104 protein-coding genes, 2 tRNA genes and 1 pseudogene (2 of these 107 only partly in view) are annotated in these 115,343 nt (G+C 71.2%); 42 read left to right on the forward strand and 65 right to left on the reverse strand.

The window, feature by feature from the left end; all coding sequences use genetic code 11:
- Both ABD978_RS16725 and mfd read right to left on the reverse strand, forming a co-directional pair.
- Window positions 1-223 carry the 5' end (the start) of a hypothetical protein gene (locus ABD978_RS16725; protein ID WP_345354550.1) on the reverse strand. Its footprint begins 461 nt before the window's first position, so only the first 223 of its 684 coding nucleotides appear in the window; its start codon is at window positions 221-223; its stop codon lies beyond the left edge, outside the window.
- 93 nt (window positions 224-316) lie between these two features.
- Complete coding sequence (gene mfd, locus ABD978_RS16730) at window positions 317-3,901, reverse strand: transcription-repair coupling factor (RefSeq protein ID WP_345354552.1); 3,585 nt, start codon at window positions 3,899-3,901, stop codon at window positions 317-319.
- A gap of 194 nt (window positions 3,902-4,095) precedes the next feature.
- On the opposite strand from mfd, the gene ABD978_RS16735 reads away from it, so the two are divergent.
- The 7 genes from ABD978_RS16735 to ABD978_RS16765 all read left to right on the forward strand — a co-directional run bounded on the left by ABD978_RS16735 (window position 4,096) and on the right by ABD978_RS16765 (window position 11,143).
- On the forward strand, window positions 4,096-4,800 hold the full coding sequence (locus ABD978_RS16735; protein WP_345354554.1) for a class I SAM-dependent methyltransferase: 705 nt from the start codon (window positions 4,096-4,098) through the stop codon (window positions 4,798-4,800).
- A gap of 61 nt (window positions 4,801-4,861) precedes the next feature.
- Complete coding sequence (gene cysC / locus ABD978_RS16740; RefSeq protein ID WP_425550722.1) at window positions 4,862-6,418, forward strand: adenylyl-sulfate kinase; 1,557 nt, start codon at window positions 4,862-4,864, stop codon at window positions 6,416-6,418.
- A 128-nt stretch (window positions 6,419-6,546) separates the two neighbouring features.
- A complete protein-coding gene (locus ABD978_RS16745; RefSeq protein WP_345354556.1) occupies window positions 6,547-7,509 on the forward strand; it encodes a sulfite exporter TauE/SafE family protein in 963 nt (320 codons plus the stop codon).
- A gap of 149 nt (window positions 7,510-7,658) precedes the next feature.
- On the forward strand, window positions 7,659-9,008 hold the full coding sequence (locus ABD978_RS16750) for a sensor histidine kinase (RefSeq protein WP_345354557.1): 1,350 nt from the start codon (window positions 7,659-7,661) through the stop codon (window positions 9,006-9,008).
- Entirely contained in the window at window positions 9,005-9,688 is a 684-nt protein-coding gene (locus tag ABD978_RS16755; protein ID WP_345354559.1) for a response regulator transcription factor, read from the forward strand. The genes ABD978_RS16750 and ABD978_RS16755 overlap by 4 nt, the downstream gene beginning before the upstream one ends.
- Before the next feature lie 79 nt (window positions 9,689-9,767).
- Window positions 9,768-10,433 (forward strand): hypothetical protein, encoded by a 666-nt coding sequence (locus ABD978_RS16760; RefSeq protein ID WP_345354561.1) that lies wholly within the window; start codon window positions 9,768-9,770, stop codon window positions 10,431-10,433.
- A 131-nt stretch (window positions 10,434-10,564) separates the two neighbouring features.
- The gene (locus tag ABD978_RS16765) at window positions 10,565-11,143 is read left to right on the forward strand and encodes a hypothetical protein (protein ID WP_345354563.1); all 579 of its coding nucleotides are present in this window, start codon (window positions 10,565-10,567) and stop codon (window positions 11,141-11,143) included.
- Window positions 11,144-11,161: 18 nt separating this feature from the next.
- On the opposite strand, the gene ABD978_RS16770 is transcribed toward ABD978_RS16765, so the two are convergent.
- Window positions 11,162-12,034 (reverse strand): beta-1,6-N-acetylglucosaminyltransferase, encoded by an 873-nt coding sequence (locus tag ABD978_RS16770; RefSeq protein WP_345354565.1) that lies wholly within the window; start codon window positions 12,032-12,034, stop codon window positions 11,162-11,164.
- A gap of 172 nt (window positions 12,035-12,206) precedes the next feature.
- On the opposite strand from ABD978_RS16770, the gene ABD978_RS16775 reads away from it, so the two are divergent.
- From ABD978_RS16775 to ABD978_RS16785, 3 genes are read left to right on the forward strand one after another with little or no spacing between them, the layout of a single operon-like run.
- Window positions 12,207-13,448: a hypothetical protein gene (locus ABD978_RS16775; protein WP_345354567.1), complete on the forward strand. Its 1,242-nt coding sequence runs from the start codon at window positions 12,207-12,209 to the stop codon at window positions 13,446-13,448.
- Entirely contained in the window at window positions 13,445-13,894 is a 450-nt protein-coding gene (pssD, locus tag ABD978_RS16780; RefSeq protein ID WP_345354569.1) for a PssD/Cps14F family polysaccharide biosynthesis glycosyltransferase, read from the forward strand. The genes ABD978_RS16775 and pssD overlap by 4 nt, the downstream gene beginning before the upstream one ends.
- Window positions 13,891-14,445, forward strand: coding sequence for a glycosyltransferase (locus ABD978_RS16785; RefSeq protein WP_345354571.1), 555 nt, complete (start codon window positions 13,891-13,893; stop codon window positions 14,443-14,445). The genes pssD and ABD978_RS16785 overlap by 4 nt, the downstream gene beginning before the upstream one ends.
- An 85-nt stretch (window positions 14,446-14,530) precedes the next feature.
- Here the strand turns inward: ABD978_RS16785 and ABD978_RS16790 are convergent, their stop codons facing one another.
- From ABD978_RS16790 to ABD978_RS16810, 5 genes are all read right to left on the reverse strand, one after another.
- Window positions 14,531-15,628, reverse strand: a complete 1,098-nt coding sequence (locus tag ABD978_RS16790; protein WP_345354573.1) for a glycoside hydrolase family 26 protein — start codon at window positions 15,626-15,628, stop codon at window positions 14,531-14,533.
- A 109-nt stretch (window positions 15,629-15,737) separates the two neighbouring features.
- Window positions 15,738-17,798 carry a fibrinogen-like YCDxxxxGGGW domain-containing protein gene (locus ABD978_RS16795; protein WP_345354575.1) on the reverse strand — a complete coding sequence of 687 codons (2,061 nt, stop codon included), beginning with the start codon at window positions 17,796-17,798 and terminating at the stop codon, window positions 15,738-15,740.
- 217 nt (window positions 17,799-18,015) lie between these two features.
- Window positions 18,016-18,918, reverse strand: coding sequence for a sulfotransferase domain-containing protein (locus ABD978_RS16800; RefSeq protein WP_345354577.1), 903 nt, complete (start codon window positions 18,916-18,918; stop codon window positions 18,016-18,018).
- 1 nt (window position 18,919) lies between these two features.
- On the reverse strand, window positions 18,920-20,509 hold the full coding sequence (locus tag ABD978_RS16805) for a lipopolysaccharide biosynthesis protein (RefSeq protein ID WP_345354579.1): 1,590 nt from the start codon (window positions 20,507-20,509) through the stop codon (window positions 18,920-18,922).
- Window positions 20,506-21,942 carry an O-antigen ligase family protein gene (locus tag ABD978_RS16810; protein ID WP_345354581.1) on the reverse strand — a complete coding sequence of 479 codons (1,437 nt, stop codon included), beginning with the start codon at window positions 21,940-21,942 and terminating at the stop codon, window positions 20,506-20,508. The genes ABD978_RS16805 and ABD978_RS16810 overlap by 4 nt, the downstream gene beginning before the upstream one ends.
- 195 nt (window positions 21,943-22,137) lie before the next feature.
- Here ABD978_RS16810 and ABD978_RS16815 point away from each other — a divergent pair, with 195 nt between their 5' ends.
- Together ABD978_RS16815 and ABD978_RS16820 are read left to right on the forward strand one after the other, a co-directional pair.
- Window positions 22,138-23,208 carry a hypothetical protein gene (locus tag ABD978_RS16815; RefSeq protein WP_345354583.1) on the forward strand — a complete coding sequence of 357 codons (1,071 nt, stop codon included), beginning with the start codon at window positions 22,138-22,140 and terminating at the stop codon, window positions 23,206-23,208.
- A gap of 103 nt (window positions 23,209-23,311) precedes the next feature.
- A complete protein-coding gene (locus tag ABD978_RS16820) occupies window positions 23,312-25,168 on the forward strand; it encodes a Wzz/FepE/Etk N-terminal domain-containing protein (protein WP_345354585.1) in 1,857 nt (618 codons plus the stop codon).
- Between the two features lie 13 nt (window positions 25,169-25,181).
- Here ABD978_RS16820 and ABD978_RS16825 read toward each other — a convergent pair whose 3' ends face one another.
- Entirely contained in the window at window positions 25,182-26,078 is an 897-nt protein-coding gene (locus ABD978_RS16825) for a glycosyltransferase family 2 protein (protein WP_345354587.1), read from the reverse strand.
- Between the two features lie 58 nt (window positions 26,079-26,136).
- On the opposite strand from ABD978_RS16825, the gene ABD978_RS16830 reads away from it, so the two are divergent.
- On the forward strand, window positions 26,137-26,598 hold the full coding sequence (locus tag ABD978_RS16830) for a PPOX class F420-dependent oxidoreductase (protein ID WP_345354589.1): 462 nt from the start codon (window positions 26,137-26,139) through the stop codon (window positions 26,596-26,598).
- Window positions 26,599-26,646: 48 nt separating this feature from the next.
- Here the strand turns inward: ABD978_RS16830 and cysN are convergent, their stop codons facing one another.
- The 9 genes from cysN to ABD978_RS16875 all read right to left on the reverse strand — a co-directional run bounded on the left by cysN (window position 26,647) and on the right by ABD978_RS16875 (window position 36,015).
- Entirely contained in the window at window positions 26,647-27,909 is a 1,263-nt protein-coding gene (cysN, locus tag ABD978_RS16835) for a sulfate adenylyltransferase subunit CysN (RefSeq protein WP_345354591.1), read from the reverse strand.
- Window positions 27,910-28,839 (reverse strand): sulfate adenylyltransferase subunit CysD, encoded by a 930-nt coding sequence (cysD, locus tag ABD978_RS16840; RefSeq protein ID WP_345354593.1) that lies wholly within the window; start codon window positions 28,837-28,839, stop codon window positions 27,910-27,912.
- Window positions 28,840-28,861: 22 nt separating this feature from the next.
- A complete protein-coding gene (locus ABD978_RS16845; RefSeq protein ID WP_345354595.1) occupies window positions 28,862-29,632 on the reverse strand; it encodes a 3'(2'),5'-bisphosphate nucleotidase CysQ in 771 nt (256 codons plus the stop codon).
- Between the two features lie 17 nt (window positions 29,633-29,649).
- Window positions 29,650-31,128 carry a sugar transferase gene (locus ABD978_RS16850; RefSeq protein ID WP_345354598.1) on the reverse strand — a complete coding sequence of 493 codons (1,479 nt, stop codon included), beginning with the start codon at window positions 31,126-31,128 and terminating at the stop codon, window positions 29,650-29,652.
- A 269-nt stretch (window positions 31,129-31,397) separates the two neighbouring features.
- Entirely contained in the window at window positions 31,398-31,985 is a 588-nt protein-coding gene (gene pth / locus ABD978_RS16855) for an aminoacyl-tRNA hydrolase (protein WP_345354600.1), read from the reverse strand.
- Window positions 31,986-32,373: 388 nt separating this feature from the next.
- A complete protein-coding gene (locus ABD978_RS16860; RefSeq protein WP_345354602.1) occupies window positions 32,374-33,015 on the reverse strand; it encodes a 50S ribosomal protein L25/general stress protein Ctc in 642 nt (213 codons plus the stop codon).
- A gap of 181 nt (window positions 33,016-33,196) precedes the next feature.
- Window positions 33,197-34,177: a ribose-phosphate diphosphokinase gene (locus tag ABD978_RS16865; protein ID WP_345354604.1), complete on the reverse strand. Its 981-nt coding sequence runs from the start codon at window positions 34,175-34,177 to the stop codon at window positions 33,197-33,199.
- Between the two features lie 13 nt (window positions 34,178-34,190).
- A complete protein-coding gene (glmU, locus tag ABD978_RS16870; protein WP_345354606.1) occupies window positions 34,191-35,639 on the reverse strand; it encodes a bifunctional UDP-N-acetylglucosamine diphosphorylase/glucosamine-1-phosphate N-acetyltransferase GlmU in 1,449 nt (482 codons plus the stop codon).
- A gap of 304 nt (window positions 35,640-35,943) precedes the next feature.
- Window positions 35,944-36,015, reverse strand: a tRNA-Gln gene (locus ABD978_RS16875).
- Between the two features lie 348 nt (window positions 36,016-36,363).
- On the opposite strand from ABD978_RS16875, the gene ABD978_RS16880 reads away from it, so the two are divergent.
- From ABD978_RS16880 to ABD978_RS16890, 3 genes are all read left to right on the forward strand, one after another.
- A complete protein-coding gene (locus ABD978_RS16880) occupies window positions 36,364-37,305 on the forward strand; it encodes an acyl-CoA desaturase (RefSeq protein WP_345354608.1) in 942 nt (313 codons plus the stop codon).
- 147 nt (window positions 37,306-37,452) lie between these two features.
- Window positions 37,453-38,154, forward strand: a complete 702-nt coding sequence (locus tag ABD978_RS16885) for a TetR/AcrR family transcriptional regulator (RefSeq protein WP_345354610.1) — start codon at window positions 37,453-37,455, stop codon at window positions 38,152-38,154.
- A 133-nt stretch (window positions 38,155-38,287) separates the two neighbouring features.
- Window positions 38,288-38,587, forward strand: coding sequence for a hypothetical protein (locus ABD978_RS16890; RefSeq protein ID WP_345354614.1), 300 nt, complete (start codon window positions 38,288-38,290; stop codon window positions 38,585-38,587).
- Window positions 38,588-38,661: 74 nt separating this feature from the next.
- Here the strand turns inward: ABD978_RS16890 and ABD978_RS16895 are convergent, their stop codons facing one another.
- The gene (locus ABD978_RS16895) at window positions 38,662-39,036 is read right to left on the reverse strand and encodes a VOC family protein (protein WP_345354616.1); all 375 of its coding nucleotides are present in this window, start codon (window positions 39,034-39,036) and stop codon (window positions 38,662-38,664) included.
- A gap of 119 nt (window positions 39,037-39,155) precedes the next feature.
- On the opposite strand from ABD978_RS16895, the gene ABD978_RS16900 reads away from it, so the two are divergent.
- Complete coding sequence (locus ABD978_RS16900; protein WP_345354618.1) at window positions 39,156-39,656, forward strand: MarR family winged helix-turn-helix transcriptional regulator; 501 nt, start codon at window positions 39,156-39,158, stop codon at window positions 39,654-39,656.
- A 49-nt stretch (window positions 39,657-39,705) separates the two neighbouring features.
- Here ABD978_RS16900 and ABD978_RS16905 read toward each other — a convergent pair whose 3' ends face one another.
- The 11 genes from ABD978_RS16905 to ABD978_RS16955 form a co-directional block, all read right to left on the reverse strand.
- Window positions 39,706-40,236, reverse strand: coding sequence for a DUF488 domain-containing protein (locus tag ABD978_RS16905; protein WP_345354620.1), 531 nt, complete (start codon window positions 40,234-40,236; stop codon window positions 39,706-39,708).
- Window positions 40,236-41,351, reverse strand: a complete 1,116-nt coding sequence (locus ABD978_RS16910; protein ID WP_345354622.1) for an amidase — start codon at window positions 41,349-41,351, stop codon at window positions 40,236-40,238. Before ABD978_RS16910 ends, ABD978_RS16905 begins: the two co-directional genes overlap by 1 nt.
- Before the next feature lie 92 nt (window positions 41,352-41,443).
- The gene (locus ABD978_RS16915) at window positions 41,444-42,556 is read right to left on the reverse strand and encodes an amidase (RefSeq protein ID WP_345354624.1); all 1,113 of its coding nucleotides are present in this window, start codon (window positions 42,554-42,556) and stop codon (window positions 41,444-41,446) included.
- A gap of 64 nt (window positions 42,557-42,620) precedes the next feature.
- Window positions 42,621-44,354, reverse strand: coding sequence for an ABC-F family ATP-binding cassette domain-containing protein (locus tag ABD978_RS16920; RefSeq protein WP_345354626.1), 1,734 nt, complete (start codon window positions 44,352-44,354; stop codon window positions 42,621-42,623).
- Between the two features lie 160 nt (window positions 44,355-44,514).
- Complete coding sequence (locus ABD978_RS16925; protein ID WP_345354628.1) at window positions 44,515-46,005, reverse strand: serine/threonine-protein kinase; 1,491 nt, start codon at window positions 46,003-46,005, stop codon at window positions 44,515-44,517.
- Between the two features lie 167 nt (window positions 46,006-46,172).
- Window positions 46,173-47,060 (reverse strand): 4-(cytidine 5'-diphospho)-2-C-methyl-D-erythritol kinase, encoded by an 888-nt coding sequence (locus ABD978_RS16930; protein ID WP_345355926.1) that lies wholly within the window; start codon window positions 47,058-47,060, stop codon window positions 46,173-46,175.
- An 11-nt stretch (window positions 47,061-47,071) separates the two neighbouring features.
- Window positions 47,072-47,935: a 16S rRNA (adenine(1518)-N(6)/adenine(1519)-N(6))-dimethyltransferase RsmA gene (gene rsmA / locus ABD978_RS16935; protein WP_345354630.1), complete on the reverse strand. Its 864-nt coding sequence runs from the start codon at window positions 47,933-47,935 to the stop codon at window positions 47,072-47,074.
- Between the two features lie 106 nt (window positions 47,936-48,041).
- Entirely contained in the window at window positions 48,042-48,881 is an 840-nt protein-coding gene (locus ABD978_RS16940; protein WP_345354632.1) for a TatD family hydrolase, read from the reverse strand.
- Between the two features lie 43 nt (window positions 48,882-48,924).
- On the reverse strand, window positions 48,925-50,715 hold the full coding sequence (gene metG, locus ABD978_RS16945) for a methionine--tRNA ligase (RefSeq protein ID WP_345354635.1): 1,791 nt from the start codon (window positions 50,713-50,715) through the stop codon (window positions 48,925-48,927).
- 114 nt (window positions 50,716-50,829) lie between these two features.
- The gene (locus tag ABD978_RS16950; protein WP_345354637.1) at window positions 50,830-51,108 is read right to left on the reverse strand and encodes a hypothetical protein; all 279 of its coding nucleotides are present in this window, start codon (window positions 51,106-51,108) and stop codon (window positions 50,830-50,832) included.
- Between the two features lie 109 nt (window positions 51,109-51,217).
- Window positions 51,218-52,582, reverse strand: a complete 1,365-nt coding sequence (locus tag ABD978_RS16955) for a glycosyltransferase family 2 protein (protein ID WP_345354639.1) — start codon at window positions 52,580-52,582, stop codon at window positions 51,218-51,220.
- A gap of 304 nt (window positions 52,583-52,886) precedes the next feature.
- Here ABD978_RS16955 and ABD978_RS16960 point away from each other — a divergent pair, with 304 nt between their 5' ends.
- On the forward strand, window positions 52,887-54,383 hold the full coding sequence (locus ABD978_RS16960) for a hypothetical protein (RefSeq protein WP_345354641.1): 1,497 nt from the start codon (window positions 52,887-52,889) through the stop codon (window positions 54,381-54,383).
- Between the two features lie 47 nt (window positions 54,384-54,430).
- Here ABD978_RS16960 and ABD978_RS16965 read toward each other — a convergent pair whose 3' ends face one another.
- Window positions 54,431-54,730 carry a hypothetical protein gene (locus ABD978_RS16965; protein WP_345354643.1) on the reverse strand — a complete coding sequence of 100 codons (300 nt, stop codon included), beginning with the start codon at window positions 54,728-54,730 and terminating at the stop codon, window positions 54,431-54,433.
- Window positions 54,731-54,846: 116 nt separating this feature from the next.
- The gene (gene rsmI / locus ABD978_RS16970) at window positions 54,847-55,695 is read right to left on the reverse strand and encodes a 16S rRNA (cytidine(1402)-2'-O)-methyltransferase (protein ID WP_345354645.1); all 849 of its coding nucleotides are present in this window, start codon (window positions 55,693-55,695) and stop codon (window positions 54,847-54,849) included.
- A gap of 194 nt (window positions 55,696-55,889) precedes the next feature.
- Here rsmI and ABD978_RS16975 point away from each other — a divergent pair, with 194 nt between their 5' ends.
- Both ABD978_RS16975 and ABD978_RS16980 read left to right on the forward strand, forming a co-directional pair.
- Window positions 55,890-57,449, forward strand: coding sequence for a dolichyl-phosphate-mannose--protein mannosyltransferase (locus ABD978_RS16975; protein ID WP_345354647.1), 1,560 nt, complete (start codon window positions 55,890-55,892; stop codon window positions 57,447-57,449).
- The gene (locus tag ABD978_RS16980; RefSeq protein WP_345354649.1) at window positions 57,440-58,417 is read left to right on the forward strand and encodes a magnesium transporter CorA family protein; all 978 of its coding nucleotides are present in this window, start codon (window positions 57,440-57,442) and stop codon (window positions 58,415-58,417) included. The genes ABD978_RS16975 and ABD978_RS16980 overlap by 10 nt, the downstream gene beginning before the upstream one ends.
- A 6-nt stretch (window positions 58,418-58,423) precedes the next feature.
- On the opposite strand, the pseudogene ABD978_RS16985 reads toward ABD978_RS16980, so the two are convergent.
- Window positions 58,424-58,687, reverse strand: a pseudogene (locus ABD978_RS16985) (Uma2 family endonuclease); the annotation flags it as partial.
- Window positions 58,688-58,781: 94 nt separating this feature from the next.
- The gene (locus ABD978_RS16990) at window positions 58,782-59,717 is read right to left on the reverse strand and encodes a threonine/serine dehydratase (protein ID WP_345354651.1); all 936 of its coding nucleotides are present in this window, start codon (window positions 59,715-59,717) and stop codon (window positions 58,782-58,784) included.
- Between the two features lie 231 nt (window positions 59,718-59,948).
- On the opposite strand from ABD978_RS16990, the gene ABD978_RS16995 reads away from it, so the two are divergent.
- Window positions 59,949-60,599, forward strand: a complete 651-nt coding sequence (locus ABD978_RS16995; RefSeq protein WP_486303913.1) for a luciferase domain-containing protein — start codon at window positions 59,949-59,951, stop codon at window positions 60,597-60,599.
- Here the strand turns inward: ABD978_RS16995 and ABD978_RS17000 are convergent.
- Window positions 60,590-61,684, reverse strand: coding sequence for a glycosyltransferase (locus ABD978_RS17000; RefSeq protein ID WP_345354655.1), 1,095 nt, complete (start codon window positions 61,682-61,684; stop codon window positions 60,590-60,592). The two genes, ABD978_RS16995 and ABD978_RS17000, sit on opposite strands and share 10 nt — an antisense overlap.
- Window positions 61,681-64,491 carry a bifunctional glycosyltransferase/CDP-glycerol:glycerophosphate glycerophosphotransferase gene (locus ABD978_RS17005; protein ID WP_345354657.1) on the reverse strand — a complete coding sequence of 937 codons (2,811 nt, stop codon included), beginning with the start codon at window positions 64,489-64,491 and terminating at the stop codon, window positions 61,681-61,683. The genes ABD978_RS17000 and ABD978_RS17005 overlap by 4 nt, the downstream gene beginning before the upstream one ends.
- A gap of 88 nt (window positions 64,492-64,579) precedes the next feature.
- Between ABD978_RS17005 and ABD978_RS17010 the strand changes: the two genes are divergently transcribed.
- Entirely contained in the window at window positions 64,580-65,269 is a 690-nt protein-coding gene (locus ABD978_RS17010; RefSeq protein ID WP_345354659.1) for a response regulator transcription factor, read from the forward strand.
- Between the two features lie 124 nt (window positions 65,270-65,393).
- Here ABD978_RS17010 and ABD978_RS17015 read toward each other — a convergent pair whose 3' ends face one another.
- The 6 genes from ABD978_RS17015 to ABD978_RS17040 all read right to left on the reverse strand — a co-directional run bounded on the left by ABD978_RS17015 (window position 65,394) and on the right by ABD978_RS17040 (window position 73,284).
- A complete protein-coding gene (locus ABD978_RS17015) occupies window positions 65,394-66,665 on the reverse strand; it encodes a sensor histidine kinase (RefSeq protein WP_345354661.1) in 1,272 nt (423 codons plus the stop codon).
- 70 nt (window positions 66,666-66,735) lie between these two features.
- A complete protein-coding gene (locus ABD978_RS17020) occupies window positions 66,736-68,211 on the reverse strand; it encodes an LCP family protein (protein ID WP_345354663.1) in 1,476 nt (491 codons plus the stop codon).
- A 148-nt stretch (window positions 68,212-68,359) separates the two neighbouring features.
- Window positions 68,360-69,844, reverse strand: coding sequence for an LCP family protein (locus ABD978_RS17025; protein ID WP_345354665.1), 1,485 nt, complete (start codon window positions 69,842-69,844; stop codon window positions 68,360-68,362).
- Window positions 69,845-70,101: 257 nt separating this feature from the next.
- Entirely contained in the window at window positions 70,102-72,228 is a 2,127-nt protein-coding gene (locus tag ABD978_RS17030) for an LCP family protein (protein ID WP_345354668.1), read from the reverse strand.
- Window positions 72,229-72,599: 371 nt separating this feature from the next.
- Complete coding sequence (locus tag ABD978_RS17035; protein WP_345354670.1) at window positions 72,600-73,007, reverse strand: hypothetical protein; 408 nt, start codon at window positions 73,005-73,007, stop codon at window positions 72,600-72,602.
- Window positions 73,008-73,080: 73 nt separating this feature from the next.
- Complete coding sequence (locus ABD978_RS17040) at window positions 73,081-73,284, reverse strand: EF-hand domain-containing protein (RefSeq protein WP_345354672.1); 204 nt, start codon at window positions 73,282-73,284, stop codon at window positions 73,081-73,083.
- A gap of 308 nt (window positions 73,285-73,592) precedes the next feature.
- On the opposite strand from ABD978_RS17040, the gene ABD978_RS17045 reads away from it, so the two are divergent.
- From ABD978_RS17045 to hemE, 3 genes are all read left to right on the forward strand, one after another.
- On the forward strand, window positions 73,593-75,476 hold the full coding sequence (locus ABD978_RS17045; RefSeq protein ID WP_345354674.1) for a hypothetical protein: 1,884 nt from the start codon (window positions 73,593-73,595) through the stop codon (window positions 75,474-75,476).
- Between the two features lie 98 nt (window positions 75,477-75,574).
- The gene (locus tag ABD978_RS17050) at window positions 75,575-75,982 is read left to right on the forward strand and encodes a Gfo/Idh/MocA family oxidoreductase (RefSeq protein ID WP_345354676.1); all 408 of its coding nucleotides are present in this window, start codon (window positions 75,575-75,577) and stop codon (window positions 75,980-75,982) included.
- A gap of 228 nt (window positions 75,983-76,210) precedes the next feature.
- Window positions 76,211-77,332, forward strand: coding sequence for a uroporphyrinogen decarboxylase (hemE, locus tag ABD978_RS17055; RefSeq protein WP_345354678.1), 1,122 nt, complete (start codon window positions 76,211-76,213; stop codon window positions 77,330-77,332).
- A 280-nt stretch (window positions 77,333-77,612) separates the two neighbouring features.
- Here the strand turns inward: hemE and ABD978_RS17060 are convergent.
- The 7 genes from ABD978_RS17060 to galU all read right to left on the reverse strand — a co-directional run bounded on the left by ABD978_RS17060 (window position 77,613) and on the right by galU (window position 82,662).
- A tRNA-Ala gene (locus tag ABD978_RS17060) sits at window positions 77,613-77,686 on the reverse strand.
- A gap of 234 nt (window positions 77,687-77,920) precedes the next feature.
- Complete coding sequence (gene sepX / locus ABD978_RS17065) at window positions 77,921-78,511, reverse strand: divisome protein SepX/GlpR (RefSeq protein ID WP_345354680.1); 591 nt, start codon at window positions 78,509-78,511, stop codon at window positions 77,921-77,923.
- Window positions 78,512-78,867: 356 nt separating this feature from the next.
- Window positions 78,868-79,482, reverse strand: a complete 615-nt coding sequence (locus ABD978_RS17070; protein WP_345354682.1) for a GNAT family N-acetyltransferase — start codon at window positions 79,480-79,482, stop codon at window positions 78,868-78,870.
- Window positions 79,483-79,532: 50 nt separating this feature from the next.
- Complete coding sequence (locus ABD978_RS17075) at window positions 79,533-80,003, reverse strand: MogA/MoaB family molybdenum cofactor biosynthesis protein (protein ID WP_345355929.1); 471 nt, start codon at window positions 80,001-80,003, stop codon at window positions 79,533-79,535.
- Window positions 80,004-80,017: 14 nt separating this feature from the next.
- Entirely contained in the window at window positions 80,018-80,488 is a 471-nt protein-coding gene (moaC, locus tag ABD978_RS17080; protein ID WP_345354684.1) for a cyclic pyranopterin monophosphate synthase MoaC, read from the reverse strand.
- A 64-nt stretch (window positions 80,489-80,552) separates the two neighbouring features.
- The gene (gene glp, locus ABD978_RS17085) at window positions 80,553-81,764 is read right to left on the reverse strand and encodes a molybdotransferase-like divisome protein Glp (RefSeq protein ID WP_345354686.1); all 1,212 of its coding nucleotides are present in this window, start codon (window positions 81,762-81,764) and stop codon (window positions 80,553-80,555) included.
- Window positions 81,748-82,662 (reverse strand): UTP--glucose-1-phosphate uridylyltransferase GalU, encoded by a 915-nt coding sequence (gene galU, locus ABD978_RS17090; RefSeq protein ID WP_345354688.1) that lies wholly within the window; start codon window positions 82,660-82,662, stop codon window positions 81,748-81,750. The genes glp and galU overlap by 17 nt, the downstream gene beginning before the upstream one ends.
- Before the next feature lie 103 nt (window positions 82,663-82,765).
- Here galU and ABD978_RS17095 point away from each other — a divergent pair, with 103 nt between their 5' ends.
- From ABD978_RS17095 to ABD978_RS17110, 4 genes are all read left to right on the forward strand, one after another.
- Window positions 82,766-83,368 carry a 5-formyltetrahydrofolate cyclo-ligase gene (locus ABD978_RS17095; RefSeq protein ID WP_345354690.1) on the forward strand — a complete coding sequence of 201 codons (603 nt, stop codon included), beginning with the start codon at window positions 82,766-82,768 and terminating at the stop codon, window positions 83,366-83,368.
- Window positions 83,369-83,432: 64 nt separating this feature from the next.
- Complete coding sequence (locus ABD978_RS17100; protein ID WP_345354692.1) at window positions 83,433-84,410, forward strand: NAD(P)-dependent oxidoreductase; 978 nt, start codon at window positions 83,433-83,435, stop codon at window positions 84,408-84,410.
- Between the two features lie 110 nt (window positions 84,411-84,520).
- Window positions 84,521-86,002 carry a potassium/proton antiporter gene (locus tag ABD978_RS17105; protein WP_345354694.1) on the forward strand — a complete coding sequence of 494 codons (1,482 nt, stop codon included), beginning with the start codon at window positions 84,521-84,523 and terminating at the stop codon, window positions 86,000-86,002.
- A gap of 96 nt (window positions 86,003-86,098) precedes the next feature.
- Window positions 86,099-86,425, forward strand: coding sequence for an FmdB family zinc ribbon protein (locus tag ABD978_RS17110; protein WP_345354695.1), 327 nt, complete (start codon window positions 86,099-86,101; stop codon window positions 86,423-86,425).
- A gap of 141 nt (window positions 86,426-86,566) precedes the next feature.
- Here the strand turns inward: ABD978_RS17110 and ABD978_RS17115 are convergent, their stop codons facing one another.
- Window positions 86,567-88,660 carry an MMPL family transporter gene (locus ABD978_RS17115; RefSeq protein WP_345354696.1) on the reverse strand — a complete coding sequence of 698 codons (2,094 nt, stop codon included), beginning with the start codon at window positions 88,658-88,660 and terminating at the stop codon, window positions 86,567-86,569.
- A 185-nt stretch (window positions 88,661-88,845) separates the two neighbouring features.
- Between ABD978_RS17115 and ABD978_RS17120 the strand changes: the two genes are divergently transcribed.
- Together ABD978_RS17120 and ABD978_RS17125 are read left to right on the forward strand one after the other, a co-directional pair.
- Complete coding sequence (locus tag ABD978_RS17120) at window positions 88,846-89,643, forward strand: S-methyl-5'-thioadenosine phosphorylase (RefSeq protein ID WP_345354697.1); 798 nt, start codon at window positions 88,846-88,848, stop codon at window positions 89,641-89,643.
- A gap of 119 nt (window positions 89,644-89,762) precedes the next feature.
- Complete coding sequence (locus ABD978_RS17125; protein WP_345354698.1) at window positions 89,763-90,344, forward strand: SAF domain-containing protein; 582 nt, start codon at window positions 89,763-89,765, stop codon at window positions 90,342-90,344.
- 230 nt (window positions 90,345-90,574) lie between these two features.
- Here ABD978_RS17125 and ABD978_RS17130 read toward each other — a convergent pair whose 3' ends face one another.
- Both ABD978_RS17130 and ABD978_RS17135 read right to left on the reverse strand, forming a co-directional pair.
- The gene (locus ABD978_RS17130; protein WP_345354700.1) at window positions 90,575-91,630 is read right to left on the reverse strand and encodes a D-alanyl-D-alanine carboxypeptidase family protein; all 1,056 of its coding nucleotides are present in this window, start codon (window positions 91,628-91,630) and stop codon (window positions 90,575-90,577) included.
- Window positions 91,631-91,718: 88 nt separating this feature from the next.
- Complete coding sequence (locus ABD978_RS17135; RefSeq protein ID WP_345354702.1) at window positions 91,719-92,114, reverse strand: hypothetical protein; 396 nt, start codon at window positions 92,112-92,114, stop codon at window positions 91,719-91,721.
- Between the two features lie 191 nt (window positions 92,115-92,305).
- Between ABD978_RS17135 and ABD978_RS17140 the strand changes: the two genes are divergently transcribed.
- Window positions 92,306-93,460 carry an ADP-ribosylglycohydrolase family protein gene (locus tag ABD978_RS17140; protein WP_345354703.1) on the forward strand — a complete coding sequence of 385 codons (1,155 nt, stop codon included), beginning with the start codon at window positions 92,306-92,308 and terminating at the stop codon, window positions 93,458-93,460.
- 149 nt (window positions 93,461-93,609) lie between these two features.
- Here ABD978_RS17140 and ABD978_RS17145 read toward each other — a convergent pair whose 3' ends face one another.
- From ABD978_RS17145 to ABD978_RS17175, 7 genes are all read right to left on the reverse strand, one after another.
- Window positions 93,610-94,860: a cytochrome P450 gene (locus ABD978_RS17145; protein ID WP_345354710.1), complete on the reverse strand. Its 1,251-nt coding sequence runs from the start codon at window positions 94,858-94,860 to the stop codon at window positions 93,610-93,612.
- Window positions 94,860-95,468, reverse strand: coding sequence for a GTP-binding protein (locus tag ABD978_RS17150; protein WP_345354712.1), 609 nt, complete (start codon window positions 95,466-95,468; stop codon window positions 94,860-94,862). The genes ABD978_RS17145 and ABD978_RS17150 overlap by 1 nt, the downstream gene beginning before the upstream one ends.
- Window positions 95,449-95,808, reverse strand: coding sequence for a DUF742 domain-containing protein (locus ABD978_RS17155; RefSeq protein ID WP_345354714.1), 360 nt, complete (start codon window positions 95,806-95,808; stop codon window positions 95,449-95,451). The genes ABD978_RS17150 and ABD978_RS17155 overlap by 20 nt, the downstream gene beginning before the upstream one ends.
- Window positions 95,805-96,218, reverse strand: coding sequence for a roadblock/LC7 domain-containing protein (locus ABD978_RS17160; RefSeq protein WP_345354716.1), 414 nt, complete (start codon window positions 96,216-96,218; stop codon window positions 95,805-95,807). The genes ABD978_RS17155 and ABD978_RS17160 overlap by 4 nt, the downstream gene beginning before the upstream one ends.
- A gap of 101 nt (window positions 96,219-96,319) precedes the next feature.
- Window positions 96,320-97,840 carry an ATP-binding protein gene (locus ABD978_RS17165; RefSeq protein ID WP_345354718.1) on the reverse strand — a complete coding sequence of 507 codons (1,521 nt, stop codon included), beginning with the start codon at window positions 97,838-97,840 and terminating at the stop codon, window positions 96,320-96,322.
- Window positions 97,841-98,358: 518 nt separating this feature from the next.
- Window positions 98,359-98,994: a choice-of-anchor P family protein gene (locus ABD978_RS17170; protein WP_345354720.1), complete on the reverse strand. Its 636-nt coding sequence runs from the start codon at window positions 98,992-98,994 to the stop codon at window positions 98,359-98,361.
- Window positions 98,995-99,041: 47 nt separating this feature from the next.
- Window positions 99,042-99,845 (reverse strand): L,D-transpeptidase, encoded by an 804-nt coding sequence (locus ABD978_RS17175; protein WP_345354722.1) that lies wholly within the window; start codon window positions 99,843-99,845, stop codon window positions 99,042-99,044.
- 365 nt (window positions 99,846-100,210) lie between these two features.
- Here ABD978_RS17175 and ABD978_RS17180 point away from each other — a divergent pair, with 365 nt between their 5' ends.
- The 3 genes from ABD978_RS17180 (at window position 100,211) to ABD978_RS17190 (ending at window position 104,805) form a co-directional block, all read left to right on the forward strand.
- Complete coding sequence (locus ABD978_RS17180) at window positions 100,211-101,869, forward strand: FAD-dependent oxidoreductase (RefSeq protein WP_345354724.1); 1,659 nt, start codon at window positions 100,211-100,213, stop codon at window positions 101,867-101,869.
- Complete coding sequence (locus tag ABD978_RS17185) at window positions 101,866-103,293, forward strand: sensor histidine kinase (protein ID WP_345354727.1); 1,428 nt, start codon at window positions 101,866-101,868, stop codon at window positions 103,291-103,293. The genes ABD978_RS17180 and ABD978_RS17185 overlap by 4 nt, the downstream gene beginning before the upstream one ends.
- 105 nt (window positions 103,294-103,398) lie before the next feature.
- On the forward strand, window positions 103,399-104,805 hold the full coding sequence (locus ABD978_RS17190) for an amino acid permease (RefSeq protein ID WP_345354729.1): 1,407 nt from the start codon (window positions 103,399-103,401) through the stop codon (window positions 104,803-104,805).
- Here the strand turns inward: ABD978_RS17190 and ABD978_RS17195 are convergent.
- On the reverse strand, window positions 104,789-104,932 hold the full coding sequence (locus ABD978_RS17195) for a hypothetical protein (protein WP_345354731.1): 144 nt from the start codon (window positions 104,930-104,932) through the stop codon (window positions 104,789-104,791). The genes ABD978_RS17190 and ABD978_RS17195 overlap by 17 nt on opposite strands.
- On the opposite strand from ABD978_RS17195, the gene ABD978_RS17200 reads away from it, so the two are divergent.
- On the forward strand, window positions 104,921-105,223 hold the full coding sequence (locus tag ABD978_RS17200) for an SbtR family transcriptional regulator (RefSeq protein WP_345354733.1): 303 nt from the start codon (window positions 104,921-104,923) through the stop codon (window positions 105,221-105,223). The two genes, ABD978_RS17195 and ABD978_RS17200, sit on opposite strands and share 12 nt — an antisense overlap.
- A 5-nt stretch (window positions 105,224-105,228) precedes the next feature.
- Here ABD978_RS17200 and ABD978_RS17205 read toward each other — a convergent pair whose 3' ends face one another.
- Complete coding sequence (locus ABD978_RS17205; protein ID WP_345354735.1) at window positions 105,229-106,377, reverse strand: FAD-dependent monooxygenase; 1,149 nt, start codon at window positions 106,375-106,377, stop codon at window positions 105,229-105,231.
- Between the two features lie 119 nt (window positions 106,378-106,496).
- On the opposite strand from ABD978_RS17205, the gene ABD978_RS17210 reads away from it, so the two are divergent.
- From ABD978_RS17210 to ABD978_RS17225, 4 genes are all read left to right on the forward strand, one after another.
- Window positions 106,497-107,174, forward strand: a complete 678-nt coding sequence (locus tag ABD978_RS17210) for a TetR/AcrR family transcriptional regulator (protein ID WP_345354737.1) — start codon at window positions 106,497-106,499, stop codon at window positions 107,172-107,174.
- Between the two features lie 101 nt (window positions 107,175-107,275).
- On the forward strand, window positions 107,276-107,698 hold the full coding sequence (gene mscL, locus ABD978_RS17215; protein WP_345354739.1) for a large conductance mechanosensitive channel protein MscL: 423 nt from the start codon (window positions 107,276-107,278) through the stop codon (window positions 107,696-107,698).
- A gap of 12 nt (window positions 107,699-107,710) precedes the next feature.
- Window positions 107,711-108,814, forward strand: a complete 1,104-nt coding sequence (locus ABD978_RS17220) for a YihY/virulence factor BrkB family protein (RefSeq protein ID WP_345354741.1) — start codon at window positions 107,711-107,713, stop codon at window positions 108,812-108,814.
- A 23-nt stretch (window positions 108,815-108,837) separates the two neighbouring features.
- A complete protein-coding gene (locus ABD978_RS17225; protein WP_345354743.1) occupies window positions 108,838-109,560 on the forward strand; it encodes an MgtC/SapB family protein in 723 nt (240 codons plus the stop codon).
- 21 nt (window positions 109,561-109,581) lie between these two features.
- On the opposite strand, the gene ABD978_RS17230 is transcribed toward ABD978_RS17225, so the two are convergent.
- Window positions 109,582-109,965, reverse strand: coding sequence for an STAS domain-containing protein (locus ABD978_RS17230; protein ID WP_345354745.1), 384 nt, complete (start codon window positions 109,963-109,965; stop codon window positions 109,582-109,584).
- A gap of 375 nt (window positions 109,966-110,340) precedes the next feature.
- Window positions 110,341-111,651 carry an APC family permease gene (locus ABD978_RS17235; RefSeq protein ID WP_345354747.1) on the reverse strand — a complete coding sequence of 437 codons (1,311 nt, stop codon included), beginning with the start codon at window positions 111,649-111,651 and terminating at the stop codon, window positions 110,341-110,343.
- A gap of 91 nt (window positions 111,652-111,742) precedes the next feature.
- Here ABD978_RS17235 and ABD978_RS17240 point away from each other — a divergent pair, with 91 nt between their 5' ends.
- Window positions 111,743-112,216, forward strand: a complete 474-nt coding sequence (locus ABD978_RS17240) for an Lrp/AsnC family transcriptional regulator (RefSeq protein WP_345354749.1) — start codon at window positions 111,743-111,745, stop codon at window positions 112,214-112,216.
- Window positions 112,217-112,351: 135 nt separating this feature from the next.
- Here ABD978_RS17240 and ABD978_RS17245 read toward each other — a convergent pair whose 3' ends face one another.
- Window positions 112,352-113,527: a DMT family transporter gene (locus ABD978_RS17245; protein WP_345354751.1), complete on the reverse strand. Its 1,176-nt coding sequence runs from the start codon at window positions 113,525-113,527 to the stop codon at window positions 112,352-112,354.
- 316 nt (window positions 113,528-113,843) lie between these two features.
- Window positions 113,844-114,641 carry an ATP-binding protein gene (locus tag ABD978_RS17250; protein WP_345355932.1) on the reverse strand — a complete coding sequence of 266 codons (798 nt, stop codon included), beginning with the start codon at window positions 114,639-114,641 and terminating at the stop codon, window positions 113,844-113,846.
- Window positions 114,642-114,786: 145 nt separating this feature from the next.
- Here ABD978_RS17250 and ABD978_RS17255 point away from each other — a divergent pair, with 145 nt between their 5' ends.
- Window positions 114,787-115,343, forward strand: the 5' portion of a protein-coding gene (locus ABD978_RS17255) for a helix-turn-helix domain-containing protein (protein WP_345354753.1). 244 nt of this gene lie beyond the right edge of the window; only the first 557 of its 801 coding nucleotides appear in the window; its start codon is at window positions 114,787-114,789; its stop codon lies beyond the right edge, outside the window.

A 115,343-nucleotide genomic window follows, 5' to 3' on the forward strand; every position in this document is an offset into this window, starting at 1 on the left:
GCACCTGCTGCCCCTGGGCCTGCGCCTGCTGGGCGATCTGCTGCGCGCCCGGGTACTTCGGCAGCTCCTTGGACCACTTGTCGACCGTCGAGTTCAGCTTCGCGATCGTGATGCGGTCGTTCCCGACCAGAGCCGCCGCCCCCGTCTTCACGGGGCCGCAGGCGGTGAGCGCCGTGCCGGCCAGCGCGGCGGCGATCATGATCTTGAATGGCTTACGGATCACAGCGTCCTTCTCAATTCCTCGCCCGCGGGGGTCGCGGGGTACGTCCGGTACCGGGGATCTCCTCGCCCCGACTCGTCATCTGGCCGTGGCTCGTCATCGGGCCACGGGATCGGGCAGGAACAGCGCCTCCACCAGATCGGTACACCATTTCAGCAGCTCCTGGTCGCGCAGCGGACGCCCGCCGAGCGGAGCGGTCTTGGGCACCGGCACCAGCAGGGTATTCGTCGCCGTCTTCAGGATGCTCTTCGGGTACAGGCGCTGGAGCCGCACCGTGCGCGACTCCGGCAGGCTGACCGGCGAGAACCGGATGTGGTTGCCCTGCAGGGTGACGTCCGTTAGCCCGCCCCGGCGGGCCAGGGCACGGAACCGCGCGACCTCCAGGAGGTTCAGCACCGGCACCGGCGGCGGCCCGAAGCGGTCGGCCAGCTCGTCGCGGACGGCGATGATCTCGTCGTCGTTCTGGATCGCCGCGATCCGGCGGTACGCGTCCAGCCGCAGGCGCTCGCCGGGGACGTACTCGTGCGGAATGTGCGCGTCGACCGGCAGCTCCACCTTGACCTCGGGCGTCTCGGGGACGCCCTCCTCCCGCAGCTCGCGCACGGCCTCGCCGACCATGCGCACGTACAGGTCGAAGCCGACGCCGGCGATGTGCCCGGACTGCTCGGCGCCCAGGACGTTGCCGGCGCCCCGGATCTCCAGATCCTTCATGGCCACGAACATGCCCGCGCCGATCTCGGTGTGCTGGGCGATCGTCGCCAGCCGCTCGTGCGCGGTCTCGGTCAGCGGCGCCTCGGGCGGGTACAGGAAGTAGGCGTACGCGCGCTCCCGGCCACGGCCGACCCGCCCGCGCAGCTGGTGCAGCTGCGACAGGCCGTACATGTCGGCGCGGTCGACGATCAGGGTGTTGGCGTTCGGGATGTCCAGGCCGCTCTCCACGATCGTGGTCGCGACGAGGACGTCGTACTCCTTCTCCCAGAAGTCGACCATGATCTTCTCGAGCTGGTGCTCGTTCATCTGGCCGTGCGCGACGCCGACCCGGGCCTCCGGCACCAGCTCGGTGAGGTGCTTGGCGACCTTGTCGATCGAGCGCACCCGGTTGTGCACGAAGAAGACCTGGCCCTCGCGGAGCAGCTCCCGCCGGATGGCCGCGGCGATCTGCTTGTCGTCGTACGGCCCGACGAACGTCAGGACCGGGTGCCGCTCCTCCGGCGGGGTGAGGATCGTCGACATCTCCCGGATGCCGGTGAGCCCCATCTCGAGGGTGCGCGGGATCGGCGTGGCCGACATGGCGAGCACGTCGACCTGGGTCCGCATCTCCTTGAGGCGTTCCTTGTGCTCGACGCCGAACCGCTGCTCCTCGTCGATGATGATCAGACCGACGTCCTTGAAGCGGGTCTCCGGCGAGAGCAGGCGGTGCGTGCCGATGACGAGGTCGACGGTGCCCTCGGCGACGCCGCGCAGCGTCTCCGCGACCTCCTTGTCGGTTTGGAACCGGCTGACCGGCTTGATCACCACCGGGAACGACGCGAACCGCTCGGTGAACGTCGACAGGTGCTGCTGCACCAGCAGGGTCGTCGGCACCAGCACCGCGACCTGCTTGCCGTCCTGCACGGCCTTGAACGCCGCCCGCACCGCGATCTCGGTCTTGCCGTAGCCCACGTCGCCGCAGATCAGGCGGTCCATCGGGACCGGCTTCTCCATGTCGGACTTGACCTCGTCGATGGCGGCGAGCTGGTCCGGCGTCTCGATGTACGGGAAGGCGTCCTCCAGCTCGCGCTGCCACGGGGTGTCCGCCTGGAAGGGATGCCCCGGCGACGCCTGGCGGGCCGAGTAGAGCCGGATCAGCTCGCCCGCGATCTGGCGGACGGCCTTGCGCGCCCGGCCCTTCTGCTTCTGCCACTCGGCGCCGCCGAGCCGGTGCAGGCTGGGCGCCTCGCCGCCGACGTAGCGGGTGACCTCGTCGAGCTGGTCGGTCGGCACGAACAGCCGGTCGCCCTTGGCGTACTCGATGATGAGGTACTCGCGGGTGGCGCCCTGCACGGTCCGGCTGGCCATCTCGACGTACCGGCCCACGCCGTGCTGCTCGTGCACGATGTAGTCGCCGACGGTGAGCTGCAGCGGGTCCACGCCGCCGCGCCGCCGCGACGGCATACGCCGCATGTCCTTCGTGGAGGACTTCTGCCCCGACAGGTCGGTCTCGGTGAGCACGGCGAGCTTGACGGCCTCCCAGACGAAGCCGTGGTCGAGCAGGCCGCAGGCGACGTTCACGATCGCCGGCTCCGGCGCTCCGGGCAGCTCGGTGACCTTCGCGCCGAGCCCCTGCTCGCGGACCACCTCGGCCAGCCGCTCGGCCGGGCCGTGGCCCTCGGTGACGAGCACGACCCGCCACTCCTCGTGGATCCAGCCCTTGACGTCGCCCATCACCCGCTGGGTGTCGCCCCGGTAGGCCTCCGCCGCGCGCGCCCCGATCCGGAGCGCGCCGCCGTCGCCCGAGTCCGGTGCCTCGTCGGCGGCCACCTCGGTGAGCTCGCCGGTGGCCGCGGAGTACTCGCGGCGGGTCCGGCCGGTGCCCGCCGACTCGGCGCTCGCGAACGGCGTGATCGTCCACCACGCCAGGCCGAGCTCCCCGGCGTGGTCGCGGACCTCGTCCAGCGTCTTGTACGCGGCCGCGCCCAGGTCGATGGGCGCCTCGCCGCCGGCGGCCGCGTTCACCCACGACGCCTCGAGGAACTCCTGGCTCGTGCTGACCAGCTCGGCGGCCCGGGTACGGATGCGCTCGGGGTCGCAGACGACCGCCGAGGAACCGGCCGGCAGGACGTCGAGGAGCAGCTCCATGTGGTCGGCGAGGACCGGCGCGAACGCCTCCATCCCCTCGACCGCCGCGCCGTCGGCGATCTGCTCGAGGACGTCGGCGAGCGCCGGGTGCTCCCGGCCCAGCTCGCGGGCGCGCTCGCGCACGGACGCGGTCAGCGGCAGCTCGCGGCACGGCGGCGCCCACAGCCCGTCCTGGGCGACCTCGAGCGAACGCTGGTCGGCCGCCTTGAAATAGCGGACCTCCTCGACCTGGTCGCCCCAGAACTCCACGCGCAGCGGGTGCTCCTCGGTGGGCGGGAACACGTCGAGGATGCCGCCGCGGACGGCGATCTCGCCGCGCTTCTCAACGAGGTCGACGCGGTTGTACCCCGCGTCGACCAGGCGGCGCACGACGTCGTCCAGCTCGGCCTCGTCACCCGACCGCAGGCGCACCGGCTCCAGGTCGCCCAGCCCGGCGACGATCGGCTGCAGCACGGCCCGGACCGGGGCGACGACGACCTGCAGCGGACCGGCCGCCGGGTCGTCGGGGTCGCCGTGGGCCAGCCGCCGCAGCACGGCGAGGCGCTGGCCGACCGTGTCCGAGCGCGGCGACAGGCGCTCGTGCGGCAGCGTCTCCCACGCGGGGAACTGCGCGACCGCGGCCGGGTCGAGCAGGCTCGTCAGGGCCGCGGTCAGGTCCTCGGCCTCCCGGGCCGTGGCGGTGACCATCAGGACGGTGCGCCCGCGCTCGCGGGCCAGCGCGGCGCCCAGGACCGGGCGCAGCGCCGGCGGCGCGACGAGGTCCAGGTGGGCATCGGCGCTCTTCAGCGCGCGGACGAGTGCGGGATCGGCGACGGCGACGTCGAGCAGTCCGGAAAGGGTCATGAGCTCATCAAGGGGCAGGCAGCATGAAGACCCGAGAGTGATCTCACCCCGGGGTCCCCAGCCTACGCGTCACCCGTACCACAAGCCGCAGCACCCCGGCGAAGCGGGTGGTACCAGAGAGCGATCAGGGACAGACGACACGGACAATGCCGAATGTGAGCACGGCGCGCGAGCGGGCGGCTACGCTCCGGGGCGTGACCGACCTGCGGACGCCGCCGACCTTCGACACGGACGTCTTCCACGAACGCGTTCGCGAGTACGCCGACGAGAGGCCGTTCGAGCGACTACGCGTACTCGACGCCGGCTGCGGCCGGAGCGCGCCGCTCGACCTGCATCCCGCCGAGTGCCACGTGACCGGCGTCGACGTCGACCTCGCGGAGGTGCAGGCGGGCGTCCGCGCCCGCCGCGACCTCGACGCCTGGCACCTCGGCGACCTGCGCACGGTGCCCATGCCGCCGCGCGTCTACGACATCGTGCACGCCTCGTACCTGATCGAGCGGATCCCGCACGCGGAGCTGGTCCTCGACCGGTTCGTCGCGGCGCTCCGGCCCGGCGGCCTGATGCTGGTGCGGTTCCGGGACCGCGACAGCGCGTTCGGCCGCCTGGACCGGATCGCTCCGCGGTGGCTGCGCTCCATCCTGTGGCAGCGCGGCGTCCCGCCGCGGCCGGTGTACGAGCGGGTGGCGTCGCTCGCCGGGATGCGGGCGTACTGCCTGATGCGGGGCCTGGTCGTCGTCGAGGAGCACACGTCCGCCGGAAGGGTGACCAGGTCGGGGACGGTCGTACGGATGCTGTGCCGGGCGGTCGCCGTCTTGTCCCGGAATCGGGCGACCTCGGCGTACAGCGAGGCCGCCATGGTGATCCGAAAGCCGGAGAATCGCTACGCGCGCATCATCTGAGGTGGCACCGGCAGAGCGTAGAGTTCAAGAGTCAACGGTCGAAACACGATCGGAGCCTGCGTTGACGACGGAAGCCGGCGACCTACGCGACCTGCCGAGCCTGACGCCCGGCCCGGCCGAGCTGGCCGACCTCGAACTGCTGCTGAACGGCGCGTTCCAACCGCTGACCGGTTTCCTCGGCGCGGTGGACGCGGCGACCGTGGCCGCCGCCGGACGGCTGGCCGACGGCACGCCGTGGCCGGCGCCCGTGACGCTCGCCGTCCCCGAGGACCTCACCAAAGAGGAGCGCCTCGTCCTGACCGATCCGGAGGGCGTGCCGCTCGCGGTCCTGCACGTCCACGAGACCTGGCAGGACAACAAGTCACCGGCCGGCTTCCCCGAGGGCGATCCGCTCCGGGCGTCGGAGACGACCTCCTGGCACGCGGCCGGCCGGGTCGAGGTGCTGGGCGCTCCGGAGCACGGCGCGTTCCGGCGGCTCCGGCTGTCCCCGCGTGAGGTGCGCGCGGAGCTGGCCGGGGCGACGACCCTGGCGCTGGCGACCCGCGGTCCGCTGCACCGGCGGCATCTCGGCCAGTTGCGGCAGCTCGCCGAGAAGCTCGACGCGCGGCTGCTACTGCTGCCGTTGATCGGCGAGGGGCACGACGACGCGCTCGTCCGCGCCCTGCTGGCCGTCCGCCGCGAATTGCCGGCCGGCACGCTCGTCGTTCCGGTGCCGCTGATCGAGCGGCCGGGCCGCGACCTGGCCCTCGCGGCCCACGTCGCCGCCGCGTACGGCGCCACCCACTTCTTCCTGGAGCCCGCCGCCGACGCCGAAGAGACCGCGCGGGCGGGTACGTGGACCGTGCCGCCGGTGATCGGGCAGTTGCCGATCGAGCCGGTCACGCCGGAGCCGTGGGCGTACGACGAGAGCGTCGAGGTCTGGCGTCCGGTCTCCAAGATCGATCCCGACCACATCCGGTCCGAACCGACCGAGGCCGAGCTGGCCGCGATGCTGGACCGCGGCGAGAAGGTCCCGGAGTGGTTCACGCTGCCGGCGGTGGCGGAGGAGCTGCGCCGGGCCGATCCGCCGCGGCACGAGCGGGGTCTCACCGTGTTCTTCACGGGCCTGTCCGGCTCGGGCAAGTCGACGATCGCGCGCGGACTCGCCGACGCGCTGGTCGAGCGGGGCGGGCGTACGGTCACCCTGTTGGACGGCGACGTGGTCCGCCGGCTGCTGTCGGCCGGCCTGACGTTCTCCAGGGACGACCGTGATCTGAACATCCGCCGCATCGGGTACGTCGCCGCCGAGATCACCCGGCACGGCGGGGTCGCGATCTGCGCGCCGATCGCGCCCTACGCCGCGACGCGGGCGGAGGTGCGCCGGATGGTGAACGCCGCGGGCGACTTCGTCCTGGTGCACGTGGCCACGCCGCTGGAGGAGTGCGAGCGCCGCGACCGCAAGGGCCTGTACGCCAAGGCGCGGGCCGGCCTCATCCCGGAGTTCACCGGTATCTCCGACCCCTATGAGGTGCCGGACGACGCCGAGCTGACCGTCGACACCTCGCAGCTGACGCCCGAGGCCGCGGTGGAGCGGGTCCTCGACCTGCTCATCGCCGGCGGCTGGGTGCGCTCAGAGTAAGGGTTCCGTCACCTAACGCCAACAGCGGCCTCTCTGGCGATCCTCGTTCGTCACCGCGTAGTCTGAATGTCCGACTTTCCCGATTCAACGGGTAGGGCATACGGATGCACTTCGATTATCAGATGGCCATGGGATCGTTCCTGGTCGCGATCGTGGTGGGACTGACCGGGATGGGCGGCGGCGCCCTGATGACCCCGATGCTCACGGTGTTCTTCGGCGTTCCGCCGCTCGCCGCGGTCTCCAGTGACCTCGTCTCCGCAGCCGTGATGAAGCCGGTGGGCAGCCTCGTGCACCTGCGCCGTGGGACGGTCAACCTGCGCCTCGTCGCCTGGCTGTGCGCCGGCTCGGTACCGACCGCGTTCTGCGGCGTCCTCCTCGCCCGCGCGCTCGGACACGGCGACCGGCTCCAGAACGTCATCGAGATCGCCCTCGGCGTCGCCCTGCTCATCGCCGCGTCCGGCCTCGTCATCCGCAGCTACCTGACGATGTCCGCAGGCGGCCCGCGCCGGGCGCCCCGGGACACCTCCCCCGATGACGCGCCGTCGGCCCCCATTTCCGTGCGCCCTATCCCGACCATGTTGGTCGGCGCGGTGGGCGGTCTCGTCGTCGGAATGACCTCGGTCGGCTCCGGCTCACTGATCATCGTCGCCCTCCTGGCCCTCTACCCGAAGCTCACCGCGAACCGGCTGGTCGGCACCGACCTGCTGCAGGCCGTGCCCCTGGTGTGGGCGGCGGCGCTCGGGCACATCCTGTTCGGCGACTTCCAGCTCAGCGTCACGCTGGCGCTGCTGGCCGGCTCGATCCCCGGCGTGTTCCTCGGTTCGCTGGCGTCGTCCCGCGCCCCGGGCGGCCTGATCCGGTGGGCGCTGGCGTTCGTCCTGCTGGCGTCGGCGCTGAAGATGTTCGGCGTCGGAACCACCCCGATGGCCTGGGCACTGGTCGCCGCGGTCGTCGTCGGCACGGCGGCCTGGTGCCTGCTGCGAGCCTGGAACGGCCTCCGCCCGCTACCCCTCCCCCACCACGACACGCCACCCGCCCAGCCCGTACGCACCGGCCACTCGAAAGCGGACACCTCCGTCGTGACCCACTGACCTCCCCGTGGCCATCGCCGACCGGGGCGCGGGCATAACGCTCGGCAAAGCCCGCCCTGCCGTGATGGTTCGTCCCGATAACAGAACCACCCCAGCGGATTCACCGAGCATTTGGAGCGTCGCGGGGCGATCGTCCGTACGGTGGGGGCGTGGACCTCACACGGCTGCGCCGGCGAACGGAAGCGGTTCCACCGTGGGCCGGGGAGGCGATTCTGTGCACGGCCGCCGCTGTGGCGACCGTCTATCGCATCGACACCGCGACGCCGGATGCCGCCGACCGGAGTCCTGACGCATGGGCCTATGGGATCGGACTCGCGATGGCTGCGGCGCTGCCGGTCCGCCGACGCCGCCCGGCCTTGGCGCTCGCCGTCGTCTTCCTGCTGTGGGTGATCTACCACGTCGCGGACTACCCGGGCGGAGCACCGGCCGTACCGGTCTGGATCGCGCTGTACTCGGTGGCCGCCGCGCCACGGCGGAGGATGGGGCTGGCGCTCGCGGGCTGGCTGATCATGTCGGACGCGCTGGCCCGGACGAAGTACACCGGCGTCGGTCTGTTCGACGCGGCGCTCGACGGGTCGACGGTGGTGTTCGTCGCGGCGCTGTTACTGGGCGACTCCGTACGCAGCCGTCGCGCGCGACGCGCCGAGTTCGAGGCCCGGCTGGCGCTACTGGCCGCGCACCGGGACCAGGTCGCCGCGCAGCGGCTCACCGAGGAGCGGATGCGCATCGCCCGCGAACTCCACGACGTGTCCGCGCATACGATCGCCGTGATCAACGTGCAGGCGAGCGTGGCCGCCGAACTGCTGACCGAGGCCCCCGACCAGGCGCGGGAGGCACTCGAGGCGGTCCGGCGGGCCGGTGGCGAGGCGATGGCCGAGATGCGGGCGACCGTCGGCGTCCTGCGGGAGCAGGACGGAGCGGAAGGCGGCATGGAACCCCCGGCTCCGGGCATCGACCGGCTGCCAGACCTGGCCCTGGCCTGGACCGGGGGCGGGCCGCGCGTCGACGTGCGGGTCGAGGGCGAGCGCCGCCCGCTGCCCCGGCTGGTGGAGTTCACGGCCTACCGGATCGCGCAGGAGTCCCTCACCAACGCGTTGCGTCATTCCGACGCCGGCCTGGTGGAGATCGTGGTCCGGTACGACGAGGCCGGGCTCGCTCTGGAGGTCCGCGACGACGGCGGCGGAGGTGACGGCCGCGCCGGCGAACCCGGGTGGGCGCCGGAGGGCGACCGTCGCGTCGGCGAGCGCGAATGGGTGACGGAGGACGACGGCCGTACCGGCGGACCCGGGTGGGTCGCGGAGGGCAACGGCCTGCGGGGCATGGCCGAACGCGCGGCGGGTCTGGGCGGCCGGTTGACCGCGGGCCCGTTCGAGTGGCCCGGCGGCGCGGGTCGGGGGTTCCGCGTGCGCGCCTGGCTGCCGACCCCGGACGACGACCTGACGATACGCAAGAGGGCGTCCCGAGTGGGCGACCGACCACGGGACGAGGAGGCGACATGACGATTCGCGTGCTGGTGGCCGACGACCAGACGCTCGTCCGGACCGGGTTCCGTATCCTCCTCGACCGGGCGGAGGACATCGAGGTCGTCGCGGAGGCCGCCGACGGTGAGGAGGCGGTCGCCCTGACCCGGGCGCACCACCCGGACGTCGTGCTCATGGACGTGCGGATGCCCGGCACGGACGGGCTCGCCGCGACGAGGCGGATCCTCGCCGACGAGCGGACGCCGGGCGTCAGAGTGATCGTCCTGACCACCTTCGACCTGGACCGGTACGTCTTCGCCGCGCTGCACGCGGGGGCCAGCGGCTTCCTGCTCAAGGACATCGACCCCGAGACTCTGCGGCAGGCGGTGCGCACGGTGTTCAACGGGGACGCCCTGCTCGCGCCCCAGGTGACCCGCCGGTTGATCTCGGCGTTCGTGGGGCGGCCGGGCGGGCCGTCGTTCGACCCGGCCCTGTCGGCGGCTCTCACCGACCGGGAGCGCGAAGTCGTGGCGCTCGTCGCCGAGGGTCTGTCCGACCAGGACGTGGGCCGGCGGCTGGGGATGAGTCCCGCGACGGCGAAGACCCACGTCAACCGGGCGATGACCAAGGTGGGCGCGCGAGATCGTGCCCAGCTCGTGGTGTTCGCCTACCGGTCGGGGCTGGCGGTGACGCCACCCGGCGTACCGCCCCGGCGGTAGTTCCGGTACCGCGACGGCCGTATCGGATCGCGTCGCGAGGCCGATGGAATCCACGGCGCCGCTCCCTAGCGTTGCCTGCGTGGTCATTCACTCGGGTAAGGGAGAAACGATGCACCCGGTTTTCCGGACCATCGCCGGTGTCTGCCTCGTCATGGGCCCGGCGCTCCAGGGAATTTCGACTTTCTATTGGACCGACCGCTATCAGGGCATCACCGCCGGAACTCTCATCGTGGCCGCGACGACCTGCTGGCTCGTCGGTCTCGTCGCGGTGTACCGCCTCATCGAGCCGCGAGTGCCGCGATACGCGGCGATCGCGCTGCCGGTCGCGATCTACGGGTGCGTCGGCGGAGCCTCGTTCGGGCTGCAGGGAATGCATGAGGAACTGTTCAACGTCTCGCACACCGAGGCGGTGCGCCTGATCGAGCAGCATCCCGCGGCGGCGTACGTGACGTTCTGGTTCGCCGGTCCGGCCTTTCCGCTCAGCCTTTTCGTCCTCGGTGTCGTGCTCACCCGGATCCGGGCGGTCCCCTGGCCGATCGGCGTCCTGCTGTTCGGCAGCGCCATCGCGTTCCCGATCAGTCGAGTACCGCGCGAAATCGCGATAGCCCACCTCGCGGACCTCGCGCTCCTGGTGCCTTTCGCCTATCTCGGGGCTCGGATCGTGATGGGGCATCTGGCCATGGCAGCCGCGCCGGGCCACTCGACGGCCGCTTTGCCGGATTCGCCGATGAGCACACGACAATGAACGGGCAATGATTCGGCCGCTCACCGCTCGGAACGTGATCCGAATATCCGTTCCGGGTACGCCCGCCCACCGGACCGTTCGCGTCCGGCAGCAGCGACTCGCAGGGGTGGGGAATGATTCGACGGGGCACCTTGGGCGCATCGATCGGTGAGAAGGCCGTGTTCTACCGCAGGGCGGGCGTCTGCGTCCTGACGGTCGGCCTCGGCCTGACCTGGCTCTCCTCCGCCGCCGAGGCCGCCCGGATACCGGTGGGCCGGCAAATGCGTCTCGTCACGGATCACAACAGCGACGGGAACGGCCACCACAACGCCACAGCCATGTCGGTGCGGAGTCCTATTCGCAATCGCGGCTATCAGCACACCACCAACCGGAATGCCGGGGGTGTCAGTGACGCACAGAATGGGTTGTGCCACAACGTTCGGGTCTGCAATCTGACGCAGAAGGTGACCATCGTGAGCCCGGAGCGGCCCGCCCATCCGGCGGAAGCCGCCGCACCGCAGACCCCGCCCGCGCAGCCGCAGGCCGCACCCTCACAGAACGCGCCCTCGCCCGCCGGCTCATTCCTGTACATGGGCCCGTACGGCCTGATGCTGGCGGGCGGCGGCTCGAGCGGGCCGGCCGCTCCGGGCGAGGCCGGCCGCCCGGTCGCTCCCGGCGCGGCCGGCGGCCCGGCGTGGTGGCTTAACTGTGCGGCCGGTTTCTTCTCGTGACCCCGCCGGCCCGGACCGTCAGGACACGGGACCGCGGTCGGCGGCGAGCTGGTCGAGCAGGTCGGGGACCTCGGGGTGCGCGGTGACGTCGACCTTGCGGGCGAAGAACGCGTCGCTGGCCCGGAGCTCGTCCAGGTGCGCCGCGGTGATCAGGTCGGGATGGCTCGCGTCGGCGCCCCACCGGATGAACCGCTTGCTGTCGTTCGCGACCGAGCGGGCGGGCCGCGCGTTCAACGCCATCGAGCAGATGAACGTCTCGTCCGGGATCGGCGCGTACCGCAGATAGCCCAGCAGGCGGTCGGCCAGCGGGTCGGCCAGCATGCCGTGCACGGTCGGCGCGGAGAGGTTGAACCACATGTCGCCGACGTACAGCCCCACCCCGTCCCGGTAGGGATGCCGCCGCGGGACCGGCAGCGGCACCGATCGGTGGGTGCCGGGCAGCCGCCGTTTGCGCAGGTACCGCCGCCGCGTCACCCCCTGCCAGGGGTCGGTGTCTGCCGCCGGATCGGAGGTCACGGCGAAGTGCCGTAGGTACGCGTCGTACGGCGAGGCCGCGAGCTCCTTCTCGATCGCGGTGATGGGCCGGATCGGATAGTCCTGGCCGGAGACGAGGAGCGCCCAGGAGAAGTCCGGGATGTTGGCCGCCACCCAGCGCAGCGACCGCCACTGCGCCTCGACCAGGGAAAGCCGCCCCCACTGGCCGGGCCGGGCGTCTGGGACGAGCGCGACGTTCGAGGACGGGCGGAGCGTCAGCGGCTCACCGCTCGGGTCGTGGTGGACCACCGCGACCGTGTCGACGCCGCCGCGGATCCGGTCCACGAGCCGGGCGACCTGTCCGGGATTCCGGTGCGACAGCACGATCACGACCAGCGGCCCACCGCCCATGCCCATCCCGCGCCCTTCACCGTGAATTCACGCTCGTCGTTGCGTGACCGAGGGTACTCAGGTTCCGGAAATGCGGTGACGCGTCCGATGATGAAAGGCCGATTACGGTAAAGTGCCGGGAAAGTTGGAGTCGGTCACCGGGGCGGATCCGGGCTGATCAAGGGCACCAGGGGGCGCAGTGCTCCGCGCACTTGTCGAACGGCTGTGGCTGCCCGAGCCGGAGTCTTCGGGGTGGCCGGTCCGGGTCACGTCGGGCGAGGTTCCGCCGGGACACCGCGTGGTCGAGCGCTACGCCGTGGTCCCCTCCCCGGAGCGTCCGCGTTTCCTCGTCCCCCTCGACGGCCGGGCCGTGGCCGCCGGCAGCCTCACTCACTACAACGGGCTGCGCTGGGCCCGCCTCCGCGTCCCGCGTACGGTGCTGGGCGTCGGCTTCCGTACCGGGGTCGCTCCGCTCCTGCTGCGCCACCGGCTGCTCGTGTGCGTGCCCGAGGACCTCCCGCCCGCCGAGCTGGGCGACTACCTGCTGAGCGCGCACCTGGGACGCGTGCTCGGCCTGCCGCAGCCGGCGCTGGGGATCGGCGTCCGGCCGCCCGATCCCAACCTGAAGCCGACGCTCCAGCTCTTCGGCGCCGACGGCGCCCCCGTGGGCTACGCCAAGGTCGGCTGGAACCCCGCCACCCGGGAGATGACCCGACGGGAGGCGGCCGCGATCGCCGCGGTCACCGAGGCGCCGGCGAACGGCATCCGCGTGCCGCGGCTGCTGCACCACGGTCCGTGGCGCGACTACGACCTCACCGTCACGGCGCCGCTGCCGCCGCGGATCCGCCGCTACCGCGAGGCCGACCGGCCGCCGCCGGTCGCCTGCGACGATGTCCTTCCCGACCAACCGACCCCGACCGACCTCCCGGGCCCGTTCGCCGCCCGTACGGCGAAGCTGGCCGACTCGGCCTTCTGGCGCGCGCTGCGAGCGGAGGCCGCCGTACTGGCCGCCGACGACGAGGAACCACGCCTCGCGGCACTGGTCACCGCGCACTGCGACGAGCTCGAACGCGAGCACGGCGGCACCCCGCTGCGGGTCGGCCGCTGGCACGGCGACTGGGTGCCCTGGAACATGGGCCGGTACGCCGGTGACCTGTACGTCTGGGACTGGGAGCACAGCGCCGAAGAGGTACCGGTGGGCTTCGACCACCTGCACTGGAGGTTCCAGGACGCGCTGGTGCTGCGCGGCCGGCCGCTGGCCGAGGCGGTCGCCGCCGTACGGGCCGCCGCCGAGAACGAGCTCCCCCACGACCACCGCCGGCTACTCGGGCGGCTCTACCTGCTGGAGATGTTCATGCGGACCTACCACCTCAAGCGGCTGGGCGGCGGCTGGAACCCCGCCCTCCATCCGGCCATGCTCGAGGTACTGGAGGAACGATGAGGGTCCTCCTGGTCTGCTCGACCGGTGGGCATCTGACCCAGCTGCACCGGCTGCGGCCCTGGTGGTCCGAGCACGAGCGGATGTGGGTGACGTTCGAGAAGGCCGACGCCTCCTCCCTCCTCGCGGACGAGCAGGTGACCTGGGCCTACCATCCGACGACCCGCAACATCCCCAACCTGCTGCGCAACCTGTGGCTCGCGCTCCGGCTCGTCCCGCGCTACAAGCCGGATGTGATCGTCAGCTCGGGCGCGGGCGTCGCCGTGCCGTTCTTCGTCCTGGGGAAGCTGCTGCGCCGGCGCACCGTGTACCTCGAGGTGTACGACCGCATCGACTCCGGAACGCTCACGGGCCGTCTCTGCTATCCGATCGCGGACCTGTTCCTGCTGCAGTGGGAGGAACAGCGGGCGCGCTACCCGAAGGGCACCGTCGTGGGGCAGCTCCTTTGACCGGCCAGGACAAGCCGCTGGTGTTCGTGACCGTGGGCACCGACCATCACCGGTTCGACCGGTTGATGGGCTGGATGGAGCAGTGGCTCGCGGCGAACGGTCACGTCCGCTGCGTCGTGCAGCACGGCCCGGCCGACCCTCCGGTGGGCGCAGAATGTCACGACTTCCTGCCCCACGCGGACATGCAGACGCTGTTCCGGCAGGCGACCGCCGTCGTCTGCCAGGGCGGCCCCGGCTCGATCACCGAGAGCCGGCAGGCGGGCCGGCTGCCGATCGTGGTGCCCCGGATCGCGCGGCTGGACGAGGTCGTCGACGACCACCAGGTACGGTTCTCCCGGCACGTCGCGACCTTCGGCAAGGTGGCCCTCGCCGAGTCCGCCGAGAGCCTGCACGCCCACCTGGACCGCGCCCTGGCCGACCCGGCGGAGTACGCCGTGCCGGACGAGGCCGACGAGACGGCGCCCGCGGTCGCGCGGTTCGGGCGACTGGTGGACGAGCTCGTCGCCACGCCCCGGCGCCGCCGCCGGCCCCGTCCCGACACGACGGGTTAGCCGCGCGCTCCCGGCGACGTCCTCGGACGTTCTTCCGGGCGGGCGCGGCACTGCCGTGCGCTCAGAGGCGCATGATCGCCGACGGTCAGTGGCCGGAGGTGTTGAGGTAGGTGTCCCGGCCCGCCGCCGCGTACGAGCCGAGCATGCCCGGGCCGTTGTCGACCTTCAGGTTGCAGCCCGGCCCCGCGTCGAACCTGATCAGCCCGGCGATGTTCGGGTACTTGCCGCGCAGCACGCCGGGGATCTCGCGGTACCACTGGATCGAGCGCTTCGGATCCGCCGGGTCGTACTGCGTGCCGTACTCCGGGAGGATGAACGGCTTCTTGGCGAGCCCGTGCTGCTGGAAGAAGCGGTACGTCGGCCCGACCTTCTCGTCGAACGAGTGCCACGGCCCGTTGTGGCACTTGTAGAAGTTGTACGGGTCCCAGCCCACCCAGTCGACGTACGCGTCACCGGGATAGGAGTCGAGCATCCGCTGCGGGTTGACCCCGCTCATCGTGCCGGTGGTGACCCACACCCACACGACGTTCTTGACGCCGGCCCGCTGGAAGACGTCATGGACGTGCCGGGCGGCCGCGACGTACTCCGCCGGGCTGCCCTTCATCTCGCCCTTGTTCTGGTGCCGGTCCATCTCCGGGTCGAAGGACATGAAGACCTTCTTCCCGTAGGCCCGTACGCGCTCGGCCACCGGCTCGACCACGGACTTGTCGTAGGCGCCGGCCGCGATGTCGCGCCACTTGTAGCTCTGCTGCTTCTGGTAGACCTTGCTCTCCCAGGCGAAGAACAGCAGCCGGGACCCGCCGAGCACGCGTTCGGAGGCGTCCGGGAAACGGCCTGGTCCGGCGGCGTTGGACCAGTCGTGGAAGCGCAGGACGATGTCGAAGCGCCGGCCGACCTTGCCCTCGATGTCGGTGACGGCCGAGGTGAGGGACTTGCCCTGCACCGAGTAGATGCCCCAGTAGGCGCCGCACTTGGGCATGAGCTTGGCGTCGGCGCCGCAGTCTCCGCCCGCCGCCGCCGACCGGCCCTCCGCGAGGGTGGCCGCCCGCGCGTTCGTGGCCGACTTGCCGCCCTTCGAGCCGTCGTTGCCGGCCGCGGAGCCGCAGGCGGACAGGACGGTGCCCGCGCCGACCAGCGCCACCGCCGACAGGGCGATGGCGCGACCGCGTGCTCTGATCCTCATGCCTTCAAGCCTCCCATTCCCGCCGGTCCTAAGCGGGAACGGGGAATCACCCGGTGGGTGATTCCCCGATCACGATGCGGAAAGTGACCGCGCCCGGCCCGGAGCCGGGTCAGGGGCAGAACCGGCCGAACCCGCCGAGCCACTGGTAGGCGGAGCCGTTCCAGGAGCCGCTCTTCAGGTCGCCACCGGCCCACATGCACCCATTGTTGTCCTTCACGAGCGCCCACACGCCGTTTCCGGCCCGCGACGCGAAGGAGGGGTTCCAGTTGGGCAGGTACTTACCGGTCTTGGCGTCCCACGCGCCGACCATGTTGAGCCGGTGCACGTTGGAGTAGCCGCCGGTCTTCGGGTCCGGGTACGTCCAGCCGTCGGTGTAGTCGAAGTCGAAACCGTGCGACCCGGCGTACAGGACACCGTTGATCTCGACGGACGCCTGGAAGTCACCGCCCGAGCGGGCGAGATTGCCGCCGATCTTGTTGTTGAAGTCCCGGTCGTAGACCTGCAGGTCGTGCTCTGACCCGCCCATCCAGACGCGGTCGCCGACCTCGAGGATCGTCTGGCGGTACGGCTTGCTGGGGTCGTCGATGCTGGGGATCCACTTCTGGTCGCCCAGCCCCGAGATGTGGCCGCCCGGCGCCGCCGTGCTGACGATCGCGAAGTCCTTGAGCGGCACCTCCTTCTGCTTGCCCATGTGCTGCATGCGGCCGCCGAAGTAGACGCGGTCCCCCTGCGAGCTGGCGTCGAGGGAGTACACGCCGGCGTCGAAGAACGGGTTCCAGGTGGTGTCCGGGGTGCCGTCGGTCACCTTGACGCGCGCCGCGCCGCCGACCCAGAACGGCGACTTGTTGATCGTCGTTCCGCCCGCGATGTGGTCGAACGTGCCGCCGATGTAGAGCCAGCCGTCCTGGATGTCCATCGCCCGGCCGCGCGGCACGGCATTGTTCCGGATCAGGCTCGCCTTCCAGGTGGACAGCGGCGCGCCCGTCTTCAGGTCGAGCGCGGCGAGGCCCGCCGTGTTGGCGACGCCGTTCACGTTGGTGAAGTCACCGGAGACGAAGAGCTTGTCGCTGGTCCCCTTGATCGCCCAGACCTCGCCGTTGAGCTTGGGCCGGAACCCGGTCTTCCACTCGCCGGTGCTCGTGTCGAAGGCCGCGAGGTAGGACTGCTCGACCTTCTCGCCGGCGGCCGGGGTGGCGCCCTTCTGCACGTACTGGAACTCGCCGCCGACGTAGAGGGTGCTTCCGACGACGCCGAGGGCGTGAACCTCGATGTGGTTCTCACCGGTCTGGCCGCTGACGACGCCGGTCACGCCCCACGGGCTCGTCGAGGTCTTGTTGCTGAGCAGCTTCGGCGTGGCCGGGGCCGGTCCGCCGGTCGAGGTCGTGATCTTGGGACGGATCCAGACCTGCGTGAAGGGGGTGGGCAGACCGCTGGAAGTGCCCTTCCAGAGGTAGCTGCTCGCGCTGGTCGACGCGCCGGAGACGCTCGTCGTGGCGTACGCGAAGCCCTTCTTCCACGAGTCGTTCGCGCTCTTGACGGTCGACAGCGAGTTGTACGGGCGCAGCACCACGTCGGACTTCTTGATGCTGTCGGTGTACCCGCCGCTGTAGGACGTGCCGTCGAAGTCGGCCGAGCTCAACGGGAGCCCGCCGTCGAAGGTCCACGACCAGTCGGCCAGGTCCTTGAACTGCAGCGAGGCGTCCTGCCAGGAGGTGCCTGTGGAGTTCTTGGCGCGGTGCAGCCGGACCCCGTCGATCGGGCCGCCGTTGAACAGCGCGTTGATGGTGTCGCCGGGGACCGTCGCGGGCGAGAACGCGGCGGTGCCGGTGGGCGTGTTGCGCACGTTGGACGCGCTGCCCTGCCCGGCGTAGTGGAAGTTCCAGTTCTCCCGGCCACGGCCGACGAGGACCCAGCCCCCGCCGTCGGTGGTCATGTCGCAGTAGAACTGCTGGGCACTGCTCATCCGAGGCGTCTTCAGCCAGTACAGGCCGGTGGTGCTCTTCGGATAGTCCTGCTTGACGGCCCAGCAGGACAGCGCGGCGGCACCGGAGGACTTGCCGTCCGGCGCGCCCGCGCTGGCCCAGTTGGGGACGAAGATGACGCCGGCGGCGACCAGGGCGGCCGCACCGGCGACCAAGGGGGTCTTGCGCGCAGGCAGACGGAATGCCATGAACTCTCCCGCGGAGTAAAGCGGCGAGCAGAGGGGCTCGGGGGATAAACAATCTGCGGCACAGAGAAGCTGGCGCAGGAACGTGGCAAAATTAGTGCAACGGCCACGCGTTGTCAACGAGAGTAATCATTTCGCTATTACCGGTAATTGGCCCCGAGAAAATCGGCAGGACCGGTAAACCACCGGCGCGGGTCGTGCGTCGCCCCGGCCCGCCACGTCAGGCCGACCAGGAGTACTCCTCGCCCAGCAGCTCGTACAGGGCCCGGTTGTGCGGGCGATAGAACTCGGTGAGCCGCTCCTTGGTGTCCGGATTCATCGGCGGCGCCGGGAGATGGTTGTGCCTCTCGGCAATCTTCAGCGGATGTGCAGGAAGCCCCAAGAATTCGGTGACCCGGTCCACGGCCGCCTGCTCGTTCGCGTACAGGTCCTCCGCCGGCATGATGAGGAACTGTTCCCGGGGGAAGACGGAGAACCAGTTCTCCAGTTGCGGCCGGTAGATGCCGCGGTCCCGGTAGGTGTAGAAGTCGTGCGCCCGGCTGTAGTACATCGGGTCGGCGGCCATCTTCTCGCGCTCGCCGCGCAGCCGCTCCGGCTCGGCCGCCAGGGCGTCCTCGAAGCTCAGGTCCTCGACGCCGTCCCCCACCCGCTCCCAGTAGTGGGAGTAGGCACGCTTCACCGGATCGCGCAGCGTCACGATGATCTTCACGTCCGGGGTGCGGGCGCGCACCCGCTCCGGCACCGGCGGGTAGTACATGTAATACGGGCAGGCTTCCCCGGTGACGGGCCGGGGACCGCCGAGGCTCTGCTGGACCCGGTCCAGTTCCTCCTCGGTGGCGAAGTGCGAGCGGTACCAGGCGTCGCCCTTGTCATAGTTGACGTAGTAGTAGCCGGGGCTCTTGACCCCGCGCGACGCCGGATACATCGGCATGACCAGCGGGTGCTGGATGAGGTAGTTCCACAGCGAGGTCGTGCCGCCGCGCTTGGTGCCGATGATGAGGAAGTCCGGCAGATGACGCCGGTCGGCGGTCCGCACGGCGTACGCGCGCGTCGTCGCGTTCGCCGCGTCCTTCACCCAGCGTGGCGAGCGGTCCTTCGCCCACCCGACGAACCCGGTCGACACGTCAGCCCTCCTCCTTCGCGTCCGCGCGCCCGCGTGACCGCAGCGCCCCGAACATCACATCGGCGTGCAGCACATGCCGCAGCCGCCACAGCACGGCACCGTAGCCGCAGGTGGCCAGGACCGCGTACGCCGCGAACGCCACCAGGCCGGTGCCCAGGAGCATCCGCAGCACCACGCCCAGGCCACCGAACCACACCAGTGCCCAGATTCCGACGGGCGCGAGCGTCCGCGTCCGCAGCCGCAGGCCCATGAGATAGCGCACCTGCACGACGGCCAGCAGGTTGTCCACGAGCATCGACACGCCCCACGCGACGGCGGCGCCGATGATGCCGTACGGCGGCACCAGCAGCAGGTGCAGCACCACCATGAGGATCACGACGACGGCCTTGTCGAGCAGGTTCCACGAGCTCTTGCCGCCCATGAGCAGGACCGTCTGCACGTTGCCGGTCGCCAGCACCAGCGCCATGGCCGAGGCGAGGATCGCCATGGCCCCGGCGCCGCCGCGGAAGTCCGTGCCGAACAGCGTGAGGACGAACGGCCCGAACACCGCGAGGGCGAGGTACAGCGGCCAGGAGGCGGCGACGACCCAGCCGGTGGCGACCGCGTTCAGGTCCTCGGCCTGCCGGGTCTCCCCCCGGGCGAGCAGGGCGGCGATCTGCGGTGCGACGGCGAGCCGCGTGGCCGCCAGCACGAGGGTCCCGGTCGTGATGAACCGGCCCGCGGTGGCGTAGACGCCCGCGTCATGGCTGGACACCATCGCGCTGACCAGCGGCACGCCCAGCCAGGTCACGACGATCTCGAGCATGGCCGCCACGCCGCGCAGCCCGGAGAAGGCCCAGAACTCCCGGACCGCCGAACGCGCCGCGCGGTCGGGCGGGGCCTGCTCCTCCGCTTCCGCGTGCTGTTCGGTCTCCGCGCGGCGGACCAGCCGCCACAGGATCGCGACCGCCGCCACGAACGTCAGTCCGATCGGCAGCGACCAGGCGACCATGACCCCGCCGGCGCCGTACCCGAGGGCGGCGACGGCGATGACCAGCACCGGCCGGCTGAGCGGCGTGATGACGTTCGCCTGGACGGTGAACGCGGCCAGGCTGCCCAGGCCGCGGGTGCCCGACAGGGCGACGTTGCGAACCGCGGACACGGCCAGGACGGGCCCGCAGACCCGCAGCAGGAGGACCGCGTCGTCATGGTGCGCGGCGTCGACGAGCAGCCCGGCCAGCCAGGGCGCCAGCGCGAACACCGCCAGCCCGGTGACCGCGCCGACCGCCAGGACCGGGACCAGCGCCGCGACGACGACCCGGCGAAGGTCACCGATCCGGCCGAGGGCGCGCAGGCGCGCCGTGCTGCGCACCAGTCCGGTGTCGGCGCCCAGCTCGGTGACCTCGGTGAGGATCATGAAGAGCGCGACGACCGTGAAGAAGACGCCGGTCTGCGCCGGGCCCAGCACCCGCGCGACGACGACGGTCAGCAGGAAACCCGCCATGGCCGCGACGAGGGAGCCGACCAGCCCGATCGCCCCGCCGCGCGCGAACTCCCGGAAGTGCGAGCGCCCCACGCGGTCGTCCCGCGTGGCCTCGGCCTGGGTGGTCAATCGTCGTCCTCTCCCTGGCTCCAGGTCGGCCCCGGCGTGTACCGGCTCCAGCCGGACAGGACGTCCGGCCGGGCGAGGCCGGTCCCGGGCCGTCGGCGGGGCGGGGTGAGCGGCGCCGCCTCCGGGCCGGCCGCCGTCTCCCGCATCACGAGCGCCGACGCCACGAAGATCACCACGAGCTGGGAGCCGTCCAGCCCGTAGTAGAACATCATGAACGAGGCCATGACCGTCACGACGTGCAGCCACAGCAGCGCGCCCGGCGCGGCCCGCGTCCGCAGGGGAAGCGACCACAGCCAGGCGCAGAACAGGATCAGCGCCACGAAGCCGAACGAGAACATGACGTTCCAGAACTGGCCCTGGGTGCCGACCGAGATGCTGAGGGTGAGCGACGGGCGCGGCGCGCCGTAGCCGATGAACGGCGACTGCAGCGTGCGCTCGAACGCCTCCCGGTAGATGGTCGCCCGGCCCGCGTTCGTGGAGCTGTACTGGGTGCGGCTGCCGATGCTCTGCCCGACCCCGAGCGCCGAGGCCGTCGCCAGACCGATCCCCAGCAGGACGAGCACCGCCGCGAGCCACTTGACCTGGCCGCGGAAGCCGAACCGGAGGGCGGCGTAGACCACGCCGACGCCGACCGCCAGGAACATCCCGCGGTTCAGGGTGCTGAAGGCGGGGACCAGCGAGGCGAGGAGCAGGACGGTGACCGCCTGCCGCCGCCACCGGACGGCCGCCGTGCGCATGTACAGGATCGCGAACGGGACCAGCAGCGCGAAGTGGCTCCCCCACGTGTTGGTGTACGGGAACGGCGCGCTGGGCCGGTTGTACGCCCGCGGCGCTCCCCATGGCCGCTGTACCTCGGCGAACTTGGGGTGGACCAGGTCCTTCACGTAGTCGTTGCCGGCGATCGACCCCGGCAGCAGGCTCTGCATGGGCGTGCTGATCGACCCGTTGGGCAGGACGACGCCCAGGTAGCCGCCTGCCACCACCCAGACCCAGAACAGCACCATGAGACCGATGGCCCGGGACAGCGGCAGCGCGCGGCGCGAGGAGTTGTAGACGTAGAGGAAGAAGACGGTGGCCGCGGCGTAGTTCATGAACCGGAAGACGAAGCCGATCATGCGGCCCGCGGAGTCCAGCTGGGTCCCCGCGAACGTCATCCAGATCAGGAACAGCAGCCACAGCCCGAAGCCGGGCGGCACGCGCAGGCCGCGCCGCAGCAGCAGGATGCCGAACATCGGCAGCGCGGCCAGGTCCGCGGCGAACCCGCCGAGCCCCAGCACCCACAGCAGCGGGTAGCCCGCGAAGAAGGCCGCGAACGGCCATGTCGGCAGCTCCTGCCCCCACGACGGCTCGTCGGCGGAGGAGGGCGAGGAGGACGTGTCGGGGGCGCCGCGCCGGGACGCCGATCGTGCGCCGAAGGGACTCAAGGCGGTCACGAGGCGGTCAGGCCCGCCGGCCGGAAGGCGTGCTCGGCGGGGCACTCCTGGCCGCCGGAACCGCCGCTTCGTACCCGTTCGACACCGACAGCTCCTTAGACTGCTTGTCCCGCCGCCACGCCGGCAGGAGTTTACCGGGGGCGGCCCCGGGCCTTACCTTCTCAGAGACTTCAGTGGGGAGATCCGGGAATCAGCATGCCCATCCGCCTGTCTCGCGCGCCGTCGGCGGTCCTGGCCGCGCTCTGCGTCTTCTGGCCGACCGCCGCCACCGCCCGGGTCGGCGCGGACCCTGGGCCCATCGACGCGCAGGTCGTCGAGGTCGTGGCCGACCCGGCCATCACCCAGGCGAGCGGGCTGGCGACCAGCGAGAACGGCCGCATCCTCTACAGCCACGAGGACTCGGGCCGCTCCACGGACGTCTTCGGGCTCGACGCCAAGGGCAAGGCGCAGTTCACGGTACGCCTGCCGGCGGGGTCCAACCAGGACTGGGAGGACATCTCCGCGGTCCGGCTGCGCAGTGGCAAGCGGGCCATCTACCTCGGCGACATCGGCGACGCGCTCCGCGTCCGCCAGACCGCGAAGAAGTCCGGCCGGCGTGACTACGCGGTGCTGAAGTTCGACGAGCCGCCCGCGAACTCCACCGGCCAGGTCAGCCCGGCCGGTCTGGAGACCTACCATCTCCGGTACGCCGACGGCGTCCCCGGGCGCAACGCCGAGACGCTGCTCGTCCAGCCGGGCACCGGCCGCGTCTTCGTCGTCACCAAGACCGAGACCGCCCAGCAGGTCGCGTCACTGTGGGAGGCGCCGGCGAGCCTGAACCCGCAGGGCGTCAACCTCCTGCGCAAGGTCCTCGACGTACCGGTCACCAGGGCGTCCGGAGGCGACTTCTCCCCCACCGGCGACCGCGTCGTCATCCGCAACGACGACACCGCGTACGTCTGGTGGATCAACGACGGCGACGTGGCCAAGTCCCTGACGGAGAAGCCGGCGGAGGTCCTCCTGCCCCAGCAGCAACAGGGCGAGGGCGTGACCTTCACGCCGGACGGCCACTCCCTGCTGGTGAACTCCGAGGGCGTCGGCCAGCCCATCTGGCGCGTCCCGCTGCCCAGCTCGGTCAATGCGGAGACCACGCCGCTGCCCGGCCGGCAGAGCGCCGGTCCCGCCGGCTCGGGGCAGGACACCACTCTCATCGCGATGGCCATCGGCGGGGCGGCCTTCGTCCTCGCGGTCGTGCTCATCGGTTTCCACATCCGGCGACGCACCTAGTTCTCGGTCGCCTGCGGTTCTGCGCGAGCGCAGGTTAGGCCAAGCCCGGCAAGGTATGTTATGGCGGTCTCATAGACCTTCGGCGAAGGGGCCACGCAGTCAGATGGACGCCACGGCCACGGGGGGCTCGCGAGAGCTCGCGGACTACCTGGCAATGCTCAAACGCCGCTGGTGGGTGGTCGTCGCCGCAGCGGCGCTCGGCGTCGCGGTGGCGGCGATGCTCGTCGTCGTCATGCCCAAGACGTACTCCGCGTTCGCCGTCGTCAACGTCACCCCCACGAAGCTGGACAGCGGCAGCCAGTCCGGCAAGCAGCAGGACATCAACCTGCAGACCGAGGCGCAGCGCGTCCGCTCGTACGACGTCGCCGAGCGGGTGGCCCGTGACCTGCACACGAAGGAGACCCCGACCGCGCTCAGCGCGTCCGTGTCGGTGAACGTCCCGAACGACTCGACGGTCATCTACATCACCGTCAACGCCTCGACCGCCGCGGACGCCCGCGACCGCGCGCACGCCTTCGCCCAGGCCTACCTGGACGACCGCCGCGACAGCGCCACCACCGTGCTGATGACCCAGATGACGGCTCTCCAGCGGCAGATCAACTCGCTGTCGAAGCAGCTGCGGACGATGACCGACAAGGTGCAGAAGAACCTGGTCGTCGCCCAGATGCAGGCCCTCAACAACAAGGCGTCCGACCTGCGCGTGACGGCCGCCAACGTGGACCCCGGCGAGATCATCACGGACGCGCGGCTGCCCACCTCGCCGTCCGACCCCAGTCTGACGAGGTACCTGCCCAGCGGTCTCGTCGGCGGCCTGCTGCTCGGTGTCGTGCTGGCCATCCTCCTGGACCGGACGGACAAGCGGGTGCGCACCGCCCACGACATCGAGCGCGTCCTCGACCTGCCGGTCCTCGTGGACATCCCGGCCAAACGCGGCCGGGAGGGCCTGGGCCTGCTGCCGGCGCGCAGCCGTACGGGGCAGAGCTTCCACGAGCTCTCCCACGTCCTCACCGCCACGCTGGGCCACGGCAACCACGTCCTCCTGGTCACCGGCGCGGCACCGGGCCGCGGCGGCAGCTTCGTCGCCGCCAACCTCGCGGCGGCGCTCGCCCGTACGGGCTCGGACGTCCTGCTGGTCTGCGCGGACCTGGGCTCCTCGGTGGCCGGCGAGCTCCTCGGCCTTCCGGAGGGGCCGGGTCTGTCGGAGGTGCTGCTCGGCTGGGCCGAACCGCGCGAGGTGATCCGCAAGAACCACGGCGCGCCGACGCTGAGCGCCATCACGGTCGGCGCGAACAGCGAACTGGCCGCCGAACTGCTGCAGCGCGAGCAGATGGACCGCCTGATCGGCTCCCTGCGGGAGGACTACCGCTTCACGGTCATCGAGGCCCCGTCCACCGAGCTGGGCGCGGACGCCCAGGCGCTGGCGGACCTGGCGGACGCCGCGCTCATGGTGGTCGAGATCCCCCTCGCGCGCTACGCCCAGATACGGGACGGGGTCCGGCGCATCGACCGGATGGGCGCCGCGGTGATGGGCGCGGTCGTACTGCCCGTACAGGACGACAAGGTGGCGCCGCCGCCGTCCCGGCCCCTGCCGGCCCGTACCCCGCCGCCGCTGCGCGAGCGGCCGGTCGTTCCGCCGCCGAAGCAGAACAAGTACGAGGCCATCGAGGACGCGCCGACGGTGCTCGACATGGTGGCCGTGTCCGACGAGGGCGCCCCGCCGCCGAAGGGCCGGCGGCACCGCCCCGAGCCGCTCCCGCCCGCGTCCGGCGAGGAGGCCGCCCGGCCCCAGGCGCCGACGCGCTCCACCGGTCAGCCCCGGTCCGACCTGGCCCGCTCCGTCGACCCGGCCCGGTCGGCCGAGGCGGCCCCGCGCACCGACGGCGCCGAGTCGGCACGGCCGGCACCGGCCGACAACAGCGCGGCGGAGACGGCCGCGAACCCCAAGGTCACCTGGACCTGAGCCTCGCCGCGGGTCAGATGCCCCGGCCGCGGGCGTGCAGTGTCAGCAGGACGCGCTTGCCCGAGACGGCGCCGCTGGCCACCGCGAGCGCGAACGGCACCCGCCGTTCCTTCCAGTTGGCCCGCATCGCCCGTCCGGCCCAGCGCACGGCCTCCCGTCGCCGGCCGATGGTGGCGCAGCCGAACGCGATCTGTCCGTACACCCGCCCGGCCGCGGCCGGGGACCGGCCGATCTCCGGGTAACGGTCGAGGAACCATCGCAGGGCCTCGACCTTCGTCTCCCACGCCTGCGCGTAGTAGGACGTCTGGCCGAACAGCACGCGGACGTACGGCCGGTCGACGTTGACGATCGGGTACCGGCGGGCGGCGCGCAGCGCCAGGTCCCAGTCCTCGCCCTGGCCGCCCGGGATCGTCTCGTCGACCATGCCGATGTCGATCAGCGCCTCGCGCCGGGCGACGTACGTCGAGGAGTGCACGCTCATCACGCGGTCGCCGACGAGGTCGTCGAAGAGGACCCGGTCGGCGCCGGCCAGGCGGGGCACCTCCCGGCCGTTGAAGTCGACCAGGATGCCGCAGCTGGCGAGGACCGCGTCGGGCTCGGCCTCCAGGGCGGCGACCTGGGCCGCCAGCTTGCCGGGCAGCCACACGTCGTCGTCGTCGCAGGCGGCCACCAGGTCGGTGTCGAGCGCGAGGATCCCGGTGTTGCGGCTGCCGGGGAGGCCGGGCGTACGGGTGTTGGCGAGCACCTCGACCCGGTCGCCCGCCAGGCTCAGGTCGGGCTCGGCCCGGTCGTACACCACCACGACGCGGACCTTCCCGTCGTAGTCCTGGGCCAGCACCGACTCGATCGCCTTGCGCAGCAGTTGGGGACGGTTGTGAGTGGGGATGACCACTCCCACGGAGGGCAGCACGCGCAGAGTCTAGGGTGCTGCACGTAATCATGAGCAGCGTCCGGAAAGGTGATGTCACGTGGCTCCGAGGATCGCGACCGCCGAGCGAGTAGACCGTGCCCAGTTGCTGGAGTTCCTGCGTCCCCGGCACCACGGGTTGTTGTCGACCCTACGGGCGAGCGGCCGGCCGCAGATGTCGCCCGTGACGTGTGGCGTGGACGCCGACGGGCGAATCGTCGTCTCCACGTATCCCGCGCGCGCCAAGGCCCGGAACCTGCGGCGGAACGAGCAGGTGTCGATCTGTGTCGTGTCCGACGACTGGGACGGGCCGTACGTCCAGGTCGACGGGCGCGCCGAGGTGCTCGACATGCCGGAGGCGCTGGACGGGCTGGTGGAGTACTACCGCTGCATCGCCGGCGAGCACCCCGACTGGGACGAGTACCGCGAGGCGATGCGGCGCCAGGACAAGTCGCTGATCCGCATCCACATCGAAGAGTGGGGACCGATCGCGACCGGCGGTTTCCCGCCCGAGCGGACCTGATCCGAGCGCGTACGGGCCCGGCCCCGTCTGGGGGCCGGGCCCGTACGGCTAGCGGTTCTCCATGATCATGCCGGCGCCGACGGTCGCGTTGGTGGCCTCGTCGATGAGGATGAACCCGCCGGTGCCGCGGTTACGGGAGTAGTCGTCGGCGAACAGCGGCTGGGTGACGCGCAGCCGCACCCGCCCGATCTCGTTGAGCTCCAGGCGCTCGGCGTCCTCGTGCCGGTGCAGCGTGTTGACGTCGAGCCGGTACTGCAGCTCCTTGATCATCGCCCTGGCGGTGCGGGTGGTGTGCTTGATGACCAGCTTGCCGCGCGGCACGAGCGGGCGTTCGTCGGACATCCAGCAGACCATCGCGTCGACGTCCTGAGTGACCTGCGGCCGGTTGTGCGGCCGGCAGATCATGTCGCCCCGGGAGATGTCGATGTCGTCCTCGAGCAGGAGCGTGACCGACATCGGCGGGAACGCCTCGTCCACCGGACCGTCGGCGGTGTCGATCCGCTTGATCCGCGTCGTCAGCCCGGACGGCAGGTGCATGACCTCGTCGCCGGGCTTGAGCACGCCGCCCGCGACCTGGCCGGCGTAGCCCCGGTAGTCGTGCAGCTCCGGGTCGGTGGACTTGTGCGGCCGGATGACGTACTGCACCGGGAACCGCACGTCGATGAGGTTCCGGTCGGAGGCGATGTGGACGTTCTCCAGGTGGTGCAGCAGCGACGGACCGTCGTACCAGGGCATGTTGGCCGACCGCTCGACGACGTTGTCGCCGTGCAGCGCCGAGATCGGGATGAACGTCAGGTCGCCGACCGACAGCTTCGCCGCGAAGGACGTGAACTCGTCCTTGATCCGCTCGAACGTCGCCTCGTCGTAGTCGACGAGGTCCATCTTGTTGACCGCGAGCACGAGGTGCGGCACCCGCAGCAGCGTCGCCAGGAACGCGTGGCGGCGCGACTGCTCCAGGATGCCCTTCCGGGCGTCGATCAGGACGATCGCCAGGTCGGCGGTCGAGGCGCCGGTCACCATGTTCCGGGTGTACTGGATGTGCCCGGGGGTGTCGGCGATGATGAACTTGCGCCGGGGCGTGGCGAAGTAGCGGTAGGCGACGTCGATGGTGATGCCCTGCTCCCGCTCGGCGCGCAGGCCGTCGGTCAGCAGGGCGAGGTTGGTGTAGTCCTCACCCCGGTCGCGGCTGGTGCGTTCGACGGCCTCGAGCTGGTCCTCGAAGATCGACTTGGAGTCGAACAGCAGGCGCCCGATGAGGGTGGACTTGCCGTCGTCGACCGAGCCCGCGGTGGCGAGCCGCAGAATGTCCATTTAGAAGTAGCCCTCCCGCTTGCGGTCCTCCATGGCGGCCTCGCTGGTGCGGTCGTCGGCGCGGGTCTGACCGCGCTCGGTGACCCGCGTGGCGGCGATCTCGGCGATGACCTCGTCCAGGCCGACCGCGGTCGACTCGACGGCACCGGTGCAGCTCATGTCGCCGACCGTGCGGTAGCGGACCATCGCCTCGAAGGCCGGCTCGTCGTCACCCCGGTTGGAGTACGGGCTGTCGGCGAGCAGCATGCCGTCGCGTTCGAAGACCGTGCGGGTGTGGGCGTAGTAGATCGAGGGGATCTCCAGGCCCTCCAGCCGGAGGTAGTCCCAGATGTCGAGCTCGGTCCAGTTCGACAGCGGGAAGACCCGGACGTGCTCGCCCTGGCGGATCCGGGTGTTGTAGAGGTTCCACAGCTCGGGCCGCTGGTTCTTCGGGTCCCACTGGCCGAAGTCGTCGCGGAAGGAGACGACGCGCTCCTTGGCGCGGGCCTTCTCCTCGTCGCGCCGGGCCCCGCCGAACGCGGCGTCGAACCGGTGCTCCTCGATGGCGTCCAGCAGGGTGGTGGTCTGCAGGCGGTTCCGGCTGGCCCGCCGGCCGGTCTCCTCGACCACGCGGCCCTTGTCGATGGACTCCTGCACGGACGCGACCACGAGGCGGACGCCGAGCTCGGCGACCCGGCGGTCGCGGAACTCGATGACCTCGGGGAAGTTGTGGCCGGTGTCGACGTGCATGACCGGGAACGGGACCGGTGCCGGCCAGAACGCCTTCTCGGCGAGGCGCAGCATGACGATGCTGTCCTTGCCGCCGGAGAAGAGCAGGACGGGCCGTTCGAACTCCGCCGCTACCTCCCGGATGATGTGGATCGATTCGGACTCCAGGACGCCGAGCTGAGACGTCCGGTAGTCACGGGTGTCAGCGGTGCTGCGCTGCATGTGGTGCCGCTCCCGGGTTCGCTTACGAGACCGCCCGGATGCCGGCGAGCAGCGTTGGCGCCAAATCCGGGTGGCAAACCAGGATATCCGGCAGCAGGGTGTTCTCATTGTTGTAGGTCAGGGGTGACCCGTCGATGCGGGAGGCGTGGGCGCCCGCCGCTAGGGCGACCGCGACCGGCGCCGCGGAGTCCCATTCGTACTGACCGCCCGCGTGCACGTAGGCGTCGACGTCGCCGAGGAGCACCGCGGCGACCTTCGCGCCCGCCGATCCGATCGGCATGACCCGCACGTCCGGCTCGACCTCGTCGACGAGCCGGTCGAGGAACGCCGGCGGGCGGCTGCGGCTGGCCGTCATCCGGATCTGCGCGGGGTCGCGCAGCGGAGGCAGCGACGGCGGTTCGGCCGTGGAGAGCGTGCGGCCCTGGGCGGGCAGCGCGACGGCCCCGGCGGTGAGCCGCCCGGTGCCGTCGCCGTCCCGCTCCCAGAGCGCGACGTGCACGGCCCAGTCGGACCGTCCCTCCTCGCCGTACTCGTACGTGCCGTCCAGCGGGTCGACGATCCACACGCGGTCGGCGTCGATGCGGGCGAGGTCGTCCTTGCCCTCCTCGCTGAGGACGGCGTCACCGGGACGCTGCCGGGCGAGCGCCTCGGTCAGGCACAGGTGCGCCTCCCGGTCGCCGGTGTCCCGCAGTCTTCGTACGTCGGCGAAGCCGGACTCCGCGCGCAGGCGCAGCAGCAGCGCTCCCGCCTCGGTTGCCAGATCCCTGGCGAGGGCGTGGTCGTCGTGGATCACGTACTTCTCTCTACACGTCAGTAGGCACCGGAACCGTGCAGGACGGCGGCCCAGGTCCTCCAGAGGATCTGCAGGTCGAGGGTCAAGGACCAGTTCTCGACGTAACGCAGATCCAGGCGCACGGATTCCTCCCAGGTCAGGTCCGCCCGTCCGCTCACCTGCCACAGACCGGTCATGCCCGGTCGTACGACGAGGCGGCGGCGCACGTCATCACCGTACTGTGCGACCTCGTCGGGCAGCGGCGGGCGGGGGCCGACCAGCGACATGTCGCCCCACAGCACGTTGAACAGCTGGGGCATCTCGTCAAGGGAGTAGCGCCGCAGCCAGGTCCCCATCCGGGTGACCCGCGGATCGTTCTTGATCTTGAACAGGACGCCGTCGTGCTCGTTGAGCTGCAGGAGTTCGGCCTTGCGCCGTTCGGCGTCGACGACCATCGTCCGGAACTTCAGCACGGTGAACTCGCGGCCGTCCTGGCCGACCCGGACCTGGCGGAACAGCGCGCGGCCGGGGCTCTCCAGCCGGATGGCGATCACGATGGCGGCCAGAAGCGGCCACAGGACCATCAGCGCCGCGGCCGCGACGGTGCGGTCGAACGCGTTCTTGATGAGCCGGCGGACGCCGCTCAGCTCGGGGTGCTCGACGTGCAGGAGCGGCAGCCCGGCGACCGGGCGGATGGAGGTGCGCGGCCCGGCGACCTCCATGAGCGCCGGTGCGACGACGAGGTCGACGTCGTCCTTCTCGAGCTGCCAGGCGAGGCGGCGAAGGGCCACGCCGTCCAGCTCGGGACAGGCGAGCACGGCGACGGTGTCGGCGTGCACCGCCTCGACGGTACCGGCGATCCGGGCGAAGTCACCGGCGACCCGTACGCCCTCGATCTCGCGGACCGCGTCGTCGCCCGAGGCGAGCATCGGCGGGAGACAGGCGGCGACGATCTGCATGCCGTGCTGGGGTTCGCGGCGCAGCTGCCGTACCAGGTCGGCCACTGCGGCCCGGTGCCCGGCGGCCACGACGCGGCGCATGCACTCACCGGCCTTGCGCCGCCGATGCAGCCGCTTGCGGAGCTGGTACCGCGCGACCAGGTCGAGTCCCGTGGTGAGGGGCAGCGCCACGATGACGTAGCCGCGGGCGACGTCGATCTTGGTGGCGTACGCGAGGATCGCCACGGTGGCGGTCAGCGAGAAGCCGGCCTGGATGATCCGGCGGAACTCCTCGGAGCCGACGCCGATGAGCCGGTGCTCGTACGCGCGCGCCATGCCGAGCACGCCGGTCCACAGGAAGGGCAGGACGAGGCTCAGTCCGATGTAGGGAGTGCTCCACGGGTCGCCGAAGGTCGGGTAGCGGAACCGCGCGACGAAGGCGAACAGGCCCGCGAGCAGGGCGACGAGAAAGTCGACACACCAGGCCTGCCGCGCGTAACCGGAGCTCCATGACTGGATCCGCGAACGACTGCCGTGGGCGGCCTGGGCCTCGGGCCACGCTTCTCCGACGACCGCCATTTCACCCCTCGCCGAGGTAACACACACGGGACTCTGCTGAAGCAGGACGCCCAGGGGTCACGAGAGGTTCACACGTTCCGGCAAAAATCGCCCGTCATGTCACACGAGGACCGGTGGGCGTCAAAACAGTGATCTTTCGGGCGGCGACCGCCGGGACGGCACCGTGGCTCCTGGGGGTACACCTGGCACGATAGAGACCTAGAACGCGCAGAGGGGCCGAAACCACGTAATCGCCGGTACGTGTCGAGTTCGCCCGGGAGAGAGTTCTTCTAAGCAGTGTGAAAGATGTTCTGCGCGCGGTCCAGGCCGTCCGTGAGCAACGACTCCGTCGCGTCGGCGGCGCGCTCGGTGTTCAGGTCGAGCTCCTTGCGCTCGGCCGCGGCGAAGTCGCGCAGCACGAACACCGCGGCGTCCATGCGGCCGGGCGGCCGGCCGATCCCGAACCTGACCCGTAGGTAGTCACGCCCGCCGAGCGCCTTGGTGATCGAGCGCAGGCCGTTGTGCCCGTTGTCGCCGCCACCGCGCTTCAGGCGCAGCGTGCCGTAGGGGATGTCGAGCTCGTCGTGCACGACGACGACACGCTCGAGCGGCACCTTGTAGAAGTCGCGCAAAGCCTTTACGGGGCCGCCGGACTCGTTCATGTACGACCGGGGCTTGGCGAGCACGACCCGGAGCCCGGCGAGCCGTCCCTCGACGACCTCGGCACGCGCCTTGTGCGCCTTGAACCGGCCGCCCATCCGCGCGGCCAGCACGTCGAGGACCATGAAGCCGGCGTTGTGCCGGTTGCCGGCGTACTCGGGGCCCGGGTTGCCGAGCCCGACGACGAGCCAGGGAGCGTCCGCGCCCACGTCCGGCATCACCGACCACCCTCCGACACATCAGAGCCCGCGCGTGGACCGCCGGGCCTGTCCGACGCCCATTCCGCACGGGCTCGACGCGCCCCGTCCGGGGGCGCTCACACACTCACCGATGACGGGGCGTCGCGCGGCGAACCCGCCGCCGAACACCCCGGAAGCAGGCCGGGACCCACGTCCGCGCGGGCCTGCGCCCACACGCCGACACGGCTCGCGGCCACCTCGTCGCCGGCGAACCGACACGGGAGCCTACGCCCGCACGCCGACACGGCTCGCGGCCGCCTCGTCGCCGGCGAACCGACGCGAGTCGCGGCCGCACGGTCGCCGGGCACACCGACGCGGACCATGCCGGTCGGCGCCACGGCGACGGCCGACGCCCGAGAGGGCGCTGTTACTCCTCGCCGCCCTGCTCCGCGGTCTCGCCCTCGGCGGCGGCGGGAGCCTCGGCGGGCGCCTCGGCCTCGCCGGTGGTCGCCGCCTCGATCTGCTCGGCGGTCGGCGACGGCAGCACGTGCAGCACCAGGGCCTCCTCGTCGGCGCCCAGCGTCGCACCCGCCGGCAGCTTGAGGTCCTTGGCGAGGACCTGCGTGCCGACCTCCAGGCCCTCGACGTCGACCTCGACCGCCTCGGGAAGGTGGGTCGCCTCGGCCTCGAGAGCCACCTGCACGAGCTGCTGGTCGAGCAGGCCGCCCGGCGCCACCTCGCCCGTCACCTGGACCGGAACCTCAACGGTGACCTTCTCGCCGCGCTTCACGACGAGCAGGTCGACGTGCTCGAGGAAGCCCTTGAGCGGGTCGCGCTGGACGTCCTTCGGCAGCGCGAGCTCGGCGCCGTCCCCAAGGCCCTCCACGCGCAGCAGCACGTTGGGCGTCTTGAGGGCGAGCATCAGCTCATGGCCGGGCAGCGTGATGTGCTTCGGGTCGGTGCCGTGTCCGTACAGAACAGCGGGCACCTTGCCGGCCCTGCGAGCGCGCCGGGCGGGGCCCTTACCGAATTCGGTGCGGGGCTCGGCGGCAATGCGTACCTCGGACACGGCGAAAACTCCTCGCTCAAATGAAGCTTGTCAGTACAAGTCGACGCAAGTAACGTCGAAGATCATCGATGCTCCTCGCGGCCGGACTCAGAGTGGGCGAGCCCATGGAGGCAGCGTCGGACGCACACGGTCTCCCAAGTTTAGCCGATCGGCGTTCCGGTTCGTGCCGGGGGACGAAATCTCAGCTGTGGCCGCCGAAGAGGCTGGTCACCGAGCCGTCGCTGAACACCTCACTGATCGCCCGGGCCAGCAGCGGCGCGATCGACAGCACGGTCAGCTTGTCGAACCGCTTGTTGTCCGGGATCGGCAGCGTGTTGGTGAGAACGACGTCGGAGATCCGGGAGTTCTTCAGCCGGTCGACGGCGGGCCCGGACAGCACGCCGTGGGTCGCGGCCACCACGACCCGGGCGGCGCCCTCCTCGAACAGCGCGTCGGCCGCCTTCACGATCGTGCCACCGGTGTCGATCATGTCGTCGACGACGACACAGGTGCGCCCGGCGACCTCGCCGACGACGTCGAAGACCTTCACCTCGTTCGCGACCTCGGGGTCGCGCCGCTTGTGGATGATGGCCATCGGGCAGCCGCCCAGCTCGTCGCTCCAGCGCTCGGCGACGCGCACCCGCCCGGCGTCCGGCGCGACCACCGTCACCTGCTCGGTGTCGAGCTTGGCGCCGATGTGCCGGGTGAGGATCGGCAGGGCGAACAGGTGGTCCACCGGGCCGTCGAAGAAGCCCTGGATCTGCGCGGTGTGCAGGTCGACCACCATCAGCCGGTGCGCGCCGGCCGTCTTGAACAGGTCGGCCATCAGCCGCGCGGAGATCGGCTCCCGGCCGCGGTGCTTCTTGTCCTGCCGGGCGTACCCGAAGAAGGGCGCGACGACCGTGATCCGCTTGGCCGACGCGCGCTTGAGCGCGTCGACCATGATCAGCTGCTCCATGATCCACTGGTTGATCGGCGCGGTGTGGCTCTGCAGCACGAAGGCGTCCGAGCCGCGCACCGACTCGTTGAACCGCACGAACGTCTCACCATTCGCGAAGTCGTACGCCGACGTGGGCGTCGGCTCGACGTCGAGGGCCTCGGCCACCTCTTCGGCGAGCTCGGGGTATGCCCGGCCGGAGAAGAGCATCAGCTTCTTCTCGCCCGTCGCCTTGATCCCTGTCACGCGTACAGTCTCCCTACTCGCTGTCCTGGCCGTCCTGCTCGCGGGCGCGCTGGGCCGCCTCCGCGGAGGGGGTGCCGGCGCGCCTGCGCTCGACCCACCCCTCGACATTGCGCTGGCGGGCACGCGCGACCGCCATGGCGCCCGGCGGCACGTCGTTCGTGATCACCGAACCGGCCGCGGTGTACGCGCCGTCGCCGATCGTGACCGGAGCGACGATCATGTTGTCGCTGCCGACCTTGACGTGGTCGCCCACGACGCTGCGACTCTTGGTCACGCCGTCGTAGTTGACGAAGACGCAGGCGGCGCCGATGTTGGTGCCTTCGCCGATCTCCGCGTCGCCGACGTAGGTCAGGTGGGGCACCTTGCTGCCCTCGCCCACCACGGCGTTCTTCGTCTCGACGTACGTGCCGATCTTGGCCTTGCGGGCGAGCCGGGTGCCCGGCCGCAGGTACGCGAAGGGGCCGACGCTGACCTCCGGGCCGATCTCGGCGGAGACGCACACGGCGTTCACGACGACGGCGTCCTCGCCCACGGACGTGTCGGTCAGCGTGCAGTTCGGGCCGATCCGGGCGCCCGCCGCCACGTGGGTGGCGCCGTGGAGCTGCGTGCCCGGCTCGATCACCACGTCGGGCTCGAGCGTCACCTGCACGTCGACCCACGTGGACAGCGGGTCGACGATCGTGACCCCGGCGCGCATGTGCGCCTCGAGCACACGGTCGTTGAGCTGGCGCCGCGCCTGGGCGAGCTGGACCCGGTCGTTGACGCCCTGCGTCTCGATCCAGTCGGCCGCCTTGTACGCGCCGGCCCGGTGGCCGTCCCCGCGGAGGATCCCGACGACGTCGGTGAGGTACTCCTCGCCGCTGGCGTTGTCGGTGGTCACCCGGCCGAGCGCGTCCGCCAGGAGCTTGCCGTCGAAGACGTACATGCCGACGTTGATCTCGCGGATGGCGCGCTCGTCCGGCCCCGCGTCCTTGTGCTCGACGATCCCGGCCACCTCGCCGCCGGGGCCGCGCACGATGCGGCCGTAGCCGGTCGGGTCCGGTATCTCGGTGCTCAGGACCGTGACGGCGTTGCCCTCGGTCTCGTGCGCGCGGACCAGCTCGGCCAGTGTCTCGCCGCGCAGCAGCGGGTGGTCGCCGTTGGTGACGACGACGGTGCCGGTGAGCGCGCCGACCGTCTCGAGGACGATCCGGACCGCGTGGCCGGTGCCGTTCTGCTGCTCCTGGGTCACGGCGACCGCGTCCGGCGCGATCTCCGCGAGATGCTCGACGACCTTGTCCCGGCCGTGCCCGACGACCACCACGAGTCGCTCGGGCCGCAGGTCTCGGGCTGCGGCGAGGACGTGCCCGACCAGGCTGCGCCCACCCAGTTCGTGCAGGACCTTGGGGATGGTACGGGACTTCATCCGGGTGCCCTCGCCCGCGGCGAGGACGATGACGGCTGCGGGGCGGCTCATGGTCACGCGACCACCTCACCGGACGGCTCGGTGATGTGCTGGTGACATGGCATCGCCCGGTGGCTCGCTCCGCTCACTGGAGGAGGCTCCTCGGCGTCGCTGACAGGTTCGAAGCCGGGCGCGGACGTCTGGGAGACCTCCGGCGAGGGTGCCGGCCTGCGAAGAGACGGGGTCGCAGGCCCGTAACCCGCCCGACACCCGAAGGATACCGCCCGCGGGCGGACCCCATGCGCCCCGGTCAGGGACGCGGAGCGGCGAAGCCGAGGTCACCAGGCCTCCGGGGAACGCGGAGGCCCGGTGGAGAAAAGGGCTCCGGCGCCTGGATTCGAACCAGAAATAAAGGGACCAAAACCCTCCGTGATGCCGATTTCACCACGCCGGATCGCCGCCGCGGCATCGCCTGCCGCACGGCACCCCTAACGATAGCGGTTGCCTCGTCAGGCGGCGCGCCCGTTTCGATCAAGCCGGGAGCGCGGCCGCGACCGGCCGCCGGAGCCGAGGCCGGGGCACGCCCGGGACCGGCCGCCGGAGCCGAGGCCGGGGCACGCCCGGGACCGGCCGCCGGAGCACCGCTGTCGCCAAAGGAGCTAAGTGGCGACTTGCGGGTTGGCAACCCTCGTGTGACCGACACGACATGTTTGCGGAAATCCCGTCGGGCATCTACCTAACTTACGCCGCCGTAGGTTACGGTTGCGTAGCCGTAAGTTTCCCGATGGGCAGGAGGAACCGCATGACCATAGCCCCGTCCGCGCCACCTCGACCGCAGGCCCTACCCGAGTTCGAAGCGAAGCCCAAGGGCGTTTTCGAACGCGTCCTGCTGGCCGTCTTCATCGCGGTACCGCTCCTCGCCGTCGCGGCGGCCGTGCCGTTCGCCTGGGGCTGGGGTCTCGGTTGGAGCGACGTGGCCATCACCGTGGTGATGTACACGGTGACCGGCCTGGGAGTGACTGTCGGCTACCACCGGCACTTCACCCACAAGTCGTTCAAGGCCAAGCGTCCGCTGCGCATCGCGTTGGCCCTCGCCGGCAGCCTCTCGATCGAGATGAGCGTGATCGACTGGGTGGCCACCCACCGCCGCCACCACAAGTACTCCGACAAGGAGGGCGACCCGCACTCGCCGTGGCGGTTCGGCGGCGACTGGAAGGCGCTGTCCAAGGGCCTGATCTGGGCGCACATGGGCTGGCTGTTCGACGCCCGACGCACCTCGCCGGCGAAGTTCTGCCCCGACCTGGTGGCCGACAAGGACATCCGCCGCATCAGCCGGGTCTTCCCCGGTCTCGTCGCCGTCTCGATGCTCCTGCCGGCCCTGCTGGGCGGCCTGATCACGATGTCCTGGTGGGGCGCGCTGACCGCCTTCTTCTGGGGCTCTCTCGTGCGCGTCTCCCTGCTGCACCACGTCACCTGGGCCATCAACTCCATCTGTCACGTGATGGGCGACGAGGTCTTCGACTCGCGGGACAAGGCGAAGAACGTCTGGTGGCTGGCGATCCCGTCGTTCGGCGAGTCCTGGCACAACCTGCACCACGCGGACCCGACGTGCGCCCGGCACGGCGTACTCAAGGGCCAGATGGACATCAGCGCGCGGCTGATCTGGATGTTCGAGAAGCTCGGCTGGGTCTCCGATGTTCGTTGGCCGAACGAGCAACGTCTCGCCGCAAAGCGGATATCGTAAGCGAAACTAACAGTCTCACACGGCGCCGCCTGCGGTCGGGAGTCCAGGGCCGCCAGGGAAGAGCGAGCAGTGAGCGTAGCCAACGATTCGGTTGCTACCGCGACAATTGAGAACGTGAGCGAACCCCCACGGTCACGCCGGAAGCGTATGACCGGAAAAGAACGACGGGAACAGTTGCTCGACATCGGCCGGACACTCTTCGCCGAACGCGGATTCGACGGCACCTCCATAGAGGAGATCGCCAGCGTGGCGGGAGTGTCCAAGCCGGTGGTGTACGAGCACTTCGGCGGCAAAGAGGGCCTGTACGCGGTCGTCGTCGACCGTGAGATGGAGCGACTGCTCGACCTGGTCACCAAGGCGCTCGTCGGCGGGCACCCGCGCCAGAAGATCGAACGCGCGGCCCTCGCACTCCTCGAGTACATCGAGGACAGCAGCCAGGGCTTCCGCATTCTGGTCCGCGACTCGCACGCCGCCTCGGCGACGGGAACGTTCGCCAGCCTCCTCAGCGACATCGCCAACCAGGTCGAACACATCCTCGGGGACGAGTTCAAGGAGAAGGGCTACGACCCCAAGGCGGCCCCGCTGTACGCCCAGGCGCTCATCGGGATGGTCGCGATGACCGGCACCTACTGGCTGGACGTGCGCAAGCCCAAGCGCGAGGAGGTCGCCGCCCACCTGGTGAACCTCGCCTGGAACGGCCTGTCCGGGCTGGAGCCGAAGCCGCACCTCACGACGGATTACAAGGCCCGCCAGAAAGAGCTGAAGGCCAAGGCGAAGGAAGCCGCCAAAGAGGCCAAGGAGCAGGCCCGGGCCGCCCGCCGCAACGGCGTCGACCCCGCCGCCATCTGACCCTCCGTAGCCGTTCTGTCACACCCGGCCCCTACCGTGTTCGCGACAAGCGACGGTGACGGGCTCTCGCCCGGCGCGGGCCGCCCGCCCTCGCGGGCGACGATCCGCCGTCGGCGGATCCAGGAGGTGGGCAGTGCCATACCGATCCGGCGACTCCGGCCACGGCCGCGTCGGCCACCGGCCGCGCGGCGGGGCGGCCGAGATCTCTCGAGGCGCGGGCCGCACGGCCGACACGTCGGGTGACGCCTGCGCGACGCGACTCACCGAGAGCCTCGAGGACGCCGTTCTGGCGCTCGACGCCCAGCCGGCCGGCTTCGAGGACGCGGTCCGCAAGATCGAGCACGTCGAGGAGTTGCGGCGGATCCTCGGCATCCTGCTCGACGTGCTGGCCGACTGGGAGATGCTGGCCGATCGGGAGGCGCGCGGCCCGTGATCGACGTCCGTGTGGGGCCGTCCGCGCGACGTCGCCCGCCCGGTCCGCGGGCGGCGCCGCGGAGTGGGATCGGCTCAGGCCGCCTCGCTCGGCTGGAGGAACTCCAGGCGGTTCCCGACGGGGTCGTCGACGTAGCAGCGGCGGTACCCGGGCAGCAGGTCGTCGGGCCGGACCTGGTGACCGGCCGCCCGGAGCCGGTCGACGAGCGCGTCCAGGTCGCGCACGAGGATCCCCGGATGGGCCTTCCTGGCGGGCCGGAAGTCGGCCTCGGCGCCGATGTGGACCTCGACGCCCGGCGCACGGAACCACGCCCCGCCGCGCGCCGCCAGGGCCGGCGGTTTGGGCACCTCGGTGAGGCCCAGGATGCCCGCGTAGAACTCCCGCATCCGCGGCTCCGTGCCCGGCGGGGCCGCGAGTTGTACGTGGTGCAGTCCGATCAGGAGGCTCATCCCCGCACTCCCTCCGCCGGCGTCCGAGGTGGAACAACCGGAACCCCATATCTCTTGATGTCGAGACAGATGCTCCCGGCGTCGATATCTCGATGTCAAGACAGGTAAGGTGATCGATTGTGGAGGACGAGGTAGACCGGCTGGTCGAGGCATGGCACGCGGAGCGTCCGGACCTCGACGTGGAGCCCCTGCACGTCCTCAGCCGGGTCTCCCGCCTCGCCCGGCACCTCGACCGTGCCCGGCGGGCGGTGTTCGCCGCCCACGGGATGGAGTCGTGGGAGTTCGACGTGCTGACCGCGCTGCGGCGCGCGGGCCCGCCGTACGAGCTGAGCCCCGGTCGGCTGCTCCACGCCACCCTCGTGACCTCCGGGACGATGACCAACCGGATCGACCGCCTGGAGTCCGCCGGTCTCGTCCGCCGCAGCCCCGACCCCCACGACAAGCGCGGCGTCCTCGTCCGGCTGACCGACGCGGGCCGCACCCGGGTGGACGCCGCGTTCGCCGACCTCGTCGACCGGGAACGCGACCTGCTCGGTGCCCTCAGCCCCGGCGACCGCCGCACGCTCGCGAACCTCCTGCGTTCCCTGCTGATCCCCTTCGACACCGACCCGGCCGCCTGACCGCCGTCGGGCCGTCAGGCCGTCGCCAGGGTTTGCTTCCCGCCCGAGGTCAGATCAGCGGCTCCTGGCCGCCGTCGTACACGAGGAGCCCGTCGTCGCGGACGCGGGCCCCCGGCGCGGGCGTGTGCGGCGTGAGACGCCCGTCGTGCATGAGGTGGACGACCGGCACCTGCCGGACCAGGACGAGGTAGTCGGCGATCAACCGGCGGTGGCAACGCCACCACACGCTCTCGCTGCACATCACGGCCTGCCGGCGGTCCTCCGCCAACAGCGCGTCGACCGCCGTCCCGAACTCCTCGGTGCGCATGTGGGCGGCGTAGCCGCGGAACATCTCCTCGCGCCAGAAGACGTCGGGCGAGTCGGCGGGCGGCCGCCGGAAGCCGCCGAGACGCTTGTCCCATCGGTAGCCGATCCCACGCTCGGGCAGCCAGCGCTCCAGCTCGTGCCGCGCGACGTGGGGGTTGCGGCGGCTGCCGGGCGCCGTACGCACGTCCACCAGCAGCTCGACACCGGCCGCGCCGAGGAGCTCGGCGATCCGGTCCGCCGACGCGGTGCCGTGCCCGAAGGTGAGAACGGCCATCAGCGCAGGGCGGCCTCGACCGCCGCGCCGATGGCCAGCAGCCGCTCCTCACCTCCGGCCGGCCCGACGAGTTGCAGCGAGGCGGGCAGGCTCGTGCCGGCCACCGGCACGGGCAGCGCCAGCGCCGGATGGCCGGAGAGGTTGAACGGCAGGGTGAGCTCGGTCAGGTCGACCTCGCGCTCGGCGCCGATCCGGGGCGGCGGCTGGGAGATCGTGGGCAGCGCGAGCACCGGATAGTGCGCGAGGAGCTTGTCGAACAGGTCGCGCGTCGCCCCCTGGGTGGCGTACGCCTCGTCGAACAGCCCGTCGGTGACGAGGGCGCCGCGTTCGATGCGCCGGCGGATGCGGGCGCTCATCCGGTCCGGGTAGGCGAGCAGGCCGCGGTGCTCGCGGTGGCCCTCCCCCCGGATCAGCGTGTTGCCGGCGGACAGGGCCTCCTGCCAGACGTCGACGGGTTCGTCGACGAACGTCAGACCGGCCGCGCGCAGCGCGGCGTCGACGGCGGCGTCCACCGCCGGGTCCACCGCCACGCCCTCGGGGCGCAACCGTCCCACGGTGGCTCCGGGCTCGTACGGCTCCGGCGTGAATCCGGGCTCGATCAGCCGCATGCCCAGCGCGACCGCCGCCACGTCACGGCCGAGCGGTCCCACGGTGTCCAGTGACGGCGCGAACGGGAAGACGCCCGCGAGCGACACCCGGCCGTGGGTGGTCTTCAAGCCGGCGACTCCGCAGCAGGCCGCGGGGATGCGCACCGACCCGCCCGTGTCGGTGCCGAGCGCGACATCGGCCTCGCCGGTCGCCACGGCCACCGCCGAGCCGCTGGAGGAGCCGCCCGGCACCCGTTCCGGATCGACCGGGTTCACCGGGACGCCCGTCCACGGGTTGATGCCGTCGGCGGCCCGGCACAGCTCGGTGAGGTTCGTCTTGCCGACGATCCGAGCGCCCTGCGCGCGGGCTGCGGCGACGCACGGGGCGTCCGCGTCGGCCGGCGCCGCCCGGTCCCCGATGACGGGGCAGGCCGCCGTCGTCGGCACTCCGGCGACGTCGATGGCGTCCTTGACGGCGAGCCGCGGGCCGTCTCCGGGTGCCTCCATCCGCAAGAGCCACGTCGTCACGATCCGCCTCGCCCGCTCGCCATCGCCAAGGTCACGGACTCATCTTGCCCGTCCCGCCACGGATCCGACAGCCCCGACCGCCCGCGACCGGCTCAGGACAGCGCGGCCGCCAGGGCGGCGGCGACGCCGCACAGCATCTCCTCGCTCCCCGCCGGCCCGACGAGCTGCACGGCGGTCGGCAGATGGGATCCGGGCAGCGGCACCGGCAGCGCGAACACCGGCAGCCCGGCGAGGTTGAACGGCGCGGTGAGCACGCACAGCAGCAGGTCGTCGTCGCCCGCCGGCGGGGGCGGCGCCACCGTCGGCAGGACCGGCAGGGCGAGGACCGGGTGCCGCTTGAACAGGGTGTCCAGCTCCGCGCGAATGGCGCGCTGGGTCGCCTCGGCCCAGCCCCGCTTGCCCTTGGCGTCGGCCTTCAGGCCGTTGACCCGCCGGTAGATCCGCTCGCTGAGCCGGCTCGAGTCGGCCAGAAGGTGACCGTTGTGCCGGTAGGCCTCCTCGCCGACGAACGCCCCGTTGGCCAGGACTGCGTCGACGAAGTGCGCGCAGGTCTCGTCGACGATCCTGAAGGCGCGGCGCAGCGCGGCGTCCACGGCCGCGTCGATCGCCGGCTCCGCCACTCCCGGGATCCGCAACCTGCCGACCGTCATCCCCGGGTCGTACGGGGCGGGGGTGAAGCCCGGCTCGATCAGTCCCATTCCCAGCGTCACCCCGGCGACGTCCCTGGCCATCGGGCCGACCACGTCGACCGAGGGCGCCAGCGGATGAACGCCGTCGAGCGGCACCCGGCCGTACGTCGTCTTCAGCGACGCGATGCCGCAGCAGGCGGCCGGGATCCGTACCGACCCGGCGGTGTCCGTGCCGAGCGCCACGTCCGCCTCCCCGGTGGCGACCGCCACGGCCGATCCGCTGGACGAGCCGCCGGGGACCCTGGAGGGGTCCAGCGGGTTCACCGGGGTGCCGAACCAGGGGTTCACGCCGTCCGCGCCGAGGCACAGCTCGGTCAGGTTCGTCTTACCGACGATCCGGGCGCCCTGAGAGCGTGCGGTCGCGACGACCGCGGCGTCGGCCGCCGCCGGCTCGGCGCGGTCGGCGACGGCGGGGCTGCCCGCGCTCGTCGGCGTGCCCTTGACGTCGATCGCGTCCTTGACCGCCAGCCGCGGCCCGTCACCCACGTCGTCCAACCGCATCATCCATGTCGCCATGGAATGCGATCATGGCGGGATCGAGCGGCGAAGAACACCCCTCATTACTACTTGGTAGGGCGGTCTACGCCTCATCAGCGAGGACGAGCCACTGCTCCTCGATCTCCTCGCGTTCGGCCCGCACCGTTTTCAGCTCCGCGTCAAGCCGCAGCAGCTTCTCGTGGTCGGTGGCGTGCGCGGCCATCAGCTCGTGCAGCTCCGCCTCGCGGTCGCCGAGCTTCTCGATGCGCCGTTCCAGCCGGTCGAGCTCCTTCTTCGCCTGCCAGGAGTTCTTGGCGGGCTTCGGCTCGGCGGCCCGTACGGGCTGGGGTTCCGGCGTCGAACGGCTCCGCCGGTCGAGGTACTCGTCGACCCCGCCGGGCAGCATTGACAGCCGGCCGTCGCCCAGCAGCGCGACGACGTGGTCGCTGACCCGCTCCAGGAAGTACCGGTCGTGGCTGACCAGGACGAGGGACCCGGGCCAGCCGTCCAGCAGGTCCTCCAGCTCGGTCAGTATCTCGATGTCCAGGTCGTTGGTCGGCTCGTCGAGCAGGAGGACGTTCGGCTCGGCCATCAGCAGCCGCAGGAGCTGCAGGCGCCGGCGCTCGCCGCCGGACAGGTCGCCCACCGGGGTCCACTGGGCGTCGCCGCGGAAACCGAACCGCTCCAGCATCTGGCTCGCCGAGAACTCCCGCTTGCCGAGGCTGATGCGACGCTTGATCTCTTCGACCGACTCCAGGACGCGCCGCGCCGGGTCGAGTTCGCCGAGCTCCTGTGACAGGTGCGCGAGCTGCACCGTCTTGCCCCGAACCACCCGGCCCGCGGCCGGCGCGACCGTCCCCTCCAGCAGCCGCAACAGCGTGGTCTTCCCGCTGCCGTTGACGCCGACGACGCCCACTCGGTCGCCGGGCCCGAGCTGCCACGTCAGGTGCTGGAAGATCGCGCGGTCGCCGACGCGCACGGTGACGTCCTCGACGTCGTACACCGTCTTGCCGAGCCGTGCCGTCGCGAACCGCACCAGCTCCACGGTGTCGCGGGCCGGCGGCTCGTCGGCGATGAGGGCGTTCGCGGCGTCGACCCGGAACTTCGGCTTCGACGTGCGGGCCTGTGGCCCCCGGCGCAGCCAGGCGAGCTCTTTGCGGAGGAGGTTCTGCCGCTTCTCCTCGGTGGAGGCGGCGATGCGGGCCCGCTCCGCCTTGGCGAGGACGTACGCCGAATATCCGCCCTCGTAGCGGTGCACCTGCCCGTCGGACACCTCCCAGGTGCGGTCGGTGACCGCGTCCAGGAACCACCGGTCGTGGGTGACGACGATGAGCGTCCGGTCCTTCAGGTGCCCGGCCAGCCAGGCGATCGCCTCGATGTCCAGGTGGTTGGTGGGCTCGTCCAGCACCAGCAGGTCGGTCTCGGGGACGAGCAGCCGGGCGAGCGCGACGCGCCGCCGCTCACCGCCGGACATGCCCTCGATGGGGCTGTCCAGGGAGACGCCGGGCAGCAGTCCCGCCAGGATCTCGCGGGCCCGGGCGTCCCCCGCCCACTCGTGCTCGGCCCGGTCACCGAACACGACCGAACGCACGGTCGCCCCCTCGGGAAAGGCGTCACGCTGCGTCAGGAAGCCCAGCCGCAGCCCGCGCGTCTGCGTGACCCGCCCGCTGTCGGGCTCGATGCGCCCGGCGAGCAGCGCGACCAGCGTGCTCTTACCCCCGCCGTTCCGGCCGACCACGCCGATCCGGTCACCGGCGGACACGCCGAGGGAGACATCGTCGAGCAGGGGAACCGGCCCGTACGCCTTACCGAGGCCTTCAACATTGATCAGATTCACGACGCCACCAAGGTTAGTCGCTCCCGCCGACCCGTCGGCCCCACGAAAACGCAATCCGAACCGGATCACGGATGCTGTCACCCACTGATCACTGGTGTCTGATGCGCCCTAACCGCACCGATCGCCAGTGGATCCGGGAAAGGGAGCGAGTTCGTCCTGGTCAGCGCCGGCGGCGGGGGGAACCCTTTCCCTTCGTCAACTGCAGGAGGCACTCGACGGCCCACTCCTGCAGTTCTTGATCGCCGATGCTCTCGGCGATCTGCAGTGCCTCTTCCAGCAGGCTCTCGGCGTGCGCGTGGGCGGAACGGCTGGCGGCACATGTCCCCAATCCGATCAGGGCGAGTACCTCATCCGCGCGGTTTCCCTCGTTGCGTGCGAGCCAGCGAACCCGCTGATAGAGCCACTCGGCCCGCACGTAGTCCGAACGCCCCTCGGCCGCGAAGCCGAGCTCGTACGCGGCGAGGGCCTCGATGACGCCGTCGCCCGTCTCCTGGGCGATGCCCGCCGCCTGCTCGAAGCAGTATTCGGCGCGGCGGGGATCGCCGGTGGCGGCCGCGCAGGTGCCCAGGCCATAGATACAGGCGGCCTCGATGTCACGTCGGCCGGTGGCGACGGCCAGCCGACGGCCCTCCTCGTAATGCCGGGCGGCGGTGTGGTGATCCTGCTGGGCCGCCGCCGCCTCGCCGACGCAGCGCAGCGCCCAGGCCACCTTGGCGGAATCGCCCTGTTCGGCGGCGATCCGGTGGAGTTCCCAGGCCGCGGTCATGGCCCGCACGAAATCGCCGTTCGCCAGCGCCTGCCGGAAGTCCTCGCGATGAGCGTCGTACCGTCGATCGTGCTCGGATTCGGGAGCCGGTCCGGGCCGGGCCGCCACCGGGCCTGACCGTGTGTGCTGGACGATCGCGCTCGCCGGCGGACGCCGCCGGGGATCCTTGCTCAGCGCCGCCGTCACGGTCGGCCGGACCTCCGCAGGCACACCATCGAGTTCCGGTTCACGGGTGAGCACGTTGTGCATCGTCTCGGCGGTCGTTCTCCCGCCGAAGCAGGATCGGCCGGTGGCGGCGAAGACCACCGTGGCACCCCACGCGAAGACGTCCGCGGCCGGCCCGGCCCGATGCCCCTCGAACATCTCGGGGGCCATGTATCCCGGTGTGCCGATGGCTCCCTGCGTCAGCCGCGTCGCGTCGAGGGTCTGCGCGATGCCGAGGTCGATGACCACCGGGACCCCGTCGGCCATCATGACGTTGCGCGGCGTCAGATCACGGTGGACGACGTCGGCCTCGTGGATCGTGGCAAGGGCCTCGGCCAGGCCCGTGTACACCGCCCGCAGCGCGTCGCCGGACAGCGGCCCGCGCTCGGTGACGATCGCGTGCAGCGACTTGCCCTGCACATAGCGCGTGACGATGTACGGGGTCGGGGACCGCAGATCCATTCCGACGAACTCGGCGACGTGCGGACTCTCCAGTCGCATCATCGCGGAGGCTTCGCGTTCCAGGCGTCGCAGGCCGTTCGCCTCGTCGGCGATGTGCGGGTGGATCACCTTGACCGCGACCGTGCGTCCGTCATCGTCAAGGGCGAGATAGACCGATCCCATGCCGCCTCGCCCCAGGAGCCTCAGCACCTCGTACGGGCCGACCCGCTCCGGCAGCATCGCCGCTCCCCCTAGGATTCCTCGCTACGGAACGGCCAGGCTACGATCTTCGCGCCCGCGGAGCCACCGGTGCTGAGACCTGGACGGCCTCCGGACAGGCGGTTCGGTCCCTGCGAGATCCCGTCCGCCGCCGTCGGCCGTCCCTCGGCGGGCGAGCCGGATTCGAGTCAGACGAGGGTGACGCCGGGGACGGGGCCGGAGACGGGGCGTACGGCGGCGAACCTGCCTGAGTCGTTCAGGGCGGCGGCGAGCTCGGCGGCGTGGTCGAGGGAGGCGGCGAGGAAGGCGCAGGTCGGACCGGAGCCGGACACCAGCGAGCCCAGGGCGCCCGCGGCACGGCCGACCGCGAGCGCGTCGCGCAGGGACGGGCGGAGGCTCAGCGCCGCCGGCTGCAGGTCGTTGTGCAGGGCCCGGCCGAGCGCCTCGGCGTCGCCGGTCTTCAGCGCGGCCATCAGGTCGTCCGACACCTGGGGCCACACGCTGTCCTGCTCCCCGGCGGCGCGCAGGCGGTCGCACTCGGCGTACACCGCGGGCGTGGACAGGCCGCCGTCGGCGTACCCGAACACCCAGTGGAACTCCCCCGTGACCTCGACCGGGGTCAGCCGCTCCCCCCGGCCCAGGCCGACGGCGGTGCCGCCGAGCAGGGCGAACGGGACGTCGCTGCCCAGCCGGGCGGCGAGCTCCAGCAGCGTCTCGCGGCCGAGCCGGGCCTCCCACAGCACGTCGCAGGCCAGCAGGGCGGCCGCCGCGTCGGCGCTGCCGCCGGCCATGCCGCCCGCGACCGGGATGTCCTTGCGGATGTGCAGCGCGACGTCCGGGCGCCTGCCGACGTGCTCGGCCAGCAGGGCGGCGGCGCGGGCCGCGAGATTGTCCGGGCCGGTCGGCACGCCCGCCGGGCCCTCGACCGTGACGCTGAGCGCGTCGGCCGGGGCGGCGGCCACCTCGTCGAACAGCGAGACGGCGTGGAAGACGTTGACGAGATCGTGGTAGCCGTCGTCGCGGACGGGGCCGACGCTCAGCTGGAGGTTCACCTTGGCGGGCACGCGCACGGTCACAGTGGTCACGATCAACCGATCGTAGGCGACGGGGGACGGTGCTCGGCGATACGGGTGAAGGCGGTGACGTCGAGGGCCTCGCCGCGGGCCGTGGGGTCGACTCCCGCGGCGCGCAGGGCCTCCTCCGCCGCCGCGGCCGAACCGGCCCAGCCGGCCAGCGCCGCGCGAAGGGTCTTGCGGCGCTGGGCGAACGCCGCGTCGATGACGGCGAACACCTCCTTGCGGGGGACCGCGCTCGTCGGTGGTTCGCGGCGGGTGAAGGCGACGAGCCCGGAGTCGACGTTCGGCGCGGGCCAGAACACCGCGCGGCCGACGTTCCCGGCGCGGCGGGCCCGGGCGTACCAGGCCATCTTCACCGACGGCACGCCGTACACCTTGCCGCCGGGGCCCGCAGTGAGCCGGTCGGCGACCTCGGCCTGCACCATGACCAGCCCGTGCCGGATGGACGGGAACGCCCCGAGCAGGTGCAGGACGACGGGCACCGCGACGTTGTACGGAAGGTTGGCGACCAGCGCGGTCGGCGGCGGGCCCGGCAGCTCGGTGACCCGCAGGGCGTCGGCGGGCACGACGTTCAACCGGTCGGCGAGGTCGGGAGCGCGCTCGGCGACGGTCTCGGGCAGCCGCTGCGCGAGGACCGGATCGACCTCGACGGCCACGACACGGCTGGCGACCGGCAGCAGCGCGAGGGTCAGCGAGCCCAGCCCGGGACCGACCTCCAGAACGACGTCCTCCGGTCCGACGTCGGCGTCGCGGACGATGCGCCGCACGGTGTTCGCGTCGATGACGAAGTTCTGTCCGAGGGTCTTGGTCGGCCGCAACCCCAGCCCACCGGCCAGCGCGCGGACATCCGCCGGCCCGAGAAGTCGTTCACCCACACGAATAGTGTCCCGTACGCGGGAGGGGCCCCGGCCCCCATCCCGTGATCACCGGCGATCGCCGCCCTCTACGGACAGCGAACACCAGCGATCACGCGTGCTGGGGCTACCAGGGGCCGAAGACGCGTTCGCCGTTGGCGGCGATGGCGGCGCACAGCTCGGCCAGGTCGACGCCCTTGGTCTCGGCGAGGCCGCGGACGGTGAGCGGGACGAGGTACGGGGCGTTCGGCTTGCCCCGGTGCGGCACCGGCGTGAGGTACGGCGCGTCCGTCTCGACGAGGATCAGGTCCAGCGGCGCCACGGCCGCCGCCTCCCGCAGGTCCCCGGCGTTCTTGAACGTGACGTTGCCCGCGAAGCTCATGTAGTAGCCGTGGTCGGCGCAGACCTTGGCCATCTCCCGGTCGCCGGAGAAGCAGTGGAAGACGACCTTGTCCGGCGGGCCCTCCTCCTCCAGGATGCGCAGCACGTCGTCGTGGGCGTCCCGGTCATGGATGACGAGGGCCTTGCCGGTGCGCTTGGCGATGTCGATGTGGGCGCGGAACGACCGCTGCTGGGCCTCGACCGCGGCCCAGTCGCGGTAGTAGTCCAGGCCGGTCTCGCCGACGGCGCGGACGTCCGGCAGCGCGGCGAGCTTGGCGATGTCGGCGAGGACGTCGGCGGTGGCGTCACCCGAGTCGTTCGGGTGGATCGCCACCGCGGCGTACACATCGTCGTACGTCGCGGCGGCGTCGGCGGCGTGCTGCGACGAGGCGAGGTCGTAGCCCACGGTCACGGCCCGCCGGATGCCGACCGAGTGGGCGGCGGCGAGCACCTCCGTGATCGGCACCTCGAGGATGTCCAGGTGACAGTGGCTGTCGAACACCTCGACCGGCAGGGGCTCGGGCAGCGGCGGGAACGCCGCGCCGCGGAACCCGTCCGACGTGTTCATCTCCGCCCCCTCGCTCATCTGAGCACCCTGCCCGGTGTCGCGGCCGGGTACGAGCGCGGTGTCAGGACTGCTCCAGCCGGGCCAGCTCCTCGTCCACGACCGAGGAGTCGAGCTTGGCGAACAGCGGCGTGGGCGGGGCCAGCGGCGTGCCGGCCGCGATGGGCCGCGACTCCCAGCGCGCCTCGGTGTCGTACGACCCGGTCAGGACCGGGTAGTCGGGGCCGCCCTCCTCGGCGACCTCGCGGATCTCCGGGGCGCCGCTCCACTCGCCCTGGCCGCCGAGCATCCGGTGGACCTTCTCCGACGAGCCCGGCAGGAACGGGGTGAGCAGCGACTTGGCGTCGTCGACGAGCTGCAGCGCGACGTGCAGGATCGTCTTCATCCGCTCCGGGTCGTCGTTCTTCAGCTTCCAGGGCGCCTGCTCGGAGAGGTACTTGTTCGCCTCCGCGACGGTGCGCATCGCCTCGTTCGCGGCGTTCTTGAACCGCGAGCGCGCCAGCTCGGCGCCGACCGCGTCGAACGCCTTGCGCGACCGCTGCAGGATGTCCCGGTCGAGGTCGGTCAGCTCACCGGCCGCCGGGATCTCCCCGATGTTCTTGGCCGCGAAGGAGATCGAGCGGTTCACCAGGTTGCCCCAGGTGGCGACGAGCTCGTCGTTGTTGCGGCGGACGAACTCCGACCACGTGAAGTCGGTGTCCTGGTTCTCCGGGCCGGCGACGGCGATGTAGTAGCGCAGCGCGTCGACGTCGTACCGCTCGAGGAAGTCACGGACGTAGATGACGACCTGGCGCGAGGAGGAGAACTTCTTGCCCTCCATGGTCAGGAACTCCGAGGAGACCACCTCGGTGGGCAGGCTGAGCTTCCCGAGGGAGCCGGCCGTGCCGCCCTTGTCGCCTTCGCCGTTGTAGCCGAGCAGCATGGCCGGCCAGATCTCGGCGTGGAAGACGATGTTGTCCTTGCCCATGAAGTAGTACGTCTCGGCGTCGGGGTTCTGCCACCAGGCCCGCCAGGCGTCGGGGTCACCGCTGCGCCTGGCCCACTCGACCGAGGCCGACAGGTAGCCGACGACCGCGTCGAACCAGACGTACAGCCGCTTGTCCGGCCGGTCGATCCAGCCGGGCAGCGGCACGGGCACGCCCCAGTCGAGGTCGCGGCTGATCGGCCGGGGCTGCATGTCGTCGAGGAGGTTGCGGGTGAACTTGTAGACGTTCGGCCGCCAGAGCCCCTCCTTGCCCTGCAGCCACGAGCCGAGGGTCTCGGAGAACGCGGGCAGGTCGAGGAAGAAGTGCTCGGTCTCGACGAACTTCGGCGTCTCGCCGTTGATGCGGCTCCGCGGGTTGATCAGGTCGATCGGGTCGAGCTGGTTGCCGCAGTTGTCGCACTGGTCGCCGCGAGCCCCGTCGTACCCGCAGATCGGGCAGGTGCCCTCGATGTAGCGGTCGGGCAGGGTGCGCCCCGTGGACGGGGAGATCGCGCCCATCGTCTTCTTCTCGAAGACGTAGCCGTTGTCGTACAGACCCTTGAAGATCTCCTGGGCGACGGCGTAGTGGTTGCGCGTCGTCGTCCGGGTGAACAGGTCGTACGACATGCCGAGGCCGTGCAGGTCCTGGGCGATCACCCGGTTGTAGCGGTCGGCCAGCTCGCGGGCCGACACGCCCTCCTTGTCGGCCTGCACCTGGATGGGGGTGCCGTGCTCGTCGGTGCCGCTCACCATCAGGACCTTGTTGCCCGCCATCCGCTGGTAGCGGCTGAACATGTCGGCGGGCAGCGCGAAGCCGGAGACGTGCCCGATGTGGCGGGGCCCGTTGGCGTACGGCCAGGCGGGCGCGGTCAGGATGTGGCGGCTGGACATGTGCTAAGCCTACGGGTCGCCCGCCGATGACTCATTCCAATGTCGCCTTTCCGGCATGCGGGTCGCGGAGGTGCGGCGCCGGCCCCCGCCCGGCGCCGCACGCCCGCTCGCGCGTCAGCCGCGGGCCGGCACGCCGAGGCCGTCGGTCCAGCCGGACGCCGTCAGCAGAGTGGTCGCCGACGGTTCGGCGTCGACCTTGCCACCGACGATGTCGTACGTCTCCGTGGCGAGGATCTTCGCGGACTGCCGATCGATGATGACGCGGATCTCGACCGGGTGCGGTTCGCGGTCCGGGCCCCGATTCTCCTGCCGCCTGGCCAGGGCGACGCCGGCCCGCCCGAGCCGGTCGTGGACGGTGCCGCCCACCCGGATGCCCGGCTGGGCGGCGAGCAACCGGTACGCGGCGGCGCGGGTCGCCGGCGGATTACACGTCGGTGCTCGACGCCGCCGGAGCCCATGAAAAAAGGCCCCGGCGGTCGCCGGGGCCTTGTGGAGGATCGGGTCAGACGGTCTTGTCGGCGCCCTCGGCGCTCGCACCGGCCTCGGCCGGCACGGCCTCCGCGGACGTCACCTCGGCGGTGGTGTCCTCGGCGTCGTCGGCCGCCTCCGCGTCGGTGCGCGCGCTCGTGGCGGCCTCCTCGGCCTCGCTCTCGCTGCGCACCTTGTCCGCCGCGGCGTCGACCACGCCGGCGGCCTCGTCCACCGCGTCGGTCACCGGCGGGTGCGAGCGGCGGCGGATCGCGAGGATGCTCACGAACAGCGACGCGAAGATCATCTGGAAGCTCATGATCAGCGCGGTGGCGGACGGCACGACGAGGCGCAGCGAGTGGCGGGGCTCGAGCTGGCCGAAGCTGTGCACCTGCCAGTGGGACAGCGAGGCGACCAGCCCGACGAGACCGGCGAGCGCGAGCAGGCCACCGACGACGAGGCCGCGCTCCAGGCTCCAGTTGTCGATGATGCGCTGCACCCGTTTGTCATGGGGGAGGAATCCCTCCTCCATGGCGTAGACCTTGGTCAGCAACGCGAAGAGCACGGCCTGGAAGCCGATCACCAGCGCCGCCGAGGCCCCGACGAGGGTGTCGACGTCGAACGCGACGTCGCCGACGCGGATCGGGCCGGCGGCCAGGGCGATCCCCGCGATGAGCCCGATCGCCATCATGAGCAGGCCGGGGATCAGGAACAGCCAACGCGGGCTGTACAGGCACAGGAAGCGCAGGTGGCGCCAGCCGTCGCGCCACGTGCTCAGGTGCGGCGGGCGCGACCGGCCGTCGGGCGACAGGGTCGTGGGGACCTCGCGGATGTCGTAGCCCGCGAGGGTGGAGCGGACCACCATCTCGCTGGCGAACTCCATGCCGCCGGTCTGCAGCTCCAGCCGCAGGATGGAGTCCCGCCGGAAGGCCCGCAGCCCGCAGTGGAAGTCACCGATCTTGCTGCCGAAGAACAGCCGGCCGACGAAGCTCAGCACCGGGTTGCCGAGGTACTTGTGCAGCGGCGGCATGGCGCCGGGCGCGATGCCGCCCTTGAACCGGTTGCCCATGACGAGGTCGGCGCCGTCCCGCAGCTGCTCCAGGAACGGCAGCAGGGCGGTGAAGTCGTAGGAGTCGTCGGCGTCGCCCATGACGACGTACGTGCCGCGGGCGGCGCGGATGCCGCCCATGAGGGCGTTGCCGTATCCCTTGGCGGCCACGGGGACGACTCGGGCCCCGGCGTCGCGGGCGAGTTGCCGGCTGCCGTCGGTGCTGCCGTTGTCGGCGATGATGACCTCGCCGTCGACACCGTGCTCGGCGAAGAAGCCGAGGGCCTTGCGAACACAGGTCTCGACGGTCTCAGCCTCATTCAAGCACGGCATCACCACGGAGAGTTCCACGTCGTGTCCTCCATCACCCCGCAGCACTGGCTTGGGGGCTTTTCGACTAACCTCGTCGTGTTCCGACAAGTGGCGCGTGTTATCCATGATGCCTGCCGACGAGCGACCGCGTGTTGCAAAGTCGCAACCTTTAACTCCACATGGAGCACAGGTGCAACGGCAGGCTGGGGATATCAGGATAGGGGCTGTGCGGTCCAGGAAGGTCGGTCCGGACTTGACGAACGCCGGAGAGCGGGGCGGGTCCACCGTGGTGACCAATACGCGTTCCGACGAGGAACCGCAGGTCACGACGGTTGACGAGAATGTGACGGAAAAGACGCCGGCCGTCAGTGGTTTCGGGCTGCGCGCGCTCATGGGGCGGCACAAGATCTTCACCGTGGTGCTGGCGGGCGGTGCGCTGCTCCGACTGATCGCCACCCTGGGCTACCGGCCCGCGGCCTGGTTCAACGACTCGTTCGACTACCTGCACGTCGCGATGGCGCCGTATCCGCACCCGATCCGGCCCGACGGGTACTCCTTCCTGCTGTGGATCTTGAAGCCCTTCCACAGCTTCATGCTGGTCGCGACGATCCAGCACCTGATGGGCCTGGCCTCCGCGGTGATGATCTACGCCGTGCTGCGCAAGAGGTTCCGGCTGCCGGGGTGGGGGGCGAGCCTGGCGACGGTGCCGGTGCTGTACGACGGCTACCAGATCCAGCTCGAGCACCTGATCCTGTCCGACACGACGTTCGGCTTCCTGCTCGTGTCGATCGTCACACTGCTGCTGTGGCACGGCCGTGACCTCACCTGGAAGACCGGCGCCCTCGCGGGGCTCCTGCTGGGCCTCGCCACGCTGACCCGTACCGTCGGCACGCCGGTCCTGGCCGCCGTGGTCGTCTACTTCCTCGTGCGGCGGATCAAGTGGCGCGTGATCGTCGCCACCGTTGCGGTGTGCGCGCTGCCCCTCGCCGCCTACGCCGGCTGGTTCTGGTCGTATTACGGCAAGCCGGGAATGACCATGAGCAGCGGCGTCTTCCTGTACGCGCGGGTGTCGGCGTTCGCGGACTGTAACAAGATCAAACCGCCCGTGACCGAGTACGCCCTGTGCAAGAACAACAAGACCTCGCACACGCCGCTGGTCTTCTCCCAGGACGCGATCTGGAACCGCAACTCCCCCTTCCATCGCATTCCGGCGCAGCGATTCACCGATTATCAGAACCAGCTCGCCAGCGACTTCGCCAAGCGGGCGATCATCGCCCAGCCTCTCGACTATCTGCGGGTCGTCGGAGACGACTTCCTGTTCACGTTCCGGTGGAAGCGCACGGTCTTCCCGGACCGCGCGACGTACGAGATGTACCAGTTCAGCAAGAAGTCCGCCGCGCTGCCGACCTGGCGGATGAGCAAGGACAAGACGGCCGCGGCCGAGGCCCACTCGTACGAGCAGGGCAACGCCCGGACGAAGATCGTCGACCCGTGGGCCACGATCATCCGGACCTACCAGCGGTTCGTGCACCTGCCCGGCACGCTGCTGGGCGGCATCCTCATCGTCGGCCTGGCCGGGCTGATCCCGCTCTGGCGGCGGTGGGGCGGGGCCGCGCTGCTGCCGTGGATCACCGCGACCGGGCTGCTGCTCGTGCCACCGGCGACGGCGGAGTTCGACTACCGGTACGTCCTGCCGACCGTGCCGCTGGCCTGCATCGCCGCGGCGATCACCTTCTCGGACGAGCCGCGGCGGAAGCTCGCCCGGATGTTCCGGCGTCGCGGCGGCGCGGCGGACGCGGAGAGCACCTCGTCGTCGTCCGGCGACGCCGTGCCGGCGTAGGGCGTGCCCCCGGGCCGCGTGCGGCCGGAGACACGCCCGATGGCCGATCAGTACGCGTGAAGCCTGCGGAGCTTGAAGATCATCTCGAGCTCGGCGTGACGGTGGGGCGGGACGGCCTGGCTCCGCGGCCGTCCCGGCGGGAGGATCTTGACGTCGTACGCCCCGCAGGACGGGCAGTAGAGCTCCGTCCACGGAGAGGTGCAGCGGTGGCCGTTGCGGCTGTAGTAGACGACCTCACCGCCGTGCCCGTCGGCGCAGTGGCCGACCTCGAAATCCTCGTGCCATTCGAGCAGGCAGACGAGGCATTCGTAGGTCCACGTCTCATTCGAGATCATGGATTCGTGCATCAGCGTCACCCCCGGGGGAATCGGCGTACACGCGTGGAATACGCACCGAACTCATCTTTCCCACCAAGAGGCGCCTAGCGCGGGGGCAGTCTCGCAAAAATAAGTTCAAATAAGGGTCAATGATCTGCTTTGTAGGCAATGACCGCGTCATAAACTTCTCTTTTCGGGATTCCGTGCTCTCGCGCCACATCCCCGATCGCCTGCTTTCGCGGCGTGCCCTCCCCCACCCGGCGTTCCACCTCCGCCGCGAGGTCCGCCACGTTCACCGGCCCGGTCTCCTCCGGCGCCCCGGCGACGACCAGCGTGATCTCCCCGCGAACGCCGCCCGCCGCCCACTCGGCCAGCTCGCTCAGCGGACCGCGGCGCACCTCCTCGTACGTCTTGGTCAGCTCGCGGCAGACGGCGGCCCGGCGGTCGCTCCCCAGTGCCGCCGCCATCGCCTCCAGCGTCACCGCGAGCCGGTGCGGCGCCTCGAAGAACACCATCGTGCGCGGCTCGTCGGCGAGGGCGCGCAGTCGCGCGGCGCGCTCCCCGCCCTTGCGCGGCAGGAACCCCTCGAAGCAGAACCGGTCACTGGGCAGCCCGGAGATGACGAGCGCCGTCGTCACCGCGGACGGACCGGGCAGCACGGTGACCGGCACCTCCGCCTCGACCGCCGCCGTGACCAGGCGGTACCCGGGGTCGGAGACGCCCGGGAGACCCGCGTCCGTGATCACCAGCACGTCCCGGCCCGCGCGCAGCTCGTCGAGGAGCTCGGCCGCCCTGGCCCGTTCGTTCGCGTCGTAGTACGAGACCACCCGCGCGGCCGGTGACACGCCCAGGTCGGCGGCCAGCCTCCGCAGCCGCCGGGTGTCCTCCGCCGCGATGATGTCCGCCTCGGCCAGCGCCGTGCGCAACCGCGCCGACGCGTCCTCCACTCGTCCGATCGGTGCGGCGGCCAGCGTCAGCGTCCCTGAGTTCTCCACACCTCCATCTTCGAGGGTGCCGGACGGCACTCGTGCCGCGCCGGACGGCGCTCGCTCCGCGAGCGCGGTTCGCGGCACCCAGCGCGCCGCTCACGGATGCTCTCCAGGTGTCGAATGCGTCGTCTCGGGACCCTTCTGACGGTGAAGTGCGCGAGCGCCTCGGCTTCCGCCCGTACGATGTCGGAGTGGTGGCGATGACAGGAATCGAACCCGAGACCCGACCCGAGCAGGGAAGAAGACCACCTTCGTTGCGTCAGTGGCTCAAACCGGACGTGCCCGGCAGCAGACTCATGGGGTGGGTCGGCCCCCTGCTGGTGACGCTGTTCGCCGGTGTGCTGCGTTTCTGGCACCTCGGCAGGCCCAGGGCCGTCATCTTCGACGAGACGTACTACGCCAAAGACGCGTACGCGCTGCTGAAGTTCGGCTACGAGCACAACACCGTCAAGGACGCCGACAAGCTCCTGCTCCAGCACCCGTCCGACCTCCACATCTGGGCGGACGGTGGAAGTTTCATCGCGCACCCTCCCGCCGGCAAGTGGCTGATCGCCGTCGGTGAGTCGATCTTCGGAATGACGCCGTTCGGCTGGCGTTTCTCCGCCGCCCTGATCGGCACCCTGTCGGTGCTGATCCTCGCGCGGGTCGCCCGGCGGATGACTCGGTCCAACCTGCTCGGCACGGCGGCCGGCCTGCTGCTCGCGGTGGACGGCATGCACCTGGTCACCAGTCGGACGGCCATCCTCGACGTCTTCGTGATGTTCTGGATCCTGGCCGGATTCGCCTTCATCGTCATCGACCGGGACGTCTCGCGCGCCAGACTCGCCCGCAAGATCGCCGAACGCGGTGACGACGACGGCCTCGGCCCGTTCGTCATGCACTGGTGGCTCATCCCGGCCGGCCTCTGCCTGGGCACGGCGACCGCGACCAAGTGGACCGGCATGTACTACATCGCGGCGTTCGGGCTCCTGACCCTCGTGTGGTCGATGGGCGCCCGCCGGGCCGCGGGAGTACGCCGCCCGTACGCCGGCGCGTTCGCCTTCGAGGCCGTGCCCGCCTTCGTCTCCCTCGTGATCCTCAGCTTGATCACCTACGTCGCCTGGTGGAGCGGCTGGATCTTCAACGCGGGCGGCTGGGGCCGCGGCCGTGTCGCCGCCAACCCGGTGACCGCGTTCCTCCAGGCGATGCCCCGGCTGTGGGACTACCACCAGCAGATGTGGCACTTCCACACCACGCTCACGGCCCACCACGACTACCAGTCCTGGCCGTGGAACTGGCTGATCCTCAAACGGCCGGTCGCCTTCTTCTACACCCAGCCCTCCGGCTGCGGGGCCGCCACCTGCTCGCGCGAGGTCCTCGACATCGGCACCCCGGCGATCTGGTGGGTCTCCATCATCACGATGCTCATCGTGGCCGCCTGGTGGCTGGTACAGCGCGACTGGCGGGCGGGCGCCACCCTCCTGGGATTCCTGGCCGGCTGGGTGCCGTGGTTCTACTACGGCCTGAACCACCGCACCATGTTCCTGTTCTACGCCACGCCGATGCTGCCGTTCATGGTGCTGTCCATCGTGCTGGCGCTCGGCCTGCTCGTCGGTCCGGCGACCGCGCCCCCGGCCCGCCGGGTGTTCGGCTCCGCGATCGCCGGCGCGTACGTCCTGGTCGCGCTGGCCAACTTCTACTACTTCTACCCGGTGCTGGCGGGACAGGTCATGACGTACGACTCCTGGCACGCCCGCATGTGGTTGCTCTCATGGATCTGAGCCCTCGAACGAGGGTCTGGCGCGACGGCCGGCTGGAGAAGGAGAACTTCCCCGCCGAGCAGATCAGCGACTACCTGGCCGAGTCCGACACCGTCGTCTGGCTCGACCTCTGCGCGCCCGACGCCGAAGGGCTCGACCTCATCAGCGAGGAGCTGGGGCTGTCGCCGCTCGCGGTCGAGGACGCCGTCAGCCACCATGAACGGCCCAAGCTCGACCGGTACGACGGGCACCTGTTCCTCAACGCCTACTCCGTCCACCTCTCCGCCGACGGCACCGAGCTCGACAAGCACGAGATCTCGGCGTTCATCACCGAACGGGCGCTGGTCACCGTGCGCACGGACGAGGGCTTCGACATCGACGAGCTGATCAAGCGCTGGGACGGCTCGCCGGACCTGGCGAAGTACGGCGTCGCCTTCCTCCTGCACGGCCTGCTCGACCTGGTCGTCGACGGCCACTTCGCGGCGGTCCAGGCGCTCGACGACAAGATCGACGGCCTGGAAGAGGAACTGTTCGCCGACCACATGCCTCGTGACACCCAGCAGCGGAGTTACCGGCTGCGCAAGAGCCTCGCGCTGCTGCGCCGGGTCGTGCTGCCGATGCGGGAGGTCGTCAACAGCCTGCTGCGCCGCGACCTCGACGTCATCCCGGCGCCCATGGCCCCGTACTTCCAGGACGTCTACGACCACGTGCTGCGCGCCACCGAGTGGACCGACAGCCTGCGTGACACGGTGACGAGCCTGCAGGAGACGCGCATCGCCCTACAGAGCAACCACCTGAACCTGGTGATGAAGAAGCTCACCGGCTGGGCCGCCGTCATCGCCGTGCCCACCGCCATCACCGGCTTCTACGGCGAGAACGTCCCGTACCCGGGCTTCGGCAAGCAGTGGGGCTTCGTGACGAGCATCGCCGTACTCGTCGTCACCGGAGTCGCCCTCTACACCGTCTTCCGCAAACGCGACTGGCTCTGAGCACCCTCAGAGCCGATCGACCTCTGTGAGGTCGATGTCGATGTCGAACGGGACGGTCAGCTTCAGCCGATCGTGGTGAATCCCCGTCAGCGCGTACGCCTTCGTCGCCACGTCCAGCTCGTAGACGCAGACCGTCACCCGCTCGTCGGTGTCCTCCACACGCCAGAAGTGCGGAATTCCCGCCTCCGCGTACAACTGCGGCTTCCGCTGTCGATCTCGCTCCGCCGAGGCCGGGCTGACCACCTCGGCGACGAGTACGACGTGCTCCGGGCAGCTGACGAACGTCCCTGTTCGGCGTTTCCGACATGCTTCCCCACCGGCTTTCGAATGACCACTCGACGAGCCACGCTACCGAGAATCACTCTCAGCTGCCGGGAGTTCCACGGTCTGTGAGGTCCGACGGGTCGGTGTTGGCGCCGCAGCAGATGAGGGCGAGGCGCTCGCCGGGGGCGGGGCGGTAGGCGCCGGTGAGGAGGGCGGCGTACGCGGCGGCGGTGCCGTGTTCCACCACGAGGTGGTAGCGCCGCCACAGCTCTCGTCGGGCGGTCACGACGTCCTCGTCGGACACCAGGAGGGACGTCACGCCGGTCCGGCGGGCGACGTCGAAGGCGATGTCGCCGACCCGGCGGGCGCCGAGGGAGTCGGCCGCCACCCCGGAGACCTCCACGTCGACCGGTTCGCCGGCCGCGAGGGCGGCGTGCAGGGACGGGCAGCCGTACGGCTCGACGGCGACGACGCGGGACCTGCCCTCCAGGGCCGCGGCGATGCCGGCCATCAGCCCGCCGCCGCCGACCGCGACCAGGACGGTGTCGACCCCGCCGGTCTGCTCCTCGAGTTCGAGGGCGAGGGTGCCCTGCCCCGCGCAGATCTCCGGCTGGTCGTACGCGTGGCAGAACAACGCGCCCGTGTCGGCCACGCGCTTGGTCGCGGCGTCGTACGCCTCGGCGTACTCACGGCCCACCTGGACGACGGAGGCGCCGAGCGCTCTCAACCCGGCCACCTTGACCGCGGGCGCGGTCTCCGGGACGTACACCTCCGCGGGGACGCCCAGTTCACGTGCCGCGTACGCGACGGCGAGCCCGGCGTTGCCGCCCGACGCGGCCACCACGCCCGCGTCCGGCAGCCCGCCCTGCTCGACGGCCGCGAGGATCCTGTTGAACGCCCCGCGGGCCTTGAACGATCCGGTGTGCTGCAGCTGCTCCAGCTTCAGCCACCGCTCCCCGTCGTCGAACACCGGAGTCGTGCGGACCCGTGACCCGATACGGGCACCGGCCGCCGCCACGTCGCTGTGAGAGATCACCCGTCCACCGTACGACCATCAGGGAAGATCCGTCGCCGGGCCTGCACCTCCGCCTCGTCGGTCGAGACGACCGGTGTGCGTCGTGGCGATGGCGGGAAGGGGAAGAGAACGGTAAATCGATTGATAACGATTGAGGCGCGAGCCCTTATGAGAAAGGCGGCGACACGGGATCCTGGGGCCGTGACAGGCCCTCCGAAGAGCCGGAGCACAGCCGAACGAGTAGCCGCACAATTGACGACCTGGCCGGGGCTGGCCACGGGTCGTCCGTCATGCGGCACCGGCCGCGGATTCGCGTTCCGCGGCACCCAGATTCTTCATCTGCACACCGGGGATGAGGCCGATCTACGGCTCACCCGGTCGTTCACCGACCGGTTGGACCAGGTGCTGGCCGAGTCCGGGCAGATCGTCGTCCGGCCGGGCGACGACTGGGTGACCGTGCGGCTGGACACCGACACCGCGGGGTCCCTGCTCATCAGCCTGATGAGCCTGGCCATCCAGGCCGTGGAGGACCGGACGACACCGGCCCGCCCGTGCACCTGGGAGCGAACCCGACGCGGCGAGCGGAGTGGGCGGTCGAGGGCCGAGACCACCCGCGACGCGAGTGCGGAGGATGAGCGCCCCGTGGGTGCGGAGCCGACCCGGCGCGGCGAGCGGCTCGCCGGCACCGAACGGGCCCGGCGCGACGAGGAGAGCGAGCGGCCGGACAGCGCCCGTTGGCGCGCCCCCGGCGCGACGGAGGCCGCCCGCGAAGAGGGTCACGAGAGCCGGCGTCCCGACGATCCCGACCAGGACCGTCGGGGCGAGGGGACCTTAGCGGCCGGGGTGTCGGCGCGTTCCCTGCCCCGGCCACTGCGGCGGGTGCGGCCGCTCCGTCAGCGGTAGACCAGCTCGAACATGCGCTCCCAGCGGTCGACGACCACCTGGGCGGAGAACCGCTGCACCGACCGACGGCCCGCCTCCCCCAGTTTGGTACGGAGCCCCGGGTCGTTCATGAGGCGTTCGATCGCCTCGGCGAACTCGATGACGTTTCCCGGCGTGACGAGGATGCCGTCGACCTCGTGGGTGATCAGCTCACGGATGCCGGGCGCGCTGTCGAAGGCGACGATGGGCAGGCCATATGCCATCGCCTCGAGGATGCCCATGGGGAAGCCCTCGCTGCGCGACGGCAGGGCGTAGATCGACGCGTTCGTGAGCGCGCCCTGGACGTCGTTGGTCATGCCGGCCAGGTCGACGGTGATGCCGAGTTCGCCGGCCTGGCGGCGCAAGGTCTCGTCCATCGGCCCGGCCCCGTAGACCCGCAGCTGCCAGGACGGGTTCTTGTCCGCGACCCGCGCCCACGACTCCAGCAGCATGTCGTGGCCCTTCTCGTACGAGAGCCGGCCGAGCGCCACGACGACGGGGACGGTCAGGTCCGGGAAGGCCGTGGGCGTGACGTGCAGGGGGTTCGGCATGACGTCGATGTTCGACATGCCCTTCCTCGCCCACGCGTCGGCGTCCTCGGTGGTGAGCACGAGCAGCCGGTCGGCCTGGGAGAAATAGCGCTGCACCCGCGGGAATCGCGAGGACTCCTGCGTGGCGGCGTACGACTCGTGGCTCATCCCGATCACCGGCATCCCCGCGGTGTCCGCGAGGCAGACCCACTCCATCGCCCACACCTGGGCGGCGATGACGATGCCGCCGGGGCGGGCCGTGCGGAACAGCGCGCTGAGCTTCTCGGCGCCCTTGCGCTGCACGGAGCGGCGGCGGAGCTCGCCGAGCCGGCTCTTCGACCGCGCCGGGGGATGGGTGTCGTGCAGCACGGTGACGGGGAAGTCGTCGGCGTAGTCGTACCTCTCCTTGGCGTGGGTCACCCCGACCAGGTGCACGTTGTGGCCGCGCTCGGCGAACAGGTGCGCGATGTGGTGGACCCAGCGCGTCAGGCCGCCGAGCTCGTCGACGCTGTTGCTGACGATGAAGACGTCTCTCACCTGAAGAACCTCTCAACGATCTGCTTCGCCGCGGTGCCCCGGTCGTACTCGCCGAAGTTCTCCGCGAAGCGCTTCCGCTGCTTGGCGTAGCGCGTGCCGACGCCGTCGAGGTCGGCGAGCGCCGCGAACAGCTCCTCCTCGTCGCGGACCACGGGACCCGGCGCCTCCTCGGCGAGGTCGAAGTACGAGCCGCGGGAGCGGACGTAGTCTTCTAGGTCGGGAGTGAGGAAGAACATCGGGCGATCGAGCAGCGCGTAGTCGAACATCACCGACGAATAGTCGGTGATGAGCGCGTCGGTGATCTGGAGCAGCGAGGTGACGTCGTGGACGTCGGCCACGCTGCGGACGGTGCCGCGCAGGCTGGGCGGCAGGACGACCGTGCTGAGGTAGTGCGGACGGACCAGCAGCACGTGCGTCTCGCCGAGTTCCTTCGCGAAGCGCTCGACGTCGAAGGGCAGTTCGAAGCGCTTCTCCGGCTTGCCGTTCGGGCCGTTGCGGAAGGTCGGCGCGTACAGCACGACCTTGCGGTCGTCGGTGAGCTTGAGCTTCTTGCGCAGCGCCTCGCCCGATCCGCCGTTCACGAGGGCGTCGTTGCGCGGGTAGCCGCTGCGGATCAGCTCGGCCCGTACGCCCAGGCCCTTCACGAGGGTCTGCGCGTCGTGCTCGGAGCGGATGACGAAGTAGTCGAACCGGTCGACCATCTGCTGGTGGCGGGCCCGGTGCCCCTGGGTGGCGCGCTTGGTCTCCGGGGAGTCGGCACCCATGAGCTTGTACGCCGATCCGTGCCACGTCTGGATGTACGTGGTCTGCGGCCGTTTGGTGATGACGCGCGGGAAGCCCTGGTTGTCGACCCAGTACTGGGCCCGTGCCAGCGCCCGGTAGTACGCCCACGAGTTGCGGCGGACGAGCTTGGCGTCCTTGGGGAAGCCGCTCGGGCTGCCGGCGTACGACCAGATCGCCGTGAACTTGGCGCCGGACCGGCGCAGCTCCTCGTAGATGTACTTCGGGTTGTCGGAGTACTGCTTGCCGAGGTGGCTCTCGAAGACGATGGTCCGGCGCCGGATCGGCAGCCGGGTGAACACCTTCGAGTAGAGGTTGGCCTTCGTCTTGGAACTCTGGAAGGAGTCCCGCATGCTCTTCTCCGCCCGGAGGAGCGCCTGCATCCAGCGCCGGCCGTAGGGCGTCTTGGCGAGCGCGCCGATGACGGCGATGGTCCACCGCGCGGCCCAGCGCCGGGCCACGATCCGGAGGGCGAGTTCCCCGGATTCCGGGACGTACGCCTGCAGGTGATCGCCGGCCAGCCGGGTGAGCCGGGGGCGGACCGGCACCTCCAGGTGGTTGTGCACGGCCTCGTCCGCGGTCAGCCGGATGACGAGCTGGTCGTCGCCGACGTGCAGCCGCAGCCGCAGGCTCCAGGTCTGGTCGACGAACCCGAGCGGCCGCAGGTGCCGGATCGGCTCGGTGGCGGCGCGCCACCGGATGCGGCCACCGGTGTGCTCGACCTTGGCCGGGATGCCGAAGACCCGCCGGGACCGACGCCGGTCGCGGAACTCCAGCTCCGCGCGGAGCTTGGTGCCCGCGTCGATGCGGCCCAGCGGGTTGACGACCTCGCCCGCGACGTCGAGCTCGCCCCCCTTCAGGGTCATCTCGGTGACCCGTCCGGCGAGCGTCAGGCTCTTCAGCGGCATCGAGTGGAAGCCGAGGTCGGTGACGTCGAGGATGGAGCGGGCCCACTCGTCGTCGAGGTAGTCGGAGGACCAGTAGACCCGGCCGTCGCGCTCGACCAGCTCCGTCGCGAGCCGCGCCTTGCCGCCCTTCTTCGGCACGTACTCGATCGCCGCGACCGCGCCCTCGTAGTCGCCGTTGGCGACCATGAAGCCGATGATCGCCTTGATCTGCTGCGCCTCCTCGAAGGCGCGCGGGTCCAGCTCGTTCAGGTAGCCGCCGGCGAGTTCGAGGAACTTGGCGCGGTACTCCGGGTCGCGGCTGCGCAGCGTCCGTACGTAGAGCGGCAGGTCGTAGTTGAGGAACTTGACGTCCCGGCTCAGCTTAAGGTCGGCGGCGCCGTACCGGTCGTACACCTCACCGATGCGACGGAAGATCTCCAGCCGGTCGGCGAAGTTGCGCAGGCGGGCGCGCTGGTTCGTGACGGACGGGCGGTCGGAGTTCTCGTAGACCATCCAGTTGTAGACCCGGTGCGGGATCACCGCGATCATCCGTGCCGCGAGGTAGATCTCGGTGCAGAACAGCAGGTCCTCGTAGAACAGGCCGGAGGGGAAACGAAGCTGCTCGCGGTCGAGGAAGTCCCGGCGGTAGAGCTTGTTGGTGCAGAGCGTGTCGTACATCAGGTCCGGGCACTCGCGGACCGAGGAGTACACCGCCCGTTCGCGGTACAGCCGCCGGAACCAAGGGTGCTCCTCCTTCCTCTCGGGGAAGACCCGCCAGCAGCAGCCGGACACGAGCTCGGCCCCGGTCTCCTCCGCCGTCGCGACGAGGTTCCGGCAGGCGTGCCGGTCCAGGGTGTCGTCGCTGTCGAGGAACATGAGGTACGTGCTGCGCGCCGCCTCGATGCCGTCGTTGCGCGGCTGTCCCCCGGCGCCGGAGTTCTCCGTACGGTGGATCGCCCGCACGCGACCGGGATTCTCCGCGGCGAGCGCATCGGCCACCTCGCGGGTGCCGTCGGTGCTCGCGTCATTGACGATGATCACTTCGACGCTGCGGTGGGACTGGTCGAGCGCGGAGCGGACCGCGTCTGGCAGGCGATCGGCGTCGTTGTAGACGATCACGATCACGCTGACGTCTGTCATGCTGCAGAACCCCTCGACTTACCTGCGAAACGGACACTTCCCTGCATCACCCGACGACCGCCTTGGGAGGGTCCTTAGGATCTGATGTGTGACGCGGGAACGCATCCTGGTGGTGGAGGACGATGCCATCATCGGATCCGAATTGTTGAAGGCACTGTCCGCCAGTGGATACGAAGCGGGTCTGGCGACGACCGGAGCGGCGGCGTTGACAGACGTACGCGCGCATCCACCGGATCTTATCTTGCTGGATCTTGGCCTGCCGGACATGGAGGGAGTCGAGCTGTGCCGGCGGCTCCGCGCGGAGCTCCCCCTGACCGTCGTCGTCGTGCTGACCGCGCGGACCGAGGAGTTCGAGGTGGTCGTCGCGCTGGACGCGGGCGCCGACGACTACCTGACCAAGCCCTTCCGGCTGACCGAGCTGGTCGCGCGGATCCGCGCCCACCTGCGCCGTCGCGCGGCCGAGCCGGGCGACCGGGTGATCGGCGTCGGCCGGCTCCGGCTGGACCTGCCCGCGCGGCGGGTGCACGTCGACGGCACCGAGGTGGTGCTGCGGCCGAAGGAGTTCGACCTGCTGGCCGCGCTGGTGACGCGCGCCGGGGAGGTCGTGACCCGGGAGCAGCTGATGGACGAGGTCTGGGACGAGAACTGGTTCGGCCCGACGAAGACGCTCGACGTGCACGTCTCGACGCTGCGCCGCAAGCTGGGACCGTACGGGCAGATCACCACGCTGCGCGGGCGCGGCTACCGGTACGAGCGCGAGGCGGTCGCCGAGCACTGAGTCCCTCGGCGCCGCGCCGGTCGTCACGAACACGAGGCGGTCACGGAGACGTGACTCGATCGGCGCGGCGTCGATCGGTACGAGCGCGGCGCGGTGGCGGAGGTGTGAGTGTGTCTGCATGGCGTCAATCGGCGCCACGGTAGTCGCTCGTAGGCAAAAGCAAGCTGAAAACCGGAGGGGCGGGCCGCCGCAGGACCAGGCGGCCCCCTTCGGCCTCGGCGAGCGAGCGTGCGAGGGCGAGCCCGATCCCGTGCCCGTCGGCGGGGCCGCGGAAGACGTCGGCCCCGTCGGGGATGCCGGGGCCCTCGTCGCCCACCTCGATGGCCAGGCCCTGGCCGACGTCGACCGCGGACACGGTGATGGGCGCCTTGCCGTGGGTCACCGCGTTGTCGACCAGGACGTTGACGATCTGACGTACGGCCGACAGCGAGGCGCGCACCTCGGGCAGGCCCGGCTCGATCTTCACGGTGACGTCCGTGCGGGCGCGGAGCTCCGCGAGCAGCACGGGGACGTTCAGCACTCCGCGGTCGGCCGGGCTGCCGCGCGACAGGCGTACGAGATCGTCGATGATCTCCTGGAGATGCTCGCCGCGTTCGATCGCGGTGCGGATGACCGCCCGCGGGTCCTCTCCCGTCAGCCCCGACTCGAGGCCCAAGAGCAGTCCGGTCAGCGGCGTGCGCAGTTGGTGGGACACGTGGGCGCTGAACGCGCGCTCGCGTTCGAGCAGCTCGCCGAGGCGCCGGGCGGTCGCCTCGAGGGCGCGGCTCGCGGCGTCCGCCTCACGGACGCCGACGGAGCGCGCCCGGATGCTGAAATCGCCGCTGCCGAGCGCCTGGGCGTCGCGCGTCAGGCCTTCGAGCGGCGCGGCCAGCCGGCCCGCCTGGCGCCGCGCCACCATGGTGGCGAGCCCGACGACGAGGATGGCGAGCGCGACCATGAGCAGCCAGGCGCGTTCGACCCGTCCGCTGATGTGCTTGTACGGGGTCGCGACCCGGACGACCGCGACGATGTTCTCGTCGGAGGGAACCGGCGCGGACACGGCCAGCAGGCCGTTCTCGACCGCCTCGTGGACCCGCCCGTCTCCAGCGGCCCCGGCGACCGGTGAGTTGCTCGGGCCGCGCCCGGTGACCCGGTCGCCGTCGAGGTCGTAGATGCCCACGCTGAGGTGCCGGGACATGCCGGTGGGCAGCGTCACCGGCTTCGGACGCCGCGCGATCGTGTCGGGCACCGCCGCCGAGATCCGGGTCGCGTCGCGTTCGAGTGACTTGATCGCCTCGTCCCGATACAACCGCTGGAGCGCGATGGCCAGCGGGATCGCGAACAGCACGACCGCGAGGGCGGCCACGCCGACGATCGCCACGAGCACGCGCCGGCGCAGCGGGGGGATACGGGTCATCAGCACATTCTGCATCGTGAACCGCGATGGCCCGGCCGGTCCGTACGTCGCCCGGTGCGCCGGAGCCGATTCAGCCGCAGACGTTCTTGAGGGAGACCGAGCCGTTCGAGGCCGCCGTCGGCGAGGTCTTCCTCTTCGTCCTGCGCTTCTTGACGGTGGCGGTCGGGCTGGGCGTGGGCTTCGGGTGCGTGCTGGCGGTGATGGCCTTGGTGGTCAGCCGGCGCATGAGCGGCACGTTCGGGTCGTCGGTACCGAAGCCCTGGATCTTGTACGGGCTGAAGGCGAGGCTCGTGATGTCGGACCCGCTCTTGACGGTGCCGGACAGCTTGACCAGGGGCGGCAGCAGCGCCGCGGGCAGGTTCGTGAAGATGGTCTTCGTCGCGGCCTTGGCGAGCTTCTCGAAGTGGGTGACGACCTTCTGCGGATCGGCCTGGTCGGCGATGTCCTTCATCAGGCACTTCTGCCGGTCCATCCGGTGGAAGTCGTCGTCGGCGTCGCGCGACCGGCCGTACCAGAGGGCCTTCTCGCCGTCCAGGTGCTGGGTGCCGGCCTTGAGCCAGCCGGTGGGCTGCTTGGTGTAGCGGCCGTTCACGATCTCGCCGCCGATCGGCAGTGCCTTCTCGACGTGGACCGTCACGCCGCCCATGGCGTTCACGATGTCCTTGAACCCGCCCAGGTTGACCAGGACGTAGTAGTTGATCTTCAGGCCGATGAGGTTGCCGATCACCTCCTCGAGCAGGTGCGGGCCTCGCTGTCCCGCTTTGAACCCGGGGACCAGGCTGGGGTTCTTCTCACCGCTCAGGTAGACCGAGTTGAGCATTCCGTCGTACCCGAGCTGCGCGTTCACGTTCCGATAGCCGTTCGGCCAGATGGAGCGCAGCCGGGCCGGCACCTGGAAGAACCGGAGGTTCCGCGGCAGGCTGATCAGCACCGTGTTGCCGGTGTGGGTGTCGATGCTGGCGACCGTCATGCTGTCGGTACGGATGCCGCTGCGGTCCTTACCGCCGTCACCGCCGAGCAGCAGGACGTTGAGCCGGGGGATGTTCTTCCACGGGTCGGACGCGTTGATCTTCGGGCCGGAGGTGTCGTCCCCGGGGAAGATCTTCGACAGGGTGTCCCGCAGCACATAGGTGGTGTTCGCCGCGTACACGAACGGCGTGCAGATGATCAACGACAGCACCGCGACCAGCGTCATGGACGCCGCCCGCATCGCCGTCGGCAACCCGACCGGCCGCACCACCTGATACGACCGGATCACCACCGACACCCACACCAGCGCCAGGACAAGCAAGGCCGCGGTGATCACGTTCAACCACGTGCCCTGCACGGCGATCTGCTTCAGCTTCTCCTGGAACGCCAGCCCCAGCGTCGCCGCACCGCCCACCAGTAGGACGAGCAGGCCCATGAGAGCGAACCCGGCGGCACGGCGGCCGGCCGCCACGTGAGCCACTCCCCACACGACCGCGGAGGCGAGGGTCAGCCCCAACGCCCGCCACAGACCGGCGACCGGTACGGGCCGGTGCCCTCTCGCCTGACCCCGTGCCATAAGTCCCCTGACCCTCCGATCACGGACGCCGCTCCGCGAGCGTCCGTCCGGGTCCCGCACACGAGGCGGCGAGACTCGGTGTCGAATGCAGCTTCGGTCACACGCCGGCCCAGGACCGGTGGCGAACGCCCCGGCTCAGCTCACCGGCTCAGCCGCAGGCGTTCTTCAGCGAGACCGCGCCGTTGGATCCGGTGGACGAGGCCGTCGCACTGGGTGTGACGCGCGAAGTCTTCCGTTTGTTCGACTTGGCGGTGGCGCTGGTGGTCGGCGTGGGTTTGGTCTGCTGGGGGTTGTCGCTCGCCGCGATGGCCTTGGCCGCCGCGTTCCGCATGACCAGGGTGCTCGGCTGGTAGACGTGGAAGCCGGGGATCTTGTCGGGGTTGTAGGCGAGGCTGTGGATGTCGGCGCCGTTCTTCACGGTGCCGGACAGCTTCACGAGCGCCGGCAGCAGCGCCGACGGGATGTTCGTGTAGATCGTGTTGGTCGCGGCCTTGGCCAGCTTCTCGAAGTGGGTGACGACCTTCTGCGGGTCGGCCTGCTCGGCGATGTCCTTCATCAGGCACTTCTGCCGGTCCATCCGGTGGAAGTCGTCGTCGGCGTGCCGGCTGCGGCCGTACCACAGGGCCTTCTCGCCGTTCAGGTGGTGCGTGCCCGGCAGGAGATAGCCGGACGGCGGGATGCCCCGCTCCGGCTCGCCGCCGATGGGCAGCTTCTTCTCGATGTGGACCGTTACACCGCCCATGGCGTCCACGATGTCCTTGAACCCGTTCAGGTTCACCAGCACGTAGTAGTGGATCTTGATGCCGAGGAGGTACCCGATGACCTCTTCGAGCAGGTGCGGGCTGCGCTGGGCCGCCTTCTTGTACTTCGGCAGCAGGTCGGCGTGCCGCTGCGCCTCGATGTAGACCTCGTTGAGCAGCCCCTGGTCTCCCGGGTCTCCGGTGTAGCCCTGCGGCCACCGCGACCGCAGCCGCGGCGGCACCTGGAAGTGCTGCAGGTTCCGGGGCAGGCTCAGCAGGACCGTGTCGCCGGTCTTGGTGTTGATGCTGGCGACCGTCATGCTGTCGGTACGGATGCCGCTGCGGTCCTTACCGCCGTCACCGCCCAGCAGCAGGACGTTGACCCGCGGCATGTCCTTCCACGGGTTGGCCGCGTTCACCTTCTGGCCGGAGCTGTCGTCGCCGGGGAAGATCTTCGACAACGTGTCGCGCAGCACATAAGTGGTGTTCGCCGCGTACACGAACGGCGTGCAGATCAACAGCGACAGCACCACGACCAGCGACGTCGACGCCACCCGCATCGTCGTCGGCAATCCCACCGGCCGCACCACCTGATACGACCGGATCACCACCGACGCCCACACCAGCGCCAGCGCCAGCAAGGCGGCGATGATGACGTTCAGCCACGTGCCCTGCACGGCGATCTGCTTCAACTTCTCCTGGAACGCCAGCCCTGTGGTGGCGGTCCCCACGATCAGCAGTGCGAGGATTCCCATCAGGGTGAACCCGGCGGCGCGGCGACCGGCCGCCACGTGAGCCACTCCCCACACGACCGCGGAGGCGAGGGTCAGCCCCAGCGCCCGCCACAGACCGGCGACGGGTACCGGCTCACGCCTCCCAACCTGCCGTGCCATGAAGTCTCCTGATCCTCTGCTCGCGAGCAAAGCTCGCTCCGGGCGCGCATCCCCATCAGGGACGTGCGGCCGCGCCGACCGGTTTGCAAAGTGATTGACTAGATGCGGTCAGTAACCATTGGCATTGACCGATGGATCGTACCCGACCTGTGACCCAACCTGGACCGATAGCACGGTAAGGCACACTGGCCCCACTTATCGCCGCATTCATGAAAAGCTCATGAAGTGCCGCGTGAATGGCGTATATCCAGTACGGACTAGCCGCAGGCGGCCGTCAGCGAGACCGCCTTGTCCTTCGTGTGGGCCGTGGGCGACGCACTGCCGGACGCGTCATCCCCGGCACTCGGGGTGGCCGAGTCACCCGGAGACGCCGCCGCGCTCGCCCCGGCCGAGGCCCCCGCGGACCCCGACGGCCCCGGGCTGCTCAGCCCGGCCGGCGACGCCGCGGGCGCCGGAGTGGCCGACGGCTGCGCGGAGGTGCTCGCGCCGCCGGACGCCTCGGGTGAGGGGGTGGCGGTCGCCGAACGCTCCTCGCTGGCCGCGAGCGCGGCGGCCGCCGCACGCCGCATGACCTGCAGGTCCGGCCGGTAGACGTGGAACTGCGGCGGAACGAACATCAGGCTGCTGATCTGCGCGCCGTGCTTCATCGTCTCGGAGAGCGTGATGAGGGCGGGCAGCAGTTCGGCCGGGATGTTGGTGGAGATCGTCTTCTTCGCGGCGGCCGCGAGCTGCTGGAACCGGGTCAGCACCCGCTGCGGGTCGGCCTGCTCGGCGATCGCCTTCATCAGGCACTTCTGCCGCCCCATCCGGGTGAAGTCGTCGCTCGCCGTCCGCGACCGCCCGTACCAGAGCGCCTCTTTGCCGCTGAGGTCCCGGTCCCCGGTCTTGAGCACCCCGGTGGGCGCACTGCCGTCCTCCGGACCGCCGAACGGGATGTCGTGGGCGATGTGCACCTTCACCCCGCCCATCGCGTCGACGATGTCGGCGAAGCCGAACAGGTTGACGAGGATGTAGTAGTCGATGGGCTGGTCGATGAGGTACGAGATCTCCTCACGGACCAACTCGGGCCCGCGCCGGCCCTTGCCGAAGCCGGGCACGAGCGAAGGATCGTCCTCGGCGTCCTGGAACAGCTCGTTCAGCAGGCCCTGGTCGCCCGGGGCGCCCACCCCGGTGAACCCGTCCGGCCAGCGGGACCGCAGGCGGGGCAGAACCGGGAAGTGCTGCAGGTTCCGGGGCAGACTGAACAGCACCGTGTCCCCGGTCTTCGTGTCGATGCTGGCGACCGTCATGCTGTCCGTACGGATGCCGATGCGGTCACCGGCCCCGTCCCCGCCGAGCAGGAGGACGGTGACCCGCGGCTTGTCCTTCCACGGGTTCTCCACGTTGACCGGCTGCGGCCGCGCCTGGTCGCCGTGGAAGATCGTGCCGATCGTGTCCCGCAGGGTGTAGGTGCTGCGCGCGGCCCAGACGAGCGGCGAGCACACCCCGACGGCGAGCACCAGGACCATCGCGCCCGCGAGGACCCGCGCGGTCCGGGCCATCCCGGTGGGGCGGACCACCTGGTAGGAGCGGACGACGATGCCGGCCCACAGGAGCGCGAGCGCCAGGATGCCGCCGGTGATTCCGGCGAGCCAGTCCCGCTGCACCGCGATGTTCTTGAGGTCGTGCTGGTACCGCAGGGCGACGAATACCCCGCCGCCGACCAGGATGGCGAACAGGCCCATCAGGAGGATCCCGGCGACACGGCGTCCGGCCCAGAGGTGCGCGACGCCCCAGACCACCGCGGAGGCGACCGTCAGCCCGAGTGCGTGCACGAGACCGCGCCAGGACCCGCCGCCCTTCGCGTTCTCGGCATCGGCATCGGCATCGGCATCGGCATCGGCATCGGCATCGGCATCGGCGGGAGTCTCCTCGCCGGACGCGGCCTCGGCCGCTGCCGCGTCCTCGGCGTCCACCGCGTCGGTATCGGCGTCGGCGCCGCCCGGGTCGGTGGCATCCGCGTCGGACGGGGCGTCGTCCGCGGTGTCGGCCGTACTGGACGGGGTGCCGTCGGCCGTGCCGGACGTGGACGCGGTGTCATCAGGTCGGGCCGCGTCGGCCGCAGTGGCGTCCACGTCGGACGCGGCGACGTCCGTACGGTCACCCGCTGCGGTCTCGGCGCCCGTCGGGGTCGCGCGTTTGGGCGCCGCCGCGGCCTGGACGACGGAGATGCCGTCCTCGGCCAGCGCGCCGCGCCTGCCGCCTACTCCGGCCGCAGAACCCTTTGCCCCCGCACGCCCTCCGGCGTCGCCCTCGCCGTCCTGGGCCGGGGAGTCGCCCCCCGTTTCACCGGCGGCGGCGTCCTCGCTGCCGTCGGAGACGCCGTCCACCGCGCCTTGTCCCATATGCACTCCTGTGTCCCAGCCGCCAGCCTAGATCATCCGCCGGGCGAGACCCACGAGGTACTCACCCGGCCCGCCGTACGACCGGTGGAACACGGACGGTCGCACGACCGCGGTGCGAACGATCACCTTTCCGGCAACGAACGACACCGCCAAAGAATCCCTTAATGCCCGAAATAGACCGAATTAAGCCATTATGGCCACATATCGAGTTTCTCCGGGCTTGTAGATCACCGGCGAGAGCCCAAGGATCTCAGCGCCGGACCCACCCGGCGAGCGTCACCGGACGGCGGCGGGTCCGTGTCCCGCCAAGGCTTCGTCCGCACTTCCTCCAGGAAGACCATGGGCCGTCAATGCCGCTTCCAGAGAGTGGCTCACCGGACGAGCGGCCGCGTCAGGAGGGGGTCCGGGAAGGCGGAGACGATCTCCCGTGCCGCCTTTCCCCTGACTCCCAGGTTCAGGCGCACCAGCGACTGGCCGGCACTGCGATCCGCGACGATGACCTCGTTCAGCAGCCCCCGTTTCAGGGTGGCGGTCAGCGCCTGGATCGGCGCGTCGAAGACCAGCCTGCCGAGGTCCAATCCGCTGTGGATGCGCTCGATCATCAGCAGGCGGTACGACGTGACGACGACCCAGACCGCCGGCGGCACCGCGACGACGAGCAGCCCCATACTTCCCGAGGTCACCGCGGACACCGCGAGCGAGGCTGCCGCCCCCTTGGTGAGGGTCTCGGCCAGCCGCTTCTTGACGCCGCCCTTCACCTGCGCGGTGGTCGCCAGCACGACGCTCTCGACGAGGCTCGAACGTCCGTGACGACGCCGGCCCCCGGCGATCACCGGGAACCGGCGGGCCGCCTCAGGAGCTCCACGCCCTGGCGAACTCCGCCAGGTTGATGCGTCCGTCCCCGTCGTCGTCGGCGTGGGCGAAGATCGAGTTGATCTCATCGCCGCTGACGGCCTCGTGGCGGCGGGTCATGGCGAGCTTGAACTCCATCGCCGTGATGTACCCGTCGCCGTCGTAGTCGATCTCCTTGAAGGTCCGCACGACCTCGTCGTCCACCAGTGCCTCCTGTCGGCCCGTACGTCTCCGGCAGCGGTCACCGTACGGCCCGGACCCGGCGCCGCGCGACACCGTTGTCCGAACCGGCCCGGCCGGGCGGCCGACCCCTCCCGGCGATCGCGAGGGCCGACACCGGCTCGCCGAGCCCGACGCCGAGCGGCTCGGCGGCTGGGCCTCCCGCCGCCCCCGGAGGACATTTTGCCTGCTCAGGGCACTGTTCTGTCTGGTTTGTTAGATAGTATCCATTTTCCACCGTTGTACGTAACTTTGTCACGATCTTGGGACGATGTGGCGGGACGGAGATACCGATGTCCTTGACCGAGGCCCTACGGACGGGTGCTCCGCAGGCGTTCGGCGCGCTCTATGACGAGTACGGCGAAGCGCTCTACGCCTACTGCTATGTCATGGTCGGCGTCGAAGCGGGTGACGCGCTGCACGACGTCTTCGTCGCCGTCGCCCGCGATCCGGGCGCCGTTCCGGATGACGACGCGCGGCTTCCGATGTGGCTGCACTCGCTCGCCCGAGCCCAGTGTGTACGGCGCGGCGCCCTTCTTCGCGGCGTCGCGACGACCACGTCGACCGACCCGCTGCGGCGCGCGCTGGCCCTCCTGAGTCCCGGAGACCGCGAGGTCCTGGCCCTGACGAACGCTCTCGACCCGGAGCAGACCGCCCAGGTCCTCGGCGTGACGCGGAACGCCGCCGAGACACTCGCGTGGGACGCGCAGCAACGTCTGGAACAGGCCGCTGCCTCCGTACGGGGCGAGGAGACGCGGAACTCGGCCATGCTCGCCCCGCTGAGCGGGGAGGCGCTGCACCGGCTGGTGACACTCGGATACGAGCCTCCGGCGGGGCAACGCGACCGGATACTGGCCTCGTGCGCCGCGGCCGCGCCCGCGCCGCCGGCGACGGGATTCGACGCCGGCGCGACACCCTCGCTCGACGGCTCCCCCACGTCGGCCGATGACGCCACTCGGCAGATCCCGGCCATCTCCCCGGATCAGGCGGCCACCGCGCCGCTGGGCCAGGTCGGCGGAACCTCCGCGGACGCGCGACCGGATCAGCCCGTACCCGGTGACTCCCGGCCCGCCGAGCCCGGCGCTTCCGAGGCTGAACCGGCCGGTTCGGAGTCGGCGGCCTGGGCGGCCCTCGACGCCGCGTGGGCCGAAGACGCGAACGCGATCACCGGCGGGCAGCCGCCCGCCCGCGGTACGCACGCCAAGCCGAAGAAGTCATCGGGCGGCGGCCGGCTCCTCCCGGTCGTGGCCCTGGTGGCCTGCGTCGCCGCGGCGACGGGCACGGCCTTCGCGCTGACCGGCTCACACGGCACGCACGACACCGGCGCGGCCGTCCACCAGAGCGCGCGGCCGAGCCCTTCGACCCAGTCGCCCTCCTCGGCGGATCCGACGATCCCCTCACCGAAGGCGGTCACGTCTCACCCGAGCAAGTCGCCGACGCCGACCCGGACCAGCACCGCGCCCACGACCGCGACGCCTCGGCGGACCACCGCCCCGGCAGGCGGCTCGAAGTCGTCGACCCCGACGTCGTCCGCCAAGGCGACGCCGACGACCGAACCGACCTCGTCGTCCGCATCGACTCCGACCGCGAAGCCGACTCCGTCCGCCGAGCCGAGCTCGCCCGCTCAACCGACCCCGACCGCCGAACCGACTCCCTCCGCCGAGCCGACCCCGACGGCCAAGCCGAGCAAGACAGCCAAGCCGAGCAAGACGGCCCGTCCAACCCACACCCCACGGCCGTCCCGCACCGCCAAATCCACCCACAGACCGAAACCGACCCACACCGCCAGGCCGACCAGGCCGGCCACGTCCCCGGACCGGTCGACGAGCCGGCCGAGGCCGCATCGCACCACTACGTCAGGTGACGGGTCCACCGGCGGTGGCGGGAGCGTCGGCCATCGAGGGTCCGCTCAGGCCTGCGAGGGAACGTCCGGGCGAGCGTCTCGTTGTGCTCAGCCCTACCCTTGGCGCGTTGAACCCCCGCAGCGTCCAGGCTTCCCTCAGCGCTCCAACGGTTCCAACTCTGGTTCTGCTCAGGACGATCAGGACGGTTACGGTCAGGACGGTCGAAGCCTCCCCCAGCGCTCTAACGGTTTCGATCCCGGTTTCGGCCAGGGCGGTCAGGGCCGTCCCCAGCGCCCTGACAGTCCTCAGTTCGCTCAGCGTCCCCGGTGGTGAGACCGGCGCGCCGCGGAGCCTCCCATCGACCGGTCACGCGGCGGCGTGGGGAGCGATGCGGATCGCGCGCCAGGTGACGAACGACTGGTCGTAGCGCGATGCGACGCGGCCGGTCAGTCGGCGGCTGGCGTCGGCAGCCCGGCGCGGGACTACGCGGACAGTCGTACGCCCGCCTCGCCCATGCCGGCGGCGTGGGACGTGTGGTGGCGCTGGCCGAGCCCGACCCGGGCCGCCGCGCGGCGGCCGCCGAGGAGTTCGGCGCCCCCTCCGACCGGGTCCATGCCGACTGGAGCGACCTGGCCGCGCAGGAGCGGCTGGCCGACGCCGCGATCGTGGCCACCCAGGACCGCCAGCACACCGGGCCCGCCGTCCGGCTCGCCGACCGCGGCTACCACATCCTGCTCGCCGACTCCTCGAAGCTCGACCGCACCGACCTGGCCCTGGTCTGCCCGCTGGCCGACATCCACCTCCTGATCACCGGCGACGGCACCGACGAGGCGCCCTGAGCCGCCTGCGCGACAGAGGCCTGTCCAGCGAAGTCGCGCAACTCGGCGACCACCCCTGACCACGGCCGCCTGGCGACTGGTGTTCGCGGGCTTGGCAGCAGTCGTAGCGTCCCTCGGCACCGGCCCTGAATTCGGCCGATTTCCCCGAGCCCCTACGATGGCGACGGCTCCTTCCCGGGGTTGGAGCCTGCTAACCGGGTCTAGGGCCATTCAACAGGACGGAACAGCATGGAGATCGGCACACGGGGAGAAGTCGGCCTGAAGCCGGTGTCCGGCACCGTTCAGCCTAAGAAGCTGCTCTTGCGCGCGCTCGCGGGAGAGCGTACCGAACGGCCACCGATATGGCTGATGCGGCAGGCCGGGCGGTACCTGCCCGAGTACCACCGGGTCCGTGCGGCCGCCGGGGGCATGGTGGGGCTCTGCAATTCGCCCGAGCACGCCGTCGAGGTCACCCTGCAGCCGATTCGCCGCTTCCCGCTCGACGCCGCGATCGTCTTCGCGGACCTTCCGCAGGTCGCCGCCGCACTGGGCCAGACGCTGGACTACCGCGTAGGCGAGGGCCCGGTGCTGACGCCTCCTGTCCGCTCGGAAGCGGACATAGCGGAGTTCCTTGGTGTTTCCCGCCTCCATGAGGAACTGGCCCCGATCTACGAGACCGTACGGCGGCTCACCCGCGCCCTCCCCTCTGAAGTCGCCCTGATCGGCTATGCCGGCGCGCCGTGGACCATCGCCACTTACATGGTCGAGGGACGCGGCGGCGCCGCGTCAGAGCACTCCGTCGTCAAGCAGTGGGCCTTGAGCGACCCGGACGGATTCCAGTCACTGATCGACCTGCTCACGACCGCCGTCATCCAGTTCCTGGACCGACAGATCGACGCGGGTGCGGAAGCAGTCCAGTTGTTCGACACCTGGGCCGGGATACTCCCGGACGCCCTCTTCGAACGGTGGTGCGTCAAGCCGGTCGCCACCATCACCGCAGCGCTTAAAGAGAAGCACCCGGACGTTCCGGTCATCGCCTTTCCCCGGGGCGCCGGGCTCTCCTACGACGGCTTCGCCGAGGCCACCGGAGCAGACTGCATCGGCTTGGACGCCACGGTTCCCCTCGCGTGGGCCGCACAGAGGCTGCAGCGCGGCCTGGGGCGCTGCGTGCAGGGCAACCTCGATCCCCAGCTCCTCGTCGCCGGCGGCCCCGCGCTGGCCGCCGAGACGGACCGCATCCTGCGCGCCCTGAGCGGGGGCCCGTTCGTGTTCAACTTGGGACACGGCATCACCAAGACCACGCCTCCAGATCATGTCACCGCCCTGGTCGAGCAGGTCCGGGCCTGGACCACCCCAGCCACCCTTGGGTGAACCGGCTCTCAATCCGGTCCCAGAAACCGCAGCGCGCCCGCGCCGGGCGGGCGCAGCAGCGCACAGCCCGGCGGGCCTCCGCTGATCTGCTCATGGCGGCCAGCGCGAGCCGCTGAGGGCGTTGCCGTACTTCGCTGCTGTACGAGATTGAAAAAGGCCGGTTCCGTGATCGGGACCGGCCTTTGACCATTGGGGGTCCGGGGGCGTCCCCCGGAGAAAACGACGAAGGACCAGCGGGAAGAGAGCGAAGCTCTCGACCACACTGGTCCCAGGTCCGAAGTGGAGCTGAGGGGATTTGAACCCCTGACCCCCTCGATGCGAACGAGGTGCGCTACCGGACTGCGCTACAGCCCCAAGGACGCTGTAAGGCTAGCAAACATTCGGCACTCCTCGCGCATCGGTTGCCCGGTGTTCCGGATCACAGCAGGTCGGTGCCGATGCCCGGCACGCCCGGCGGGATGCCCGACCGTACAGGGTGGGCCTGCACGGCTGCGTTGATCCCTGGCACCTGCTGCCGATAGAGGGCAGTGAACGCCAGTGATCAGCGCTGCCGCCGCCCGGCGAGGTCGCGTGGCGGCGTCGGTCGGATCAGTCGCCGACGGCGCGCTGGTCGGTGTACTGGTCGTACACCTCTTGCTGCGGGCGGTCGGGCATGGCGATGATCTCGGCGGACCGCTGGACCTCGCGGGCGAGGCGCGCCTCCTCCTCCGCGCGGGCGCGGCGGTCGGCCTCGAGGGCGCGGAGGTGGGCGAGACGTCGGGCGCGGCGGCGTTCGGCGTCCATCTTGACGGCGCTGCGCAGCAGCGTGAGGTGGCCGACGAGCAGCACGGACGGCGGCAGCGTGAACCACCACGGCGTGACGCCGGCGACGACGGTGGCGACCGCCGTCAGCACGAGGAGGATGAGACCGACGGTGCGGCGCCGGCGGCGGGCGATGACGGCGGCGCGGCTCGCCCGCCGGCCGACAGCGGAGCGGGCCGCCCGTGCCGGGACGACGTCGTCCTCGGGCAGTGCCTCGTCGAGGCTCTCAGCGGCCTCGGAGGGCGTCTCGACCAGCGTGTCGGCGTCTTCGTCCAGGCGCCGGTTCCGGGTTCGGGAGCCGTCACGACGAAGCCACATGGGGACCAGGACGACGCCCCAGACGGCTACGATCGCAAGGTAGAGGAGTGCGCTGCTCATCAGCCCTCCTCGTAGGCGCGTCGAGGCCGCAGGCTGACCTGGCAGACGCGCTCGCTCACGTCCCGCACGCTAAGACCCACCGTCAGTGGTTGACGAGCATTAGGGGCGGTGTGTCGCGAGATCGGATCCTTCCTGAAACTTTGCTGACCAAAAGTTTCCAGGCACCATGATCACGGCGTACGGCGCCCGCCACCCTCGGTATCCGGAGTATGGCTCCGCAAACATCACATTCCCGTATCGTCTGCACCACCGTCCGGCTGCGGTGATCATCCCGTGTCCGCGGGAAACCCTGGGTCGCCGGGGAGCGGCATCCCGGTGAACGCCTCAGCCGCCGTCCCCCTCGGCGTGGGCCGGACTCAGTGCGGGAAGGCCTGGCGGGTGCTGGCGCGCCAGCGGGACAGCAGGCCGCCGGGAACGTCCTCGGTCGTCAGGGCGTAGCAGATGTGATCACGCCAGGCGCCGTCGATGTGCAGGTGTCGCCGGCGGACGCCCTCCTCACGGAAGCCGAGCTTGTCGACGACGCGACGGCTCGCGGTGTTCTCCGGGCGGATGTTCGCCTCGACGCGGTGCAGGCCGACGTTGAAGAAGGCGTGGTCGACGGCCAGGGCGACGGCGGTCGGCATGACGCCGCGACCGGCGACGGCCTTGTCGACCCAGTAGCCGATCTGCGCCGACCGGGCGGAGCCCCAGACGATGGCGCCGATGGTGAGCTGCCCGGCGAACTCCCCGTCGTACGTCACGACCCACGGCAGGGCCAGGCCGTGCCGGGCCTCGCGGCGCATCGTCTGCACCATGCTGAGGTAGGGAGCGAGACCACTGCGGAAGAGCGGCGTCTCGGGATTGGTCGGCTCCCAGGGACGCAGCCATTCGGCGTTGCGAATCCGCACCTCCCGCCAGATCGGCGCGTCACGTAGCCGCAAGGGCCGCAGCCCGACCGGCCCCTCGTTCAGGTTGGCCGGCCAACCCCGCATGCTTGCCACACTCCCATGATTCCCCTGTGGCGGGTCCTACGCCATCCTCGTCAGGGTGTGCGCGGGTGATCGCCGCCGCCGATCTGGTCGACGGCGTGTCGCAGCACCTCGCCGAGCACGGCCATCCCGTCGCGTACTCCGCCCGTCGAGCCGGGCAGGTTGACGATGAGGGTACGTCCGGCGACGCCCGCCAGGCCGCGGGACAGGATCGCGGCCGGGACCTTCTGCCGGCCGGTGAGCCGGATGGCCTCGGCGATGCCGGGGATCTCGCGTTCGATGACGCGCCTGGTCATCTCCGGGGTCCGGTCGGTCGGGGTGAGTCCGGTGCCGCCGCTGGTGACGACGGCGTCGTAGCCCCGGGCGACGGCGTCGCGCAGGACCTCCTCGACCGGCTCGCCGTCGGGGACGACGACCGGGCCGTCGACCTGGCAGCCGAGGTCGCGCAGGAGGCCGGCGAGGACCGGCCCGGAGGTGTCCTCGTAGACGCCGGCGTGGGCGCGGTTCGACACGGTGACCGCCATGGCCCTGATCGCCGTCACGGCCGCCGCCAGACGCCGGTCTTGCCGCCGGTCTTCTCCTCGACGCGCACGTCCGTGATGACGGCGGCCGGGTCGACCGCCTTGACCATGTCGATGAGGGCGAGCCCGGCGACGGACACGCAGGTCAGCGCCTCCATCTCCACGCCCGTACGGTCCGCGGTGCGCACCTGCGCGACGATGGCCACGCCGTCGTCGCGGACGGTCAGGTCGACGGTGACACCGTGGATGGCGATGGGGTGGCACAGCGGGACGAGGTCGGGAGTGCGCTTGGCCGCCTGGATTCCGGCGATGCGGGCGACGGCCAGCGCGTCGCCCTTCGGGACGTTCCCGGCGCGCAGGGCCGCGACGCACTCCGCGGACAGGCTCACGAAGCCGGTAGCGGTGGCCGTACGGGCGGAGACCTCCTTGGCGGAGACGTCCACCATCCGGGCCGCCCCGGACTCGTCGAGGTGCGAGAACCCGGTCATGCGGCCTCCCTAGTGAGAGAAGTGACCAAAGGCGCTGCGCTCAAGACTCGCCCGATCCGCTCGCTCATGGCAGCTCCAGCACGTCGACGGTGTCGCCTGCGTGGAGTTCGGTGACGTCCTCGGGCAGGACGATCAGCGCGTTCGAGGACGCGAGCGCGAACACCTGGTGGGAGCCCTGCGCCTCCGCCGGGACCACCCGGTAGTCCCCATCGTCGTCTGTCGACAGCTCCGCGCGCAGGTAGTGCCGCAGGCCCTCCGGCGAGGTGATCGGTACGGAGAGACGGGCTCGTACGGTGCGCGGCGGCGCGGGCGGCAGCCCCTGCAGCGCGCGCAACGCCGGGCGGACGAACACCTGGAAGGAGACGTACGCGCTGACCGGGTTGCCGGGCAGCGTGAAGACGGGGACGCGGTCGTCGAGCAGGCCGAAGCCCTGCGGTTTGCCGGGCCGCATCGCGACCTTCTCGAACCGCATCGTGCCCAGCCCCGACAGGACCTCCTTCACGACGTCGCGCGCGCCCATGCTCACCCCGCCCGACGTGATGATCAGGTCGGCGTGCGCGAGCTGCTCCTCGATCGTGGTGAGGACCTCGCGCGGGTCGTCGCCGACCGTGCCCTGCCGGAAGCCGACGCCGCCCGCCTCGGTGACGGCGGCGGTCAGCGCGAAGCTGTTGGAGTCCCAGATCTGGCCGGGACCGACCGGGCGGCCGGGCTCGACCAGTTCGCTGCCGGTGGACAGCACGGCGACGCGGGGCCGGGGGCGTACGAGGACGCGGGCCCGGCCGACCGCGGCGAGCATGCCGATCTGGGCGGCGCCGAGCCGGGTGCCGGTCGGCAGGACGGTCTGCCCGGCGGTGACGTCCTCCCCCGCGCGCCGAATGTAGTGGCCGGGCGTGGCGGCCCGCCGGATCGTCACCTTGGCGGTGCCGCCGTCGGTCCACTCGACCGGGACGATGGCGTCCGCGCCGCCGGGCAGCGGCGCGCCGGTCATGATGCGGGCGCACAGCCCCGGGGCGATGCCGTACGCGCCCTGGTCGCCGGCGGCGATGTCGCCGACGACCGACAGGCTTACGGGTGATGTCTCGGACGCGGCCGCGACGTCCGTGGCCAGCACCGCGTATCCGTCCATGGCGGAGTTGTCGAACGGCGGCAGGTCGACGGGCGCGGTGACGGGCTCGGCGAGGACGCCGCCGGATGCCTCCGACAGGGCCAACTCCAGGGGCGGAAGCTCCCGTACCGACCCCAGGATGTCCGCCAGATGCTCATCTACCCGCTTCATCGTGCTTCGCCACGAACTCTCGGAGCCACGGCAGGAACTCGTCGGCCAACTCGGGCCGGTCGGCCGCGAACTGCACGACCGTGCGCAGGTAGTCCAGCTTGTTGCCGGTGTCGTAGCGGCGGCCGCGGAACAGCACGCCGTGCACCGGGCCGCCCTCCGAGCGGTCCCGCCTGGCCAGCGTGAGCAGCGCGTCGGTGAGCTGGATCTCGCCGCCCCGGCCCGGCGGGGTCTTCTCCAGGACGTCGAACACGGCGGGGTCGCAGACGTACCGGCCGATGATGATCCACCGGCTCGGGGCCTCCCCCGGCACCGGCTTCTCGACGAGGTCGGTGACGCGGACGACATCGTCCTCGTCGGTCGGCTCGATCGCGGCGCAGCCGTACAGCGACACCTGCTCGGGCTCGACCTCCATCAGCGCCACGACGCTGCCGCCGTGGGTCTGGCGGACCTCGAGCATGCGCTGCAGGAGCAGGTCACGCTCGTCGATCAGGTCGTCGCCGAGCAGTACGGCGAACGGCTCGTTGCCGACGTGCCGGCGGGCGCAGTGGACGGCGTGCCCGAGGCCCTTCGGCTCGCCCTGGCGCACGTAGTGGACGTCGGCGAGTTCGGCGGACTCCCGGACCGACCCGAGCCGCTCGGGGTCCTCCTTTGCGCGCAGCGCCTCCTCCAGCTCGTACGCGCGGTCGAAGTGGTCCTCGATCGGCCGCTTCCCCCGGCCGGTGATCAGCAGGATGTCGTCGAGCCCGGCCGCGACGGCCTCCTCGACGACGTACTGGATCGCCGGCTTGTCGACGATGGGGAGCATTTCCTTGGGGGTCGCCTTGGTCGCGGGCAGGAAGCGCGTGCCAAGGCCGGCAGCGGGAACGACCGCCTTGGTGACGGGTACGTGGTCGGCCATGACAAGACCCTAACCGTCGATCGTGGCTGTTCCGCGAACGGTCCCCCCTTGCGTCGCGCATTCGAAGGGGATTCTCACTCCGGTTTCACGTGACAATAGACACGTGCGCGACATCACCGAGGAGAAGACGGCCCTGCGTTCGGACCTGCTGGCGGCCCGCGCCCGCCTCACCCCGGACGAACGCACCGCCGCCGGGCGGCTGTTGCGCGACACCGTGCTGACGCTGCCGGAGGCGGAGATGGCGGGCACCGTCGCCGCGTACGTCTCGGTCGGCACCGAGCCGGCCACCCAGAGCCTGCTGTTCGCGCTGTGGAAGCGCGGCACGTACGTCCTCGTTCCTCGGCTGCTCCCGGACCGCGACCTCGACTGGGCCTCCTACGAGGGCCCCGACTCGCTGCGGCCGGGACCGTACGGCCTGCTGGAGCCGACCGAGCCGACGCGCGGTCCGGAGGCGATCCGCAGCGCCGACATCGTCATCGTCCCCGCGCTGGCGGTGTCGTCGACCGGCGTGCGCCTCGGGCGCGGCGGCGGCTCGTACGACCGGGCGCTGACCCGCGTCGCCCCCGGCATCCTGACGATCGCGCCGGTCTACGACACCGAGCTGGTCGCCTCCCTGCCCGCCGAAGCACATGACCTGCCCGTACGCGCGGCGGTCACCCCGTCGGGCGGCCTGGTCAGGTTCGCCCCGCCCGGGGCCGAGACATGAGTGCGCGAAGCGCGCGAATCGTCAGCGCGGCGCGTCCGGTCGCTCCTCCGACGAAGGAGGGCTCGTGAGCGGGGCGGGCTGGCGGCTGCTGGCGCTGCCGCCGCTGGGTCCGGACCTGATCCATCACGTGTTCGACCCGCTCGCCGAGGTCGTCGTGCCCGCCGAGCGGAGTCGCGATGCCCTGCACGCGGCGCTGGCCGACGCGGAGCTGGTCGTCGGCGACTTCACCGGCGGGCTGTCGCTCGACGCCGCCGCCGTGGCGGCCGCCCCGCGCCTGGCGTTCGTGCAGATGCCGTCGGTCGGGGTGGACAGCCTCGACCTGGACGCGCTGACCGCCGCCGGGGTGGCGGTGGCCAACACCGCCGGCGCGAACGCCCGTTCGGTGGCCGAGTGGGCCCTGGCCGCCGCGCTGGACCTGTCCCGGCAGCTGTCGTGGGCGGACCGGCGCATGCGGGAGGGCGGCTGGCCGCAGTTGGAGACGGCCGCCCGCGGTTCGGACGAGCTGGCGAACCGCCGGGTCGGCGTGCTCGGCATGGGCGCGATCGGCGCGGAGGTCATGCGGCTGTTCGAGGCGCTGGGCTGCCGGGTCGCGTACTGGTCGCGGCGGCGCCGGGACACCGGCGTCTACCAGGAGCTGGACGACCTGCTCGCCGGCTCGGACATCCTCGTCGTCTGCCTGCCGCGCACACCGGAGACCGTCGGGCTGCTGGACTCCCGGCGGCTGGCGCTGCTGCCCCGGGGCGCGTTCCTGATCAATGTCGCGCGCGGCGGGATCGCGCCGGACGACGCCGTGCTCGCCGCGCTCGACGGCGGTGGGCTGGCCGGAGCGGCGCTCGACGTGTACGACGACGAGCCGCTGCCCGCCGACCATCCGCTCCGGCGGCACGAGAGCGTCCTGCTCTCTCCGCACGCGGCCGGCGCGACCCGACAGTCGCAGCTCAACATCATCACCGCCGTGGTCGACAACATACGGGCCGCGGTCGAGGGCCGACCGGTGACGAACGTCGTCAACGGAGTCGACCCGCTGATCCGCCATCGCTGATCCGCTACCGCTGATCCGCCACCGCTGATCCGACCTTCCCCGTCCAGCGCGGCGGCGCTCCGCCGTCGCCGGTGACGGATTGTGAGAAAGTCCTGTTCAAGGGGGTGTGGGTGAAACTCGACCTGTGGCTGCTGCTCGGCTCGATCGTGGTCATCGTGGCGATCGTGGCCGTCCGACTGGCCCACCGCAGCGGGCTCCCCAGTCTGCTGCTGTACTTGGCGTTCGGCCTGGTGCTGGGCGAGGCGGGGTTCGGCATCCGGTTCGACGACATGCTGGTCGCCGAGACACTGGGTCTGGCGGCGCTGGTGCTCATCCTGGCCGAAGGCGGACTCACCACCCGCTGGTCGGCCGTACGGGGGGCCGTCGCGGCCGCCCTCTCGCTGGCCGTCGCCGGCACCGCGGTCAGCATCGCGGTGGTCGCGGCGGTGGCGCACTGGCTGGTGGGCATCGATTGGCGCCTCGCCCTGCTGCTGGGCGCGGTGCTCGCCCCGACGGACGCCGCGGCGGTGTTCTCCGTGCTGCGGCGGCTGCCGTTGCCCGCCCGCCTGACCGGCATCCTGGAGGCCGAGTCCGGGTTCAACGACGCGCCGGTCGTCATCCTCGTCGCCGCTCTCAGTGCGAAACACGTGGAGTCGCCGCTGCTGATGGCGGGTGAGCTGGTCTACGAGCTCGTCGTGGGAGCGGCGATCGGCCTCCTGGTCGGCTGGCTCGGCGCGCACGCCCTGCGCCGGGCGGCGCTGCCCGCGTCCGGCCTGTACCCGATCGCGGTGCTGTCGCTCACCGTCGGCGCGTACGGCGCGGCGTCCGTCGCGCACACCAGTGGGTTCATGGCGACCTACCTGGCGGCCCTCGTGCTGGGCAACAGCCGGCTGCCGCACCGCCCGGCCACCCGCGGGTTCGCCGAGGGTCTGGCCCTGCTGGCGCAGATCGGGCTGTTCATCATGCTCGGGCTGCTGGCGTCTCCGGATGAGCTGCCGGCGCAGGTCGGCGCGGCGTTGATCTGCGGGTTCGCCCTGGTGCTGGTGGCGCGGCCGCTGTCGGTCCTGGTGTCCACGCCGTTCTTCGGGCTCGATCTGCGTGCGAAGACGTTCCTGTCGTGGGCCGGGCTGCGCGGCGCCGTGCCGATCGTGCTGGCCACGATTCCGGTGACGGCCGGGCTGCCCGGTGCGGAGGCGCTGTTCGCGCAGGTGTTCATCATCGTCGTGGTGTTCACCCTGCTGCAGGGGCCGACGTTGTCCTCGCTCGCGCGCCTCCTGCGGGTGACCGTCCCCGACCGCGCCCGGGAGATCGACGTCGAGGCCGCCCCGCTGGAGGAGCTGCACGCCGACCTGCTGGAGATCCGGATCCCGCCGGACTCCCGGCTCAACAACGTGGAGATCTTCGAGCTGCGGCTGCCCGAGGGCGCGGTAATCACGCTGGTCGTCCGGGACGGACACAGCTTCGTGCCGGGCCCCGACACCGCCCTGCAGGCGGGCGACGAGCTGCTGGTCGTCGCCACGAGCGCCGCCCGGCCCGCCGCCGAACGCCGGCTGCGCGCCGTCAGCCGGCGCGGGAAGCTGGCCGGCTGGTACGGCGAGCACGGCGATCAGTGAACGTGTGCGGCGGGAATCATTCGGCGCCCGGTAGCATTAGCAGTCACTGAGTGAGAGTGCCAGCCCCCGAGGGCTGTGTACAGCTAGGAGGAACTCGTGCCGACGTATCAGTACGCGTGCACCGAATGCGGTGAGCCTCTGGAGGTCGTGCAGAAGTTCAGCGACGACCCGCTGACCGAGTGCCCCGCATGCGGCGGGCGTCTGCGCAAGGTGTTCTCCGCGGCGGCGATCGTGTTCAGGGGATCGGGCTTCTACCGCACCGACAGCCGCAGTGGTTCGAGCACCTCGACCAGCGGCTCGGCGAAGAAGAGCGAGCCCGCCAAGACCGAGGCGAAGAAGGACACCTCGTCCTCGTCGTCCTCCGACTCTTCTTCGGGCTCGTCCGGTTCTTCCGGCGGTTCCTCCGGCGAGAAGGTCGCCTGACCCTCCGAAGATGACGGGGGCCGTCACGGTGCCGGTTCCGGCGGGCACTCGGTCCATGACGACGTGCGCGACGGGCTCCCCGCCCGGTCGGGGAGCCCGTCGCGCCCTGTACTCAGCGGGCCTGTGATCAGCGCCCCGTGATCAGCGCACGGCCTGCGGCATCGGCCGTCGGTCCGGCTCGGCGGCCGCGTCCCCCGCGAGACGGCCCGGCCACCAGATGCGCTTCCCGATGTCGTACGTCAGGGCCGGGACGAGCAGCGACCGGATCAGCAGGCTGTCGAGCAGCACGCCGAACGCGACCGCGAACGCCATCTCCACCGTGCCCGTCACCGGCAGGGTCGCCAGCCCCGCGAACGTCGCGGCCAGCACGACCCCGGCCGAGGTGATCACACCGCCGGTGACGGTGAGGCCGCGCAGGACGCCGCGCCGCGTGCCCAGCCGCTGCGACTCCTCCCGCACCCGGGTCATGAGGAAGATGTTGTAGTCGACACCGAGCGCGACCAGGAAGATGAAGATCTCCAGCGGGAAGCTGGAGTCGGCGCCCTCGAAGCCGAACACGTGGGTGAACACCAGCCCGCACACGCCGAGTGACGCGGCGAACGACAACACCACCGTCGCCATCAGCAGCAGCGGCGCGACCAGGGCCCGCAGCAGCAGGACCAGGATGACGAACACGACGGCCAGGACGATCGGGATGATCACCTTGTTGTCGTGCGCGGCGGCGCGCTGCGTGTCGAGGTTGATGGCGGTGGTCCCGCTGACCATCGCCCCCAGGGGATGCACCGCGGCGCGCAGCCGGTCGACCGTGTCGCGGGCGGCGCCGGTGTCCGCCGCGCTGGACAGGGTCGCGTCGTACTGCTCGTAGTCGCCCGCGGCCACCGGTGCGCTCACCGCGGACACGCCGGGCGTACGGGCGATCGTGGCGCGCAGGTCTGCGTTGCGCGGGCCGATGACGACCGCCGGGCTGCCGGTGCCGGCCGGGAAGTGCCGGGCCAGCGCCCGCTCGCCCACGACCGAGTCAGGGGTGCCGACGAACTGTCCGGCGTTCGATACCGGTCCGGTCTTCAGCGACAGGACGCCGAACGCCAGGGCGGCCAGCACCAGCACGCCGCCGATCGAGATGATCCGCGGCCGGGCGCTGACGAACCCCGCGACGCGGGCCCAGACGCCGTGCTCCTTCTCCACCGCGTCGGGCTCGTCGACGTACCGGACGTCGAACCGCGGCACGATCGGCCAGAAGACGCCGCGCGGCAGCGCCACGAGCAGGGCGGGCAGCAGCGTGGTCATGGCGATCAGCGCACAGACGATGCCGACCGCCGCGACCGGGCCGAGGCCGCTGGTGGAGTTGAGCTCGGCGACGACCAGGCACAGCAGCGCGATCGTCACGGTGGCGGCGCTGGCGAGGACCGCGGGCCCCGCGCGGCGCAGCGCGATCCGCATGGCCTCGTGCTTGTCCTCGTGCCGGTGCAGCTCCTCCCGGTAGCGGGCGATCAGCAGCAGCGCGTAGTCCGTTCCGGCGCCGAACACCAGGACCGCCAGGATCGCGGTGCTCTGGCTGTTGACCGTGAGACCCGCCTTGGCGAGCAGGTAGACCAGTCCCTGGGACAGCATGTACGCCGAACCGGCCGACACCAGCGGCACGACCCACAGGAACGGGCTGCGGTACGTCACCAGCAGCATGACGATCACGACGGCCAGGGTGACGATCAGGAGGGTGCCGTCGACCGTCATGAAGACCCCGATCAGGTCGGACATCGTGCCGCCCGGACCGGTGACGCGGACGTCGAGCCCGGCCGGCGGCCCGCGTTCGACCACCTTGCGTAGCTCGTCGATCGACTTGAGGACGACGTCCCCGTCACCGCTGACCGGGACGACGAGCTGCATCGCCTCACCGTCCCTGGAGGTGATCGGCCCCGTGACCGACGCGACGTGCGAGACGCCCTTCAGCTCCACGGCCGCCGCCCGCGCGAACGCCAGGTCCTGTGGGGTGACGCCGCCACGCCGCTCGTACGACACGAGCGTGACGGTCCCGTCCTCGTGGTGCAGCTTCTGCTGCAGCTTGATGACCTTGGTCGCCTCGGCCCCGCCGGGCAGGTAGGCCTCGGCGCTGTTCTTCGTGACGCCCTGCAGTCTGCCCCCGAGCGCGCCGCCGATCATCAGCAGGATCAGCCAGGCGACGAGGACGACCCACTTGGTACGGCGGCCGGCGGGAACACCGGCCAGTCGGCTCGGCATGGTTCACCTTCCTGGAAACGCGTGATATCTCTCTATCGCAGAGAAGATATTACGCGTCTCTCGCGCTGACAAGACATATCTCGACTCCGATATCGATCCGTGGCCAGGTGGCCGGAGCGCGCGTTGTCCACAGGTTCGGAGGGCGGTCTCGCGGCACGTCGCGGCGGCCGACTAGGGTCCGGCTCATGCATGCAGAGATCGGCGTGATCGGTGGGTCCGGCTTCTACTCCTTCCTCGACGACGTGGAGGAGATCGAGGTGCCCACCCCTTACGGCCCACCCAGCGACACCATCGCCCTGACCACGGTGGCCGGCCGCCGGGTCGCGTTCCTGCCCCGGCACGGCCGCGACCACCGCTATCCGCCGCACAAGATCCCCTATCGGGCGAACCTCTGGGCCCTGCGTTCCCTCGGGGTCCGCCAGGTCATCGCCCCGAGCGCCGTCGGTTCGCTCGCCCCGGCGTACGGCCCCGGCACCCTCGCCATCCCCGACCAGCTCATCGACCGCACCAGCGGCCGCGCGCAGACCTACTACGACGACGGCGCCGTGCACCTGTCCTTCGCCGATCCCTACTGCCCGCGCGGCCGCCACACCGCGCTGGAGGCCGCCCGCGCGGCGGAATGGCAGCCGGTCGACGGCGGGACGCTCGTCGTCATCGAGGGGCCGCGCTTCTCCACCCGCGCCGAGTCCCGCTGGTACGCCGCCCAGGGCTGGACCCTCGTCGGCATGACCGGGCACCCCGAGGCCGTCCTCGCCCGCGAGCTGGCGCTGTGCTACATCCCGGCCTGTCTGGTCACCGACCTCGACGCCGGCATCGAGGAGGGCGAGGGCGTCACCCACGAGGAGGTGCTCCGCGTCTTCGCGCAGAACGTCGACCGGCTGCGCGACCTCGTCATCGACATCATCGGCACCCTGCCCGCCGACCGCGACTGCCCCTGCCCGCACGCCCTGGACGGACTCGAGGTCCCCATCGAACTCCCTTGACGCCCCCGCCCGCCCGCACACCCCGGGCGGGCCCCAGGCCCCATCGAGCTCCCTGACCACCCCGCCCATTCCCTCGGAGCGCCCATGACCGCCGTGACCCCGCCGCCGGAACGACGACGATGAGGGCGACGCTGAGCCGGCACCGCCGTCTGCTCGCCGCCGTGCTGGCGGCCGCGGCGGCGGCGTTCGGCCTCGCTGCCGCACGGCCCCACCAGCGCGGAGTGCCGGTCCTCATCGCCGCTCACGACCTGCCCGGCGGCACGATTCTGTCCGCCGCCGACGTCGGGATCCGCACCCTGCCGGCCCGCGCCGTGCCCGACGGGGCCGTCCGCCGGGCTGCGGGACGCACGCTGGCCGGGCCCGTGCGGCGGGGCGAGCCACTGACCGACGTGCGGCTGCGCGGCGGCACGCTGCTCGACGACGCGGAGCCCGGCACGGTGGCGACGCCGGTACGCCTCGCCGACGCCTCCGTCGTACGGCTGCTGCACGCCGGCGACCGCGTGGACATCCTGGCCGCGCGCGCCGAGGGTCCGCTGCCGGCCCGCACGGTCGCGGCGGCGGTCCCGGTCGTCGCGGTGCCCCGGCCGGGTCCCGACACCGACGAGGGGGCGCTCGTCGTGCTGCGCACCGGCCGCACCCAAGCCGCGGCCATCGCCCGCGCCGCCGTCGACTCCCGCCTATCGGTCACCATCGTCGGCTAGACCGCTTCCCACCACCGGCCGCACCTGACCGTCCCACGGCGCCCATCGCCGGTCACCCACGGTCCCGCTCACCACGCCGACCGCCCGACCCGAGCCGAACCAACCTGCCCCGCCTGACCTGAGCCGGCCCACCCGACCCGACCTCAGCCGCTGAGCCGAGGCGTCGACGGGGCCCGCTGGGTCGATTTGATCCGTGCGTGAGGATCGCCCGCCGCGTCGCGCGGAGGGGGTCAGTCGCTGGAGTCGGGGGTGTTCTCCTTGGTGTACTCCCAGTGCCACGGCTCGAAGGGGCTGCTGTAGGCCCATGCCGGGTGGAAGAACTCGTACTTCTTGGAATTCGCCTGGAGCCAGTTGAACTGCGCGGAGCCCTGGCTCTGCACACCGCCGCACAGGTCCACGGCGGTGCCCCAGCCGTGGTTGCTGTGCCCCGGCACCGCCGCCATGCCGGGCCGATCGGCGTAGATCCGCTGCTGCTCGGCGAGGGGGCGGTAGGAGTCGGTGAGGCACATCTGGGTGCCGAAGTGCTCCTTGTAGGCGGTGTTCAGCTTGTAGAAGGCCAGCGCGGCGTCGGCGCGGAGCTGCCGGCCGGGCTGCGGCAGCGGGCAGAGGTAGCGCGCGGGGATGAGCCCGTTGGGGAACTTCCGGGCTTCGGCGACCAGGCTCTTCTGGCAGGTGAGCTGCAGTCGGGTGGTGGGGTCGAGCTTCTTCAGGGCGGCGGTGAGCTGGGCGGTGAGACGCGCGGCGCGCGCTTTCAGCGCGTTCATCTCCTGCTGCAGCTTCGCCTCCTCGACCGCGTTGTTCGACTGCAGCTCCTGCGCCGACGCGGCGAGCTGCTCGCGCTGGTTCTGCAGGCGGCCGGCCTTGTCGATGAGGGACTTCTGGTCGTTGGTGAGCATCGTCAGGTCGGTCGCGGCGGCCAGCGCCCGGTCAGGGTCGTTGCCCCCGATCAGGGCGGGAACGCCCATGACGCCCGGCTGCTTGTACGCGTTGGCGGCCAGTTGGGCCAGCGGCTCTCGGATCTTGTTGAGCTCGGCGTTGGCGGTGCCGAGATCCGCGAGCGTGCTCTTGAGCTTGTCCTCGGAGGCGGTGAGCTGCTTCTTGCGCGCCTCCCACGCCTTGGTGGCCTTGGAGAGCTCGTTCTTGGCCTTGTCGGCCTGCTTGCGAAGGGCCTGAACGCTGTCGGCCGACGGCGACTGGGCGGCCGACGACTCATTCGCGCTGGACGTCAGCAAGAGCACGACCGCCGCGATCGCCGCGATCAGCGCCGCTGACCGAGTGCTTGGCACGCGGAGATCCTCCGGGGGACTGGCGAACTATGTGCGGCGGGACGACGGTACTACAGGTAAGCGTGTGCTTCGTGCTCTGTTCGTGACCTCACGGGCGGGCGTGACCGCCGCGGCGTCGTTTGCACAGGTCCCACATCCACGGCCACTTCTTCAGCTCCGGCGGGCACTTGGTGCTCTCGGAGGGGGACGGGGCCGTGGTGCGGGTCGGCCGGGGCCGGGCACGCGCGCTGCGCGACGCGCTGGTGGACGCGGAGGCCGTGGAGGCGGACGTCGGCGCGGGCCGGGCGCTGCGCGAGGCGACGATCTCGCCGAGGGCCCGCTCGGTCCGTTCGACGGTGCCCGAGTCCTCGTCGTGCGCTCGCGCGGACGGCGTCGCGACGGCCGCCCGGGACTGCGAACGGTCGCCCTTTCCGCCGCCGCCGACGGCGAGGAGACCGCCGATGATGAGGGCCGGCACGATGATGAGGACGGCGAGGAGCGTCACGCCTCGACGGAACGGCGTCCGCTCGAACCATCCCGCCAGGCGGCTCGCGACGGTAGCGCGTGGCTTGTCCGTTGCGTCCTCAAATAGGCCATTCACGGGAGCAGAGTAGCGACAAGAAACGCTCCTAGTAGTCGGAACCGAGCGACACGTGGCGACGGAGTCCGGATCCGGCCCCTGGCAGACTTACCGGCGTGGGCGATCGCATGACATTCCCGGATCCGGACCGCATGCTGGGCTGCCTGCTGGGCGGCGCGATAGGCGACGCGCTCGGCGCACCGATCGAGGGCCGGCCGATCGCGGAGATCCGCGCGAAGCACGGCGCCGCGGGGCTGACCGAGTACAGCGACGCGCGGGTGCGGGCGGGCGCCGTCACCGACGACACCCAGATGACGCTGTTCACCGCCGAGGCGCTGATCCAGGCGTCGATCCGCGAGCGGAGCAAGGGCATCGGCGGGGCGGCGCCCGGTCTGCTCCAGGCCGCGTACCTGCAGTGGCTGCGCACGCAGGGCGAGGAGTTCCCCGATCAGGACTTCGGCGGCGGCTGGCTGTTCGCCCAGCCGGAGATGCACGAGCGGCGGGGCCCCGGCAAGACCTGCCTGAGCGCCCTGCACACGATCGCCGCCCGGCGGCGTCCGTACGTCCCGGTGGGCGGCATCGAGGAGCCCATCAACGACTCGAAGGGCTGCGGCGGCGTCATGCGTGCGGCGCCGGCGGGCTTCCCCTTCTCCCCGCGCGTCCCGGGGGGCGTCGCCGACTGCCGCCGCGCGGCGTTCGCGATGGGCGCCACGTCCGCCGCCCTGACGCACGGCCATCCGAGCGGATACCTCTCGGCGGGGGTGCTGGCCGCGACGGTCTGGGGCCTGCTGCGCGGCGCGGACCTGGCCGACGCGCTCGACGCCGCCCGTACGGTGCTGGAGTCGTACGCGGGGCACGAGGAGACCTCGGCGTCGCTCGACGCGGCGGTGGCGCTGGCCCGGGACGGCGCGGCGCTCACGCCCGAGCGGCTGGAGACGCTCGGCGGCGGCTGGACCGGCGAGGAGGCCCTGGCCATCGGGGTGTGCGCCGCGCTGGCCGTACGGGACGGCGCGCCCGCCGACGTCGTACGGCGGGCGCTGCGGCTCGCGGTGAACCACTCCGGGGACAGCGACTCCACCGGCTCGATCTGCGGCAACCTGCTGGGCGCGCGGTACGGCACGGCGGCGCTGCCCGGCCACTGGCAGGCGGGCGTCGAACTGCGGCGCGTCATCGTCCAGATCGCCGCGGACGCCGCGCTGGAGTTCGGCCCGGACGCGCCGACCGACCCGACGACCGATGACGTGCCGATGAGCTGGCACACTCGCGCCTGAACGGACGCGGCCGGTACGGCCGCGCCGAACCCGGTACGGGGCGCGAGCCCGACCCCCGATCGGGGTCGGGCGGCGGGTCGGCTGCGTGGACCGGAGTCAGCGCCGGGTGCCGGATCCAGCACGCTCCGGGGCACCGAGGATGCCGTGGATCATGGCCGGGCGACGGATACCGGGGAGAATTTGACGGGCAGCGAGAGCAGACCCCGAATCTGGAACGACGACCGCCACGTCAGGTCCTCGGGGGACACCGCGAGGACCACGTCCGGAATACGGTCGAGAAGCACCTCCACGGCGGTCCGGGCGATGACCTCCGCGAGCTCCGGCGCCGGGTGCGGGCAGCCGTGGCTGCCGTGCGCGAAGGACAGGTGCGCGTTGTTGTCCGGCACACCGGTCCCGGCGGGCCGGACGTATGGGTCGGCGTTCGCGCCGGCCAGGCCGAGAAGGAGCGCGTCACCGGCCTGGATGCGCCGCCCGCCGAGCTGCGTGTCGCGGGTGGCCCACCGCCCGAGGCTGCCCTGCACCGGGATGTTCTCCCACATCACCTCGTTGAGCGCCTGGCTGACGCTACGGCGCCCGCCGGAGAGGGTGAGGGAGAACCGGTCGTCGGTCAGCATCAACTGGAGGGCGTTGCCGATCCAGTTCGCCGTCGGCTCCTGGGCCGCGACCGTGAGGAGGATGATGTCGAACAACAGCTCCTCGTCGGTCAGGGCCGCCGGGTGGGCCAGCATCCGCGAGGTGACATCCGGGCCCGGCTCCGCGCGCTTCGCCTTGATGAGGCGCTGCATCGTGGCCGCGATCCGCTCGTAGGCCGGGATGGCCGCCTCGCCGCCGTCGAGGGAGGTGACGACATCGCGTGCGGTGTTGTCCACGTCGGCCATCGGGATGCCGATGATCTGGGCGATGGCCATGACCGGCATCGAGTAGGCGTACTGCGTCATGAGCTCGGCCTCGCCCCTGCCGGCGAAGTCGTCGATCAGCGCGTCGGCGATCTCCTCGCACCGGGTCCGCAGCTCGAACTGGTCGACCCCGGACATGGCGTCGCTGATGGCGTCGACCCGGCGCTGGTGCTCGGGTCCCTCGCCGAAGAGCACCGACGGCTGGTACGACGTGTACTGGATGAGCGGCCAGTCCGACGGGATGTTCGGCCACTGGTTCCAGATGCGGGGGTCGCGGGCGAACAGCTGCGGATCGCTGAAGAGCTGGTGCAGCTCCCGGTAGCCGATCACGAGCCAGGCGAAGATGTCGCCTTCGAGCAGCGCCGGCACGACGGGGCCGTGCGTCTCCCGCAGCTCCCGGTACAGCTCGGCGGGGTTCTCCTGGTAGCGCGGCCCGTACAGCGGGACCGCGTCCGGATGCTCCTCGAGCGCCGACGGCCCGGTCTCCGGCGGCTGCTGAGTCATCAATTACCTTCCTGCTGAGCCGTGGACAGCGAGTACAGGTGGTTCACGAGCGTGATCAGCACCTTCTTGCTCGAATCGCGCTCACGGGCGTCGCATTCGATCAGCGGGATGTCTTCGGACAGGTCGAGCGCCGTCCGGATGTCCTCCAGCTTGTGCGCCGGCCCGCCGAAGTCGTTGCGGGCGACGATGAACGGCATCCCGTGGTGCTCAAGACGGTCGATGGCGTACCAGGAGTCCTGGACCCGCCGGGTGTCGACGAGCACGACCGCCCCGAGGGTGCCGGAGAACAGCCGGTCCCACAGGAACCAGAACCGCTGCTGACCCGGGGCGCCGAACAGGTACAGCACCATCTGGTCGTTCAGACTGATCCGCCCGAAGTCGAACGCCACCGTCGTGGTCGTCTTGTCCTGAACGCCGGCCGCGTTGTCGATCCCGACGCCGGCGCGGGTCATGACCTCTTCGGTGCTGAGCGGGCGGATCTCGCTGACCGACCGGACCATGGTCGTCTTGCCGACACCGAAGCCACCGACGATGACGATCTTCAGTGCGTTGCTGGCGGTGCTCCGCAGCGGCGCGCTGGTGACCCGGTCAGAGCTTTTCAAGTCCAAGGAGCACCTGCTTCAGGATGTCGGGTTCGGGGAGTTTGGTCTTCGCGGGTGCCACCGTCGGATGACGTGCGGTGATCCGGCCGGTGTCGAGCAGGTCGCACAGCAGGATCTTCACCACGCTGACCGGCAGCCCGAGTTCGGCGGCGATCTCCACGACCGCCATCGGATTCGTGCACATCTGAAGAATTTTCACGTGCTCGGACTGCATGCCCGGCGCGGGATCGCATTCGCTGACGATCAGGGAGACGATGTCGATCGAGCTCTCGTCCACCCGGCTGCGGCCACCGGTGACGATGTACAGCCGGTCCGGGTCCTCTCTGTCGACAGACCGGGACGTCATCGGGAGGCACTGCCCTGCTGCCGGGGCTGCGCGACCAGGTACTCACCGAGCTGCTCGACCAGCTCGTGCATGTTGTGGCCGATCACGCCCACGTCGGCGTCCTCACCGGCGATGAGGGCCAGGTGGGCGCCCTCCCCCGCCTCGACGATGAACAGCAGTCCGCCGTGGAACTCGGTCATGGACTGGCGGAGGCCGCCGGATCCGTCGCCGAACTCCGCGGAGGCGCCGTAGGACAGGCTCTGGATGCCCGAGGCGATCGCGGCGAGTTGGTCGGCCTGGTCAACGCTCAGCCCGTACGTGTGGCAGAGCTTCAACCCGTCCTTGGACAGGACGAGGGCGTGCCGGCTCTCCGGAGTCCTCTCGAGAAGGTTCTCCAGCAGCCAGTCGAGGTCGCGATCTGTGGTCTTCATGGTTGGTGCGGGGCGGTGATCCGGGCGTGGGCGCCGGAGATTCGTCCCCTGCCTCCAATCTGTTGTCTTGTCATTCCAGCCTGGCAGGGTGAGCGACGCGTTCAGCTCTCATCCGTCTCGGGGGCGGGCGCGTCACCGCTCTCGCGCTTGCGGCGACCGGCCTCCCGGAAGGCTCTGAACCTCGCTCCGGGGTCGGTCGCGGGCCTTTCGGCCCGGGGCTTGGGCTCATCGGACGCCCGGGCGGTGGCCGCCGCCAGCGTCTGGCCTCTCCGTCGTCTGGGCAGCCCGCCGATCATCTCATCGCCGCCCGGGACGGTCTCGCCGCCGGTCTCAGGGAGATGGGGCGGCTCCGTCGCCGGGTCGGCGGTCTCCTCGGTGACCGGCGCGTCGGCGGGCGCCACGCTCGTGGCCTCCACCGTGGCGACCACACCCCGCTCGGGAGCCGCGGTCCGGGTGGCCGCGTCCGCCCGGGCGCTCTCGGTACGGCGGGCGTCCAGGCCCACGACGCGGGCCCCGCTCGGTACGGCGGCCGGCCCCGGCTGGGTGATCAGCGACCTCGGGATCATGACGACGACTCCGGTGCCGCCGCGGGAGGACGGCCGGAAGGAGACCGTGAGGCCGTGCTTACGGGCAAGGCAGCCCACCACCGCGAGGCCGAGCCGCGTACCGGACAACGAGGTCAGGTCGAGCTCCTGGGAGGAGACCGCCCGCTCCGCGCGCTCCAGCGCGGCGGCGCTCATCGCCAGGCCGCCGTCCTCGATCGTGACCACGACGCCCGCGTGCACCTCTTCGACGTAGACGTGCACCTCTTCGGACGGCGGGGAGAAGCTCGTCGCGTTGTCCATCAGTTCGGCCAGCGCGTGCATGACGCCTTCGGCGGCGTAGCCCGCGACCGCGACGGCGCTGGTGGAGTGGACCCGGACGCGCTGGTAGGCGCTGATCCGGCCGACCGCGCCGCGCAGGATGCTCTCCATCACGATCGGCTTGGTCCAGCGTCGTCCGGATCGGGCGCCGGTGAGCACGGCGATGCTGTCGGCCAGGCGACCGGCCTGTGCCGTCGTGTGGTCGAGCTTGAGCAGGTCGCCGAGGACCGCCTCGTCGTGCTCGTTCTCCATCTCGCGGAGATCGGCGAGCATGCTGGTGGCGAGGGCCTGGACGCGACCGGCGGCGTTCGCGCAGACCGACATGGCGGCGGCGCGCATGCGCTCTCCCCGGGCGACCTCGTCGACGAGGACGCGGAGGATCCGCCGGTACGCGGCGTCGGCGGGCTGTTCGATCGAGGACATCGCCGTGTCGCCGGACGCCCCGTCGCGCAGCCGCTTCACGACCGCGGGCAGAGTGGTGTCGGCGAGCCGGGTGACCTCCGACTCCATCTCCGCGAGACGGTCGCGGAGGATGCGTGCGGTCTGGAATCCGTAGGCCGCGAACGACAGCGCGGCGCACAGGACGAGCGCCGCCACCCCGGTGCAGGCGGCGACGAGCCCGCGATCCGTGGCGGGAACCGCGGCCGTCACCCCCAGGCAGACGCCGCCGGTGACCACCACCGCGGCCAGCAGGACGAGTAGGGCCCGGTCCATCGGCGGGCGCTCGGCCCGCTGGTGGGTAGGAACGTGTGCTGACATCAATCAGGTCCTCGTCGGCGGTTGGAGCAAAGAACGGAGTCTTCCGGAGCCGTGGGCGAGCCGTCCCCGCGTGGGGTGCAGGACCGCGCTAGGGAATGGCCGATAAATCGGTGTGCGCGCACCGTTCGACGCGGTGGACGGTGAAGTCCTCGGCCGAGGGCCGCCGGACGAACCGCAGAGAACGACAGAAACTAAGGAGGATTCGCCTCCGCCGATCCGCGCGGTCGTACGTCTCTATCTCGATCCCTCGCCTCAGCCGAGATGTGCACTTTGGGGCCCGGCAGTGACCAGGCCGCGTATGGGACGCAGATAGTAGTCGCTCGGTAGTTGCAGCGGAACGTTTTGTCGCTTTTCAGGGACATTCCACGCTTTGCCCGGCCGTTCGGCGGCGGAAGACCCGGCTCGGCACCGACCCGTGATCGCCGTCCTCGCGCAAGCACGCGAGGTTCCTGATCGTCTTCGCACAGCGCGACGGCCCCCGGGTCGTGAACCCGGAGGCCGTCGCGTCATGGGTGCTCTCAGCCGGTGACGGGCAGGTCGCTGGGGACCGGCTCGGGCTTCGGCGCCTGTCCGGGCGGCTCCTTCCGGATTCCGGCGCAGGTGGCGGAGGAGACGCTGAGGGTCTGGGTGTGGCCGGGGCCGAGGGGCAGGATGGCCTCGATGGCGGTGACGGTGACGGTGCCGTCGGCGTTGCGCACCTGTTTGTTGAGGGTGACGCTGGCGGCGCCGAGCCCCTGGACGGGGATCCTGAGGGCGCTGTTGGGCGCGGCGTCGGCGGCCAGGCGGCGCCCGGCGAGGGTGGCGTTCACCAGGTGGCTGGTGGCGGTGCCGGCCGTGCAGGTGGCGGTGACCAGGTGGGCCCTGAGGGCGGCCTTGGCGACGCTCAGGTCGGTGACGCTGGCGCGGGCATAGGCCGGCTTGGCGGTGACGTGCAGGACCTTGACGTCGATGAGGGGGTTGGCCGGCAGGTGCAGCAGGCTTCTGTCGGCGGTGGCGGCGACGGCCGGGGTCGCGGGGATGGCGACCAGACCGGTGGCGGCCAGACCGTAGGCGGAACCCGTCCCGCCGGTGGCCGAGGCCGTTTCGCTCATGACCAGGGGCGCGGCCAGCGCACCCGCGATGGCCGCGCAGGCGGCCAGACGTATCGAACGCATGGTGACTCCTTGAAAGTAGGTGAAAGCGCGGACGCTTCCCTCGAGAGCTAGGCCGTGACGAGGACCGACGTGCCGAGGGGGACCTCGGACAACTGCTTCAGAGCGTCAGCGGGGACGCGGACGCAGCCGTGCGTGACCGCCTTGCCGAAGACCGACGCGCTCGGCCAGCCGTGGAACGCGACCGTGCCCGGGCCGCCGCCGAACGTGTCGAGCGTCTCGGAGTGCGCCCCCACCGGCAGGATGAGCGGGCTGTAGGTCTTCTTGGCGGGCGCCAGGGAGGCCAGCAGGAACGTCCGGCCAACGGGGGTCGGCGTCTTGGCCGCCCCGACCGCGACGGTCCAGGTGCCCAGCTTGTGGCCGGACTTGGTGAGCGTCAGCGTGCGCGCCGAGGTGTCGACCTTGATCTCGTACGGGCTGCGGGCGGTGTCCAGGCCGACCTTCCCGGTGGGGATCCAGCCGGTCGAGCGGTTCGGCCGGCTGGGCAGCAGAACGCGGTCCCACCCCGACTTGGTCTCGACGACCGGCACCCAGGTCGGGCTGCCGAGCTGAGCGCTCGGCAGCACGGCCACCGCCGGTCCCCCGGCCGTGGCCGACACGGGCACGGCGGCCTTCGGGTGCACCACCGTGCCGTCGGACATCGTGTCGGCGGTGTCCTGCCCGAGACCCTTCAGCGTGGTGTACGTCGTCGCCTGCGGCAGCTTTCCGGCGGGCGACGCCGCCGGCCCGCCGCCGGCCGGGGCCGGCGAGGGGCTCTTGCCGCCGCAGCCCGTCACCGGCAGCGCGACGGCCACCGTGACAGCGGCGACCGCCATCAGACCGCGGGCGCGCAGCGGCGGGTGGGCCGTCGCCACACGGCGACGACCAGCGCGATTGGAACGATCGGTCACGAATACTCCCGTAGATCGTGATGCAGGGGGAGGCGAGCGGGATCTCGCGAGACCGTGATCTCGGAGGGAAGCCACATAACTACCACAAGTAATCATGCACACGTCTGCCACTCTCCGAAATCAATTGACAACGGATGCCCACGTGCGGAGATGACGCTGGATATCGGCGTCGTCACCGTACGGTGACAATGACCTCACCTCGGCAGGCCGACCCGGAGCCCGCATGGCGGGTGCGGAGTTCACCACGCCCGTACGGGCCGGACCGGGCGGGCCGCGGACGGGGCGACCGGCTCTCCCCCGGAAGACCGCGGGCTGGAATGATTCAGGTCATGAGCATGCCGATCCTGATGACGGTCGACGATGACCCGTCGGTCTCCCGCGCCGTCGCCCGCGACCTGCGGCGACGTTACGGAAACGACTACCGCGTCGTACGTGCCGACTCAGGCGCCGACGCGCTCGACGCGCTGCGGGAGATCAAGCTGCGCGGCGACGCGGTCGCCGCGATCCTGGCCGACTACCGGATGCCGAACATGAACGGCATCACCTTCCTCGAGCAGGCGATGGACCTGTTCCCGCACGCCCGGCGCGCGCTGCTGACCGCGTACGCCGACACGGACGCGGCGATCCAGGCGATCAACGTCGTCGACGTCGACCACTACCTCCTCAAGCCCTGGGACCCTCCGGAGGAGAAGCTCTACCCGGTGGTGGACGCGCTGGTGGAGACCTGGCGTGCCGTCGGCGACCGGCCGGTCGAGGAGACCAAGCTCATCGGGCACCGTTGGTCGCGGCCGTCGTACGAGATGCGGCAGTTCCTGGCCCGCAACTCGGTGCCGTACCGGTGGTACTCCGTGGACGAGCCCGAGGCGACCCGGCTGCTCGAGGCGGCCGGCGCGGCGCCGGACGAGATCCCGGTGGTCATCACCCCGGACGGCAAGACGCTGCGCGCGCCGACCGGCTCGGAGATCGCCTCCGCGGTCGGGCTCTCGACCGAACCGGCCGCCGAGTTCTACGACCTCGTGGTGATCGGCGGCGGGCCGGCCGGGCTCGGCTCCGCGGTGTACGGCGCGTCGGAGGGCCTGCACACCGTCCTGGTGGAGAAGAAGGCCACCGGCGGCCAGGCCGGACAGAGCTCCCGGATCGAGAACTACCTCGGCTTCCCCGACGGCGTCTCGGGCGCGCAGCTCACCGACCGCGCGCGCCGCCAGGCGGCGAAGTTCGGCGCCGAGGTGCTCACCGCCCGGGACGTCGTCGGGCTGACCGCCCGCGGCCCGGCCCGGGTGATCACGTTCGGCGACGGCACGGAGATCGCCGCCCGCGCGGTCGTCCTGGCCACGGGCGTCTACTACCGCGCGCTGGAGGCCGAGGGCGCGGAGCGGCTCACCGGGCAGGGCGTGTACTACGGCTCGGCGTCCACCGAGGCCCCGGCCTGCCAGGACAAGGACGTCTACATCGTCGGCGGGGCGAACTCCGCCGGGCAGGCCGCGGTGTTCTTCTCCCACCACGCCCGTTCGGTCACCCTTCTCGTACGGGGGCCGTCGCTGGAGCGCTCGATGTCGCACTACCTGATCGAGCAGTTGCGGGACATCGACAACGTCCACGTGCGGGTGCGCACGACCGTCGAGGCGGTGGACGGCGAGGAGCACCTGGAGCGGGTGACGCTCCGCGACGCCGAGACCGGGAAGACGGAGACGCTGCCGACGAACCACCTGTTCGTGTTCATCGGCGCGGCGCCGCGTACGGAGTGGCTCGGCGACACGATCTCCCGGGACTCGCACGGCTTCGTGTGCACCGGCCCGGACCTGCTCCGCGAGGGGCGCCGCCCGCCCGGCTGGACGCTCGACCGCGATCCGCTGTACCTCGAATCGTCCATGCCCGGAGTGTTCGTCGCCGGTGACGTACGCTCGCAGTCGGTCAAGCGGGTCGCCTCCGCCGTCGGCGAGGGCGCGATGGCCGTCGCTCTAGTGCATCGGTACCTGGAGGAGCGTTGAGCACCGAAACCCTCACCCCCGACGAACTCCGTACCCTCTTCCTGTTCGAGGGGCTCTCCGACGAGCAACTGGCCTGGGTCGCCGAGCACGCCGGCGTCGAGCACCACCCCGCGCAGGCCCGGGTCATCGCCGAGGGCGACCCCGCCACCTGCTTCTACGTGCTGCTGTCCGGCACGCTGCGCATGTGCCGTACGGTGCACGGCGACGAGGTGGAGCTCATCCGCACCGACCAGCGCGGGGTGTACTGCGGGGCGACCGAGTTCCTCATGGGGCAACGGGACGACCAGCGCTACTCCGCGTCGGTGTACGCCGTCACCGACCTGAGCTTCCTCACGCTGCCGGCGGCGGAGTTCGGCGAGCGCTTCGTCGCGTGGTTCCCGATGGCCGCGCACCTGCTCGAGGGCATGTTCCTCGGCAAACGCGCCACCGACGCGCTCATCGGCCGGCGGGAGCGGCTGATCGCGCTCGGCTCGCTGTCGGCCGGGCTGACCCATGAGCTGAACAACCCGGCCGCCGCCGCGGTCCGGGCGACGGCCGCGCTGCGCGAGCGCGTCGCCGGGATGCGGCACAAGCTGGCGCTGCTGGCCCGCAACGACATCGATCCCGACCTGCTCGAACGCCTCATCGAGGTTCAGGAGCTGCTGGTCAAGCAGGTCTCCGACGCGCCGCGGCTGAGCGCGATGCAGACCGCGGACCGCGAGGACGAACTGGCCGACTGGTTCGACGAGCACGACGTCGCGGCCGGGTGGGACCTCGCCGCGGTGTTCGTGCCGGCGGGCATCACGGTGGAGCGCCTGGAGGAGGTGCGCGCGGCCGTCGGCGCGAACGACCTCAACACCGCGCTGCGCTGGCTCGGCTACGCCGTGGAGACCGAGACGCTGATGGGCGAGATCGAGGACGCCACGACCCGGATCTCCGCCCTCGTCGGCAAGGCCAAGCAGTACTCCCAGATGGACCGGGCCCCGTTCCAGTGGATCGACGTCCACGACGGCCTGACCTCCACGCTGGTCATGCTGTCCGGGAAGATCGGTAAGGGCGTCCGGGTCGTCAAGGACTTCGACCGGTCGCTCCCGGAGATCCCGGCGTACGCCGGCGAGCTCAACCAGGTCTGGACCAACCTGATCGAGAACGCGCTGGGCGCGATGGGCGGCGAGGGCACGCTGACGATCCGCACCGGCCGGAACAACGACCGGGTGCTGGTCGAGATCGGCGACACCGGGCCGGGGGTCCCGGCCGACCTGCGGGAACGGATCTTCGAGCCGTTCTTCACGACCAAGCCGGTCGGCGAGGGCACCGGGCTGGGGCTGGACATCTCCTGGCGGATCGTCGCAAACCGGCATCACGGCGACCTGCGGGTCACCTCGGAGCCGGGCGACACCCGCTTCCAGGTGTTCCTGCCGCTGACCGAGCAACCCGAGACCTGACGGTTTCAACTCTCCCTGACTGGACAATCACTCCCAGTCGCCACATAAGCTCCTCTGAGCCTGCGGTGTGACGATTTGGCTGCGGTAAGTGATCAGGAGGGGTAGATGGCCGACAAGAGCCTCCAGAAGGGGCTGAAGAACCGCCACGTCGGCATGATCGCCATCGGCGGCGTCATCGGGGCGGGGCTGTTCGTCGGGTCGGGCGCCGGCATCCACACCACCGGGCCGGCGATCCTCGTCTCGTACGCCATCGCCGGCCTGCTGGTCGTCCTCGTCATGCGGATGCTCGGCGAGATGTCGGCCGCCTCCCCCGACACCGGCTCCTTCTCGGCCTACGCCGACCGCGCGATCGGCCGCTGGGCCGGCTTCACGATCGGCTGGCTGTACTGGTGGTTCTGGGCGGTCGTCCTGGCCGTCGAGGCGACGGCCGGCGCCAAGATCGTGCACGGCTGGATTCCGGCCCTGCCGCAGTGGCTCCTGGCGCTCGCCCTGATGATCCTGCTCACCGCGACGAACCTGTTCTCGGTCGGCTCGTACGGCGAGTTCGAGTTCTGGTTCAGCACGATCAAGGTGGCCGCGATCGCGGTGTTCATCGTGCTCGGCCTCCTCGCCATCTTCGGGCTGCTGCCCGGCACGCACGCCGTCGGCATGAGCAACCTGACCGGGCACGGCGGCTTCTTCCCGCATGGGTCCGGCGCGGTGATCACCGGCCTGCTGACCGTGGTGTTCGCGTTCATGGGCAGCGAGATCGTCACCATCGCGGCGGGCGAGTCACAGGACCCGGGCCGCGCCGTGACGCGCGCCGTGAACAGCGTGATCTGGCGGATCCTGGTCTTCTACCTCGGCTCCATCGCCGTCGTCATCACGCTGCTGCCCTGGAGCGCGAGCGACGTCGCCAAGAGCCCGTACGTCGCGGTCCTCGACCGGATCGGCATCTCCGGGGCCGGCACGATCATGGACGTCATCGTCCTCACCGCCGTGCTGTCCTGCCTGAACTCCGGCCTCTACACGGCCTCGCGGATGGCGTTCTCGCTGGCCGAGCGCGGCGACGCGCCGAAGGTGTTCGGTGCCACCACCGCGCGCGGCGTCCCGCACGTCGCGATCTGGATCTCGGTGGCCTTCGGGTTCGTGGCGGTCATCTTCAACTACACCAGCCCGGACACCGTCTTCCTCTTCCTGCTGAACGGCTCCGGCGCGGTCGCCCTGTTCGTGTGGACCGTGATCGCCGTGTCCCAACTGCGGATGCGCCGCCGCCTGGAGCGCGAGGCGCCCGACCGCCTGCTCGTCCGCATGTGGCTGTTCCCGTACCTCACCATCGCCACGATCGCCGGCATCGCCGCGATCCTCGTGACGATGCTGTTCGACGACAGCGGCCGGCCGCAGGTCCTGTGGTCGGTGGTGGTCGCCGCCGTCGTCCTCATCGCCGCGTTCATCCGCCACGGCCGGAGCCACGCCGCCGAGGCCGGCAGCGCCGAACCCAGCGGCGCCAACGCCGTCACCGCCGAGCACTGACCGCCGCCCGCGCGATGGCCCGGTCGTCGCCGTCGACGAACTTCATGCCCTGGACGTCGGTGGCCGCAGCCCGGACCCGCGGCATGATCCCCATGCGCTCGACCACGTCGACGGCGTGGTCGCGCACGTCGACGCCGTTGCCCCCGGCGCGCAGCGCGGGGGCCCGCCCGCGACCACGGCCCTGCGAGCCGAGCTCGTCCAGGTGGTGGAGAAGATGCTCGCCGGAGCGCGCGAGGCCGGCGCGATCCGCACCGACCTCGACCCCGCCCTCACCACGGTCCTGGTCGGCCAGACCGCCTACGCGATCGCCCGCGCGCAGCCGGCGTCCCGGCAGCTCACCGACGCGTTCGTCACCGTCCTCATGGACGGCCTCCGCCCGCGGCCTCCCGCCCGGAACACCGGAGCGTCGTCGGCCTGACCGGCTCAGGCCACGGCCCGGGTCAGCCTGCCGCGCACCCAGCCGGTGGCCGCGGCGGCGGGCCACAGCCGGGAGGCGAGGTTCCGGGTCGCGATGCCGGCGCGCGAGGCGGGGACCATCAGCGTGGCCGCTGTCGCCGCGTTGTTCTGCTTCGGCGTGACCAGCGCGCGGTGCGCGGCCTCGTAGCGGGCGAAGGCGCCGTCGGGGGCGGCGGCCAGTTCGCACGCCAGGGTGTAGGCGCCGGCCATGGCCAGCGTGGAGCCTTCGCCGAACAGCGACACCGACGAGGCCGCGTCGCCCAGCAGCGCCACGCGCCCGTCGTGCCACCGGTCGATCCGCACCTGGCTGACCGAGTCCAGCCACAGGTCCTCCGCGGCCATCGCCTGGTCCAGCAGGCCGGGCACGCGCCAGCCCGCCCCGGCGTAGGCGTCGGCCAGGATGCGTTTGTGCTGCCGCAGGTCGCGGTGGTCGAAGCCGGCCACCTCCGGGCTCCGGAAGATGAAGGCGGCCAGCGCTCGGCCGCGCACGGGGTGGACGGCCACCATGCGGCCAGGGGAATTGTGGATGACCACGCTCTTCGCCTCCTCGGCCGGGCCGTCCAGCGGCATCGTGGCCACGTACAGCCCCATGTGGCGCACGAACCGGTCCTCGGGCCCGAAGACCAGGCGGCGCGTCATCGAGTGCAGCCCGTCGGCGCCGATCACGAGGTCGAACCGGCGCGGCTCCGCCTTCTCGAAGGTGACCTCCACCCCGTCGCCGTCCTGGCCGATCGCGGTCATGCTGTCACCGAACAGGTACTCGGCCGAGTCGCGGCTCGCCTCGTACAGGACCGTGGCCAGGTCGGTTCGCGTGATCTCCACCTCCCGGCTGCCCCAGGCCCGCTGCAGGGCGCCGGTGTTCACGCCGCCGACCCGGCGGCCGGAGTCGTTGACGAAGCTCATTCCCCTCGCGGTGGTCGCCGCGTCGCGTAGTCGCTCCAGCACGCCCATTCGCTCGGCGACCTCCACCGCCGGTCCGCGCACGTCGACCGGACTGCCGCTGGAGCGCAGGCCGGCGGCCCGCTCCACGACGGTCGTCTCGAACCCGTGCCGGGCCAGCCAGTAGGCGAGCGTCGTCCCGCCGATGCCGGCTCCGGAGATCAGAACTGTCCTCATGCCGTCCTCCACCGCGTCTGCTTCCAGCGTCGCCATGACTGTATGACTATTTTTGAAATCTGGTCAACCGTCTCGCTGATGGTTGACCAGAACTCGCATCTGGTCATACGGTGACCGGCGTGGAACGAGTCCGAGCCCCCCGCGACCGGGCCGAACGCGCCGCCCGCATCCTCGACGTGGCCGCCGACCTGCTGCTGCGCCACGGCTACCGGCGGGTGACCATCGACGACGTGGCCACCGGAGCGGACATCGGCAAGGGCACCGTCTACCTGCACTGGAAAAGCCGCGACCAGCTCTTCGGCGCGGTCTTCACCCGCGAGGTGTGCTCCGCCATCGCCGAGGTACGGCAGGCGCTCGTGGAGGAGCCGCAGACCTGCCTGCTCCATCGCTTCGCGCAGTCCTACTTCCTGGCCATCGCGCGGCGGCCACTGCTGCGCGGGTTCCTCCTGGCCGACCCCGAGCTGATGGGCAGGCTGACCGTCAGCCTCGACGACCGGCATACCGAGATGGCCCGCGGCTACTTCGAACTGCTGGCCGAGCACCGCCTGCTCCGTGACGACATGGAGGTCGACGAGGTCGGTCACGCCTACCAGGCGACGTTCGAGGGGTTCCTGCGCGCCTCCGCCGACGGCTGGGAACGGCGGGCGGACCTCCTCGCGCGGACCGTTCGGCGGGCCTTCGAGAGCGACGTGGTCCTGCCCGAACCCACGGTGCGGGAGCTCGCGTCCGCGACATCGGCGCTGCTCAAAGACCTGATCGACGCGGATCTCGCCGACTCCGGCGCCATTCCCGGATAAGGGACGAGCGGACCGGGCGCTCCACTCGCCGCTACGCGGAGTTCGGACTTGGCCGCAATCCGGAGCATAGAGGGCGTCAGACGGGAATACTGCCTGCCGTGATGAGCGGCTTTCGTAAGTTCATATTGCGCGGCAACCTCGTCGACCTCGCCGTCGCCGTGGTGATCGGTACCCAGTTCAGCAACCTCGTCAAGAGTTTCGTCAACTCCTTCATCAATCCGCTGCTGGCAGTGGTGGGCGGGAAACCCGACTTCACCAGCCTCGTCCTCACCGTCGGCAAGGCCAAGTTCACGTACGGGGCCTTCCTCACCGAGGCGGTGTCCTTCCTCATCTCCGCGGCGGTCATCTACTTCGTCATCGTCCTACCGGTCACGCGCGTACTGCACCTGTTCGATCGGAAGCAGGCGGCGGCCGAGCGGGACTGCCCCGAGTGCACGATGAAGATCCCCCTGGCGGCGCGGCGGTGCCCGGAGTGCACGGCCGTCATCACGCCGGCGACCGAACAGCCCCTGTCGATCGTCTGAGGGAGCCTGAGAATGAGGAAGTCGGCCGTCGGCAGGTCCGCCGAGACCGAAGCCCCCGAGCACGGAACCCCCGACACCGAAGCCCCCGATACCGAAACCCCCGATACCAGAGCCTCCGAGACCGAAACGCCCGAGACCGACGCTCCCGAGAAGGACGCCGCCGAGACGGATGCTCCCGAGGAGGAGGCTCCCGAGCCCACCGACCTCGGCGTCCGCTGGTGGTGGGCGGCGCTGCGCCGGACCGTCGGCGAGGTGCAGCGGGACGATCTCGTCGACCGGGCGGCGGCCCTGACCTACTACGGCGTCCTGTCGGTGTTCCCGGCGCTGCTCGTCCTCGTGTCGCTGCTCGGCCTGACCGGCAAGAACACACTGCAGCAGCTCATCGACGAGCTCGGCAAGGCCGCCCCCGGACCGGTACGCCAGCTCGCGATCAACGCGCTGACCGAGTTGCAGCACGGGACCGGCGCCGCCGGTCTGGCCGGAGTGCTCAGCCTCCTGGTGGCGCTGTGGTCGTCCTCCGGGTACGTCGCCGCCTTCATGCGGACCTCGAACGTCGTCTACGACGTGCCCGAGGGCAGGCCGCTGTGGAAGACGCTGCCCATCCGCCTCGGCATCACGATCGTGATGCTGGTCTGCCTGACCGTGACGGCGGTGACCGTGGTGGTCACCGGGGGCATCGCGCGCCGCGTCGGCGACCTGATCGGCGCCCAGTCCGCGACCGTCACCGTCTGGGACATCGCCAAGTGGCCGGTGCTGCTGCTGGTCGTGAGCTTCATGTTCGCGCTGCTGTACTGGGCCTCCCCCAACGCCAAACAGGGCTTCCGGTGGGTCAGTCCCGGCGGCGTCCTCGCCGTGCTGCTCTGGCTGGTCGTCTCCGCCGGATTCGCCCTGTACGTCGCGAACTTCGGCTCGTACAACAAGACGTACGGCAGCCTGGCGGGCGTGGTCGTCGCGCTGATCTGGCTGTGGATCTCGAACCTCGCGGTCCTGCTCGGCGCGGAGTTCAACGCCGAACTCGAACGCAGCCGCGCCATCGAGGCCGGCCATTCCCCGCGCGAGGAACCGTACGTCGAGCTGCGCGACACCCGGACAATCAAGGATGACGAGATGCCCTGAGCCGCGCGAACTAGCCTGGAACGGTGGTGCCGGCCTACTTCGGAGAGCCGACCGGCCAGGGATGGGCGCAGGTCGGCGACCTCGCGCTGGCCCTGGCCCTGTCGGCCGCGATCGGGCTCGAACGTGAGGTCAGGCACAAGAGCGCCGGGCTGCGCACCCACACCCTGGTGGGCTTCGCCGCCGCCCTGATCATGCTGGTGTCGAAGTACGGCTTCACCGACGTCCTGGGCCCGCACGTCACGCTGGACCCGTCCCGGGTCGCCGCCCAGATCGTCACCGGGATCGGGTTCGTCGGCGGTGGGCTGATCTTCGTACGCCGCGACGCGGTCCGCGGGCTGACCACCGCCGCCATCGTCTGGCTGACCGCCGCCGTGGGCATGGCGGCGGGCGGGGGCCTCTGGCTGCTCGCCGTCCTGGTCACCACCGGGCACTTCCTCGTGGTGTTCGGGCTGACCCCGCTGGCGGCCCGGCTGCCGCGGTCGAAGTACGCGTCCTCGCGCCTGCGGCTGGCCTACCGCAGCGGGCGCGGCTCGTTGCGCGAGGCCCTCGCCCGGTGCACGAGCCACGGCTTCACGGTCAGCGAACTGTCGGTCGAGGACCGGGGCGAGGGCGACGATCCGCGCGTCGTCTCGGTCTGGCTGTCCGTGCAGGGCATCGGGCCGGTCAACGAGCTGGCCGTCCTGCTGTCGGAGATCGAGGGCATGGTCGCGGTCTCGTCCGACGACGTCAACGTCCTCCGGGAGTGACGCCCTCGCCCGGGACCGGTCTCAGTTCTGCGGAGCGGACGTGCGGTCGCCGCCGTGCGGGTGCTGCTCGAGCGCTTCGCGGACGGTCGGCTGGATCGGGATCGTCTGGTCGACGCCCGACATCTCCAGCAGCCGCGACATGCGGTCGGGAACCGCCGCCAGCGTGAGCGACCCGCCGGCCTCACCCGCCCAGCGGTGCAGCATGATCAGCGCGCTGAGCCCGCTCGAGTCGCAGAAGGGGACTCCGGACACGTCGAGGATCAGATGCGGATGACCGTCGCCGCCCGCCCCCCGTACGGCGGTGCGGAACCCTCCGCTGGTGTAGAGGTTCAGCTCCCCCTTGACGGTGAGGACAGCGATGGGCCCGCTGACGTCGATGACGTCAACGTCCAGATCCTTCACCATCTGACACCTCTTCCCTAGGGCGACGCTGCTGCCGATGATAGGTCAGGGCTTCCCCTGACGAGCGCCCCCACACGTTTCCGGGCCACGAGATCACCCACCGTGGCCGGCCACGGGAATCTCCGGGACCGGGGAACAAGGACGCCGCTCGCTCCGTTACATCCACCGTGGCCGATGTGCCTGGTGTCCCCGGGCCTCATCTATCGCCTTCGCGGAATACCGTTCGGCTGGAGCCGCGTTGTGCCTTTCGCCGAGAGGCGACCCGCACATCGGTACACATGCTGCGACGGCCCTGCCGGGATCCCCGGCAGGGCCGTTCGTCTTCCTCCGGAGCCGCCGCCCGTACGTGGAACCCGACCGGGAGCCCGGCCGTGGGGCTCAGCCGGACGGCTTCGCGATCCGTCGGCGGACGGCCAGGACGGCGCCCGCCGCCAGCGCCACGGGCAGGAGAAGGTAGGCGCCGCAGGACAGCAGCACCAGGCCGGTGAAGACGGTGGCCGCCGCCGCGAGCGTACGGCCACGGCGGTCGCCGCGGGGCAGGAGGCGGACGGCCGAGGCCGTTCCGACGACCGTGACCGCGGCCAGGCAGGCGGCGGTGGCCCGCATCAGCGTGTCGAGCCCGAGCCCGTACGGAACGGCGACCGCGGTGACCAGGGCGGTGAGCGCCGCCAGCAGAACGAGGCTGCGGTGCGGCACCTGCCCGGCCACCGCTCCCTTGGCGAGGGGCGCGGGCAGGGCGCCGTCGCGGGCCAGGGCGGCGCCGAGCCTGGCCCCGCCGGCGATGTAGGTGTTGACCGCGATGAAGCTCAGGATGACGGCGACGACGCCGGTGGCCGTCCGGGCTCCGGCGCCGATCCCCTCCTGCAGGAGCAGGGCGAGCGGGACCGGTGAGGTCGCGGCCCGTCCACCGAGGACGCCGAGCACGGTGACCACCAGCCCGAGGTACAGCACGCCCACGATCAGCAGGGTCAGCGTGGTCGCGCGGAGCATCGACCGGCGCGGATCGGCGAACTCCCCGGACAGGTGGCTGGCCGCCTCCCACCCCGCGAACGCGAAGAACAGCACTCCCGCCGCGTGCACCACACCGAGCGCGCCGTGCGGGGCGAACGGCGCGAGGTTCCCCCACGACAGTCGTGGTCCCGCCGTGACGATGGCGGTGGTCAGCAGCGCGGCCAGCCCGCTCACGAGCACCACCTGTACCCGGCCGGACATCCGCAGCCCGCCATGATTCGTCGCGAACGCCGCGGCCAGCAGGACGACCGCCACCACCACCGCCCACGGGCGGCCGACACCGACGGCGGAGGTGACGTAGTCCCCGCCGATGAGCGCACCGGCCAGCGTGCCCACCGGAACGATGCCGTAGAACCACCAGCCGACGATCGCCGCGATCCGCGGCCCGAACGCCCGCCCGGCGAAGGTCGCGACCCCACCGCCGTCCGGGTACCGCGACCCCAGGGCCGCGAACGTCAGCGCCACCGGCGCGCTCAGGACCAGCAGCGCCGCCCAGGCGAGGATCGAGGCGGGTCCGGCCGCCGCGGCGGCCAGGTGCGGCAGCGCCAGCACGCCCGGCCCCAGCACGGCCCCGACGAACAGCGCCGTACCCTGCGCCGTGCCCAGCCGGTGCTCGCGCGCCGGGGCGACCGCCCCCGCCGGTTCCTGTCGCGTCGACAGCGCCACGTCTTCTCCCATGATCGAACAAAACGCCTTGACGCTAGCCATCCGGCCGGTGAGGGCGACGGCTCACCGAACGTCTGTCCGGAATCGTGCCAATATTTCGGCCATGGACGAACTCGACGTTGAAATCGTGCGCCTTCTCCAAACGGATGCGCGGCAGTCCAACCGCGAGCTGGCGCGCAAGCTCGGCATCGCGCCGTCGACCTGCCTGGAACGGGTACGGACGCTGACCCGGCGGGGGGTGATCCGCGGCTACCACGCCGACATCAGCCTGGCCGCCCTCAACCGAGGCGTGCAGGCCCTGGTCTCGGTGAAGCTCCGGGTGCCCAGCCGCCCGTTCATCGACGCCTTCAAGGACTTCACGGCACGGCTCCCCGAGGTGCTGAGCGTGTTCGTCATCTCCGGCGACGACGACTTCCTCCTGCACGTGGCGGTGCCGGACCTCGACCACCTGCACGCGTTCCTGACCGACCGCCTCAGCAGGCGCCGGGAGGTCGCCGGATTCCGCACCTCGGTGATCTTCCAGCAGGTCCGCAACCCGGTACTGGACCGCCTCGACGACCCGGCCCCGCTCCCCTGAACCGGCCCCCGTACGGGCGCGGGCTCGGCGACCTCGCCGGTCGACCTCCCGCGGCAGAACCGTCGCATGTCAGAAGACGGACGAACGGCCCCGGGTCACCCCAGGGCCGTCACTGTCAGGCCGCGCACGCGGCGGCTAGTCCCTCCGCGCCGACGTCCGCCTCATTCGCCTCCGCCCCGGCCGACCAGGACGTTCCTTCTCCACGGGTCCGGGCCGCCGCTTTCGGCCCGGACCCGTGTTCGGCACCCCGCTGCGCGCGTTCGCCATCCGGGCCGCGCGCCTGGTGTGATGGTTCTCCTCCTCGTTGGCCCGCTCGTCCTCCGAGCCGGTCAGGGTCGCGTTCAGGAAGAAACCGACCAGGGCCATGCAGATCCCGGCGAGGCCCACCGGCCCCTGGGCCTGGCCCAGGACGACGAACCCCACCAGAGCGCCCAGCGCCGGCCCGGTCGACCCCACGGCCGCCGCCAGCCTCTCCGGACAGTGCAACTGCACCTGGGAGATCCAGTACAGGAGATTGCCGCCGACGCAGAGAACGCCGGAGACGATCCCCCACAGGACGATCCGCCAGGTCCAGTGGACCATGAGGAGAGAATGAGCTCCGATGACCAGATCGACCGCGTACGACAGGGCCATGGTCTTCACCAGGACTCCCGCGTTCGACACCGATTTCCCGGTCTTCACCCCCGTGGCGGACACCACCGCGCCGGCCACGGCGGCCAGCACACCGGCGATATCGACGTGCTCTCCCCAGGGGATGAACATCATCGCTCCCGCCGCCGACACCAGCGGCAGGAACAGCGGGAGTCCCTTGTCACCGCCCTTCCACGCGAGCGCGATCGCCATGGTGGTCGGGCCGAGGGTCACGATCGCCACCCCGGTCGCCAGCGGCATCCGCGCAGCGATGAACTGCGACAGAACGGCGCCGCCGAAGGCGGTCGCCAGGTAGGGCAGGATCGTCAGCACCCACCGATGCCGCTTCTCCGTCTCGACCATCCGAAACAGAGCCGCGTGCACCAAGGGGAACCTTCGAACGGCGCCCAGGACCCAGGAGAAGGTCTGATCCCGCCGCTTGGTGTCCGGCACGGCGTCGCGCAGTTTCGGCTCGGTCAGCCGTCGCCGCCCCGCCACCAGCCCGAGGCCGTACATCGGCAGGGCGAACAGGCAGAGGAGGGTGTTGGCCTGCAGAGCCGTCAGTTGGTGCCCGGCCGTCAGCGGCTGCAGGACCGCGCCCGACACCCGGGCGGCGATCGACGCTCCGATGAACGCGGATCCGGCCGTCAGCCAGACCGACCGGCCGGCGAGGCCGAGCAACCACCGCACCGCCCGGCGCGGGTGGTGAATCAGCCATCCGAATAACAGTCGCCATCGGCCGCCAGAGCGGCCCGACGCTTCTTTCCCGTTTTCGGGTTTCATGATGATTTCCTTTTTTGTGTAATCGCGCAGGTTCTTGCACTACGCGTGGCCGGCGACGCCTTTCCCGGATCGGCACCGGGTGGAGTCACCGCGCTCTCTTCACTGTCCAGACGACGCGTTCGTCGGCAAGCCTCTGAGCAGCCGTAACCGTCGGCTGCCGCGCCTGCTCAGGACCCTGAAGCCGGCGGCCGGCTCCGGTCACGGCGGCGAAGTGTCAAGAGCGACGACAGTCCGTGGCGGTGTCGAGTTCGGCGCAGTGGCGGACGATCCGTTCCACCACCTCGACGCGGTCGTACGGCGAGTGGCGCACGACGCCGAGACCGGGGGCGCGGTAGGAGATCGACCCGTCGCGCACCCAGACGTGCATCCCGGCGCGGACGCAGATGACGGCCATGCCGTAGCCGATGGCCAGTTGCAGGGGACCGAGGCCCCGGGCGGCGAGCAGGGCGTGGATCTCCTCCGCCGTCCGCCGCGCGGTGCTCTCGCCTGGCGTGACGAGCCCGGCCGGTACGGGCACGGTGAAGTACACCGCCTTTCCCGGAACCGGCCCGGCGCCCAGCCGCGACCGCGTCCGGTACATGCCCCACTCGCCGCCGTACTCCGCGGTCAGCGCGTCCACCACCTCGAAGCCGCGCCCACCCTCGGCGTACGGCGGCGGCCGCAGCCGCCCGTCCGGGACCGGCCCGCGCCACGGCGCCGAGTCGTAGACCGCGAACACGGCCTCCGGCTTCGCGCGCCATCGCACGTACGCCCACAGCTCCGGCAGCCCGGCGATCGGCAGGTAGGCCGGGATCGCGCCGCCGTACGCGTGGACGTGGACGTTGGTCGCCAGCTCGGAGAGCGCGACGGCGGCGTCGTACGTCGTGACGGCGGGCATGCGCAGCTCGCCGAACACCGCCTTCAGCACGCCGCGCGCGAAGCCCGCCCCGGTGGGGCCCGGCGGAAGAGGCCAGGCGGCGCACCCGCCGGCCGGTACGACCTTCGGATCGACGCCGCCGATCGCTGTCACCATGCTCACCTCGCCGTCCGTCTGTCGAAATTCCTTTCCACAGCCTGGCCAACCGACCTCACATTCGGTAATGACTCGCTCTACACTCCGTTACATCTCGGCTAATCGGCCCCGGCCGGTTGCGAACACCTGCCAACGGAGGTCCCCCATGCCGCGCCGACCGAGCCCCCTCGACCCGTCCGCGTCTCCCCTCGCCCTCTTCGGCGCCGAGCTGCGCTTCCTGCGCGAGCGCGCCGGCCTGTCCCAGGACCAGGCCGGCACGAAGGCCAACTACAGCGGCTCCCACATCGGCGCGGTCGAGCGCGCCGAGGACATGCCGCTCCGAAAGTTCGCCGAGCGGATGGACGAGGTCCTCGACGGCAGCGGCATCCTGCTGCGCCTCTGGGACGGCCTCCTCAAGCGCAGCGTCCACCCGCCCTGGTTCGACTGGCCGGTCCACGAGTCCGCCGCCGACCTGCTGCGCAGCTTCGAGCTCGCCCTGGTGTACGGCCTACTCCAAACGGAGGCGTACGCGCGGGCGCTGCTCCACGGCGACGAGCATCAGGTGCGTGCCCGGCTCGCGCGCCAGGAGATCCTCCAGCGCACCGAGCCCGAGCCGCCCTACCTCGCCTGCGTGCTCGACGAATCCGTGCTCTGGCGCGAGGTCGGCGGCCCGGAGGTGATGCGCGAGCAGCTCCAACACCTGGTCGCGGCCGTCTCCGAGCG

The organism is Actinoallomurus liliacearum (assembly GCF_039542035.1).
In the GTDB taxonomy this organism is placed as follows: Bacteria; Actinomycetota; Actinomycetes; order Streptosporangiales; family Streptosporangiaceae; genus Actinoallomurus; species Actinoallomurus liliacearum.

Bases quoted from the DNA above. Each gene is read 5' to 3' on its own strand.
- mfd (WP_345354552.1), bottom strand. From the start codon at position 3,901: ATGACCCTTTCCGGACTGCTCGACGTCGCCGTCGCCGATCCCGCACTC.
- ABD978_RS16745 (WP_345354556.1), top strand. From the start codon at position 6,547: ATGGGATCGTTCCTGGTCGCGATCGTGGTGGGACTGACCGGGATGGGC.
- ABD978_RS16755 (WP_345354559.1), top strand. From the start codon at position 9,005: ATGACGATTCGCGTGCTGGTGGCCGACGACCAGACGCTCGTCCGGACC.
- ABD978_RS16770 (WP_345354565.1), bottom strand. From the start codon at position 12,034: ATGGGCATGGGCGGTGGGCCGCTGGTCGTGATCGTGCTGTCGCACCGG.
- pssD (WP_345354569.1), top strand. From the start codon at position 13,445: ATGAGGGTCCTCCTGGTCTGCTCGACCGGTGGGCATCTGACCCAGCTG.
- ABD978_RS16790 (WP_345354573.1), bottom strand. From the start codon at position 15,628: ATGAGGATCAGAGCACGCGGTCGCGCCATCGCCCTGTCGGCGGTGGCG.
- ABD978_RS16795 (WP_345354575.1), bottom strand. From the start codon at position 17,798: ATGGCATTCCGTCTGCCTGCGCGCAAGACCCCCTTGGTCGCCGGTGCG.
- ABD978_RS16815 (WP_345354583.1), top strand. From the start codon at position 22,138: ATGCCCATCCGCCTGTCTCGCGCGCCGTCGGCGGTCCTGGCCGCGCTC.
- ABD978_RS16820 (WP_345354585.1), top strand. From the start codon at position 23,312: ATGGACGCCACGGCCACGGGGGGCTCGCGAGAGCTCGCGGACTACCTG.
- cysN (WP_345354591.1), bottom strand. From the start codon at position 27,909: ATGGACATTCTGCGGCTCGCCACCGCGGGCTCGGTCGACGACGGCAAG.
- cysD (WP_345354593.1), bottom strand. From the start codon at position 28,839: ATGCAGCGCAGCACCGCTGACACCCGTGACTACCGGACGTCTCAGCTC.
- ABD978_RS16850 (WP_345354598.1), bottom strand. From the start codon at position 31,128: ATGGCGGTCGTCGGAGAAGCGTGGCCCGAGGCCCAGGCCGCCCACGGC.
- pth (WP_345354600.1), bottom strand. From the start codon at position 31,985: ATGCCGGACGTGGGCGCGGACGCTCCCTGGCTCGTCGTCGGGCTCGGC.
- ABD978_RS16880 (WP_345354608.1), top strand. From the start codon at position 36,364: ATGACCATAGCCCCGTCCGCGCCACCTCGACCGCAGGCCCTACCCGAG.
- ABD978_RS16885 (WP_345354610.1), top strand. From the start codon at position 37,453: ATGACCGGAAAAGAACGACGGGAACAGTTGCTCGACATCGGCCGGACA.
- ABD978_RS16895 (WP_345354616.1), bottom strand. From the start codon at position 39,036: ATGAGCCTCCTGATCGGACTGCACCACGTACAACTCGCGGCCCCGCCG.
- ABD978_RS16905 (WP_345354620.1), bottom strand. From the start codon at position 40,236: ATGGCCGTTCTCACCTTCGGGCACGGCACCGCGTCGGCGGACCGGATC.
- ABD978_RS16915 (WP_345354624.1), bottom strand. From the start codon at position 42,556: ATGGCGACATGGATGATGCGGTTGGACGACGTGGGTGACGGGCCGCGG.
- ABD978_RS16925 (WP_345354628.1), bottom strand. From the start codon at position 46,005: ATGCTGCCGGAGCGGGTCGGCCCGTACGAGGTGCTGAGGCTCCTGGGG.
- ABD978_RS16940 (WP_345354632.1), bottom strand. From the start codon at position 48,881: ATGAGCGAGGGGGCGGAGATGAACACGTCGGACGGGTTCCGCGGCGCG.
- metG (WP_345354635.1), bottom strand. From the start codon at position 50,715: ATGTCCAGCCGCCACATCCTGACCGCGCCCGCCTGGCCGTACGCCAAC.
- ABD978_RS16965 (WP_345354643.1), bottom strand. From the start codon at position 54,730: ATGCACGAATCCATGATCTCGAATGAGACGTGGACCTACGAATGCCTC.
- ABD978_RS16975 (WP_345354647.1), top strand. From the start codon at position 55,890: ATGACAGGAATCGAACCCGAGACCCGACCCGAGCAGGGAAGAAGACCA.
- ABD978_RS16980 (WP_345354649.1), top strand. From the start codon at position 57,440: ATGGATCTGAGCCCTCGAACGAGGGTCTGGCGCGACGGCCGGCTGGAG.
- ABD978_RS17005 (WP_345354657.1), bottom strand. From the start codon at position 64,491: ATGACAGACGTCAGCGTGATCGTGATCGTCTACAACGACGCCGATCGC.
- ABD978_RS17015 (WP_345354661.1), bottom strand. From the start codon at position 66,665: ATGACCCGTATCCCCCCGCTGCGCCGGCGCGTGCTCGTGGCGATCGTC.
- ABD978_RS17020 (WP_345354663.1), bottom strand. From the start codon at position 68,211: ATGGCACGGGGTCAGGCGAGAGGGCACCGGCCCGTACCGGTCGCCGGT.
- ABD978_RS17025 (WP_345354665.1), bottom strand. From the start codon at position 69,844: ATGGCACGGCAGGTTGGGAGGCGTGAGCCGGTACCCGTCGCCGGTCTG.
- ABD978_RS17030 (WP_345354668.1), bottom strand. From the start codon at position 72,228: ATGGGACAAGGCGCGGTGGACGGCGTCTCCGACGGCAGCGAGGACGCC.
- ABD978_RS17045 (WP_345354674.1), top strand. From the start codon at position 73,593: ATGTCCTTGACCGAGGCCCTACGGACGGGTGCTCCGCAGGCGTTCGGC.
- ABD978_RS17050 (WP_345354676.1), top strand. From the start codon at position 75,575: ATGCGACGCGGCCGGTCAGTCGGCGGCTGGCGTCGGCAGCCCGGCGCG.
- hemE (WP_345354678.1), top strand. From the start codon at position 76,211: ATGGAGATCGGCACACGGGGAGAAGTCGGCCTGAAGCCGGTGTCCGGC.
- sepX (WP_345354680.1), bottom strand. From the start codon at position 78,511: ATGAGCAGCGCACTCCTCTACCTTGCGATCGTAGCCGTCTGGGGCGTC.
- ABD978_RS17070 (WP_345354682.1), bottom strand. From the start codon at position 79,482: ATGCGGGGTTGGCCGGCCAACCTGAACGAGGGGCCGGTCGGGCTGCGG.
- ABD978_RS17075 (WP_345355929.1), bottom strand. From the start codon at position 80,003: ATGGCGGTCACCGTGTCGAACCGCGCCCACGCCGGCGTCTACGAGGAC.
- moaC (WP_345354684.1), bottom strand. From the start codon at position 80,488: ATGACCGGGTTCTCGCACCTCGACGAGTCCGGGGCGGCCCGGATGGTG.
- glp (WP_345354686.1), bottom strand. From the start codon at position 81,764: ATGAAGCGGGTAGATGAGCATCTGGCGGACATCCTGGGGTCGGTACGG.
- galU (WP_345354688.1), bottom strand. From the start codon at position 82,662: ATGGCCGACCACGTACCCGTCACCAAGGCGGTCGTTCCCGCTGCCGGC.
- ABD978_RS17115 (WP_345354696.1), bottom strand. From the start codon at position 88,660: ATGCCGAGCCGACTGGCCGGTGTTCCCGCCGGCCGCCGTACCAAGTGG.
- ABD978_RS17120 (WP_345354697.1), top strand. From the start codon at position 88,846: ATGCATGCAGAGATCGGCGTGATCGGTGGGTCCGGCTTCTACTCCTTC.
- ABD978_RS17125 (WP_345354698.1), top strand. From the start codon at position 89,763: ATGAGGGCGACGCTGAGCCGGCACCGCCGTCTGCTCGCCGCCGTGCTG.
- ABD978_RS17145 (WP_345354710.1), bottom strand. From the start codon at position 94,860: ATGACTCAGCAGCCGCCGGAGACCGGGCCGTCGGCGCTCGAGGAGCAT.
- ABD978_RS17155 (WP_345354714.1), bottom strand. From the start codon at position 95,808: ATGACGTCCCGGTCTGTCGACAGAGAGGACCCGGACCGGCTGTACATC.
- ABD978_RS17160 (WP_345354716.1), bottom strand. From the start codon at position 96,218: ATGAAGACCACAGATCGCGACCTCGACTGGCTGCTGGAGAACCTTCTC.
- ABD978_RS17165 (WP_345354718.1), bottom strand. From the start codon at position 97,840: ATGTCAGCACACGTTCCTACCCACCAGCGGGCCGAGCGCCCGCCGATG.
- ABD978_RS17170 (WP_345354720.1), bottom strand. From the start codon at position 98,994: ATGCGTTCGATACGTCTGGCCGCCTGCGCGGCCATCGCGGGTGCGCTG.
- ABD978_RS17180 (WP_345354724.1), top strand. From the start codon at position 100,211: ATGAGCATGCCGATCCTGATGACGGTCGACGATGACCCGTCGGTCTCC.
- ABD978_RS17190 (WP_345354729.1), top strand. From the start codon at position 103,399: ATGGCCGACAAGAGCCTCCAGAAGGGGCTGAAGAACCGCCACGTCGGC.
- ABD978_RS17205 (WP_345354735.1), bottom strand. From the start codon at position 106,377: ATGAGGACAGTTCTGATCTCCGGAGCCGGCATCGGCGGGACGACGCTC.
- mscL (WP_345354739.1), top strand. From the start codon at position 107,276: ATGAGCGGCTTTCGTAAGTTCATATTGCGCGGCAACCTCGTCGACCTC.
- ABD978_RS17220 (WP_345354741.1), top strand. From the start codon at position 107,711: ATGAGGAAGTCGGCCGTCGGCAGGTCCGCCGAGACCGAAGCCCCCGAG.
- ABD978_RS17230 (WP_345354745.1), bottom strand. From the start codon at position 109,965: ATGGTGAAGGATCTGGACGTTGACGTCATCGACGTCAGCGGGCCCATC.
- ABD978_RS17235 (WP_345354747.1), bottom strand. From the start codon at position 111,651: ATGGGAGAAGACGTGGCGCTGTCGACGCGACAGGAACCGGCGGGGGCG.
- ABD978_RS17240 (WP_345354749.1), top strand. From the start codon at position 111,743: ATGGACGAACTCGACGTTGAAATCGTGCGCCTTCTCCAAACGGATGCG.
- ABD978_RS17250 (WP_345355932.1), bottom strand. From the start codon at position 114,641: ATGGTGACAGCGATCGGCGGCGTCGATCCGAAGGTCGTACCGGCCGGC.